106 protein-coding genes, 1 tRNA gene and 1 pseudogene (1 of these 108 running past the window's edge) are annotated in these 113375 nt (G+C 58.8%); 38 read left to right on the top strand and 70 right to left on the bottom strand.

The features are described from left to right. Window positions 1–516, bottom strand: the 5' end (the start) of a protein-coding gene (locus HMPREF3158_RS09805; RefSeq protein WP_070456147.1) for an NAD(P)-dependent alcohol dehydrogenase. Its footprint begins 537 nt before the window's first position; 516 of the gene's 1053 nt are visible here — the first part of the coding sequence; its start codon is at window positions 514–516; its stop codon lies beyond the left edge, outside the window. Window positions 517–578: 62 nt separating this feature from the next. Further along, a complete protein-coding gene (gatB, locus tag HMPREF3158_RS09800) occupies window positions 579–2087 on the bottom strand; it encodes an Asp-tRNA(Asn)/Glu-tRNA(Gln) amidotransferase subunit GatB (protein ID WP_070498360.1) in 1509 nt (502 codons plus the stop codon). A gap of 144 nt (window positions 2088–2231) precedes the next feature. Here gatB and HMPREF3158_RS09795 point away from each other — a divergent pair, with 144 nt between their 5' ends. Further along, entirely contained in the window at window positions 2232–3041 is an 810-nt protein-coding gene (locus tag HMPREF3158_RS09795; RefSeq protein ID WP_061922088.1) for a DUF4261 domain-containing protein, read from the top strand. 56 nt (window positions 3042–3097) lie between these two features. Here HMPREF3158_RS09795 and HMPREF3158_RS09790 read toward each other — a convergent pair whose 3' ends face one another. Together HMPREF3158_RS09790 and HMPREF3158_RS09785 are read right to left on the bottom strand one after the other, a co-directional pair. Continuing rightward, window positions 3098–4129 (bottom strand): ATP-dependent 6-phosphofructokinase, encoded by a 1032-nt coding sequence (locus HMPREF3158_RS09790; protein ID WP_061922085.1) that lies wholly within the window; start codon window positions 4127–4129, stop codon window positions 3098–3100. A gap of 10 nt (window positions 4130–4139) precedes the next feature. Next, window positions 4140–5528, bottom strand: coding sequence for a DHA2 family efflux MFS transporter permease subunit (locus HMPREF3158_RS09785; protein WP_070498487.1), 1389 nt, complete (start codon window positions 5526–5528; stop codon window positions 4140–4142). Between the two features lie 49 nt (window positions 5529–5577). Between HMPREF3158_RS09785 and HMPREF3158_RS09780 the strand changes: the two genes are divergently transcribed. Beyond that, entirely contained in the window at window positions 5578–5901 is a 324-nt protein-coding gene (locus HMPREF3158_RS09780; protein ID WP_061922175.1) for a hypothetical protein, read from the top strand. Window positions 5902–5908: 7 nt separating this feature from the next. Here the strand turns inward: HMPREF3158_RS09780 and gatA are convergent, their stop codons facing one another. Then, window positions 5909–7393, bottom strand: a complete 1485-nt coding sequence (gatA, locus tag HMPREF3158_RS09775; protein WP_061922079.1) for an Asp-tRNA(Asn)/Glu-tRNA(Gln) amidotransferase subunit GatA — start codon at window positions 7391–7393, stop codon at window positions 5909–5911. Beyond that, window positions 7393–7695 (bottom strand): Asp-tRNA(Asn)/Glu-tRNA(Gln) amidotransferase subunit GatC, encoded by a 303-nt coding sequence (gene gatC, locus HMPREF3158_RS09770; protein WP_061922076.1) that lies wholly within the window; start codon window positions 7693–7695, stop codon window positions 7393–7395. The genes gatA and gatC overlap by 1 nt, the downstream gene beginning before the upstream one ends. Before the next feature lie 209 nt (window positions 7696–7904). Between gatC and HMPREF3158_RS09765 the strand changes: the two genes are divergently transcribed. Then, on the top strand, window positions 7905–8564 hold the full coding sequence (locus HMPREF3158_RS09765) for an ACT domain-containing protein (RefSeq protein WP_061922074.1): 660 nt from the start codon (window positions 7905–7907) through the stop codon (window positions 8562–8564). Here HMPREF3158_RS09765 and HMPREF3158_RS09760 read toward each other — a convergent pair. The 3 genes from HMPREF3158_RS09760 to ligA form a co-directional block, all read right to left on the bottom strand. Beyond that, window positions 8561–8881, bottom strand: coding sequence for a winged helix-turn-helix domain-containing protein (locus tag HMPREF3158_RS09760; RefSeq protein WP_061922071.1), 321 nt, complete (start codon window positions 8879–8881; stop codon window positions 8561–8563). The two genes, HMPREF3158_RS09765 and HMPREF3158_RS09760, sit on opposite strands and share 4 nt — an antisense overlap. Before the next feature lie 12 nt (window positions 8882–8893). After that, window positions 8894–9319 carry a hypothetical protein gene (locus tag HMPREF3158_RS09755; RefSeq protein WP_141741037.1) on the bottom strand — a complete coding sequence of 142 codons (426 nt, stop codon included), beginning with the start codon at window positions 9317–9319 and terminating at the stop codon, window positions 8894–8896. 71 nt (window positions 9320–9390) lie between these two features. Further along, window positions 9391–11412: an NAD-dependent DNA ligase LigA gene (gene ligA, locus HMPREF3158_RS09750; protein ID WP_070498355.1), complete on the bottom strand. Its 2022-nt coding sequence runs from the start codon at window positions 11410–11412 to the stop codon at window positions 9391–9393. Between the two features lie 54 nt (window positions 11413–11466). Here ligA and HMPREF3158_RS09745 point away from each other — a divergent pair, with 54 nt between their 5' ends. The 4 genes from HMPREF3158_RS09745 (at window position 11467) to HMPREF3158_RS09730 (ending at window position 15128) form a co-directional block, all read left to right on the top strand. Next, window positions 11467–12138 (top strand): 3'-5' exonuclease, encoded by a 672-nt coding sequence (locus HMPREF3158_RS09745; RefSeq protein WP_070432866.1) that lies wholly within the window; start codon window positions 11467–11469, stop codon window positions 12136–12138. A 38-nt stretch (window positions 12139–12176) separates the two neighbouring features. Then, window positions 12177–12686: an ArsR/SmtB family transcription factor gene (locus tag HMPREF3158_RS09740; RefSeq protein WP_070498351.1), complete on the top strand. Its 510-nt coding sequence runs from the start codon at window positions 12177–12179 to the stop codon at window positions 12684–12686. Beyond that, window positions 12686–13696, top strand: coding sequence for a serine hydrolase domain-containing protein (locus HMPREF3158_RS09735; RefSeq protein WP_246816205.1), 1011 nt, complete (start codon window positions 12686–12688; stop codon window positions 13694–13696). The genes HMPREF3158_RS09740 and HMPREF3158_RS09735 overlap by 1 nt, the downstream gene beginning before the upstream one ends. 301 nt (window positions 13697–13997) lie before the next feature. Next, window positions 13998–15128 (top strand): ATP-binding protein, encoded by a 1131-nt coding sequence (locus tag HMPREF3158_RS09730; protein ID WP_070498349.1) that lies wholly within the window; start codon window positions 13998–14000, stop codon window positions 15126–15128. Here HMPREF3158_RS09730 and HMPREF3158_RS09725 read toward each other — a convergent pair whose 3' ends face one another. Both HMPREF3158_RS09725 and mnmA read right to left on the bottom strand, forming a co-directional pair. Beyond that, complete coding sequence (locus HMPREF3158_RS09725) at window positions 15129–16040, bottom strand: uroporphyrinogen decarboxylase/cobalamine-independent methonine synthase family protein (protein WP_083291075.1); 912 nt, start codon at window positions 16038–16040, stop codon at window positions 15129–15131. Next, complete coding sequence (mnmA, locus tag HMPREF3158_RS09720) at window positions 16040–17125, bottom strand: tRNA 2-thiouridine(34) synthase MnmA (protein ID WP_070498346.1); 1086 nt, start codon at window positions 17123–17125, stop codon at window positions 16040–16042. Before mnmA ends, HMPREF3158_RS09725 begins: the two co-directional genes overlap by 1 nt. Before the next feature lie 58 nt (window positions 17126–17183). On the opposite strand from mnmA, the gene HMPREF3158_RS09715 reads away from it, so the two are divergent. Next, entirely contained in the window at window positions 17184–18005 is an 822-nt protein-coding gene (locus HMPREF3158_RS09715; RefSeq protein ID WP_070498343.1) for a spermidine synthase, read from the top strand. Here the strand turns inward: HMPREF3158_RS09715 and HMPREF3158_RS09710 are convergent. Next, window positions 17986–19086, bottom strand: a complete 1101-nt coding sequence (locus HMPREF3158_RS09710) for a glycoside hydrolase family 25 protein (protein ID WP_070432861.1) — start codon at window positions 19084–19086, stop codon at window positions 17986–17988. The two genes, HMPREF3158_RS09715 and HMPREF3158_RS09710, sit on opposite strands and share 20 nt — an antisense overlap. A gap of 422 nt (window positions 19087–19508) precedes the next feature. Between HMPREF3158_RS09710 and HMPREF3158_RS09705 the strand changes: the two genes are divergently transcribed. Then, complete coding sequence (locus HMPREF3158_RS09705; protein WP_246815619.1) at window positions 19509–20462, top strand: HNH endonuclease signature motif containing protein; 954 nt, start codon at window positions 19509–19511, stop codon at window positions 20460–20462. Here HMPREF3158_RS09705 and HMPREF3158_RS09700 read toward each other — a convergent pair. From HMPREF3158_RS09700 to HMPREF3158_RS09665, 8 genes are read right to left on the bottom strand one after another with little or no spacing between them, the layout of a single operon-like run. Next, entirely contained in the window at window positions 20434–22740 is a 2307-nt protein-coding gene (locus HMPREF3158_RS09700) for a bifunctional lysylphosphatidylglycerol flippase/synthetase MprF (RefSeq protein WP_235591284.1), read from the bottom strand. The two genes, HMPREF3158_RS09705 and HMPREF3158_RS09700, sit on opposite strands and share 29 nt — an antisense overlap. Next, complete coding sequence (locus tag HMPREF3158_RS09695) at window positions 22727–23929, bottom strand: alpha/beta hydrolase (protein WP_070498340.1); 1203 nt, start codon at window positions 23927–23929, stop codon at window positions 22727–22729. Before HMPREF3158_RS09695 ends, HMPREF3158_RS09700 begins: the two co-directional genes overlap by 14 nt. 59 nt (window positions 23930–23988) lie before the next feature. Next, window positions 23989–25098 (bottom strand): cysteine desulfurase family protein, encoded by a 1110-nt coding sequence (locus HMPREF3158_RS09690; RefSeq protein ID WP_062035274.1) that lies wholly within the window; start codon window positions 25096–25098, stop codon window positions 23989–23991. Beyond that, window positions 25098–26039 (bottom strand): electron transfer flavoprotein subunit alpha/FixB family protein, encoded by a 942-nt coding sequence (locus tag HMPREF3158_RS09685; RefSeq protein WP_062035276.1) that lies wholly within the window; start codon window positions 26037–26039, stop codon window positions 25098–25100. The genes HMPREF3158_RS09690 and HMPREF3158_RS09685 overlap by 1 nt, the downstream gene beginning before the upstream one ends. A gap of 9 nt (window positions 26040–26048) precedes the next feature. After that, on the bottom strand, window positions 26049–26825 hold the full coding sequence (locus HMPREF3158_RS09680; protein WP_062035278.1) for an electron transfer flavoprotein subunit beta/FixA family protein: 777 nt from the start codon (window positions 26823–26825) through the stop codon (window positions 26049–26051). 24 nt (window positions 26826–26849) lie between these two features. After that, complete coding sequence (locus tag HMPREF3158_RS09675) at window positions 26850–27989, bottom strand: THUMP-like domain-containing protein (protein ID WP_070498337.1); 1140 nt, start codon at window positions 27987–27989, stop codon at window positions 26850–26852. Further along, window positions 27986–28813 carry an NUDIX hydrolase gene (locus HMPREF3158_RS09670; RefSeq protein WP_061922022.1) on the bottom strand — a complete coding sequence of 276 codons (828 nt, stop codon included), beginning with the start codon at window positions 28811–28813 and terminating at the stop codon, window positions 27986–27988. The genes HMPREF3158_RS09675 and HMPREF3158_RS09670 overlap by 4 nt, the downstream gene beginning before the upstream one ends. A gap of 12 nt (window positions 28814–28825) precedes the next feature. Next, window positions 28826–29626, bottom strand: a complete 801-nt coding sequence (locus tag HMPREF3158_RS09665) for an ABC transporter ATP-binding protein (RefSeq protein WP_061922018.1) — start codon at window positions 29624–29626, stop codon at window positions 28826–28828. A gap of 91 nt (window positions 29627–29717) precedes the next feature. Here HMPREF3158_RS09665 and HMPREF3158_RS09660 point away from each other — a divergent pair, with 91 nt between their 5' ends. Next, entirely contained in the window at window positions 29718–31685 is a 1968-nt protein-coding gene (locus tag HMPREF3158_RS09660; protein ID WP_061922015.1) for a maltotransferase domain-containing protein, read from the top strand. Window positions 31686–31719: 34 nt separating this feature from the next. Continuing rightward, window positions 31720–33840, top strand: coding sequence for a 1,4-alpha-glucan branching protein GlgB (glgB, locus tag HMPREF3158_RS09655; RefSeq protein WP_070498335.1), 2121 nt, complete (start codon window positions 31720–31722; stop codon window positions 33838–33840). Here the strand turns inward: glgB and HMPREF3158_RS09650 are convergent. From HMPREF3158_RS09650 to rho, 23 genes are all read right to left on the bottom strand, one after another. Beyond that, on the bottom strand, window positions 33837–35447 hold the full coding sequence (locus HMPREF3158_RS09650) for a hypothetical protein (RefSeq protein WP_070498332.1): 1611 nt from the start codon (window positions 35445–35447) through the stop codon (window positions 33837–33839). The genes glgB and HMPREF3158_RS09650 overlap by 4 nt on opposite strands. Before the next feature lie 6 nt (window positions 35448–35453). Continuing rightward, a complete protein-coding gene (locus HMPREF3158_RS09645; RefSeq protein ID WP_062035291.1) occupies window positions 35454–36251 on the bottom strand; it encodes an ABC transporter ATP-binding protein in 798 nt (265 codons plus the stop codon). 53 nt (window positions 36252–36304) lie between these two features. Then, window positions 36305–36700 carry an arsenate reductase/protein-tyrosine-phosphatase family protein gene (locus HMPREF3158_RS09640; protein ID WP_062035293.1) on the bottom strand — a complete coding sequence of 132 codons (396 nt, stop codon included), beginning with the start codon at window positions 36698–36700 and terminating at the stop codon, window positions 36305–36307. 21 nt (window positions 36701–36721) lie between these two features. Further along, window positions 36722–38158: a cation:dicarboxylate symporter family transporter gene (locus HMPREF3158_RS09635; RefSeq protein WP_062035296.1), complete on the bottom strand. Its 1437-nt coding sequence runs from the start codon at window positions 38156–38158 to the stop codon at window positions 36722–36724. 123 nt (window positions 38159–38281) lie between these two features. After that, window positions 38282–39166, bottom strand: coding sequence for a tetratricopeptide repeat protein (locus tag HMPREF3158_RS09630; RefSeq protein WP_061921997.1), 885 nt, complete (start codon window positions 39164–39166; stop codon window positions 38282–38284). Next, the gene (locus HMPREF3158_RS09625; protein WP_061921994.1) at window positions 39163–39471 is read right to left on the bottom strand and encodes an MTH1187 family thiamine-binding protein; all 309 of its coding nucleotides are present in this window, start codon (window positions 39469–39471) and stop codon (window positions 39163–39165) included. Before HMPREF3158_RS09625 ends, HMPREF3158_RS09630 begins: the two co-directional genes overlap by 4 nt. 10 nt (window positions 39472–39481) lie before the next feature. Beyond that, a complete protein-coding gene (locus HMPREF3158_RS12605) occupies window positions 39482–39766 on the bottom strand; it encodes a hypothetical protein (protein ID WP_083281266.1) in 285 nt (94 codons plus the stop codon). After that, window positions 39766–40458, bottom strand: coding sequence for an endonuclease NucS (gene nucS, locus HMPREF3158_RS09620; RefSeq protein ID WP_070432852.1), 693 nt, complete (start codon window positions 40456–40458; stop codon window positions 39766–39768). Before nucS ends, HMPREF3158_RS12605 begins: the two co-directional genes overlap by 1 nt. 24 nt (window positions 40459–40482) lie before the next feature. Then, complete coding sequence (locus HMPREF3158_RS09615) at window positions 40483–40959, bottom strand: DUF2550 domain-containing protein (protein ID WP_070498330.1); 477 nt, start codon at window positions 40957–40959, stop codon at window positions 40483–40485. 180 nt (window positions 40960–41139) lie between these two features. Beyond that, window positions 41140–41508 (bottom strand): F0F1 ATP synthase subunit epsilon, encoded by a 369-nt coding sequence (locus HMPREF3158_RS09610; protein WP_061921985.1) that lies wholly within the window; start codon window positions 41506–41508, stop codon window positions 41140–41142. A gap of 10 nt (window positions 41509–41518) precedes the next feature. Next, on the bottom strand, window positions 41519–42964 hold the full coding sequence (gene atpD, locus HMPREF3158_RS09605; RefSeq protein WP_062035306.1) for a F0F1 ATP synthase subunit beta: 1446 nt from the start codon (window positions 42962–42964) through the stop codon (window positions 41519–41521). Window positions 42965–42967: 3 nt separating this feature from the next. Further along, on the bottom strand, window positions 42968–43951 hold the full coding sequence (locus HMPREF3158_RS09600; protein ID WP_062035308.1) for a F0F1 ATP synthase subunit gamma: 984 nt from the start codon (window positions 43949–43951) through the stop codon (window positions 42968–42970). A 57-nt stretch (window positions 43952–44008) separates the two neighbouring features. Further along, a complete protein-coding gene (atpA, locus tag HMPREF3158_RS09595) occupies window positions 44009–45649 on the bottom strand; it encodes a F0F1 ATP synthase subunit alpha (RefSeq protein ID WP_070456169.1) in 1641 nt (546 codons plus the stop codon). Between the two features lie 65 nt (window positions 45650–45714). Beyond that, window positions 45715–46530, bottom strand: coding sequence for a F0F1 ATP synthase subunit delta (locus tag HMPREF3158_RS09590; protein WP_062035312.1), 816 nt, complete (start codon window positions 46528–46530; stop codon window positions 45715–45717). A gap of 6 nt (window positions 46531–46536) precedes the next feature. After that, on the bottom strand, window positions 46537–47103 hold the full coding sequence (locus HMPREF3158_RS09585; RefSeq protein ID WP_061921968.1) for a F0F1 ATP synthase subunit B: 567 nt from the start codon (window positions 47101–47103) through the stop codon (window positions 46537–46539). A gap of 45 nt (window positions 47104–47148) precedes the next feature. Next, window positions 47149–47388: an ATP synthase F0 subunit C gene (locus HMPREF3158_RS09580; protein ID WP_005532052.1), complete on the bottom strand. Its 240-nt coding sequence runs from the start codon at window positions 47386–47388 to the stop codon at window positions 47149–47151. A 105-nt stretch (window positions 47389–47493) separates the two neighbouring features. After that, window positions 47494–48294, bottom strand: a complete 801-nt coding sequence (atpB, locus tag HMPREF3158_RS09575) for a F0F1 ATP synthase subunit A (RefSeq protein WP_070498328.1) — start codon at window positions 48292–48294, stop codon at window positions 47494–47496. A gap of 437 nt (window positions 48295–48731) precedes the next feature. Continuing rightward, complete coding sequence (locus tag HMPREF3158_RS09570; protein ID WP_070498326.1) at window positions 48732–49175, bottom strand: Cg1360 family ATP-synthase-associated protein; 444 nt, start codon at window positions 49173–49175, stop codon at window positions 48732–48734. Window positions 49176–49213: 38 nt separating this feature from the next. Beyond that, window positions 49214–50389 carry an MraY family glycosyltransferase gene (locus HMPREF3158_RS09565; RefSeq protein WP_062035316.1) on the bottom strand — a complete coding sequence of 392 codons (1176 nt, stop codon included), beginning with the start codon at window positions 50387–50389 and terminating at the stop codon, window positions 49214–49216. A 15-nt stretch (window positions 50390–50404) separates the two neighbouring features. Further along, window positions 50405–51073 carry an L-threonylcarbamoyladenylate synthase gene (locus HMPREF3158_RS09560; RefSeq protein ID WP_061921957.1) on the bottom strand — a complete coding sequence of 223 codons (669 nt, stop codon included), beginning with the start codon at window positions 51071–51073 and terminating at the stop codon, window positions 50405–50407. A gap of 30 nt (window positions 51074–51103) precedes the next feature. Then, window positions 51104–51949 (bottom strand): peptide chain release factor N(5)-glutamine methyltransferase, encoded by an 846-nt coding sequence (gene prmC, locus HMPREF3158_RS09555; protein ID WP_070498482.1) that lies wholly within the window; start codon window positions 51947–51949, stop codon window positions 51104–51106. A gap of 17 nt (window positions 51950–51966) precedes the next feature. Then, window positions 51967–53043: a peptide chain release factor 1 gene (gene prfA, locus HMPREF3158_RS09550; protein WP_061921954.1), complete on the bottom strand. Its 1077-nt coding sequence runs from the start codon at window positions 53041–53043 to the stop codon at window positions 51967–51969. Continuing rightward, entirely contained in the window at window positions 53043–54872 is a 1830-nt protein-coding gene (gene rho / locus HMPREF3158_RS09545) for a transcription termination factor Rho (RefSeq protein WP_070498323.1), read from the bottom strand. The genes prfA and rho overlap by 1 nt, the downstream gene beginning before the upstream one ends. 336 nt (window positions 54873–55208) lie before the next feature. Between rho and HMPREF3158_RS09540 the strand changes: the two genes are divergently transcribed. The 5 genes from HMPREF3158_RS09540 (at window position 55209) to HMPREF3158_RS12600 (ending at window position 60490) form a co-directional block, all read left to right on the top strand. Further along, window positions 55209–56969: a long-chain fatty-acid--CoA ligase gene (locus HMPREF3158_RS09540; protein ID WP_070498320.1), complete on the top strand. Its 1761-nt coding sequence runs from the start codon at window positions 55209–55211 to the stop codon at window positions 56967–56969. A gap of 71 nt (window positions 56970–57040) precedes the next feature. After that, window positions 57041–58057, top strand: a complete 1017-nt coding sequence (gene moaA / locus HMPREF3158_RS09535) for a GTP 3',8-cyclase MoaA (RefSeq protein WP_062035322.1) — start codon at window positions 57041–57043, stop codon at window positions 58055–58057. 25 nt (window positions 58058–58082) lie between these two features. Beyond that, window positions 58083–59318: a molybdopterin molybdotransferase MoeA gene (locus tag HMPREF3158_RS09530; protein ID WP_070498317.1), complete on the top strand. Its 1236-nt coding sequence runs from the start codon at window positions 58083–58085 to the stop codon at window positions 59316–59318. A 32-nt stretch (window positions 59319–59350) separates the two neighbouring features. After that, the gene (gene moaC / locus HMPREF3158_RS09525; protein ID WP_070498315.1) at window positions 59351–59830 is read left to right on the top strand and encodes a cyclic pyranopterin monophosphate synthase MoaC; all 480 of its coding nucleotides are present in this window, start codon (window positions 59351–59353) and stop codon (window positions 59828–59830) included. 3 nt (window positions 59831–59833) lie between these two features. Then, the gene (locus tag HMPREF3158_RS12600) at window positions 59834–60490 is read left to right on the top strand and encodes a molybdenum cofactor guanylyltransferase (protein WP_070588145.1); all 657 of its coding nucleotides are present in this window, start codon (window positions 59834–59836) and stop codon (window positions 60488–60490) included. Here the strand turns inward: HMPREF3158_RS12600 and HMPREF3158_RS09520 are convergent. From HMPREF3158_RS09520 to HMPREF3158_RS09510, 3 genes are read right to left on the bottom strand one after another with little or no spacing between them, the layout of a single operon-like run. Then, a complete protein-coding gene (locus HMPREF3158_RS09520) occupies window positions 60438–61793 on the bottom strand; it encodes a multicopper oxidase domain-containing protein (RefSeq protein ID WP_070456180.1) in 1356 nt (451 codons plus the stop codon). The two genes, HMPREF3158_RS12600 and HMPREF3158_RS09520, sit on opposite strands and share 53 nt — an antisense overlap. Then, window positions 61794–62993, bottom strand: a complete 1200-nt coding sequence (locus HMPREF3158_RS09515; RefSeq protein ID WP_070498312.1) for a beta-carotene 15,15'-monooxygenase — start codon at window positions 62991–62993, stop codon at window positions 61794–61796. Next, window positions 62980–64047 carry a hypothetical protein gene (locus tag HMPREF3158_RS09510; RefSeq protein ID WP_235591034.1) on the bottom strand — a complete coding sequence of 356 codons (1068 nt, stop codon included), beginning with the start codon at window positions 64045–64047 and terminating at the stop codon, window positions 62980–62982. Before HMPREF3158_RS09510 ends, HMPREF3158_RS09515 begins: the two co-directional genes overlap by 14 nt. A 69-nt stretch (window positions 64048–64116) precedes the next feature. Between HMPREF3158_RS09510 and HMPREF3158_RS09505 the strand changes: the two genes are divergently transcribed. The 4 genes from HMPREF3158_RS09505 (at window position 64117) to HMPREF3158_RS09490 (ending at window position 67684) form a co-directional block, all read left to right on the top strand. Next, window positions 64117–64377, top strand: a complete 261-nt coding sequence (locus tag HMPREF3158_RS09505; RefSeq protein WP_061921912.1) for a DUF2249 domain-containing protein — start codon at window positions 64117–64119, stop codon at window positions 64375–64377. Between the two features lie 67 nt (window positions 64378–64444). Beyond that, a complete protein-coding gene (gene modA, locus HMPREF3158_RS09500; protein WP_070498309.1) occupies window positions 64445–65173 on the top strand; it encodes a molybdate ABC transporter substrate-binding protein in 729 nt (242 codons plus the stop codon). A gap of 10 nt (window positions 65174–65183) precedes the next feature. Continuing rightward, window positions 65184–66869: an ATP-binding cassette domain-containing protein gene (locus tag HMPREF3158_RS09495; protein ID WP_070456184.1), complete on the top strand. Its 1686-nt coding sequence runs from the start codon at window positions 65184–65186 to the stop codon at window positions 66867–66869. Window positions 66870–66988: 119 nt separating this feature from the next. Beyond that, entirely contained in the window at window positions 66989–67684 is a 696-nt protein-coding gene (locus tag HMPREF3158_RS09490; protein WP_070432834.1) for a helix-turn-helix transcriptional regulator, read from the top strand. Here the strand turns inward: HMPREF3158_RS09490 and thrB are convergent. The 4 genes from thrB to argS all read right to left on the bottom strand — a co-directional run bounded on the left by thrB (window position 67681) and on the right by argS (window position 73052). Beyond that, window positions 67681–68610, bottom strand: a complete 930-nt coding sequence (gene thrB / locus HMPREF3158_RS09485; protein WP_070432833.1) for a homoserine kinase — start codon at window positions 68608–68610, stop codon at window positions 67681–67683. The genes HMPREF3158_RS09490 and thrB overlap by 4 nt on opposite strands. Next, complete coding sequence (locus HMPREF3158_RS09480) at window positions 68607–69944, bottom strand: homoserine dehydrogenase (protein ID WP_070456186.1); 1338 nt, start codon at window positions 69942–69944, stop codon at window positions 68607–68609. Before HMPREF3158_RS09480 ends, thrB begins: the two co-directional genes overlap by 4 nt. Window positions 69945–70055: 111 nt before the next feature. Continuing rightward, entirely contained in the window at window positions 70056–71390 is a 1335-nt protein-coding gene (gene lysA / locus HMPREF3158_RS09475) for a diaminopimelate decarboxylase (protein WP_070456188.1), read from the bottom strand. Further along, window positions 71391–73052, bottom strand: a complete 1662-nt coding sequence (gene argS, locus HMPREF3158_RS09470) for an arginine--tRNA ligase (RefSeq protein WP_070456190.1) — start codon at window positions 73050–73052, stop codon at window positions 71391–71393. A 197-nt stretch (window positions 73053–73249) separates the two neighbouring features. Between argS and HMPREF3158_RS09465 the strand changes: the two genes are divergently transcribed. The 8 genes from HMPREF3158_RS09465 (at window position 73250) to HMPREF3158_RS09430 (ending at window position 80189) form a co-directional block, all read left to right on the top strand. After that, window positions 73250–74902: an L-lactate permease gene (locus tag HMPREF3158_RS09465; protein WP_070456191.1), complete on the top strand. Its 1653-nt coding sequence runs from the start codon at window positions 73250–73252 to the stop codon at window positions 74900–74902. Window positions 74903–75232: 330 nt separating this feature from the next. Beyond that, entirely contained in the window at window positions 75233–76018 is a 786-nt protein-coding gene (locus HMPREF3158_RS09460) for a (Fe-S)-binding protein (RefSeq protein ID WP_061925881.1), read from the top strand. After that, window positions 76018–77523 (top strand): lactate utilization protein B, encoded by a 1506-nt coding sequence (locus HMPREF3158_RS09455; RefSeq protein ID WP_070498306.1) that lies wholly within the window; start codon window positions 76018–76020, stop codon window positions 77521–77523. Before HMPREF3158_RS09460 ends, HMPREF3158_RS09455 begins: the two co-directional genes overlap by 1 nt. Beyond that, window positions 77520–78155, top strand: a complete 636-nt coding sequence (locus HMPREF3158_RS09450; RefSeq protein ID WP_070456197.1) for a LutC/YkgG family protein — start codon at window positions 77520–77522, stop codon at window positions 78153–78155. The genes HMPREF3158_RS09455 and HMPREF3158_RS09450 overlap by 4 nt, the downstream gene beginning before the upstream one ends. 94 nt (window positions 78156–78249) lie before the next feature. Continuing rightward, window positions 78250–78323: transfer RNA gene (locus HMPREF3158_RS09445), tRNA-Arg, on the top strand. Between the two features lie 195 nt (window positions 78324–78518). Then, window positions 78519–78845, top strand: a complete 327-nt coding sequence (locus HMPREF3158_RS09440; protein WP_061925889.1) for a hypothetical protein — start codon at window positions 78519–78521, stop codon at window positions 78843–78845. Between the two features lie 3 nt (window positions 78846–78848). Next, complete coding sequence (locus HMPREF3158_RS09435) at window positions 78849–79703, top strand: hypothetical protein (protein WP_070456199.1); 855 nt, start codon at window positions 78849–78851, stop codon at window positions 79701–79703. Between the two features lie 60 nt (window positions 79704–79763). Further along, a complete protein-coding gene (locus HMPREF3158_RS09430; RefSeq protein WP_070432825.1) occupies window positions 79764–80189 on the top strand; it encodes a cupin domain-containing protein in 426 nt (141 codons plus the stop codon). A gap of 91 nt (window positions 80190–80280) precedes the next feature. Here the strand turns inward: HMPREF3158_RS09430 and HMPREF3158_RS09425 are convergent, their stop codons facing one another. The 7 genes from HMPREF3158_RS09425 to HMPREF3158_RS09395 all read right to left on the bottom strand — a co-directional run bounded on the left by HMPREF3158_RS09425 (window position 80281) and on the right by HMPREF3158_RS09395 (window position 89175). After that, on the bottom strand, window positions 80281–80481 hold the full coding sequence (locus HMPREF3158_RS09425) for a hypothetical protein (protein ID WP_070432824.1): 201 nt from the start codon (window positions 80479–80481) through the stop codon (window positions 80281–80283). A gap of 142 nt (window positions 80482–80623) precedes the next feature. After that, a complete protein-coding gene (locus HMPREF3158_RS09420; protein WP_070432823.1) occupies window positions 80624–80911 on the bottom strand; it encodes a molecular chaperone GrpE in 288 nt (95 codons plus the stop codon). A gap of 98 nt (window positions 80912–81009) precedes the next feature. Next, a complete protein-coding gene (locus HMPREF3158_RS09415; protein WP_061925904.1) occupies window positions 81010–81528 on the bottom strand; it encodes a MarR family winged helix-turn-helix transcriptional regulator in 519 nt (172 codons plus the stop codon). A 36-nt stretch (window positions 81529–81564) separates the two neighbouring features. Continuing rightward, window positions 81565–84144 carry an AAA family ATPase gene (locus HMPREF3158_RS09410; RefSeq protein ID WP_070498303.1) on the bottom strand — a complete coding sequence of 860 codons (2580 nt, stop codon included), beginning with the start codon at window positions 84142–84144 and terminating at the stop codon, window positions 81565–81567. 4 nt (window positions 84145–84148) lie between these two features. After that, window positions 84149–85246, bottom strand: coding sequence for a metallophosphoesterase family protein (locus HMPREF3158_RS09405; RefSeq protein ID WP_062041200.1), 1098 nt, complete (start codon window positions 85244–85246; stop codon window positions 84149–84151). A gap of 54 nt (window positions 85247–85300) precedes the next feature. Further along, complete coding sequence (locus HMPREF3158_RS09400; RefSeq protein ID WP_061925914.1) at window positions 85301–86134, bottom strand: SWIM zinc finger family protein; 834 nt, start codon at window positions 86132–86134, stop codon at window positions 85301–85303. Beyond that, window positions 86134–89175, bottom strand: a complete 3042-nt coding sequence (locus HMPREF3158_RS09395; protein WP_070498300.1) for a DEAD/DEAH box helicase — start codon at window positions 89173–89175, stop codon at window positions 86134–86136. Before HMPREF3158_RS09395 ends, HMPREF3158_RS09400 begins: the two co-directional genes overlap by 1 nt. A gap of 237 nt (window positions 89176–89412) precedes the next feature. On the opposite strand from HMPREF3158_RS09395, the gene putP reads away from it, so the two are divergent. The 3 genes from putP to HMPREF3158_RS09380 are packed head-to-tail and all read left to right on the top strand — an operon-like array spanning window position 89413 to window position 92053. Then, window positions 89413–90975 (top strand): sodium/proline symporter PutP, encoded by a 1563-nt coding sequence (gene putP / locus HMPREF3158_RS09390; protein ID WP_070498298.1) that lies wholly within the window; start codon window positions 89413–89415, stop codon window positions 90973–90975. A 60-nt stretch (window positions 90976–91035) separates the two neighbouring features. Next, entirely contained in the window at window positions 91036–91572 is a 537-nt protein-coding gene (locus tag HMPREF3158_RS09385) for an HNH endonuclease family protein (protein WP_070498295.1), read from the top strand. A gap of 37 nt (window positions 91573–91609) precedes the next feature. Further along, window positions 91610–92053: a DUF2269 domain-containing protein gene (locus HMPREF3158_RS09380; RefSeq protein WP_070498293.1), complete on the top strand. Its 444-nt coding sequence runs from the start codon at window positions 91610–91612 to the stop codon at window positions 92051–92053. 70 nt (window positions 92054–92123) lie between these two features. Here HMPREF3158_RS09380 and fepB read toward each other — a convergent pair whose 3' ends face one another. Genes fepB through HMPREF3158_RS09360 form a run of 4 tightly spaced genes read right to left on the bottom strand, consistent with a single transcriptional unit; the run spans window position 92124 to window position 95982 of the window. Continuing rightward, window positions 92124–93149, bottom strand: a complete 1026-nt coding sequence (gene fepB / locus HMPREF3158_RS09375) for a Fe2+-enterobactin ABC transporter substrate-binding protein (RefSeq protein ID WP_062035394.1) — start codon at window positions 93147–93149, stop codon at window positions 92124–92126. A 46-nt stretch (window positions 93150–93195) separates the two neighbouring features. Beyond that, window positions 93196–93990 (bottom strand): ABC transporter ATP-binding protein, encoded by a 795-nt coding sequence (locus HMPREF3158_RS09370; protein WP_062035396.1) that lies wholly within the window; start codon window positions 93988–93990, stop codon window positions 93196–93198. Continuing rightward, the gene (locus HMPREF3158_RS09365) at window positions 93987–95033 is read right to left on the bottom strand and encodes a FecCD family ABC transporter permease (protein WP_062035398.1); all 1047 of its coding nucleotides are present in this window, start codon (window positions 95031–95033) and stop codon (window positions 93987–93989) included. The genes HMPREF3158_RS09370 and HMPREF3158_RS09365 overlap by 4 nt, the downstream gene beginning before the upstream one ends. A gap of 1 nt (window position 95034) precedes the next feature. Further along, a complete protein-coding gene (locus tag HMPREF3158_RS09360) occupies window positions 95035–95982 on the bottom strand; it encodes a FecCD family ABC transporter permease (RefSeq protein WP_070498290.1) in 948 nt (315 codons plus the stop codon). A 96-nt stretch (window positions 95983–96078) separates the two neighbouring features. Here HMPREF3158_RS09360 and HMPREF3158_RS09355 point away from each other — a divergent pair, with 96 nt between their 5' ends. Further along, entirely contained in the window at window positions 96079–97173 is a 1095-nt protein-coding gene (locus HMPREF3158_RS09355) for an alpha/beta hydrolase (RefSeq protein ID WP_070498287.1), read from the top strand. Window positions 97174–97266: 93 nt separating this feature from the next. Here HMPREF3158_RS09355 and HMPREF3158_RS09350 read toward each other — a convergent pair whose 3' ends face one another. Continuing rightward, complete coding sequence (locus tag HMPREF3158_RS09350; protein WP_070498284.1) at window positions 97267–99258, bottom strand: DEAD/DEAH box helicase; 1992 nt, start codon at window positions 99256–99258, stop codon at window positions 97267–97269. Between the two features lie 162 nt (window positions 99259–99420). Between HMPREF3158_RS09350 and HMPREF3158_RS09345 the strand changes: the two genes are divergently transcribed. Continuing rightward, entirely contained in the window at window positions 99421–100299 is an 879-nt protein-coding gene (locus HMPREF3158_RS09345; RefSeq protein WP_070498281.1) for an SGNH/GDSL hydrolase family protein, read from the top strand. On the opposite strand, the gene hutI is transcribed toward HMPREF3158_RS09345, so the two are convergent. The 5 genes from hutI to HMPREF3158_RS09320 all read right to left on the bottom strand — a co-directional run bounded on the left by hutI (window position 100296) and on the right by HMPREF3158_RS09320 (window position 106477). Next, window positions 100296–101474, bottom strand: coding sequence for an imidazolonepropionase (gene hutI, locus HMPREF3158_RS09340; RefSeq protein ID WP_061921860.1), 1179 nt, complete (start codon window positions 101472–101474; stop codon window positions 100296–100298). The two genes, HMPREF3158_RS09345 and hutI, sit on opposite strands and share 4 nt — an antisense overlap. 48 nt (window positions 101475–101522) lie before the next feature. After that, window positions 101523–103199, bottom strand: a complete 1677-nt coding sequence (gene hutU / locus HMPREF3158_RS09335) for a urocanate hydratase (protein WP_070498278.1) — start codon at window positions 103197–103199, stop codon at window positions 101523–101525. Window positions 103200–103490: 291 nt separating this feature from the next. Next, window positions 103491–104138, bottom strand: a complete 648-nt coding sequence (locus HMPREF3158_RS09330; protein ID WP_210386643.1) for a flavin reductase family protein — start codon at window positions 104136–104138, stop codon at window positions 103491–103493. Window position 104139: 1 nt separating this feature from the next. Then, on the bottom strand, window positions 104140–105693 hold the full coding sequence (gene hutH, locus HMPREF3158_RS09325) for a histidine ammonia-lyase (RefSeq protein ID WP_070498275.1): 1554 nt from the start codon (window positions 105691–105693) through the stop codon (window positions 104140–104142). A 76-nt stretch (window positions 105694–105769) separates the two neighbouring features. After that, on the bottom strand, window positions 105770–106477 hold the full coding sequence (locus HMPREF3158_RS09320) for an IclR family transcriptional regulator (RefSeq protein WP_062039021.1): 708 nt from the start codon (window positions 106475–106477) through the stop codon (window positions 105770–105772). A 98-nt stretch (window positions 106478–106575) separates the two neighbouring features. On the opposite strand from HMPREF3158_RS09320, the gene hutG reads away from it, so the two are divergent. Then, the gene (hutG, locus tag HMPREF3158_RS09315) at window positions 106576–107508 is read left to right on the top strand and encodes a formimidoylglutamase (RefSeq protein WP_062039024.1); all 933 of its coding nucleotides are present in this window, start codon (window positions 106576–106578) and stop codon (window positions 107506–107508) included. A gap of 40 nt (window positions 107509–107548) precedes the next feature. Here the strand turns inward: hutG and HMPREF3158_RS09310 are convergent, their stop codons facing one another. Together HMPREF3158_RS09310 and HMPREF3158_RS09305 are read right to left on the bottom strand one after the other, a co-directional pair. Beyond that, window positions 107549–107983 carry a hypothetical protein gene (locus HMPREF3158_RS09310; protein ID WP_235591287.1) on the bottom strand — a complete coding sequence of 145 codons (435 nt, stop codon included), beginning with the start codon at window positions 107981–107983 and terminating at the stop codon, window positions 107549–107551. Window positions 107984–108081: 98 nt separating this feature from the next. After that, window positions 108082–109428: a YjiH family protein gene (locus tag HMPREF3158_RS09305; RefSeq protein WP_061921843.1), complete on the bottom strand. Its 1347-nt coding sequence runs from the start codon at window positions 109426–109428 to the stop codon at window positions 108082–108084. 134 nt (window positions 109429–109562) lie between these two features. On the opposite strand from HMPREF3158_RS09305, the gene HMPREF3158_RS09300 reads away from it, so the two are divergent. From HMPREF3158_RS09300 to HMPREF3158_RS09280, 4 genes and pseudogenes are all read left to right on the top strand, one after another. Continuing rightward, window positions 109563–109976 (top strand): (deoxy)nucleoside triphosphate pyrophosphohydrolase, encoded by a 414-nt coding sequence (locus HMPREF3158_RS09300; RefSeq protein ID WP_061921839.1) that lies wholly within the window; start codon window positions 109563–109565, stop codon window positions 109974–109976. A gap of 52 nt (window positions 109977–110028) precedes the next feature. Next, a pseudogene (locus HMPREF3158_RS09295) lies at window positions 110029–110283 on the top strand (NUDIX domain-containing protein); the annotation flags it as partial. 530 nt (window positions 110284–110813) lie between these two features. Beyond that, window positions 110814–111851: a DNA cytosine methyltransferase gene (locus tag HMPREF3158_RS09285; RefSeq protein ID WP_061921833.1), complete on the top strand. Its 1038-nt coding sequence runs from the start codon at window positions 110814–110816 to the stop codon at window positions 111849–111851. 10 nt (window positions 111852–111861) lie between these two features. Beyond that, the gene (locus tag HMPREF3158_RS09280) at window positions 111862–112782 is read left to right on the top strand and encodes a NaeI family type II restriction endonuclease (protein ID WP_062035412.1); all 921 of its coding nucleotides are present in this window, start codon (window positions 111862–111864) and stop codon (window positions 112780–112782) included. 4 nt (window positions 112783–112786) lie between these two features. Here the strand turns inward: HMPREF3158_RS09280 and HMPREF3158_RS12985 are convergent. Continuing rightward, window positions 112787–113375: hypothetical protein (locus HMPREF3158_RS12985; RefSeq protein WP_168161763.1), on the bottom strand; the 589-nt coding region annotated here is incomplete at its 5' end.

Genomic DNA, 113375 nt, shown 5'->3' with positions numbered 1-113375 from the left:
GTTCCAACGCGCTAGGGGTGAGTAGGTGGTGATACCTGCACACAGCAGCGGTGCGGCAACGTCGAAGTCGAGTCCGTCTGGAATGCGCAGAACAAAATTCTCGTTAACAACGACCTTTTGCGCGTAGCCACCCTGCGTGATGGTCCCGTCGACGTCTTTAGAGTTATAGGTGCCAACGTTGCCGTTCAAGCAGTTCTGCTCCATAGCGGCCTGGCACTGCTCGCACTCTCCGCAGGAGTTGACGAGGCAGCCGACGCCGACGCGGTCACCAACCTTGAACTGGGTGACGTTCTCGCCCACCGCGGAGACAACTCCGGCGATCTCGTGACCGACGGTCAGCGGGAAATGAGCCTCTCCCCACTCATTACGAATGGTGTGGATATCAGAGTGGCAGATACCCGCGGCCTTGATGTCGATAACTACATCATCCTCGCGCGGGTCGCGGCGCTCGATTTCCACGACCTTGAATGGTGCATCGGGAGAGGTCTTCTGAAGTGCTTTAGTCTTAATTGGCATGAGAACCACCCTACGCCTGTTTTCATTACCGGCGCCTAATGAAAATGGCTCCCAAAACTCAATTAACCCTGCAGTTTCTCCGCAATCAGCTTGTTAACCTGCGCTGGGTCTGCCTTGCCGCGGGTGGCCTTCATGACGGCACCCACGATGGCGCCGGTGACCTTCGTGTTGCCAGCCTTGTACTTCTCCACGATGTCCGGGTTAGCGGCAAGAGCCTCGTCAACAGCAGCTTCAATCGCGCCGTCGTCACGCACAACCTCGAGCCCGCGCTTAGCGACGACCTCGTCAACGTCACCCTCGCCCGCCAAGACGCCGTCGACCGCCTGGCGCGCCAACTTGTTGGTCAGCTTGCCCTCGTTAATCAATGCGATAACGCGCGCGACCTGCTCCGGGCTGATATCGAGAGCGCTAAGCTCCACGCCGGCCTCGTTCGCCTTACCCGCCAGGTAAGAAACCCACCAGGAACGTGCCTCATCCGGCTTCGCGCCAGCTTCAGCGGTAGCGACGATGAGATCAAGCGCGCCAGCATTGACGAGGTCACGCATTTCTTCATCCTTCAAGCCCCACTCTTCCTGGATGCGAGCGCGGCGGATCCATGGCATCTCCGGCAAGGTCTTGCGGATCTCTTCCACCCACTCGCGGGAAACGATAACCGGCGGCAGATCCGGGTCGTTGAAGTAGCGGTAATCCTCAGCGGTCTCCTTTGGACGTCCCTTGGAGGTAGAACCATCCGCCTCCTGGTAGTGGCGGGTCTCCTGGACGATCTCGCCGCCATCGGTGATGACCTGGGCCTGGCGCTGCATTTCGAAGCGCACTGCCTGCTCCACGGACTTCAGGGAGTTAATATTCTTGGTCTCGGTACGGGTACCAAACTCCTCCTGGCCCACCGGGCGCAGGGAGAGGTTGGAGTCAACGCGCATAGAGCCCTGGTCCATGCGAGCATCAGAAACACCGAGGGCTGCAACCAGCTCGCGCAAAGCGGAAACATAAGCCTTGGCAACCTCAGGAGCGCGCTCGCCAGCGCCGATGATCGGCTTGGTAACGATCTCGATGAGCGGGATGCCGGCGCGGTTACAGTCCACCAGGGAGCTCGTCGCACCATGGATACGGCCGGTAGCGCCACCGATGTGAGTCAGCTTGCCGGTGTCTTCCTCCATGTGTGCTCGCTCGATCTCAACGCGCCACTCGGTGCCATCCTCCAGAACGACATCCAGGTAACCGTCGTACGCGATCGGCTCGTCGTACTGAGAGATCTGGTAGTTCTTCGGCTGGTCTGGGTAGAAGTAGTTTTTGCGCGCGAACCGAGAAGACTCAGCGATCTTGCAGTTGAGCGCAAGACCAATCTTGATTGCGCCCTCGACGCCGGCAGAGTTGACTACCGGCAGTGCGCCTGGCAGGCCCAAGGACACTGGGTCGACGTTCGAGTTCGGCGCTGCGCTGAAGTTCGTCGGCGATGTGGAAAACATCTTGGTTTGGGTATTGAGCTCGACGTGAACTTCCATACCCATTACTGGTTCGAACTTCTCTAGGACCTCGTCGTAGTCCATCAGGTCATAAATCGCAGCAGTCATGGGTGCCATCTTAGTATGAAGCCACGAACGCGCATGCATTCCCCTATGATGGCCGATACGGTTACGCGGCGTGCGCCCGAAACCACCGCATAACTAAAGCGAAACTACAGCGAAAGCAAGCCACAAACAGCTAAGGAGCCCTCAATGACCACCGCTTCCCCACAAGGAACCCCACACGCTGTTGACTATGGCCTCGTCACGTCTCTGGCCACCTCCCTCGTGTTCTTCGACAGCGCGCCCGATACCGAAGCGATGAAGTCCATGATTACACAAGCCTTCGGCAAGAACCTCGGACCGCTGGAGAAATCGGAGAAGTCCATGGTCGTAGAAATCAACGACGAGTATGCCCTCGCGTTTACTCCGGCCGCAGCAACTCGAGCAGACCTTGAAGGTGATCCATCCTTCCATCAGCACCCAATTCTGTCCGGCGATCCTGCAGGCTGGGAGGACATCGCGTGCATGGTCCTTATCAACGTCTTCCCCTCTAACGAGCGCCTCGAACTCATCAAGAACACCCGCGAGGCCCGTCTGCACCAGCTGGTCACGTTAGGCCTTGCGACGTCGGCAATTGCCCAGACTCCCGGCGCAATTGCGGTCCTTAACTCCGTGGGCCGCGTGGCCGAGAGCACGGAAAACTACGTTGAAGCTGTGGCCGATAAGCTGCCCGCGCACTACCTCGCGTCCACTTGGGTGGCACAGGACGACAACGGCCTTCAGGCCTATACTTTGGGCATGCCCATGCTCGGCCACCCAGAACTCCAGATCCGCGACTTCCAGGGCAGCCCCGACGAACTGTACTCCATGCTTGCCAACATTGCTGACTACGCCCAACAAGGCGCGACCTTAAAGGATGGCGACACCATGGCCTTCGCGGAGGGCGAACCCCCGATTCGCATCACTGCGGAGCCGTGGATTGTCGACGCCGACGTGCCCGCCCTTCGCATCCATTTCTAGGCAAAACGAAAAATGTCACCTCACAGGCGAGGTGACATTTTTTATATGCGTCCTATCTAGCCAAACAACGCTTGGGCGTTGGCATAACGCTTCGGCGGAACAACCTTCAGCTTGCCCACGGCTTCTTCCAGCGGAACCAGGTCGATGCTCTCGCCATGCAGCGCCACGCACATGCCCGACTTGCCATCGTGAGCGGCGCGAGCGGCATGGACTCCGTAGCGCGTTGCAAGCACACGGTCATAAGCAGTCGGCGTACCGCCACGCTGGATGTGGCCTAGCACCGTGGTACGCACGTCGTAGCCGGTGCGCTTCTTAATCTCGTCACCGATAACCTGGCCGATACCGTTGAAGGTCTGGTGACCGAACTGATCAACTCCGCCCTCTTCAAAGTCCATGGTGCCTTCCTTCGGCAACGCACCCTCAGCCACACAGATGATTCCGTACTTCTCGCCCATCTGGAAACGGCGTTCCATCGCCTTGGTGATGTCGGCGATATCGAAAGGCACCTCGGGAATGACCGTATAGTGCGCGCCGCCGGCCATGCCCGCGTGCAGTGCAATCCAACCCACGTGACGGCCCATGACCTCCACGATGAGGATGCGGTCATGGGACTCAGCAGTGGTGTGCAGGCGGTCGATAGCGTCAGTAGCCACGGATACTGCGGTATCGAAACCGAAGGTGTAGTCGGTGGCGTTAACGTCGTTGTCAATAGTTTTTGGTACACCAATGACCGGAATTCCATTGTCGGACAGCCACTTCGCGCCCTTTAGCGTGCCCTCGCCACCGATGGCAATGAGCGCGTCAACGCCAGCGTCTTCCATATTTGCCTTGATGGTATCCAGACCAGCCTTGAACTTATCGGGGTGCAGACGGCCAGTACCCAGAATGGTTCCGCCACGCAACAGGATGCGATCGATTTCGGCGTCGTCATAAAGATCTCGCCGGCGATCTTCCATCAGGCCTACCCAACCGTCTTCGTAGCCCACGACTGTGGAACCGAATTCGTTGGAAGCGGTGCGAACAACCGCGCGGATAACAGCATTCAGGCCGGGGCAATCGCCGCCGGAGGTAAGTACAGCAAGGCGCATGAGTTCCAACTTACCCGCTCATAATTTCGCTCGCACCGTGCAGGGTGTCCCGAAAGCTTAAGGAAGCCAGCCCACCGACTACAAGCACCGCTATGATGACGAAAAGTGCAGCAGAAATACCCGCCACCTGAAGTGCGGCCGAGACTGCCGCGACGCCGAGGACCGAGCCCACCTGGCGCGAGGTGTTGTACACGCCCGAAGCAGCCCCCATTAGATCCAGCGGTACGTCGCGCATAGTGGTCGCTGCATTCGAGCCCCAGATGAAGGATTGCCCGCAGCCCAGCACAGCAACCGGCGCGCACATCCACCACGCGCCGAAATCTAGGTTAATCACCACAAACGCCGCGCTAAACGACGCCGCCATAATCACGAAACCGGTAATCGCCAACCGCCGCGGGTCCAAGCGATCCGCCAAGATCCCAGCCACCGGTGAAATCAGTAAAGACACCAGTGCCATCGGCGCCACGATGACTCCCGCAGTTGCCGCCCCAACCCCCTTGTCCTGCTGTAGCCACAACATGATGGGCAGCATCATCGACGCGGCCATAAAGCCCATAGCAACGATTGCGAAGCTGCCCGCGGAGTAATTGCGGTCGTCGAAAAGCCGCAGCGGCACCAAAGCCTCGCTGCCAGCTCGAGATTGCAGCCACACAAAGGCTCCCAGGCCTGCGAGTCCTACGGCCAACAGTGCCCAAATCCAGCCATCCCAGCCAGTCTCAGGGCCTTGCTGAATGCCGAACACGAGGGCGCTCAAAGCAATAAAGGACACCGCCACCGAAACGCCGTCGACCTTGCGCGCTGTGGTCTTCAGCGCCGGAACACACATGGCCGAAAGCACCACTGCCGCAACCACGAAAGGAACGTGCACCCAAAACACTGCCGGCCAGCCAAAGCCACCAACAAGGAATCCGCCCAGCAAAGGTCCCAAAAGTGAAGCGACCGAACCAATAACTCCCCACACTCCAAGCGCACGTCCCCGCCGCTCACGGGCAAAGACGCGATTGATGACAGCCATCGACTGCGGCATCTGCAACGAGGCGCCGACGCCCTGCACCGCACGAGCGGCAATGAGAACCGAAATATTGGGCGCTAAAGCACAGGCCAGCGCACCCAAACCGAATACACTCACGCCCAGTTGGAACATTCGCTTTTGCCCGAAAATGTCTCCCAGGCGGCCCGTGCACAGCAATGGAACGACCACGCCCAACAAATAGATAGCCGAGACCCACAGCACCTCGTTGATAGAGGCACCTAGCCCTTTCTGGATGCTAGGCAAAGCAACTGCGATCATTGACTGATCGAGCAATGACACGAAAAAGCCCAGAGACAAGGCGAACATCGCCCGCCACGCCTGCCGCTCTGGTGGTAATCCTTCAGCTTCAAAAGTGGGCACATTCATGACTGCGAAGTCTAGCGACAGCCACCGACACGGGCCTAAACTGGCCGTCATGGCAATGATCGATATCAAGAAACCACAGCAAGTATCCACTGCTACCACCGTGGCCTTTGGCCTCATCGGTGGCTGGCTCAGCGCCAAGGAGACCGGCATTCGCCCGTTGGGCGGCGTCATCCTCGGTGCAGCGGGAATCTGGGCCGGCCGCAGCTGGTTGGCAAAGACCAACCCAGCTACCACCGCGGCCCTATCCGCACTCTATGTAGGCGCATTCGGCGCCTCGCACCCGCTGGCCAAGAAGATTGGCGCGTGGCCCGCCGTGCTGAGCGTAACGGCGGCCTCCGCGGGTGCTTCCTACGTCCTCTCAGACGCGAAGTAAAAGCTAGCTACTTACGGCCAGCTTCGTAGGCAGCGCCGACCTTGTACAGGCGGTCATCTGCGAAGGCCGGGGCCATGATCTGCAGGCCCGTCGGCAGGTTGGTATCAGATGCCATGCCGGCGGGCACGGACATGCCGCACACACCCGCGAGGTTCAATGGCAGCGTGCACAGGTCGAAGTTGTACATCGCCATCGGATCCTCAACCTTCTCGCCCAGCTTGAATGCGGTGGTTGGGGTGGTCGGGGAAACCAAGACATCGACCTTCTCGAAGGCCTTCTTAAAGTCCTGCGCAATCAGCGTTCGCACGCGCTGTGCCTGCAGGTAGTACGCATCGTAGTAACCCACGGACAACGCATAAGTGCCCAGCATGATGCGGCGCTTGACCTCAGGACCAAATCCCGCCGCACGGGACAAAGACATAACCTCTTCTGCGGAGTGCGATCCATCGTCGCCCTCGCGCAGGCCATAGCGCATGCCGTCGAAGCGCGCTAGGTTAGAAGAAACCTCACACGGCATAATCAGGTAGTAGGCGGCCAGCGCATCATCAAAGTGCGGGCAGTCCACCTCGACAATCTCCGCGCCCTGTTCTTTAAGCTGCTCTACCGCTGCGTGGTAAGCCTCCATGACGCCCGGCTGCCAGCCGTCGCGCTCAAATTGCTTAATGAGGCCGACCTTGACGCCAGTAAGATCGCCCTTTGCTCCTTCGCGAGCAGCCTCCACGACCGGCGCGACCGGCTTATCCACGGAGGTTGCATCGAATGCGTCGTGGCCAGCGATAACCTCATGCAGCAGCGCAGTATCCAGAACCGTGCGGGCGGTGGGGCCAGCCTGATCCAGAGAAGAAGCAGCAGCGATGAGGCCATAACGAGAAACGGTGCCGTAGGTCGGCTTCACGCCGACGGTATTGGTCAGCGCTGCCGGCTGACGGATCGATCCGCCAGTATCGGTACCGATGCCCAACGGCGCCTGGCCTGCCGCAAGAGCTGCAGCAGTACCGCCACCGGAGCCACCCGGGGTGCGCTCGGTGTCGTACGGGTTATGTGCCGGGCCATACGCGGAGTTCTCATTGGAGGAACCCATTGCAAACTCGTCCAAGTTGGTCTTGCCCAGAATCGGGATGCCCGCCTCACGCAGCTTGGTGACCAAGGTTGCGTCATAAGGAGACATCCAGCCTTCCAGCATCTTGGAAGCTGCGGTAGTCGGAGCGTCGGTAGTAACCAGTAGGTCCTTCAGAGCTAGAGGGACGCCAGCCAGTGCGGAGGCCGGCTTTTCGCCCGCATCGAGCGCCTTATCGACGGCGTCGGCAGTAGCCAGTGCCTGCTCCGCACCGACGTAGAGGAATGCGTTGAGCTCGTCGTTGGTCTCCGCGATGCGATCCAAGAATGCCTGCGTCACCTCGCGGGAGGTCAGCTCACGGGAATGGATCTTATCCGCCAGCTCCGCAGCGGAAAGGCTTAAAATTCCTTCTTCAGGTGCAATGAAAGTCGACATTATTCTTCTCCTCCACCCAAAATCTGCGGTACTACGAAACGATCATCCTCGGCAGCCGGAGCCTGATCCAAGGCCTGCTCGGCGGTCAGGGTGCGTACGATGACGTCCTCACGCATCGGAGCGACCACAGAGTGCGGGTGGGACATCGGCTCGACGCCCTCGGCGTCGACCTTGCCCACAGCAGACACGGAATCGACAATCTTGTCGATCTGCGTCGCAAACTGCTCCAGCTCTTCGTCGCTTAGCGCAAGGCGCGACAGCTTAGCCAGGTGCGCGACCTCTTCACGCGAAATCTCAGACACGCGTTCTCCATCCTTTAATACACAGACGTGATTGGTTACATTCTTGTAGCTATCGCACCATGGTACTGCACGAACAGGTTCCGACACAGCACCGGTCCCCGATCACCTACGCGCGAATTTAATTCCGGTTTTCCAGAAAATTTCTATTGAACACTGTGGAATTGGGCTTGTACGATAGTGAAAACTATTCTTACGACCGAAAGTTAAAAATGTCCTTCCTCGTCCGTGTCCTCCTTCCCGATACCCCCGGTAGCTTAGGCAAGTTAGCGGACGCTTTAGGCAACGTCGACGCCAATATCGAATCCGTCGACATCGTGGAAAACTTCCCTGATGGTTCAGTCATGGATGACATCGTGATTGAGCTACCCAAGGGCGCAATGGCCGATGAAATCATCACCGCCGCCCAAGGCGTCGACGGCGTCGATATCGATTCGATCCGCCCCTTCAGCGGCCGCGTCGATCGCCGGGGGCAGATTAGCTTGCTTGCCGACGTCGCTTCCAAGAAGAACGTCACCGCCGCTATGGAGGAGGTCTGCGCGGCCATCCCAAAGGCACTTACCTCTAACTGGGCCATCGTAATCAACAACAATGCCCCCATCAGCCGCGTGGTTGGCTCCGATGCCGCTCCCGCCGACGACGGCACCATCCCCGAAAGCATTGACGTCGACACTGCCCGAATCTTGAACCCAGACCGCGAGGATTGGATCCCCGAGTCCTGGTCACTTCTCGATTCCGCGCTGGCCGCAGCCCCACTGGTTGGCACCAACTACGTCATCGTCATGGGCCGAGTCGGCGGGCCGGATTACCTCGCTTCCGAGGTAGACCACTTGGGCAATCTCGGCACGATTTTGGGTGCTTTCCTCCGCTAATCTAGCGGCTCAGCCGTCAAGCCCTGAACAATCCTATCCAAACAGAGCAGGTAGTCCTCAAATTGCTGCCTGCCCTGCTTCGTAAGCTTCAGATTGGTTACCGGCGTGCGGGAAACAAATTGCTTATCCACTTTCACTAAGCCGGCCTGTTCCAAGATTCCAATGTGCTTAGTCAGAAGCGAATAGCTGACACCAAGGGCATCCTTTAGCGTCTGATAGTCAACCGAGTCAACTGAATTCAGCGCCCCAAGGATGCTCAACCGCACTGGAGAATGCAGCGTTCCATCAAGGCCATTTCGCGCTTGCGATAAGTCCATCGCTTTATCCCCCTATGCGTTTTTACGAGCCTGGTTTACAAACCATAGACCCAAAAGCGTGATTGGAGCTACGGACAAAGCACTGGCAATCACGACTACAACCGCATCAGCCAGATCGTTTGTCTCTGCATTCCACAGCCAACCCCCGAAAACGGCTAACGCTAGCGGAGGGATTGCACTCAATGCGTAGATGCGCCCAAATCCCCGAGGGTGAACACGACGGTTCTTGGTTTGCTCATCGCGAAAGCGCCACACCCAAGCAAGCCATATAAACAGCAAAATCACACGCACTAAGGCTCCCCACCCCTGCGTGTCTATAAGAAAATTCACCACTAGGAAAATTGCGGTTGCTAACCCAATCTTCACGAAGCCCCACCCCTCAGCTTCGCTCAGGCCACTTGGAAGACCCAATTTCCTACCACTAAAACGCTGTGTCATGACGTACCCCTTCACTACTTCTGACCTGACATTCATCAGAGTAACAACCACCTTACAAAACGTAAAGTGGTTTACGCCCCAGCTTCCAGCAGCTCCTTAAAGCCCTCCTCATCCAAGATGGTCAGGCCCAAATCCCTCGCCTTCGTTTCCTTCGAGCCGGCGTTCTCACCAACCACGACGTAATCCGTTTTCTTAGACACCGAGCCAGAAGCCTTTCCTCCCCTTGCGATGATGGCCTCCTTCGCCGAGTCGCGGGAGAAGTCCTCCAGGGTGCCGGTCACGACGATGGTAAGCCCCTCGAGCGTCTGCTCTAGTTTTTCGGTGACCGTATCTTCCATAGTCACGCCAGCATTCGCCCACTTTTCCACGATGTTGCGGTGCCAGTCGATTTCGAACCACGCCTTAAACGACGCCGCGATAATCCCGCCCACACCGTCGGTGTCCGCCAGCTCGCTTTCCGACGCCGCGCGCAGCGCCTCCATCGAACCGAAACGCGTCGCCAATGCACGCGCGGCAATCGGGCCAACGTGGCGGATCGAAAGGCTCACCAGCACGCGCCAAAAGTCAGTCTGCCGCGCGCTTTCCAAGTTCTTCAGCAGCTTCTTGCCTTGCGCGTTGAGCTTGCCCGCTTTGGTCGTATAGGCAGAAGACTGCAGCAGCTTTTCCTCATCCAAATCGAAGAGTTCCGCTTCGTCGACAAGCACGCCCGACTCGATGAGGTCAATGGCGGCCTTCTCACCCAAGGCCTCAATGTCCATGCCTTTGCGGGAAGCCAAATACTCCAGGCGGGCGGAAAGCTGCGCCGGGCAGCTGCGCGTATTGGGACAACGCCAGTCTTGATCGCCATCTTTTTGCGGTGCCAACTTCGTGCCACAGGATGGGCAGTTTTCCGGGAACACCCACTCATGCACGCTATCGTCGCGCAGTTCAAGAACGGGCCCCAGCACCTCAGGAATGATTTCACCGGCCTTGCGGATGACGATGGTATCGCCAATCATCACGCCCTTGTTCTTGACCTCGAACTGGTTGTGGAGGGTCGCCTTCGACACCGTCGAACCAGAAACGAATACCGGTTCCATCACTGCAAACGGCGTTATCCTGCCGGTACGTCCCACACCGACCTCGATGTCCAGTAGCTTCGTGGTCACTTCCTCCGGAGGGTACTTGTACGCGATGGCCCAGCGCGGCGCACGCGACGTCGCGCCCAGCGCCCTTTGTGAAGCCAAGTCATCGACCTTGACCACGAGACCATCCATCTCGAAGTAAGCATCATGACGATGCTCCGCCCAATACTTCACTTCCTTTTGCACGGCTGCAGCCGAGCTAACCTTCTTTGTATATGGCGAAACCGGTAAACCCCAGGCCTCCAGCGCCTTGTACGCATCATGCTGGGAGGTCGGCTCGAAACCCTCACGGGCACCGATGCCATGGCAGACCATGTGCAGGCGACGCTTCTTCACCTCATTCGGATCCTTCATGCGCAATCCGCCCGCTGCCGCATTGCGCGGATTAGCAAAGGTCGGCCTGCCGTCTTCGCGGCGTGCCGCGTTAATCTCCGCAAACTCGTCAGGGCGCATGTACACCTCGCCGCGGATTTCCACCAGCTCCGGAACGGGATATTCATCGCTGCCGCTGAGTTCATGCGGGATATCCGGAATAACCCGCGCATTCGCAGTGATATCCTCGCCGATGCGGCCGTCGCCACGCGTTGCAGCCGTAACAAGCTTGCCGCCGCGGTAAACCAAATCAATGGAAAGTCCGTCAATCTTCAGCTCAGTCAGATAGGACTTCGCCGGAGTCCTATCCAGCCAATCCTGCATCTCTGCCTCATCGAAGACATTGTCCAAGCTGTAGAGGCGCTCCAGGTGCTCAATATCCACGCCCTCGGCTGGGGTCGCGCCGACCTGCTGGGTCGGAGAATCCGGAACCGCCAACTCCGGATGCTCTGCCTCTAGCTGCAGAAGCTTTTGGAAAAGCTTGTCGAAATCTGCATCTGGAATCGCGGGCTCACCGTTGTAATAAAGCTCCCGGTGCTTGCGCACTTCCTGCGCTAGTTCGGACCATTCGCGTTGGATATCTACTGGATTAGTCACAGTGAAACAGTCTAGCCAGACTCCATGTCTGGCCGAAGCGCTAGAGTGTTCCACATGAACTTCGACGCCAGCCGCATGCTCTCCTTCGACCTCGAAACCACCTCCGTAAACCCAAAAGAAGCACGAATCGTCACCTCCGCATTGGTCCGTATTGATGGCCGTGAAGTGGACAAACGCGAAATGCTCGCCGACCCAGGCGTTGAAATCCCTGAGGCCGCTGCAAAGGTCCACGGCATCACCACTGAGAAGGCCCGCGCCGAGGGCCAACCGCATGACGAAGTCCTCGAAGAGACCGTCCGCTCCATCAAGCAGGCGTGGGAAGATGGCCTCACCCTCATCGTCTACAACGCCGCATACGATCTCTCCGTCCTGCGCGCGCTCACCGGTGATTTCACCGTCACCGGCCCTGTTTTCGATCCTTTCGTGGTTGATCGCGTCAAGGACAAGTGGCGCAAGGGCAAGCGCACGCTTGGCGACGTTTCCGCACACTACGGCGTCACCCTCGAAAACGCGCACGAAGCAACTTCCGACGCCCTTGCCGCAGCCCGCATCGCGTGGATGCAGGTCCGCCAGCGTTACCCCGAGCTTTCACAAATGAACACCGACGAGCTCATGGAGTACCAGGCCGTCGAGTGGTACAAGGACCGTGAATCCTTCAAGAAGTACTTGGAAGGTCAAGGTAAGGACGCAAGCGACGTCTCCACTGCGTGGCCGATGATTAGCTAAACATTGCAGATTTTTTAAAATTCTGGAATTCTAGAAATGTGAATTCCAGTACCTCTTCGAACCTTCTTGAGCAGCGACTCGCATCTCTTGAACAGCGAGTCGCCACTCTTGAAGGCAATACTCATGTAGAAGCACAATCCGATTCCCGCTACTGGCTCGTCGAGGCCCTCGAAGAAGGGCCCGGCATTCCCGACGGCTCCGTCATCTTTGGCGGCGACGTCACCATCGGCAATCGCGAGTACAAATACCAATGGCAGCGCCCCACCCAATTCGTCACCGACGAGTCTTGGGAAGAAAACATCAAACGTCTTACCGCCATCGCACATCCCACCCGCGCGGAGATCCTGCGTCGCCTCCTGTGTGCGCCCGCCAGCGCCAACGACCTTGTACAGGAGGGCCTGGTTAGCTCCACAGGAACCACCTATCACCACCTCAACGAACTCAGCAGCGCCGGGTGGATCGCCAAATCCAAGTCCGGCACCTTCGAAATCCGGCCGACCCGCGTCATCCCCCTCATGACAATCATCACGGCGGCGGAGGCGCACTAATGAACTTTTCCATTGGCAAACTCGCAATCGGATTCCTGGTCACTGTTCTCGTGGCATCCGGCCTTGTCCTGGTAGGCCCTCACCGCATTGCCCTGGCAACCGAGGCCACTGGCTCGACCGACCTAGCCCAGAAGCTGCGTGACAATGCGCAGCGCGGACACCACAATCTGACGGCCTTTACGCTGTCGAACGGCAAGGTCTCCTTCGCAGGCCTTGGCGCCGATGAGCACACCGAAGTCGAAATCGGTTCGGTAACCAAGATGTTCACCGCGGAACTCATCCGCCAAGAGGTCTCTGAAGGCAACCTCAAATACGACGCTAGGGTTGGTCAGTTTCTTGATACCGGCGATTCCCCTATCAGCGATGTGCGCATCGAAGAGCTAATGGAGCACACATCAGGGCTACCAAGACTCGCTGCAACTAATCCCTTTACCGGAATCTCCACCATGCTCACAGGAGGCAACCCCTACGCGAAAGAAACTAAAGAGCAACTCATCGATGCCGCCACTTCCTCCGACCTCGCAGGTCGCGGCGAAGAGAATTATTCCAACCTCGGCTACGGACTTCTCGGGCTCATCTTGGAAGAGGCTTCCGGTAAGCCTTTCGAACAACTGCTGCAAGAGAAAATCTTTGCACCGATTGGAATGCACGAGACTTACCTCATGACCCCAGGCAGCGTTCCTTCCGATGCCCCGCATGGCTACACCAGTCGCGGAGAAAAGGCTCAACCCTGGGAATTTCCAGCAAGTGGCGCCGCCGGCGGTATTCGGTCAACACCCAAAGACATGAGCTTGTTCGCCAATTGGCTCATCGTACAAGGCGACTTCCAGCATGGCTGGCAAGAAAACGAGGCCCCAGTTCCCGCTGGTTACTGGCACAACGGAGGCACTTACGGATATTCGACAATGCTCATTATCGATCCGCAGAGTTCAAAAGTAGCCTTCGTCTCAAACGACACCGAGAAGGGCACTGAAGAACTCGCTCGCACTATTTTTGGGGAGCTAGATTGATGTTTTCACTTGTAGTAATTATCGGTCTTCTGCTGAACATTGCGTGGCACCTCGTGAGAACTAAAACAGTATCCACAAACCGCATAGTCGACGTTTGCATAACCTGCATTGTCGTTGCTCTCCTCGGGCGAACCCTGCCTTGGAACTCCGATCTCAGCGTGTTCTGGTGGTACGCTTTGGTAGCCATGACGGCACTTTATGCTGGAAAGGTGGCCTTTCACGGAAAGTCTCCCAAATCTCCGGCCGCCAGAAAGTCTCCTAAATCTCCCAAACCTCCCATCTTGAGGTAGTCTTGCCGTCTATGAGCACCCGCAGTAATCCTTTCCGCCCCACCTTCGGAGTCCCGCCTCTTTATTGGGTGGGCCGTACTGCTGTGCTCGATGCATTCCGCAATGCCCTGCAGTCCCCAGCCGGCGCCTCCGCTCGCACGATGATCGTCAGCGGTGCACGCGGTATCGGAAAGACAGTTCTGCTCAATGAACTGGAGGATTCTGCGAAAGCACAAGGCTGGATATGCATTCGAGCTTCTGGGCGCACCAACATGGTCGAGGAACTCGTCGAGACCACCATTCCGCGGTTGATCGAGCAACTCGCGCCCCGAGATAAGCGGAAAATCAACCGCATCGGCATCGGCGGGGTCGGCTCAATCGGCCTGGAGCACAACACGGATGAGCCTTATAAGCCCACGCTAAATACCCGCCTCCGCGATCTCCTCGCCGAACTCTCAGGAGTCGGAATTCTGCTCAGCATCGACGAAGTGCAAGACGCCTCAGTAGAAGACCTCACTTCTATCGCTGTGGCCTACCAGGATCTCCTGCGCGATGAGCTCGACATTTCCTTTGTCGCCGCTGGATTGCCGCAAGGCATCAACCGCCTGCTCGATCTCCCAGGCGTTACTTTCCTGCGCCGCGCCCAAAGATTCGTTCTGGGTCCGCTTTCTGCAGGCAACGCCGCCGAGGCCTTTACTGCCACCGCAGCTGACTCGGGCCTTAATTTCTCATCGGAGGCCATCAGCAAGGCCGTCGAGCTGTCGAAGGGCTACCCATACCTCGTGCAGCTGGTGGGTTCCTTGGCTTGGGAGCGCGCAAACGTCCGCAACGAGACCCAGATTGAAGCTTCAGACGTAGACAGCATTGCCGACGAAGCCATTTCCATCCTGTGCACTCAAGTGCACTTGCCCGCCGCGTCTTCGCTGCCTCCTGCTCAGCGCCAGTTCCTTGACTCGATGTCTAGCGCTTCCGTTGATGGCATCGCCACGATTACGGAAATTGCAGAAAGCCAAGGCCGCACGGTCCGCTCGCTTTCGGCAACGCGCCAAAGACTCATAGACGCTGACCTCATCGAGCCCGCCGCCCACGGCGAACTGCAATTCGTCATCCCCTACATGGAGCGCTTCTTCAACTCCACCGACAAGCTCGGCAGGGTCGACTAGCTATAGATCACCGGCGTCGCGCACCAACATGCCCGCCGTCTCCACAGCCGAGCGCAGCGTGCTTGCCGACGCCTCCCTTGGCACCACGTCCACCGCATCCACCAGGAGCTGCCGTGGCATTCCCATGCGGTCGAAGTGCCGGGCCACAGCCACTGCTTCTGCCCGCGCATCGACGCCCGCGATTGCGAAACCGATTCGCTTGCCTTTGCTTAAGAACTCCCCAAGTCCATCGATGTTTTGCGCGGTGCCCAGTCCTGCAGAATCAGTCACAAAAGTCTTCGCCGCGCCCGCTACTTCCCAATGCGGCCCCGCGACTAGGTAATCCGCCCCCAGCTCCTTCAGCTTCTCCCGAGCAACCTCCGCTGGGACCGCGCGAATCTCGTCAAAGTCGGTGGTACCGGGCACCTTTCCAGTAAGGACGTCGCCAAGCAAAGGCTCGTCCACCTGCACCCGCACCTCACCGTGGAAGCGACGCACCAGCTTCTTCACGTGCTCCCCGATGCCCATCTGCAGGGCTTCATGCAGATCGCGGGTAGCACCGGCGTCGGAAAGCACGCGGTGTCCATTCGCAAGCTCTACCGCCGCTGCTAAGCTCCACGGCCCCAAAACCTGCATCTTAAATACGGGGACAGACTCGCCCCATACCTCTTGGATGGCGTCCAAATCACGCTCCCACAGATCCCAGGTGCGTCGCATCATCAGCTGTGGGCGCTGGGTCATCTGCCACGCGCGTGGGCCGCGGTCAACGTTGACCGCTTCTAAAAGCGCGGCCGTAGAACCCACGGCATCCGCACCGAGCCCGCGCTCGGGAAGCTGCGGAATCGCCGGCAGATGTCCAGACTCGCCCATCACGATGTCGGCGGCCTCCTCCATGGAAACCCCACGCATCGGACCCAGCGAAAATCCCGTCACTATGCCGTCCCGCAGATGGTGCCGGAACCGAGGACGATATCCCCCAGCTCATCGGGGCTTGGCAGGTACAGCACTGCGGCCTGGCCGCGTGCAACACCGGAGAGCGGTTCTTTTAGCTCCAGCGTCATCTTGTCGCCCTCGCGGTCCACAAACGCCTTGCAGGGAACAACCGACCCGTGCGCGCGAACCTGAACCTCGCACTCCAGCGCGCCGTCCATGGCCGGGTGCAGATACTTCAAGCGATCTGCCTGAATGCTCGTCACCGCCAAGTCCTCGCGCGAACCCACGGTCACGGTGCCGCTCGCTGCATCGATGTCGGTGACATAGCGCGGGCGACCGTCTGCCGTCGGCTCCTTGATGTCAAGGCCCTTGCGCTGACCGATGGTGTAGTTCCATGCACCGTCATGTTGCTTGAGCTCCTGGCCCTCCTGGTCCACGATCATGCCTGGACGCAAACCAATTCGCGAGCCCAAAAATGCCTGCGTATTGCCATCCGGAATAAAGCAAATGTCATAGGAGTCAGGCTTTTTGGCCGTGGAAAAACCATGACGGGCCGCTTCCTCGCGAATCTGCGGCTTTGGGGTATCGCCGATCGGGAAATAACAATGCTCTAGTTCCTCCGCGGAAATAACGCCCAGAACATAGGACTGATCCTTGTTTTCATCCTTGGAACGGCGCATATAGCCGGCGTCGTCAAGCGTGGCGTAATGGCCCGTTGCTACGGCGTCGAAGCCCAACGCCATACCTTTTTGGAGTAGCGCGCGAAACTTGATCTTCTCGTTGCAGCGCAGGCACGGATTCGGAGTCTCGCCGCGGGCATAAGAATCCACGAAGTCCCCGATGACCTCTTCCTTAAACTGCTCGGAAAAATCCCAAACGTAGAAAGGAATACCCAGCTTGTCACAAATGCGACGCGCGTCTGCAGAATCCTCCAAGGAACAGCAACCCCTGGCCTTTTCGCGGGTTTGTTGTGCATCTTTGTGCAGTGCCAAATGCACTCCCACTACATCGTGGCCTGCTTCCACGGCGCGGGCCGCGGCCACAGAGGAATCGACTCCGCCTGACATCGCTACGAGAACTCGCACTTAAACTCCTTTTCTTCGGCGGCCAAGCTTACTCTTCCAACCCATTAAGCTTAAATGCATGCGCAAAAAGGACGATCTCGTTGGCACCTACGAAATTTCTACGGGCACCGCGGAGGTCGTGGCGGACGAGTACCACGATAGCGGATACACACTTATGGTCAATGGAGTACCTTCAAGCCACATCGTGTTGGGCGCACCGGAAATCCTCGAGTTTGAGTACATGCGCTGGATTGCCGCCGCAGTCGAAACGCTTCTGCCAGTAGCACCCGATACCCTCCGCATGACACATCTGGGTGGTGCAGGCTGCTCGCTCCCTCGCTATTTCGCCAGCATTTGGCCCAAGTCCCGCCATACCGTAGTGGAACTCGATGCCAAGCTCGGCGAATTAGTACGCACGCTTTTCGACGTCCCCCGTTCCCCCACCGTCAAAATCCGCGCCGGCGAAGCTCGCGCGGTCACCGATGGCTTCGCACCCGCTAGCCGCGACGTCATTATTCGCGATGTCTTCGCTGGCGACAAGACCCCACATCCGCTTACTACCCGCGAGTTCTTTCAATCGGTCCACCGCGCCTTGGTGCCTGGAGGACTCTACGTTGCCAATTGCGGAGATCACCGAGATCTCAAAATCGCAAAGTCGGAATTGGCCGGAATGAAGGAGGTATTCGAGCACGTGGCCGTAATCGCGGATCCCCCGATGCTCAAGGGACGGCGTTACGGCAACATCGTTCTTCTCGCCTCAGATCGCGAAATGCCAGCTGCCGGCTCCGTGGAAGCCGCACAACTGGCAAAATCACTGCTATCCGGCGCTGTCCCCGCCCACTATAAGCACGAGGCGTGGACCGCGAACTTCATGCAAGGCGCTACTGCGCGAGCTGATTAACAGCGTCCTGTGCTTGCTCGACCTGGTTCGGGTTGGCACCGTTGGCGGTGGCAACGTGGCCGGCGTTGTCTAGAAGGATTGCAAGGTCACCGACGGTGAAGTCACCGGAGGCCATGCCAACCAGGTCCTCAATCGGCAGGTTACCGTTCTGGGTTAGCTGCTTGACAAAGTCGGTAAATACACGTGCTGCGTTTCCGTCCAAACCTGCCTGCTGCGCGGCATCGATAAGCTGCGGGCTCGCAATGATACCTGCTGCCAATGCGAGGATCGCGCCGATCAGCGGTGCGCTGTTGGAGCTCAGGTCTGGCGCGTCGTCGCCAAGCACAAGCCCCTCGAGGATGCCACCGATGTCCAGGTAGTTGCCGTTGCTGAAGGAATCCAGCTGACCCTCGTTGCCGTTAAAGACGTTCATATCGACCGGACCGGTGATGCCGTTGACGCGGCCAGAGCCGGAGCGCTGCCAGAACGAAATCTTATTCCAGCCACCGACTGGATCCGGCGCCTCATCCTGGTAGGCCGCGAGCCATAGCGGCATGTCGGAGAACTCCGTGGTGTTCCCCATCTGCCCCATCCAGAAGTACTTATAGGTATAGATCATCGGGGTACGGCCGGTTAGCGTGCGTAGCTCCGTGGTGAAATCACGGATCCACTGCTCGAGCTGCGCCGAAGAAAGACCTTCATCAACCTCAATATCGAGCACGGGCGGCAGCGTTTGATTCGGAACCAGCGCAAGCTGTGCAGCAAAATGCGCCGCCTGGCGCGTGGCTGACGACGCCGGGCGTGCGTAGTGGTAAGCACCAACCTTCAGGCCGTTCGCTGCGGCAGCGTTCGAGTCGGTGATGAAGTGGGGATTCGTCCAGTCGGAGCCCTCGGTTGCCTTAACGAAAGCAAAGGACTGGCCGTCGGACTTTACTTCGCCCCAGTTGATCGGAGCCCCGCCCGGGTGCTGATGGTTTGCAATATCGATACCCGTGGTCGCACCGGAGGTCCAGGCGCCGGCTGTCATCGTGCCTGCGACAGCAAGCGCCACAGAACCAACAACGGCGACGATAGCCTTGCGCATTCCCTTAGATGAAGTCATGCGCGCTACTGTACCGACGAAACAACACAATCCCCTTTAGTAACACGCGTATCTTTGCTTTTATTTTTGCCCAGTTTTCTCTTCCCTTATCATTCGTACATATTTTCGATTTTCTGTTGATTGGGTTCGGTGGGCTGGATATAATGAGGGCATGAAGATTTCAAGGCAGTTTATTCCAACGGGGGTATGGAAAATTGGAAGCATATTACCTTGTAAATGACCCTTCCAGCACATTAGCAACCTCAGCCCGCAACATCCGTAAGCTCGAGTTCAAACAATGGGAAAATAGCCTCCCTGATCTCGATTCAGACATCGAACTAGTTATCCATAGTTTGGCCACACATACCGGCCTTGGGAAAACCAAAACTAAAAACATCGCCTTCGCGCTCTATCGCCTACGCGAACTTCCACGCCTGCGTACGATGCAGCTCGATTCCTACTTCCTCGATATGACACGCCTGTGCACTATCGACTCCGCCCTTAACAAGCTAGGCGCACCCACTCCCGAGATTCTCCAACGCGTCGACGAAGCCCTTTGTGAGTTCTTCACACCCACCAGCCCAGCAGAAGTCTTGCCTTCTAGCCGTGCCATCCGCACCTTTATCCATGACCTCATCAAACTCCTCGCCCCAGAAATAGATCCTGAAAAAGGCGAGGAAGAAGCCAACAACTCCTACTCCACTTACCCTGTGCCCGGTGGAAAAGAAGCCATTAGCGCCGAATACGAACCAGCAACTGCCTATGAGCTCGACCAACGCATAAAGGACACCGCCGAGAAACTGGAGATAACTCCGGCAGAAGCGCTCGAAAAACTCATCCGTGGAGAGGCTAACTCCGAGACCATCGTCATCCTGAATATGTACCGCGCCTCGGATATTCCCAATGCACCCGCTTTCATCCAGGGTGCCGGCTGGGTCTCTCCCGAGATCGCAGATTCCTTCGAGCCAAAGGTCGTACGTGACATGGCCAAGGCCGCTACCGCGGAGAGCCCTAGCTACACCACACCTTCTACCATCGGCGCTTTCATCGAAGGCCGCGATGGCACTTGCCGCATGCCACACTGCGACAGACCCGCGCAGGACTGCCAGAAGGATCACCGCATCAACTTTGCCGAAGGCGGACCAACCGCAGGCTCGAATCTCGCGAGCCTCTGCCAGCACCATCACAACATCAAGACCGATGGCCGAGCCAACTACATCATGGACCCACTCACCGGGGACATCGTCTGGCTCTTCGACGATGGGCACTGGGAGTATGACGAACCGACCGGCCCGCTAGCGCCCAAGAAGCGCAACTGGGTACAAACGTTTGCCCAAGCCATTGAATCCCGGCGAAGGGAGGCGCACGCTAAGTGTTTGAATGACGAAGTGCCTTAAGCGCCTCGGTGGCCTTCAGATTCGGAAGGTAAGCATGGACCACCGCGAGGCCAATCGCTGGGAGGGATAACTCATCCTCATAACACAGGAACCACTTGTGCTCCTCCGGCTGGAACTTGCGCTTGCTTGCGGCTAAAGACCGAAAGCCGTAAAGCGGTTCCATCTGCTCGCCGAGTTTCATCAGCAGTGAATCTAAGGTCGAAGGATTTTCGGTCGTCCCTGCCAACGGAGCGCCCGAAAGCGAAATCCATTCACAGCCCTCACCCGCCGCGATAACCAGTGCCTCAGAAATCAACAGCTCCATGACCCCTTTGAAACCTCGCTCATTACGGCGCATCACATCGAGGGTGTAGCCCACCAACTGCCCATCACGCCGCACCGGCAGCCAGCTGGTCATGCCGTGCACCAGACCATCATCGTCTAGAGCCAAAAGGAGACGAGTACCTGAAACCTGCATCTCGTCGATACCTCCCAGAGTAAAGCCCATCTCCGGAAGGGCCTTCTCGCCGACCCATTCTTCGCTTAGCGTGACCAAAGCGGCGGCAACAGCAACATCGAGTTGATCCCACGTGGTCCACACGGTTCTCACGCCTTCTTTTGCTGCCTTATTTCGCGCGGTGCGGATATTCTGGAACTTCTTGCCCTTGAACTCCGTGTTTTCACAGCTCAACACCGCCTCGTCCGCGACCTGAAGCCGCTTCAATCCAGGATGAGAAACCGCGAAATCGCTTGCCACCGAATACCACGCAGGAGTTAGTCCCTGAGATTTGACGAACTCCTCGAACTCGCGAGAGATGTCATCGCCAACCGGTCCACCCAATGTCAAAGCAACGCCATTGGAAGCGCGATATGCCACGAAGGAATCGCCAGCGAAGAAATATCTGTTTCCCTCCCACAAGGTCATGAAGGATAGGTGGTCGCCAGTTCGGCGCTGCAGGATTTTCCGTGCCCGCGAGCGGTCCGATTCCCGTTGCGGGTCCGAGGGCGCGGAGAAGCACCGCCACAGCGCCCAAATGACGCACAGCCACCACACGTTGCCGACCCACGAATAGACAAACCAGCCAAATCCACTTGCCGGCACCAATTCATGGGGAGAGACGAGCGTTATTACTACAGGCAAGAAACGCAACGGCCACTCCGCCAACGCTGCGCTTAGCGACGCCCCGCCCACAAAGGCAGACTTCAACAACAAGGTAGAAAGCAACCAGGTGGCAGAACAAATAAGGAATACCCCGCCCAGCCAAGCCGCGTGCTTTTTAATAATCTGCGGCGCTTCACGAACTTGGAAGAGCCGGCGGGAGTACATGAGCACAGCGAGGCAGAACAACCAGGGCAACAGGGCTTCAAACAGGTTAAGCCCGTAGATGAAGAAACCGTCTTGGTCTAGGTCCCACAGCTGAACGAGCAGGAAGGCCAAGGAAGCAACTTGGATGAGGCACGAAAGTACCCACGCAGCATGGCGGCCACGCACGAGCCCGAAACACAATACAAGTTGGATAAGCAGCGGCATGAGGTTGGCAAGCAAGGGACCGACACCATGCATGCGTGCGACGTCAGCCGCGGATATACAGTCCCTGGACGTTTCGTCGAGAGTGCAGAGAACCTCAACCGCGACGTCGGAAAGCGCAGGCCCCCACATCAGCTCGGTGAGGAGGGAAAATGGGCCTTCGGCGATTGGATTGATAGCAACCAGCACCGGGCTAATGGCAACCGCGATGAGGATGAAAGCTACGAGCACGCGCCGCTCGCGCAACGAGGGCTTTGCGGTCTCCCGCGGATGACGCCACAGGCCTAAAAAAAGGCCGAATACCGCGGCGGTAAGTCCCAAGATGTCGGCCATCGAACCAGCATAAAAGACGTTCGTGAACGCAAGAACGAGGATGATAACCCGAAAACGGCGCTTCCACAGGCGCGGCATCTTCGCCGAGGCATACATCGCAGAGCCGAAAATCCAGCCTATTGGTGTAAAGAGGTAGCTGTTGAGGAGATCGTCGCCCCATCGGTTCAGGCCCGATACTTCGACGCCTCGCGCGATGAAAAAGGCAATCGGTAACGAAAGAAACTGAAGGAAAAGGCCAACGACGAGGTATTTCCTGCTGCCCAAGACTCGCTCGGCAGGGCCACCGAAAAGAATGGCGAAGAAGGTTACAACGACGGATCCGCCAATTGTGACGGTGGTCAAACCGGTTGCCTCAACCCAATCATTGTCCACGAAGTGGAGAACCCACATGACCACAATCAGGAGCAAAGTTACGGGAAATTGCTTAAGTATGAACATCGTTGTCCTCGATTCCATGGAATGGGTCATGGATGGCTGTAAGTCCCCCGCGGCGCGCAGCAAAAGCGAAGGATTGACGCAGTGCTGGGCGCCACACCCCGAAGGAGTGGCCACCGCTTAGAGCACCGACATAAGTCTTTCCGCCTGCCCCGCGAACGAGCTCAGCAAGTTGGTTTTGAGCAGCAATCGCGGGCTTGTCCTTGTCGCCTGCAAAGAAGACGACACTGAGCCCGGGATAGCGATTTTTCTTCAGCAAGAAGGCCGGATTTTGCGCCTGGAAGGCTTGCTCATCTCCGCCAAAGAACTTCTGGACGGTATCGGCATGCTTGCCGATGGTCGGCTCCGCCTCACCGGAGAAGTCCAAATACGTTCCGAAGGCCTCGGGATGGTTGGTGGCAACCTGCAAAGTACAGGTACCTCCGTAGGAAAGGCCGCCGAGAGTCCAATGCGACTGGTCTTCGTCAACGCGCAATTGCTTTTTGATCTGGGCTGGAACGTCTTTGGTCAGATAGGTCATTACCTTGGCGGATTGAGAGTCCGCGCAAACAGGGTTAGCGGTTTCAGAACCGGTGGCGTCAACTGCTACGACGATGGGCGATACTCCCCCGTTTGCCTTCTGAAATTCATCGGCGGTCTGTGCGGCTTCGCCAGTTCCAAACCACTGGGTTGGGCCACCGGGATTGCCATGGAGCAAAACGAGCACCGGCAGGCGCTTTCCGCTCCAATAGGCTGGCGGCAAATAGGCGGTAGCTTCGCGGGCTTTGAATCCTTGGCTTGGTAAGTCGAGATGAACCAGACCGGCGGAATTGCCCGCATGCGAGGCTAGTTCGGAGGCGGGAATAGTTTGGGCCACCGGTCGCGGATCGAGGGAACCGACCGTGGAATAGGTCTGGTACTCGAGGTTGACTAGCCCGACGACCGCAACGAGTGATGCGATGCCCGCGAGCGTCGTGGAAAGTTTCGGCTTACGCAGCAGTGCGGCGAGGCAGATACCAGAGGCGACGAAGACATGAGCAGGGATATCCCAATGCTGGAGGAAATACCAGGCACCAACCGATATAAACAAAGCCAAAACAACAGGCACAATCTTGCGCGCCCATGCAACAACTATCGCGGAAAGAACCACGATGACCGCATATATCGCCCCATTTACGGGTTCGGCCAGCGGCAGGCCAAGGAGGAAATTCACTCCTAAATCATAGGCCTGCGCTGGCCAAATAGGCTGTTAAGTACCTGGGAGGTCGGTACTTATACGCTGCGGGCGCGCTTGACGACGTCGGGAAGCTGCGCCAGGACGTACTCGACGTCGGCAGGCGTTGTGTTCCTACCAAGGGTAAAACGCAGCGAACCGATTCCATCAGAGTCGGACACATTCATCGCCTCAAGGACGTGCGACATGCGGTTGACGCCCGAGTGGCAGGCGCTGCCGGTCGAGGCCTCGATGCCCAAGGAATCGAGCAACATGATGAGGCTGTCGCCATCGGTGCCGGGGAAGGACACATGCAGGTGCGAAGCCAACATAGGTTCCTCGCAATTGAGGATGACGTTGTCGATGCTGGAGAGAATGCCGGCACGCAGCTGGTTACGAAGAGCACCGACGCGCTTGGTCTCGGAATCGATCTCAGAGACAGACTCCTCGAGCGCAGCCGCAAGAGCAGAAGCACTGGCGACGTCCACGGTGCCGGGGCGGATGCCCCTTTCTTGGCCGCCTCCGAAAGCGATGGGCTGCGGGGCTGGGCTGCGTTTTGCAAGCAGCAAGCCGATGCCACGTGGGCCGCCGAACTTGTGGGCGCTCGCCGCGAGCGTGGTAGCACCGAGCTCGTGGAAGTCGATGGGCAGCTTGCCTGTGACCTGAACTGCATCGATGTGAACTGGGGTGCCAACTAAGTTTGCGCGGCGCACAATCTCGGCAACTGGCTGGATGGCACCGGTCTCGTTGTTTGCCCACATGCAGGTGGCAACGTCGGCAGGCGTATCTAGTGCGGAGAAGTCGCTGACGTGGGAATAACGATCGACGGGCAGAAGATCGACCTGTGCATCCGGCAGCTGGGCAACGCTATCGCGAACGGCTGGGTGCTCGATAGGAGTCGAAACCACGCGGTTGGTGGTGCCCAGACGGTACAGGCCTTGGATGGCGATGTTGTCGGCTTCGGTGCCGGAGGAAGTGAAGATGACCTCGATCGGCTCACAGCCAAGAATATCCGCGACTTTCTCGCGGGCGTCGTCAAGCACGGAGCGAGCCTTTCGGCCCGAGGCATACTGCGCGCCGGAGTTTACCGCGCCAGAGGCGGCAACCCACGCATCGATGGCCACCTGGCGCATCGGCTGAGTAGCCGCATAGTCAAAGTAGTGCGACATTACTTGCGGGACTCCAGCTCAGCGACCAAAGCCGGGGAAATCTCGTGGACGTCACCAACGACGCCGAGGTCAGCGATCTGGAAGAAAGGCTCGTCCTGATCCTGGTTAACCACAACGATGGTGCCGGAGGTCTGCATGCCGGAGGTGTGCTGGATAGCACCGGAGATGCCAAGCGCGATGTACAAATCCGGGGAAACCGTGACGCCGGTCTGGCCCACCTGGTGTGCTGGGTCGTAGAAGCCCTGATCGACTGCATCGCGGGTGGCACCGACGGCACCGCCGAGGGCGTCGGCAAGCGGCTCCACGATGGTGGAGAAGTTGTCGTCGACGCCGCGGCCACCAGAGACAACTACCTTCGCGGCAGTCAGCTCCGGACGAGCAGACTTCTCATGCGGGGTAAAGGAGGTGACGGTGACGTCCTTGGCAGTTGCGGCCGGCAGGGGCATCGGCGCCGGAGCGGCGGCTACCGGCTGCGGATCCGCGGCGATTGCGCCTGGGCGCAGGGTGTAGATCGGGCTCGCGCCAGATGCTGTCGCAGTAGTCTCGTAGGAACCGCCGAAGATGGTCAGGTGCGCGGAGCCGTCGGCGTTAATCTCGTCGACGTTGACGAGGGCGCCGGAAGCCAGACGCGCGGAAAGGCGGCCGGCAATCTCGTTGTTGGTCGGGGTCGCAGCTAGCACGATTGGGGCTGGGTTCGCGGCGGCGAGGGCGTGCAGGGCATCGACCTCGGGCAGGATGATGCGGTGCTCGTAGTCCTCAGCGCTTGCCTGCACGATCTGTGCGGCGCCAAGGGCGGCCAGCTCGGAATCGAAGGCATCTGCTTGCTTGCCGACGACGACTGCGGAAACGGTACCCAGCGCACGCGCTGCGGTAATCAGCTCACCGGTAACAGGGCTAAGGGCGTTATCTTCGTGCTCTACAAGTACGTATACGTGAGACATTTTCGGCTCCTAGATAAGGTTCTTCGCGGCGAGGAAGTCGGCAATCTGCTTTGCGGCTTCCTGCGGATTCGGCTCGGTGATGACCTCACCCGCGGTGCGGGCAGGACGCTGGGCGGCGGCTGTCACCGTGGTGGTTGGTGCCACGGCATCGATGCCAAGGGAGGCCACGTCGAGGGTGGTGATCTCGGCCTTCTTGGCCGCCATGAGTCCCTTGAAGTTCGGGAAGCGCGGCTTATCGGCCTTATCGGTGAAGGTCGCGATGGCTGGCAGGGCTGCCTCCAGCTCCCAGTGGCCGTGAGCGTCCTCGCGCACACCGCGCAGGACGCCGCCCTCGAGGCTCAGGGACTTCAGCTCGGTCATCGCCGGGAGCTGACGGTACTCAGCGAGCAGGCCAGCCAGCAGGCCGGTGGAAGCATCAGAGGAGTAGTTGCCCAGGGTGATGATCTGGACGTCCTCGATAGTGTTGATGGCCGCGTTGAGTGTCCAGGCGGTGGAGAGTGCATCGGCGCCGGAAAGGGCGTCGTCAAGCACGTGTACTGCGTCGTCTGCGCCCATCGCAAGGGCCTTGCGCAAAGCTTCGTCAGCGCCGGCGGGGCCCATGGTCACTGCGACGACGCGGAAGTCTGGGTTTGCTTCCTTGATGCGCAGGGCCTGCTCGACGGAATACTCGTTGACCTCGTCGATGACGTTGTCGACGCTCGTGCGGTCGAGGGTGTGGTCTTCCTCGAGGGACTTGGTGGACCAGGTATCCGGTACGTGTTTGACCAGAGCCACGATTGCGGGCATTGGACACTTCCCTTTCCGATAGATTTATGTTGCGTAATTATCCTCGGACGATACTACTCGTGGTCCGCACAGCAACGCGATTCCCTTAGTTCCGATGCGTGTCATGATGACGGCCATGGAACGGCTTCCTTTGAGCTTAAGCTTCTTCCGCAACTGATCGGGGTCGACGTCTAGACCGCGGACCAGTATCTCGAGGGAGCCAGCATCGTGTGACTGCAGTGCGGCTTTGAGTTTCTTGACTGGCACCGCCTCGATGAATTCAAATCCGGACGTGCCTGCCGGGATGCGTTGCCCTGTCAGGTAAGCGATGCGCGGGTCCAGCTGGTGGAGGCCTTCGCGCTTGGCGTAGTGACGCACGAGCCCCGCGCGTACAACCGCGCCGTCTGGGTCCATGATGTAGGTGCCAATGTCGTCGGCTTCGGGCAGGTCGGCCTCGTCGAAGTCGGTGTTGGAGAGAACATCAGCCTTTCCGCCTTTGATCATGACTGCGCTGCGGCCAACGCCCAGGCCGGGTGTATACAGGCAGGCCTCTTTGACGTTGCCGTCGACGCTGGCGACGGATACTAAACCTTGCCAATCTGAAAAGTCGAGGCCGGGGGCACACTTGACGGCGAGTTCGCACTCGTGTGCCGCCAGAAGATCGGGCAACGGCGGCAGGAGCTTTGCGGGATCGGTAATGCGTTTGCCGCCGCTTCGGCGCGCTGGATCGGCGATGATAACGGGTGCCGTTGAGCTCTGCGTCAAAGCGTCTGCGCAGAAGAAGGGATGCGGGGTGTTGTGCTGCGCCATCTTGATGCGCGAACGGTCGAGGTCAGAGCCTACATATTTTCCTGGAGCCCACGCAGCCCCTTCGGTACCGATGGAACAGGTGACATCGTGGACGAGTTCGACCCCCAGGCTTGTCAAGAAAGCGGCACGATGTTTGGCTACCTCGAGCGGGGTGGCCTGCTGCACGGAATCGGAGTCCATAAGCCAGTCGCTGGGCAGCTTTTTACTGTTTCGGGCTTTGATGAGTTCGGCTACGGCACGGGCGTGCTCACCGAATTGTTGCTGGAGCTTGGCGACGTCGCCTAATTGGGAAGCCTTGCTGAATTCAAGGTCAAGGCCCGCTATCTCCGGTTGGTGCTGGACTAAGAAGTCGATCTCGGCGAGGGTATAACTCATATTCTGTCTACGGGTTGAGTGCTGAAGAATTCGCGGTAGCGCGGGTCGTGCTCGGGGTCGCCGATGATGGGGCGAAGGTCGGAGAAAGAGGCGTCGTCAAGCGCTTCTCGCACCGTGGAGTAATTGCTCAGGCGCAGCATTTGCGCCCAAGTGGGAAGAGCCAAGCGGACAAGCCCGGCGCGCCACCCGTCGAGGACGAGGCGGGGCGGGAACCATCCGGCGTCGTCTGCCTCCGTGGTATCGCCGTCGGGCTCTTGGCCTTCCGGTAGAACGGCGATGAAGAAAAAGGTATCGAACCATTGTCCGCAGTCTTCGCCCGCCCACCGAGACCACGGCATGAGCATGTCGGCGTCGGCGCGCATGCCGTTGTTCATGAGGAATTCGGTAAAGGAAATCTCGTGAGTTTCCAGCATGACGCGTTCGCGGTGATAGCGCGAGGCGTCGGAGACGATTCCGTCATCGCGAACGGCGAGCAAGGTACCGGATTCCTCGAAGAGTTCTCGGATGGCGGCGAAGACCAAGGCATGGGTCTTGTATTTGGTAACGCCCATGCGACGGGCCAAGGAAATAACGGAGCGGCCCGCCCAGAGATCGCCGGAACTCCACATTCTTGGCGGGAAATCGCGGGGGTCTACTCCCCCGCCCGGAAACACTGCGTGCCCCGGGTAATTGCGCATCGTGGAGACCCGTTCCTGGAGCCAAACCTCGAGCCCTTCTTGGCCGTCGCGCAGCAGCAGGACGGTAGCGGCCAAGCGTCCACCGTTAAAACCGGTGGTTTCGCTGTGGTCGATCGCGTCAAGGCGCTCGTGAATGGGTCGGGTCATGCAAAGTTCCGTTTAGCGTATGCGGCGAGCGAAGTAACGTTCACCGATTCGATCCACCTGAATTGGTTGGTGGAAAGCCTGCGTAAGGTTTTCTGAGGTAAGGACCGTATTGATTAGTCCCTTCGCCACGACCTTACCCTCATCGAGGATCATCGCATGGGTAAATCCATAAGGGATTTCCTCGACGTGGTGGGTAATCATGACGATTGCTGGTGCATCGGCATCCATTGCCAGCTCGCCCAAGTAGCCCACGAGATCCTCGCGGCCTCCTAGGTCCATGCCGGCGGAAGGCTCGTCGAGGATGAGTAGCTCAGGGTTGGACATAAGGGCACGTGCCAAGATGACGCGCTTCTTTTCTCCCTCCGATAGGGTTCCCCAGGTGCGCTCGGCCAAGTGGCGGGCGCCCACCTGGTCAAGGATTTCGAAGGCGCGGCTAAAGTCCATGTCTTGGTACTCCTCGCGGAAGCGTCCCAGGACTGCGTAGCCGGCGGAGATAACGAGGTCGTCGACTCGTTCGCCGTCGGGAATGCGGTGCTGTACTGCGGCGGAAGAAATGCCGATGGCGGCACGCAAATCGCGCATGTCGGTCTTGCCGATCTGCTCGCCCATCAAAAAGGCAGTTCCTTTAGAAGGAAACTCTTCCGCAGAGGCAATGCGGACCAAGCTGGTCTTGCCGGCGCCGTTTGGGCCGATGATGACCCAACGCTCGTCGAGCTCTACTTGCCAATCGACTGGACCCACCAAGGTTTTTCCGCCACGGCGCAGCTCGACGCCGCGGAAGTCGATGAGCCAATCTTCGTCAGTTACGGGCATTGTTTCGTTATTCACAGCATTCACGTCCTATATTGTTGCGGAAATTCTGGTTGCCCGGTGAAACTGACACAGCTGCACTACTCTAAAGGGCATGACTACACGCCTCGCCATCGATGATGTCCGTCCTAGCTTCTCTCCCACTAAGGCCGTGGTTAATGAGGTGGTTCCGGTAACCGCGTTGGTCTGGCGGGAAGGCCATGATGCGGTGTCGGCAACCCTTTCGGTGTGGAATACCGAATCCCCTTCGGTTTCCTCGGTGACCATGGACCAAGACCCAATTGACCCTGACCGTAGGCATGGTGTGTTTACTCCGCTTACCTGTGGGCGCTGGTTCTTCCGTATCGATGCGTGGTCAGACCCGATGGCAACGTGGCGCAATGCGGTGGAAAAGAAGATGGCTGCGGGGCAGACGGCCGCCGAGCTTTCCAACGATCTCCTCCATGGCGCGGAGCTTTTTGAGCGGGCGGGAATGCCCGATGTTGCTAAGTCGCTAGCGAATGAGTCTTTGGACCTGTCCTCGCGCGTCGAGGCAGCGCTTTCCGACGCCGTGGCAAAGAAACTGCATGCGCACCCCTTGCGGGATTTGCTCGTGGAAGGCGAGGTCCACGAGGTACTGGTCGAGCGCCGAGAAGCGCTTTATAACTCTTGGTATGAGCTCTTCCCGCGTTCTACGGGCGGTTGGGATGAAGAAGGCAACCCAGTCCACGGCACTTTCAAGACCACGGCCAAAGCGTTGGAGCGAGTCGCAGACATGGGCTTCGACACAGTGTATTTCCCGCCGATTCACCCCATCGGAAAGGTTCACCGCAAGGGCAAGAACAACTCGGTGGTGGCTGAACCGGGCGACGTCGGCTCGCCGTGGGCAATTCAAGATCATTCCACCACTCACCCAGACTTGGGCACGATGGACGATTTCAAAAAGCTGGTTTCTCGCGCGCAGGACCTGGGGCTCGAGGTAGCGCTGGATCTGGCGCTCCAGGCCGCACCGGATCATCCGTGGGCCAAGACGAACCCAGAGTTTTTCACGGTCTTGGCTGACGGCACCATCGCTTATGCGGAGAATCCGCCGAAAAAGTACCAGGACATCTATCCCCTGAACTTCGACAACGACCCAGACGCGATCTACAACGAGATCTTCCGCATCGTGATGATCTGGATCGAGGCGGGCGTAACCACCTTCCGCGTGGATAACCCGCACACCAAGCCGGCAAACTTTTGGACCTGGCTCATAGACAAGGTGCACGTGACCCATCCGGAGGTCATCTTCCTTGCGGAGGCCTTTACCCGCGCGCCACGGCTGTTCGGCTTGGCGAAGGCAGGCTTTACCCAGTCCTATACCTATTTCACCTGGCAAACCTCGAAGCGCGAGCTGACCGAGTTTGCCAAGATGCACGTGGAGCAGGCGGATATTTGCCGCCCCAACCTCTTTGTGAATACGCCTGACATCCTGCACGAGTCTTTGCAGACCGGCGGGCGGGCCATGTTCGCTATCCGCGCGGCTTTGGCCGCGACTCTGTCTCCGCTATGGGGCGTGTACTCCGGCTATGAGCTTTATGAGCACGAGGCCGTGGCGCCGGGCAGTGAGGAGTACATGGACTCTGAGAAGTACGAGCTGCGCCCGCGCAACTTCCAGGAGGCGGCTACCCGTGGCGCATCGCTGGAATCCTATATTCGCCTTCTCAATCTCATCCGCCGTGAGAACCCCGCGCTGCAGCAACTGCGCAACCTCAAATTCCACGACGTCGATAACGAAAAAATCATTGCCTACTCCAAGGCAGATCCTGCGACGGGCAACGTGATCCTGGCCGTGATCAACCTGGATCCGCGCAATGCCCAAGAAGCCACCGTTACCGTAGAAATGGAAGCGATCGGCAGAGCCGACGGTGACGTCTACACCGTCCACGATGCCATTACCGGCGCCGCCTATAACTGGTCCAACCGCAACTTCGTGCGACTCGAACCAATGCGCGACGTCGCCCATCTGTTCGTGCTGCCGCAGGCTGACCCGCATTCCTTGGACCGCCTTGCCTGGCGCGACGTCAACGATTATCGACCTTAAGTCCTGTCTCCTTCGATTTAGGTAACGTGAACACATGAACATTCCGGAAGCAGATCTCGCCCGCCTCAACGAGTGTCGCCACCATGCCCCACATGACTTTTATGGCTGGCACGACGGCACGGTTTTAACTCGTCGCCCCGGCGCCGAGAAGGTGGAGCTGGTCACCGAAACTGCCGTGCACGAGATGAATGCTGTAGGCCACGACCTATGGGAGAGCGCACTAGACCAGGAGCAGGATTACCGTTTCCGGGTGACTTACCCAGGCCAGGCTCCGGTCGAGGTGGCCGACGGCTACCGGTTCTTGCCCACTGCCAGCACTTTCGATCTGCACCTGATTTCGGAAGGTCGCCACGAGCGGCTTTGGGAGGTACTTGGCGCGAATCTGCACAGCTACGACACGCATTTGGGCCGGGTTGAAGGTGTTTCGTTTGCGGTGTGGGCGCCGAATGCCAAAGGCGTTGCCGTAGTAGGCGACTTCAACGGCTGGAATCCCGCGCAGTCGCCGATGCGCTGTTTGGGCGCAACCGGGGTCTGGGAGCTCTTCGTCCCCGGCATCGGTCCCGGCGAGCGCTATAAGTTCGCGATTCAAACCGCGGACGGCCGGCGCATCGATAAGGCTGATCCGATGGCGAAGCAAACGATTGCTCCGCCGGAGACAGTCTCGGTAGTCATGGCAAACGATTACGAATGGAATGACTCCGCATGGATGGATGCTCGTAACGGCAATCTCGATGTACCGATGAGCATCTACGAGCTGCATGTGGGTTCTTGGAAGCAAGGCGCCGACTACAACAGACTGCGCGCTGAGCTCATCGATTACGTCCTCGAGCATGGCTTCACCCACGTCGAGCTGCTTCCGGTGGCAGAGCACCCCTTCGGCGGTTCTTGGGGCTACCAGGTCTCGGGCTACTACGCTCCGTCGGCACGCTGGGGCTGCCCGGATGAGTTGCGTGCGCTTATCGACGCCCTGCATAACGCCGGCATCGGCGTCCTCATCGACTGGGTCCCAGCGCACTTTCCCAAAGACGAATTTGCACTGGGACGCTTTGACGGCCAGGCACTCTACGAGCACCCCGACCCCCGCCGCGGCGAGCAGGCCGACTGGGGAACCTACGTCTTTGACTTTGGCCGCAACGAGGTGCGCAACTTCTTGGTAGCAAATGCGCTGTATTGGGCCGAAGAATTCCACGTCGACGGCCTGCGCGTGGATGCGGTGGCCTCGATGCTTTACTTGGACTACTCACGTGAAGTATGGCTGCCCAACCAGTACGGCGGACGCGAAAACCTGGAAGCGGTACAGTTCTTGCAGGAGACAAACGCTACCCTGCAACGCCTGCATCCCGGCGTGCTGACCATCGCCGAGGAATCGACCTCTTGGCCGGGCGTTACTGCTCCCACCTCGGAGGACGGCCTCGGCTTTTCCCTGAAGTGGAATATGGGCTGGATGAATGACACCCTCGAGTACTTCAAGCACGAGCCCATCTACCGCCAGCATCATCATGGCGAGCTGACTTTCTCCATGGTCTATGCCTATTCGGAACGCTACGTGCTGCCGTTTAGTCACGACGAGGTCGTCCATGGCAAGGGCTCGCTGTGGACGCGCATGCCTGGCGACGATTGGAACAAGGCCGCAGGCTTGCGTGCGCTGTACGGATATATGTTCTCGCATCCGGGCAAGAACCTGCTGTTTATGGGGCAAGAGTTTGGCCAGGTCGCGGAGTGGAACGAATCCAGCTCTGTGGACTGGGCCAACCTCGAAGGCTGGGGCGGTGAGTGGCATCGAGGCATCAAGCGCTTAGTGCGCGATATCAATATCGTTTACAAAGACACCCCTGCCCTGTGGTCCCAGGACTTTACGCAGGATGGTTTCCAGTGGGTCAAGGCTGATGACTCGAACAATAACGTCTTGGGTTACGTGCGCTACGGCAACGATGGCTCGGCGCTGCTCGCCGTGTGCAATTTCTCAGGCAACTCCATTCCGAACTACCACATGTGGCTGCCCCGCGACGGCGCGTGGGAGTTGCTGCTCAACACCGACGACGCCGTCTACGAGGGCGCGGGCAATGACTTGGCACATAAGGTGCACTCCACATCGAATTCCGCGGATCTACACCTCCCGGCCAACTCCGTGCAGTGGTACCGCTTTGTGGGCTAGCTGACCCAGGTGTCGACCTTGGCGTAAATCTCCGGCATCCGGCCGTCGACCCGCTTGCCGGCGATAAACGCCACCAGTGCGTGGACGATAGCCGGTACGGCAAGGCTCAAGATGACACCGACTGCTAGCAACGGAGCCTTGTCTTGGGTAACGGCGATGCCTAGGCAAACAAGACCTGGGGCCACGGCAATCCAGCCGAAGATGAGTCCGAAGAGGCTGGCCACAAAGGCGGGTGCGGAGTAGCCAGACTTATCAGTCCACGCATTGGTACCCGGCGCGGAGACGGGATAAGGGTTATACACCGACAAAGCGAGTGCGCAGGAGCTTACGGAAAGCAGCATTCCTATTGCAGCACAACCAAAGGCCAATACCTTCAGGCGTTCAGGGCTGATGATGAGCGCCAGGATGACGCAAATGAGGATGACAACTGCAGAAGGCGTCAGGTGCGCGCGATGGCGGGCCAGCAGAAATTTGCTTGGTGCACAAGGTGCCATCATCTTCAGCCAGCCGGAGGGGCCATCGTAGCCATAGTCGTTGACGCCGAGCAGGCCGCCCAGGAGACCGAGCATCACGAGCACGCCTAAACCAGCGGTCAAGTTGCCGTTAAAGATGTGGTAGAGACAGAATCCTGCGAGCACCGGCATGAAGATCAAGGTATTTACTAGGCGCATATCGCGGACGATATAAAGCAACGAGCGCGAGTACTCCATCATGGCGGGACTGCGATAAGCCAGGCCCATCAGGCGGAGGCGGGATACGCCGTGCTCCTTTGTCTTTGTGGCTGGCGCAGGCCGGGCGTGCTTTTGGCTTTGGGCGAATTCTGTTTTGATTAAGTGCCGCCAGACCGCGAAGAGCCCCACTGCGGTGAGAATAGCGATTAGAAGCTGTGCGAGTGCTTCCATGTAAGAGCCATTGCCAAGCGCTGTGGCCCAACCGGTCGCTGCGGTAAACGGCGTCCACGCGGCATACTTGCCGATGGTGCCGAGCGGCACTGCATCTTCAATCTGGCCGTTTAAGAGAATGACGCAGAGCATCAATACGGTGCCGAGAATGCCGCCAATGAACTTGCTGCGATCACTTTCCAAGCTGACCACGTTGCTGGCAACGCTCATCAGGCACTCCGACAAACAGATAGTGATAAACCACGAAAGCGCCATGCCGAGCACGAATGCGGGTATTGCAATGACATTGAAGTCACCGATGCTCACGAGCATGATCGCACCGACGATTGCCCAGATGATGCTAAAACCTGCAGAAAGCCAGACGCGGGAGTTAAGGAAAGAAATGCGCAGCATGGCGGGCCGGACCTCTTCTAAAGAAAGCGGCAGGCCCTTCAAGGTATCGGGGTAAAGCTGCTTTTCACCGGCGGGCATGATTATCGCGAGCATGAGGTACATCGCTACGCCGAGGAGGTTGACTGTGGTGAGAGCGTGAGCATTGCGCGTGCCTTCGCTCAGATCTAAGCCGGCCATAAACCCAGTGTTGGCGAGACCAATCAGGCCATAGATGGCGAAGAGGAGCACCATCATCCACTGCGCGGTGTTTTCCTTGAAAGTCCTGCTCCATAGTGTGCGGTGTAGCTTGACGAGGGTTTTGCTGGTGTCCATCACGGCCTAGTTTCCACCCAACCACTGGAAGGCGTTGGAATCGAGATCGGCGCCGCCGACGAGCTCGATGAAGACGTCAGTGAGGCTCTTGTCACCGCGGACCTCATCGACGGTGCCGGAGGTAAGCACTTGGCCATCATTAATGATTGCCACGGAGGTACAAAGTCCTTCGACTAGGGACATGACGTGGGAGGAAATCACCACGGTGCCACCCCGGGCAGCGAAGTTCACGAGCACGTTTTGGATGAGGCGGCCGGATACTGGATCGACTGCCTCGAGCGGCTCATCGAGGATGAGCACCTCGGGATTATGGAGTACTGCGCCGGCAAGCAGAATCTTCTTGGTCATGCCAGCGGAATAGTCGGCGATGCGTTTGGAGGCGGCGTCGTCAAGCGCGAGCACGTGCAGGAGCTCGGCGGCGCGGCGCTGTGCCTCCCCCTCGTCGAGCTTGCGTAGCGCGCCCAAGTAGTAGAGATACTCGGCGCCGGTGAGGCGGTCGAATACGGGTGCGCCGTCCATGAGCAAGCCCATCGATGCCTTCGCAGGGATTGGATCGTGCCACACGCGGTGACCGGCAACGAATGACTCGCCGCTATCGGGGCGCAGAAGACCGCAGCCCATGGTCAGCATGGTGGTCTTGCCCGCACCGTTGGGGCCGACGATGCCATAAATAGAACCCCGCGGGACGTCGAGATCTAGATTGCGGACGGCGGGAGAACCATTGAAGGATTTGTTAAGGCCACGGATTGCAAAGGCTTGCTGCCTAGGATCGGACGAAATCGGTGCTCGGTGCGGACTAGTCATGCACCGCATTTTATTAGAAAATGTTACCTATTTCTAGGTATTTAGTATCTAAATTAATTATGGCGCGCAATCAATTCTTTGACGCGGGCATCAATATCGTCGCGCAGCTCGACCATCCTTTGCTTGCCCTCCACGCCACGCTGGGAGGGATCTTCAATCTCCCAGCGCTCGGCGGGTCCATCGTACTCGGCGCCACCGACGATGATGACGTGATCGACATTGGCGGCAAGTTCCGGATCAACCGGCTTGGGCGTGCCCTCAGACATGTCGGCGCCCACTTCGGCCAGGCAATGGGATGCCTCGAGATTTACATCGCCGGACTGCCCCGGTTCGGTCACTTGCACGCCGGCCGAATAGACCTTCCACGAGGGAGCATGCAGCTTCGCCAAAGCTGCGGCCATCTGGGACTTGCCGCGGTTGGAATTACAGAGGAATAGTACTTTCGTCATAGGCTCGCAGTATAGCGAGAACTACTTGTAGTACATCTCAGAGCCGTCTTTGTAGCGCTCCAAATCAACCTGCTGCGTTGGCTGCAGGCGCTCGTGGGCTGGGTTCTCCACGTCTGGCATGCGCAGGTTAACGGTGCTGTCCTTGCCAGAATCAGCGTATGGTTCCTCACCGTTGAGTACCTTCGTGACGCGGTCCATGTCCACGGTCTTGGTCCAGCGGCCAACCAGGATGGTTGCGAGCGCGTTGCCGGCAAAGTTGGTCAGAGCGCGAGCCTCGGACATAAAGCGGTCGATGCCCATGATGACGTCGACGCCGCCGAGGAGCTCAGGGCGGTGGGACTGCAAGCCCGCAGCCAGCGTTGCGATGCCGGCTCCGGAGACACCCGCTGCGCCCTTGGACGCGATGATCATAAAGACCAGCAGGCCCACCTGCTCGCCCAAGTTCATCGGCATATGCATTGCCTCGGAAATGAAGATGGCGGAAAGCGTCAGATAAATAGCGGTGCCGTCCAGGTTGAAGGAATAACCGGTCGGTACAACGATACCCACGGTCGGCTTCTCCACGCCGAGGTGTTCCAGCTTGCGCATGAGGTTCGGCAATGCGGATTCAGAGGAAGAAGTAGCAACGATGAGCAGGAACTCGCGGCCCAGATACTTGCAGAGCTTCCACATGCTGATACCGCCGAATACACGGGCGATGAGGCCGAGTACCACGAATACGAAGAGGAAGCAGGTGATGTAAAAAGCCAGCATCAGGGTGGCCAAGGACTTCACGGCATCCATGCCGGTCTCACCAACGACGCCTGCCATAGCTCCGAAAGAGCCGAGCGGAGCCAGCCACAAAATCATGTTGAGGATCTTGAAGACGAGGCGCTGCAGGCTGGCGACGAAGCCAAGAATAGGTTCGCCTGCTTCGCCCATGGACTGCACGGCGAAGCCACACAGTAACGCGATAAACAGGACCTGGAGAACAGATCCCGAGGTAAACGCCGAGAACATGGTCTCTGGGACGATGGAGCTGACAAAGCCCCAAAGACCCTCGCCTTCCGCACCTGCCTTGATGTACTTAGAGCCATCACCGCCGCTAATATGAAGGCCAGCGCCGGGATCGATGAAGTTTCCGACCACGAGGCCGATCGCCAGCGCAAAGGTGGACATCGTGATGAAGTACGCCAGAGCGATGCCGCCGGCCTTACCGACCGATGCCGCAGCGCGCACCGAGCCGATGCCCAGCACGATGGTGCAGAAGATGATTGGCGCGATGACCATCTTAATGAGGCTGACGAACATCGTGCCCAATGGCTTGAAGTTAACGGCAACGCCCGGGGCGACTAGACCCAAGGCAATACCGGCAATCACCGCAACGATGACGCCGATGTAGAGCCAGTGGGTACGGTCCTTCTTCGGGGCTTTGGGCTCCGGGATTTTTGGACCATTAATTGGTTGCAAAGTCGGCATAGAGCACTCCCTTTTAATTGGCCTTTTAATTGGCTCTGTCAAGGATTTCTGCCCTGATAATAGAACCGGATAAAAGCGATCCAGAAATTCCAGAAAGCCGGGGGTGCTCTAGTTACCCCTTCGCTAATAAAGAGCGCTTGCGAGCTTGGTGCGCGCTTGCAGGACACGGGAATCGGAGGCGTCGAAAAGCGCGAAGAGCTCGAGCAAGCGAACCTTGAGGGCTTGCTTGTCGTCGCCTGCGGTTCTTTGCATCGCCGAGATGAGGCGCTCGAAGGCTTTCTCGGGCGCACCGGCGACGACCTCGGCGTCGGCGGCATCGCACTGCTTGGCGACGTCGGCTGGCGCAGCGTCGGCAGCAGCAATCGGGTCCTCGGTGCGGTTTGCTGGGTCCAGACGACGCAAAACCTGGGTGGTGTTGCGGGCCTGCTTGACCTCGGCGTTGTCTGGATCGTCGGCCAAAATGGCGTCGTAGTGGGCGATGGCTGCGTCGAAATCGCCGTGGTTTAGGGACTCCTCGGCGGCCTGCACGCGTGGGTCCGCGGCAGTTTCTGGTTCTGGGGTCTCGGTGCTGAGACCACTCAATTGCGGCCCAAGCTTCTCGACGAGCGTGGCAGTCCACTGCTCCAGCGCATCCTTGGGCTGGGCTCCCTCGAAGTTGGTAATCGGCTGGCCGGCAGCTAGGGCGACGGTGGTCGGCAGGTTTCGCACGCCAAAGACCTGCGCTACCTGCGGGATAGCATCAGCGTCGATGTAGCCAACGATGAACTTGAGCCCACCGGCCTCTGCGACAGCGCGCAGGTCATTCTTCAGTTGCTCGGAGGCGGGCGAACGCGAAGAACCGATGAGCGCAATAACGGGGACCTCGGCGGAACGGCGAATCAATTCGGATTCGAAGTTAGCCTCGGTTACCTCGAAAAATGCAGATACCCCGGAAGGCGCTTCCTCAGTCTCCTTTTGCTGCTTCAGCGCGCCCAAGTCAAGGGCACCGCCTACATAAGGTCCGGTCACTTGTTTTCCTCCAAACGTCGATTCACAGACTCCACCTTTTGCGTCAACTGGCCAGTCACACCTTCGCGGATATCGGCCTTGACTACAAGCGAGGTACGCGGCGAAACCTTGCGTACCGCATCGGTGGCTTCCTTGATTACGGCAAAGACCTCATCCCATTCGCCTTCTATAAGGGTAAACATGGCATTGGTCTCGTTGGGCAAGCCGGATGCGCGCACCACGCGGACGGCTTCGGCGACGGCTGCAGACATCTCCGCAGTTTCCTCGCCCACCACGGTTGGCGCGACAGAAAAAGCAACAATCATGCCCGCTATCCTACCTACGCTCCCAGCAGTGACGGTGCCAGTGGCGGCGGTCATCTTCCCTGCCGCCTGTATCACGCGGCCAAGCCACGATATGGGCAACGCGAGGCGGAATATTTTGGTTGCAGCCGGGGCAGATATAGAACTTTGTAGCTGCAGCGCTGCCGATGTGGCGCATAACGAAGGGCTCGCCGTGGGTCCACTTTGGGCCCTCGACGGTCTGCGAGCCTAGAAAAGTAGAGCCATCCTTAGGCAGCGGGCGCGGGCTGACGCGGTTTCTCCTGTTGCGGCGTGGCATTAGAAAAGACGTAGCTCGTTCGACTCAATGCCGCGCAGATCTTGGTAGTCAAGGATGACGCAGCGAATACCGCGGTCCTCGGCCAGCGTACGGGCCTGCGGCTTGATTTCCTGGGCTGCAAAGACGCCTTGCACGGGTGCCAGTAGCTCGTCACGGTTGAGAAGCTCCAGATAGCGTGTGAGCTGCTCGACGCCGTCGATACCACCGCGGCGCTTGACCTCAACCGCAACGAACTTATTGTCTTGGTCTTTGGCCATGATATCGACTGGTCCAATTGCAGTTGGATACTCGCGGCGCACGAGTGAATAGTCCTCGCCCAGGGTATCGATGTGCTCGGCGAGCAGCTCCTGCAGGTGCGCCTCGACGCCGTCCTTAACAAGCCCCGGATCCGCGCCCAATTCGACGGAGAAGTCTTGGTGAATCTCCGCGATCGTGATACGCAGCTGCTCGCCCTTGGGGTTTTCAACGAGCCACAGCTGTTCGCCAGTGTCCTCGCCGTCGATGTCAGTGATGGCGGATTCCTCCAGCGTGCACGGCGGAGTCATCCAATTCAGCGGCTTATAAGCGCGGTCGTCGGCGTGGATCGACACGGAACCGTCTGCCTTGACGAGGATGAGGCGATCGGCGACGGGCAAATGGGCATCCAAACGGCCGACATAATCAACTGAGCAACGAGCGATGACTAAACGCATGCTCTCTACCCTATAGGTAGCCGCCTACTCCTTAGTAAAACGGGTAGCGCGCTGGCGCAGACGCCGATAGTCAGGACGTTGCAAGCGCTTGGAAGGCGCCGCCTCAATCCAGGCGGTAAGACCCATGATTCCGTGTAGGTCAGTGGCGATTTCGTATTCCTGATCCGCGAAGGAAAAGCGGATGACCTGGTTGGCGGCGGACATAAAAGCAGCCTCGTCATCGTCTAATTGACGAGTGCCAATTAGTTCGACGCCGAGGCGATTGAAACGAAGGTCTGCTTGGACCGAAACCGAGCGCAGCTTGAAGTACTCCACGTATTCTCCGTTATAGCGCATCACGCCATGACGCCAAGAACGAGAGTTTTTAGCGGGAAGGGTTCTCAGCAATACAGAGGTCCCGCGCGCACGCAACTTGAAAAAGCGGCGAGCAGCAAGCATAAGACACAAAAGGATAAAAGCCGCCACGATGAGGAACAACCAGCCTAGACCTGAAATGTTCATATCCTGCCGCTCCTTTTAATCCTGAACCTAAAAGATATTAGACAAAATTCTAGTATCTTCCCCTGCCGTTATGCCACTAAACCCCGCAGCAAAAGCCAACGAAAAAGCGCCCCACCTTTCTGGTGAAAGAAAGGTGGGGCGCTTATGAGAGCGGAAGGGCTTTGCTGCCCGTTACTCTACCTAGCCCTTGGCGCGACGAAGTGCTCGCTGAGCGGCTTCACCACGGTTGTGGACAATAAACTCCTCGGACTTCTGGTCTTCGGAAGCCTGTGCCTCATCAACTTCAGTGGACCAAGTAGCCCAGTTGGCGAGGACAGTGATCTTGTCCTTGGACACGGAGAGGAAGCCACCCTGGACCGCGGCGACGAGGCGCTCGCCGTCGACTGGGTGGATGGTCACAACACCATTGTCGGCCAGCTGACCGACCAATGGCTCGTGGCCAGGAAGCACGCCGATCTCACCCTCAGTGGTCTCAGCCGTAACCAGCGTGGCCTTACCAGCCCACAGCTTACGCTCGACGGATACCAATTCAGCGGTGATGTCAGCCATGTGCCACTCCCTACTTCTCGGAAAGCTTCTTGTACGCAGCCTCGACGTCGTCCAAGCCACCCAGGCCGTTGAATGCCTGCTCTGGGTAGTGATCGAACTCGCCGTTGCAGATGCGCTCGAAAGCATCGATGGTCTCGGTCAGCGGGACGTAGGAGCCCGGCAGGCCGGTGAACTTCTCTGCGACGAAGAAGTTCTGGCCTAGGAAGCGCTCGATACGACGTGCGCGCTGAACGGTGACCTTGTCCTCCTCGGACAGCTCGTCCATACCAAGGATGGCGATGATGTCCTGGAGTTCCTTGTTCTTCTGCAGGATGTGAATGACGCGCTGCGCAACCTCGTAGTGGTGCTCGCCCACGATGGACGGCTCCAGAATACGAGAGGTCGAGGTCAGCGGGTTCACAGCCGGGTAAATACCCTTGGAAGCAATACCACGATCCAACTCGGTGGTTGCATCGAGGTGGGCGAAGGTGGTGGCCGGAGCCGGGTCGGTGTAGTCATCCGCAGGGACGTAAACGGCCTGCAGAGAGGTAATCGACTTGCCCTTCGTGGAGGTAATGCGCTCCTGCAGGACACCCATCTCGTCAGCCAAGGTTGGCTGGTAGCCAACGGCGGAAGGCATACGACCCAGCAGGGTCGAAACCTCAGAGCCAGCCTGGGTGAAACGGAAGATGTTGTCAATGAACAGCAGCACGTCCTGGTTCTGCACATCGCGGAAGTACTCCGCCATGGTCAGGCCGGACAGAGCCACGCGCATACGGACTCCTGGCGGCTCATCCATCTGGCCGAACACGAGGGCGGTGTCCTGGAGAACGCCCATCTCTTCCATCTCGAGGAAGAGGTCGGTGCCCTCACGGGTACGCTCGCCGACGCCGGCGAAGACGGAGGTACCGGAGAACTCGCGTGCGATACGAGTAATCATCTCCTGGATGAGAACGGTCTTACCAACACCTGCACCGCCGAAGAGGCCGATCTTGCCGCCCTTCACGTACGGGGTCAGGAGGTCGATAACCTTAATACCGGTCTCCAGGATTTCGGTTTTGCCCTCGAGCTGGTCGAATGCTGGCGGCTCACGGTGGATGCCCCACTGCTCGCCGTCGCGGCCCAGACCAGGCTGGTCGAGGCAGTCGCCCAGTGCGTTGAAGACGTGGCCCTTGACCACATCGCCGACTGGAACGGAGATTGGCTTGCCAGTATCGGTCACGGTAGCGCCGCGGACGAGGCCGTCGGTCGGTGCCATGGAAACGGTACGGACGAGGTTGTCACCGAGGTGCTGAGCGACCTCGAGGGTGACGGTCTTTGCAACAGCCTCGAGAGAAATCTCGACGGTCAGTGCGTTGTACAGTGCCGGCAGTCCGCCACGCGGGAATTCCACGTCGACGACCGGACCGATGACGCGCACCACACGGCCGGCAACAGCCGACGACTGTGTGTTCTGCTCTTGCAGAGCTGAAGTCATAATCTAGTCACTTTCTGCGCTTTCGGCGAGCGCCCCAGCGCCACCGACGATCTCTGTAATTTCCTGGGTAATCTGTGCCTGACGAGCCTGGTTGGCCACGCGCGAGAGGTCCTTGACCAGCTCGGTTGCATTGTCAGTAGCAGACTTCATTGCGGTACGGCGTGCTGCGGACTCGGAAGCGGAAGCCTCCAAGAACATCGCAAAGAGGATACGAGAGACGTACTGCGGAAGCAGTGCCTCCATAAGAGTGTCAGCATCCGGCTCGAACTCGAAATCAGGCGAGACCTGATCCGTAGGCTCGGAGTCGGAAAGCGCGGACTCTCCGAGGTGGAATTCCTCATCCTCAATAACCGGAACCACCGGCAACAACTGCTGTGCACGCGCGGTTTGGGTCAGCATGGACTCAAACTCGGTGTACACAACGTGAACCTGGTCGAAGCCACGGATGCCTTCGCCCTCGGTGTTGAGGCCGTCGCGGTACTTGGCAGTACCTTTGGAACCTGCAATGAAGCCGTCGATCATGTGACGACGGACATCGTGGGTGGTCTCCCAGGACGGATCCTGCGAGAAACCAGCCCAGCTGCCTGCGACATCAGCTTCACGGAACTTGTAGAAGCCAACGCCCTTATTACCCGTGACGTAGCGGACGGTCTCGTAGCCTTGCTTCTTGAGCAGGGCTTCGAGCTCGGCTGCCTTCTTGAAGATGTTGTTGTTGTAGCCACCACACATACCGCGGTCAGAAGAGACCACGAGAATAGCGGCGACCTTGCCATCTTCACGTTCACGAAGCATCGGGTGATCCAGCGAGCTGGCCGCTGCGAGCTTGTTCATCACATTCGCAAGCTCGTGTGCGTAAGGCTGTGAAGCCTCAACCCTAGCCTGTGCCTTGGTAATGCGCGAGGTAGCAATGAGCTCCTGTGCCTTGGTGATCTTCTTAGTGGAATTGACGGACCGGATTCGGTCGCGCAGTTCACGAAGATTAGCCATGGTGTTCGCTCCTCCCTTCTATTATCTCGACGGTTGATTCTTAGAGCTGTGCGGACTCTATTTAGCCGTCTTACGGGAGACGCTGAGCTCGGTCTTCTTTACCTCTGCTGCATCGAGTGCCTCGACCTCTGCCTCGGAGCCCAAGTTATGGCCCTCGGTGGTGCGGAAGGTCGGGATGAAGTCCTTAGCAGCCTTGACGAGCGCATCCTTGGATTCGTCGGACAGAGGCTGGCCACCAGCGATCTGCTCGAATACCTGCGGGGTATTCGAGTGCAGGTACTCGTGTACCTCAGCCTCGAAGCGACGTACATCCTCGACGGGAACGACGTCGAAGATGCCCTGGTCAGCCAAGTAGATGGAAACCATCTGGAACTCGACTGGCTGCGGGGAGGACTCCGCCTGCTTGAGCAGCTCAACCAGACGCTCACCGCGCTCGAGCTGTGCCTTGGAGGCAGGGTCGAGGTCGGAAGCGAAGGCAGCGAATGCCTGCAGGTCACGGTAAGCAGCAAGCTCAAGACGCAGGTTACCGGCGACCTTCTTCATGCCCTTGGTCTGTGCAGCGCCACCCACACGGGAGACGGAGACACCGACGTTAATTGCCGGACGGACGCCCTGGTTGAACAGGTCGGACTCCAGGAAGACCTGGCCGTCGGTAATGGAAATAACGTTGGTCGGGATGAAGGCGGAAACGTCGTTCGCCTTGGTCTCGATGATCGGCAGTGCGGTCATGGAACCTGCACCCATGTCGTCGGAGAGCTTTGCAGCACGCTCCAGCAGACGGGAGTGGAGGTAGAAGACGTCGCCCGGGTATGCCTCGCGGCCCGGCGGACGGCGCAGCAGAAGGGAAATCGCACGGTAGGCCTCAGCCTGCTTGGTGAGATCATCGTAGATGACCAGGACGTGGTTGCCCTGGTACATCCAGTGCTGACCCAGGGCTGCACCGGAGAACGGTGCCAGCCACTTGAAGCCGGCGGCGTCGGAAGCCGGAGCTGCCACGATGGTGGTGTACTCCAGTGCGCCGTGCTGCTCCAGGGTGTGGCGGACTCCAGCAATGGTGGAGCCCTTCTGGCCGATAGCGACGTAGATACAACGTACCTGCTTGTCCTTGTCGCCAGACTCCCAGTTAGCCTTCTGGTTCAGGATGGTGTCGATGCAGACTGCGGTCTTACCAGTCTTACGGTCACCAATGACCAACTGACGCTGACCACGACCAATCGGGGTCATTGCGTCAATAGCCTTGATGCCAGTCTGCATCGGCTCTTCAACCGGCTGACGCTGCAGCACGGAAGGTGCCTGCAGCTCGAGGACGCGGTCCTCTTCAGCGGCGATTGGGCCCAGACCGTCGATCGGCTGGCCCAGTGGGTTGATAACGCGGCCGAGGAATTCCTCGCCCACAGGGATGGAAAGGACTTCGCCAGTCCTCTTGACCTCGTCGCCCTCGGTGAGGGACTCGAAGTTGCCCAGGACAACGACACCGATGGAGTTGGTGTCAAGGTTCTGTGCGACGCCGATAACGCCGCCTGGGAACTCGAGCAGCTCATTCGCCATAACGGATGGCAGGCCAGAAACCTGCGCAATACCGTCAGCTGCCGAAATGACCACGCCGACCTCCTCACGGGAGGCCTCCGCGGAGTAGCTCGAGGTGTAGTTCGCAATCGCGCTACGAATCTCATCGGAGGAGATCGTCAGCTCCGCCATGTTCTTCCTGCTCTCGGTAGTTTCTTCCAGCAATTACTTAATCATTTCTGTCGTTTCGGCCTGACTTAAGCCATCTTGGCACGCAGACGGGCAATCTTGCCTGCCGTGGAGCCGTCGATAACTTCGTCGCCGACGCGGATGGTCATACCACCGAGGAGGCTGGTGTCAACCTCAGAGTGAATGGACATCGCACGACCATAAATTTTGCCCAGCTTCTCAGCGAGTGCTGCACGCTGGCTATCATTCAGCTCACCCGCGGTGGTAACACGAGCAATGGTGCGACCCTGCAGCTTAGCTGCGTAGTCGGCCAGTGCCGCGACATCATCGATCGGGTTCTGCTCAGGGCGGCCGATGGCCTGGAGCGCGAGCGCCTCAGAAAACATCGTTACCTTGCCGTAGAGCACGCTTGCCAGCAATCCGCGCTTACGTGCGGACGTAGCAGTTCGGTCGGAAAGCAGCTGGGTCAGCTCTGCCTCGTTCTTCAGGATGCTAGACAGGCGGAAGAGCTCGTCTTCTACCTGGCCCAGCTGGCCCTGAGCCTCAGCACCGCGCAGAAGAGCGCGGCGGCCGAGAGACACGAGACCCTTGACGAAGTCACGGGAGGTGGACCACTGCTCGGCAGCAGAAGCTTCGATCACCTGGGTGGCGACCGGAGCAATCTTTGCACCGAAGAGGTTCTGTACCAGTGACTTGCGGTTTGCAGCCGGAACGGCGGCGTCGGTTAGCGCGACGCGCAGTTCGCGGTCAGCATCAAGGACATCAACGACCTCGAAAAGGTCGAGACCTGCCTGTGCCGCCGTCGCAATCGCATCGTCCTGCGCCAGAATCTGATCCAGCTGGGACTCTACGTGTGCGAGGGCTTCGCGGCTAGCTGCCTTCATAGTTGCCTACTTTCCGGCCGGTGCCACAGAATCGAGCTCGGACAGGAAGTTGTCAATCGTGGAGGACTGCTTGGTTGCGGAAGAAAGTTCGCCGCCCAGCAGCTTCTCAGCCAAGTTGATGGAGTTCTGTCCGATATCGGAACGCAGCTCAGAGATGACCTGTGCACGGGAAGCTTCCAGCTGCTTCTCACCAGAGGCGACAATGCGGCGGGACTCTTCTTCTGCCTGGGTCTTAGCCTCAGCCTCGATCTGCTTGCCGCGCTCGCGCGCCTGCTCGCGGATCTCTGCAGCTTCTGCACGTGCGTCAGCAAGCTGTGCGTTGTACTTCTCGAGAGCAGCCTTAGCTTCAGCCTGCTGAGCCTCAGCACGCTTCATGCCGCCCTCGATGCGGTCCTCGCGCTCCTGGAGCATCTTGTTGTATGCCGGAAGAACGAACTTCCAGAACAAAATCAAGATGACAACGAAACAGATCAAAGACCAGAAAATGTCATAGTTCTTGGGCAGAAGAACGGAGAAGCTGCCGGACCCCGGGTTCTCCTCCCCCGCCGCAAGCGTATAAAAGACGTTGTTCATGTGGTCTCCAGTCTTAAAAGGTTGGTTTAGGAAAACGCGAACTTTTTAGAACAGGAAGCCTGCAACGAGGCCGATAAGTGCAAGAGCCTCGGTGAAGGCGATACCCAGGAACATGGTGGTACGCAGCTGGCCGGCCATTTCAGGCTGGCGTGCCATAGCCTCAACGGTCTTGCCGGCAACGATGCCGATACCGATACCAGGGCCGATTGCGGCGAGGCCGTAGCCAACAGCCTTCAGGCTGTCGAGGTTAGCGGCAGCATCCTGTGCAAGAATGATTTCGTTCATGGTGAAAGTCGTTCCCTTTCGTATGTCCTGCCCGCAGGTTTACGGACAGGGAGATAGTTTCTGTGAAGTTGAGATTATTCTCGGTCGCGCTCGTCGACCTCGTCCTTAGTGCGAATCCGCGTGCAGGGACAGTTCGATGTACACCGCCGTCAAAAGCGCGAAGATGTAGGCCTGCAGGAAGATGACCAGAAGCTCGAACAGGCTGAAAGCCAGTCCCAGAACAATGGTCAAACCGGACAGTGCCGTCCAACCGTTCAGCTGCCAGAAGAAGAAGTTCGAAGCAGAGAAGAGAAGGACCAGAATGATGTGTCCTGCCAAGAAGTTCGCCATGAGACGAATGGCGAGGGTAACTGGTCGCAGAATGAAAGTCGAGAAGAACTCGATCGGCACAACGAGCAAGTGCAGAGCCGGCGGCAGGTTAGGAATAACCACCGAGGACTTGATGAACTTGCCGAAGCCATAGCGCTTTGCGCCGGCGTAAATCATTGCGATGTACGACACGACTGCAAGGACGATAGGCATGCCGATACGACCATTTGGCGAGACGTTGAGTCCCGGGATGATGGTCGGCACATTCATAAACAGGACTGCGAAGAAGATCGTCGCGATTACCGGAAGGAATCGCTTGGCCTCCTTAGTACCCAAAATATCTTCGGCGATGTGGATACGGACGAAATCGACCGCATTCTCGCCGACGTTCTGCAGACCCTTCGGAACCAACTTCGGGTTCTTGAAGGCCAGCATGAAAAGAACCACCAATACCAGCGTCATCAAGATGCGCCCCAGCATTAGGCGATCAAGCGCGAACCATCCGTCGGCAAAGTCGCCGAAGAACAGATGGTCAGCATCTACTTGCCCCGGGAAGAATTCTTCACCCAGATCAGGCGCGTGGAAGTGCCCTTTCATGGCCAATGTTGTAACGCTCAGCGTTCTCTCCCGTGTTAGGGCCGCCGCAAAATAGCTTTGCGGACGGTGCGATGGACGTCTCAAGCTCTCTGTCACGACTTCGGACTCCGTCGCACATCTTCGAAGAAGTGACAGGGATTGACCGCGCGGGATCCAATGCAAAAATCTCGGCCCCGTGGTAACCCGCGAGAAATAATATCAGTTCAGGGCCTAATTCACGTGTACCAGGGTAGGCACAGGTTGACACCCGTAGCTCGCGGGCGATTTTTTGGCCGAAATAGCGCCCATGACTAGGCAAAAGACCCCGTATGGCCTTTGTCACAAACAGTTTTTGTACACCACCTCGGGGGTGGAATTAACACCCTTTCCACATCTTCCCCCAAGGAAATTAAGACTAGAGGGCTCGTGTTTTATCCCCGCCGCCCTTTTCAGGATGGCTAGTGCACATAGGAGACGCGGGCACTGACGACGCCCCAGGCCTCGGTACCCAGCGTTGCAATAAGGGCCATCACTACGGTGACAAAGAGCGCCATCTTATCGTAGAAGTCCATGTCGCGGATGACCGCGAGGATGACAATCAGCACCAGCAGTTTGATGAGCCAGCTACCCATAACGACGATGATCGTGTTGGTGGGGCTAGCCTTCGAGGCAGCAAGCACGGAAAGAACCGTCAGCAGCACAAACCCACCGCCGATGCCGGCACCGACGAGCACTCCCCAAATTCCCGGAATTCCACGCATGCCACCCCACACAGCGAGCGAGATAATCGTGATGGCCACCAGCGCAATCGAGCCGAAGCGCAGTGCACGCTTGAGCGGCAAAACTGGGTCGTCAAAGTCATCCACGTTGTTTATTGCCGCGTTCGTCATCGGATCAGTCATAGGCCAAAAGCCTACCGCACTACGACAGCCCGGGACTCCTAGGCGGGATCGGTATGCGCCACCACCGTGGTAGCCCGTTTACTTGGGCCAAGCTTGCCCTGGCGCAGAGGAATGAGCGTGACGCCGAATGCCACCCCCAGCGCGATGGCGGTAAGCGCGACGGCGACGGGCCACGGGACGATGGAAAAGGACACCGCGCCGAAAGCTACCGCCGAGACCCACAGGTATAGCACCAAAACGGTGCGGCGGTGGGTATGGCCGAGCGAAAGCAGGCGGTGATGAATGTGCGCCTTATCAGCAGAAAAGGGCGAGCGGCCCTGAGAAAGGCGGCGAATAACCGCCCAGACAAGGTCCAAGACTGGAATAAACACAGCTGCGGCGACCACAATGAAAGGCGATGCGAGCGCCACCATGTCAACAGTGCCATACAGCGACATGTTGATCTTGCCGGAAGCAGAGGTGGAAGCTGCGGCCAGCAGGAGACCAATGAGCATCGATCCGCTGTCGCCCATAAAGATGCGCGAAGGCTCAAAGTTGTGTGGCAGGAAGCCCGCACAGATACCGACCAACGCAGCAGAAATGATCGCCGGCGGATAGGCAGAGACTGCCCCACCCTGGTCATGCAGAACCGTGATGGAAAAGATCAAGATGGCGCCACCTGCAATAAGCCCTAAGCCAGCGGCGAGACCATCAAGGCCGTCCACAAAGTTCATTGCGTTGATGAGCAGCACCGTAAAGAAGGTTGTCAAGAGTGTGCCCTGGATTTGGTCGAGCAACACCGTAGTTCCGCCGCCGAATGGAATAAACAGAAGCGTCCAGGTAAGGCCAAGGCCGCTCATGATTCCAGCGGCGAGCAATTGGCCGACCAACTTCACCATCGCACCCAGTTCGAGGGCATCGTCGATGACGCCCACGAGCACGATGGCCAGCGCTGCCCAAAACACGGCATTCATCTCAGGGGTAACGGGCATGAAACCGCGAGTCAAGGCTGGAAGCTGGGCGGCTAGGAAGACTGAGGCGCCGAAACCGGTAAACATTGCCACGCCACCCATCTGCGGGGTGGGCTGGGAATGCGAATCGCGCAGGCGAATCTCTGCCACTCGCCCAGTGCGGACGAGGAAGCTACGTACCAAGCCCGTGGCGAGGTAGGTAAAGGTCGCTGCGACCAAAATGACAAGCGCTAGCTCGCGCAGCGGTACACCGGTGCCACTCACACAATCTCCTTTTGTTTAGGCAGTGGGGCGAGTGCGCAGCGACTCGGCGCTCACGCCAATGACCTCGGCGATTTCTTCGGCAGAAAGAGCGCCCTCACGCAGCAGGTATGGGTGCTCACCGGACAAATCGATGATGGTGGAAGGCTTGCCAACGGCAGTCTCGCCACCGTCCAAGTAAACGGTAACGGCTTTACCGAGCTGCTGTTTTGCAGCCAACGCGGTGGTCGGTGGCTGGTGGCCGGAAATATTCGCGGAGGACACAGCCATTGGGCCAACCTCGCGCAGAAGCTCGATGGCAATAGGATGCAGCGGCATGCGCAACATCACCGTGCCGCGGGTATCTCCCAAGTTCCACGGCAAGGAAGGCGCCTGCGGGACCACGATGGAAAGTCCACCGGGCCAAAAAGCCTCGACGAGTGCTCGCGCAGTATCGGTGTACTCCGCGACGAGACCGCGGATGGTGTCCCAAGACCCCACGAGGACCGGAACGGGCATATCGGGGCCACGCTGCTTGGTTGCAAGGAGGCTGGCCACAGCGTCGTTGTCGAAGGCGTCACAGCCGAGGCCGTACAACGTGTCAGTAGGCATCACGACGAGGCGGCCAGACTTTGCTGCTTTGACCGCGATGGCTAGGCCTTCTTCACGCTCCGCCTTATCGGCACAGTTATAAATCTTTCCCTGCATTCTTTCCTCACTTCGTGTGTTCAGACCAACCTACTGTACTCCCGCAGGCGTGGCGGTCGCACTTTTAATAGCAGTTACAAAACGCGCGGTACCTGTTAGGTCTCGCAGCACTGCGACATCGTGGAATCGCCCAGAATTCAGCAACGCAACTTGCACAGCCTCGCTCGTGGCATCGTCGTGCTCGATGCCCACTTTCCCGCCGGGACGCAGTAACTTCGCAATGCGAGGTACGAGGCGGTCGATGACCTCCATGCCATCGGCGCCGCCGAAGACCGCCATGTGCGGGTCGCGGTAAACCTCGGGCTCTAGGTCTGGCGTCTCCGGAACATAAGGCGGATTCGTGAGCACGAGATCCACGGAGCCGTCGAGTTCGGCCAGAAGCGAGAAGTCTGTTGCATCGCCGTGGACCAGATGCACGTCTTGGACAAGATTGCTGCGGGCAAAAGGCAGCGCATCTTCAGAAAGCTCGACCGCGAAAACATCCGCGTCCGGCCGCTCGTGGTTTACATAGGCGGCCAGTGCCCCGCTGCCGGTACACAAGTCGACAACGCGGGGCTTGGCGACGTCGCGAAGCACCCGCACTCCCCAATCCGCCAGGACTTCCGTTTCTGGGCGTGGAATAAACACGCCCGGACCTACCTTGAGCTCGAGCGGACCAAACCACGCCGTGCCCAAAATGTGCTGCAGCGGCTCGCGAGCCTCACGGCGCGCGACCCAGCCCTCATAGGCGATGGCAAAGCCGGGAATCGGTTGGGCATCCAGTGGGATGTCCATATGCCCACATCCAATGAGCTCGGAAGCAAGCACTCGTGCGTCCCACTCCGGGCTAGGTACTCCAGATGCGCGAAAGCGCTCCGCGGCATCGCGAAGCGCCATTGCGTAGGTATCCACCTCTAGTCTTCCGCCTCCAAGCGCTCGGCGCGCTCTTGAGCCTGCAAAGCGGTGATCAGATCCTGCATATCGCCGTTGAGAACGGAATCCAGGTTATTCGCCTTGTAGCCGATGCGGTGATCAGTGATGCGGTTTTCCGGCCAATTATAGGTGCGAATACGCTCGGAGCGGTCCAAGGTGCGCACCTGGGATGCACGTTGCTCCCCTGCCTCAGCCTCACGGGCTTCGCGCTCGATCTGATCCAGGCGTGCCTGCAGCACCTGCAATGCGCGGGCCTTGTTCTGAATCTGGGAACGTTCCTTCTGGCAGGTGACCACCAGGCCAGTCGGCAGGTGGGTAATGCGGACTGCGGAGTCAGTGGTGTTAACGCCCTGGCCGCCCTTACCGGACGAGCGGTAGACGTCAATGCGCAGATCCTTTTCGTCGATGTTGACGGATTCGACCTCATCCGGCTCCGGGTAAACCAGCACGCCGGCAGCTGAGGTCTGGATGCGGCCCTGCGACTCGGTCACCGGAACGCGCTGGACGCGGTGGACGCCGCCCTCGAACTTGAATACGGACCAAGCGCCGTCGCGAGACGGGGTCTTGGACTTAAACGAGATGGACATGTCCTTCACACCGCCCAAGTCGGACTCGTTGAGGCCCAAGACCTCCCACTGGAAACCAGCTTTGTCAGCATAACGCTCGTACATGCGCGCGAGATCGCCTGCGAACAATGCGGCCTCCTCGCCGCCGGCGCCAGCCTTGATCTCCATAATGATGTCTTCGGAGTCGTGCTCGTCACGTGGAGCGAGTAGGTCAGCGAGCTTTTCCTCCAGTTCAACGACGAGCGGCTCGAGGCGGTCGACTTCGTCCTGGAAGTCATGGTCCTCGTAGGCCATTTCCTTGGCATCTTCGAGGTCCTGACGAGCCTGCTCTAGCTCATTGTTGACCGCGACGATTGGACGCAGCTCGGCATAGCGCTTAGACAGCTTACGGAACATCGTCTGATCGCCAGCGACCTCAGGATCGCCCATCTGCATCTCGATGCCCTGGTACTCGGAGACAATGTCGTCTACGAGGGAAACTTGATTAGCCATTAGATGTAATCCTCAGCTTCCTTGTCAGCGACCATCGGCGCCGAGCTTGCCACCTGCATCAAGAACTCGCCGTTGGAGCGGGTCTTCTTCAGCTGCTTGATGAGCAAGTCGATAGCGGCGAAGGAATCCAAACCAGAAAGGATGCGACGCAGCTTGGTCATGATGCGCGCTTCCTCCGGAACGAGCAGCAGCTCGTCCTTGCGGGTTCCGGATGGGTTAACGTCCACGGCCGGGAAGATGCGACGCTCGGAAATGGCGCGGTCGAGCTTGAGCTCGGCGTTGCCGGTGCCCTTGAACTCCTCGAAGATGACCGTGTCACCGGTGGAGCCGGTCTCCACCATCGCGGTGGCGATGATGGTAAGGGAACCGCCGTTTTCGATATTGCGGGCAGCACCCAGGAAGCGCTTCGGTGGGTAGAGCGCATTGGAATCCACACCACCGGAGAGGATGCGGCCGGATGCTGGGGAGGAGTTGTTGTAAGCACGGCCCAGGCGGGTAATCGAGTCCAAGAGAACCACGACGTCCTTGCCCTGCTCCACCAAGCGCTTCGCGCGCTCGATGGCCAACTCGGCAACGGAGGTGTGCTCTGATGGCGGGCGGTCGAAGGTAGAGGCAATGACCTCACCCTTGACGCTGCGCTGCATGTCGGTGACCTCTTCTGGGCGCTCGTCTACTAGGACGACCATGAGGTAGCACTCTGGGTTATTTGCGGAAATCGCGTTGGCGATGTTCTGCAAAATGGTGGTCTTACCGGCCTTCGGCGGGGAAACAATCAGCGCACGCTGGCCCTTGCCGATAGGCATGATGAGGTCGATAACGCGGGTGGTCAGGATCTTCGGATCCGTTTCCAGGCGCAGACGCTGGTTCGGGTACAGCGGGGTCAGCTTGGAGAAGTGAGGACGGTCCTGTGCCGCTGCTGGCTCCATGCCGTTTACCGTGTCAACCTGCACCAACTGGTTGTACTTGCGGCGATTACGGCCATTGCCGTGGGTATGAGTTGGGCCAGAGACCTTGACCTGGCCGGTCACGGCGTCGCCAGAGCGCAGGCCCAAGCGCCGGACCAAGTTGTTGTTGACAAAGACGTCAGAGCTTGCCGCGCGGTAACCAGTGGTGCGCAAGAAAGCCACGTTGTTGTCGACGACCTCGAGGATACCGCCTACTGCCTGGACTTCATCGCCCTCGCGGATCTGGAGATCGTTGCCGCCACCGTTGTTGTCATTACCACCGCGGTTGCGGCGGTTGCGGCGGTTGCGGCGGTTGCGGCGGCCGCCACCGTTGTTGTCATCGTCATCATGGCGGCGGTTGCGGTTGCCGCGGTTGCGCTCACCGTTATCACGGTTGTCACGGTTATTGTTATCGCGATTGTCGTTAGAGTTCTCGGAATCCTTGTTTGATTCCTTGTTCGACTCCCTGTTCGACTCCTTAGCCTCTTCCTTAGCGCCCTCCTGCTTTGCCTCGGCGTTCTCGCGCTCCTGGCGGCGGGCGCGGTTGCGGCGGGCACGGCGAGCCTGGGAGCGCGACTCGTAGCGCTGCTCCTCGTTCTTCTCACCCTTTTCTTGGGCCTTTTCTTGAGCCTTGTCTTCGCCACTATCCTTGGCGTTATCCTCAGCCTTTGCCGGCTTCTCTTCAGCAGGCTTACGTGTGCGGCGCTGTCGCTTTTCCGCCTTTTCCGCCTTCGCAGGTACCTGGCCAGTGCTCAGGGCGGTGATCAGATCGCCCTTGCGCAGACCCGAGATGCCGCGCAGGCCGCGCTCTGCAGCCAGCTTGCGCAGTTCCGGCAGCTTCATGGATGCGTAATCCTGTGCTGCGGCTTTGTCCGTATTGCTCACGGATATCCTTTCGTCGCTTCACCAGCGTCTAAATGCTTTTCGCCTGCAGTCCGGCTTAAGCGCTGGAAGCCAATCTGTATTTTTATGGTGCATGCCGCCACAAGCGGGAAGCCGCGGGCGGTGAGATATCTAGGCCTCTCCTCTGGGAAAAGGAATGTCACGGAGGAGAATTGATAGAAGGCGACTGCGAGCGAGAAAAAGAAACGCTCTGCGGCGCTTCTGCAATACTCGGTTACGCGGGAGCTTTCCTAAAATTCGGGCTAGACCGCGTCAGTCACGAGCCACTATACCGTATTAGCATCCCGCGCCGGAAGTGACACCGCTAAAGTAGGACTCATGCTTTCTACCATGCAGGATATCCCCCTGTCCCTGACCCGCATCCTGGAATACGGATCGACGGTGCATGGGCAGACGCAGGTGACCACGTGGCGCAACCATAGCGAGCCGGAAACCACCGACTTCGCCGCCATCGGCGCACGCGCGGCCGCATTCGCGCACGCATTGCATGATGAGTTGGGCATTACTGGGGACCAGCGCGTGGCATCTTTCATGTGGAACTGTGCTGAACACCTAGAGGTCATGTTCGCCAGTGCCTGCAAGGGTGCTATTTTCACCCCGCTAAACAAGCAGTTAATGAATGATCAGATTCGCCACATCATTAACCACTCCGAAGCGGAAATTGTAGTTGCCGATCCGCGCTTAAAAGATCAGCTGGCTAAGGTCTTAAACGGCGTAAAAACCGTGCGTGCGGTGGTTCTCATTGGTCTAACCGATCCCGCCGACTACCTGGGCAAGTTTGGCGCTGGCATCGAGGTCTATTCCTATGAGGCGCTACTCGACGGCCGCCCTACCGAGTACAACTGGCCTGAGCTAGACGAGCGGACGTCGGCCGCCTTGTGCTATTCCACCGGCACCACTGGCGCGCCCAAAGGCGTGGTCTATTCCCACCGCGCGCTCTACCTGGAGAGCATGCAGTTGCGCGCCTCCGATTCGCTGTGCGTTACCCACGGCGAGACCTTCCTGTGCTGCATCCCGATTTATCACGTGCTCAGCTGGGGCGTTCCCTTTGCCGCCTTTATGACGGGCACGCCACTAGTGCTTCCCGACGCCGACGTATCGGCACCGACGCTTGCTAGCATCATCGCCGCCACCTCGCCCCGCGTGGCGCATGGCGTACCCACCATTTGGATTCAGCTTTTCGCGCACTATCTCAAAAATCCCCCAAACCGTATGACGCTGACCGAGATCTTCGCCGGCGGCTCCCCCGTCCCGCCGCAGCTGATCAAAATGTGGGAGGAGCGCTACGGCGTCGACGTCGTGCACGTGTGGGGCATGGTGGAAACCACAACGGTGGGCACGGTGGCCCGCCCGCCCCAGGGTGCTGATGGCGATACCCGCTGGGCATACCGCATATCCCAAGGACGCTTCCCGGCCTCCTTGCAATACCGTGTGGTCAATGACGGCGTCGTCGTGCCCAAGTCCGACCGCAATGCCGGCGAGATCCAGGTCCGCGGCAACCTCGTTACCGGCTCCTACTACCACTCGCCCACTTCTGAACCGGGCGGTAGTGCCGACGAGTTCCGCGGCAAGCAAGTCGAGGATGCCGAATCCAAATTCACCGCGGATGGCTGGCTGCGCACTGGCGACGTCGGCTCGGTAACGGAAGACGGCTTCTTGACCGTCGAAGACCGCGCCCGCGACGTCATCCGCTCTGGCGGCGAGTGGATCTATTCCGTCCAGCTCGAAAACCTCATCATGGCTAACCCCGTCGTCGTGGAAGCCGCCGTCATCGGTTATCCGGATAAACAGTGGGTGGAACGCCCTCTGGCGGTAACGGTGTTGGCACCAGGGTTTTCTCCGACAATCGAAACCGCCGAGCGCATCCGCGAGGGTATGCGCAAGGAGCTGCCTTCGTGGATGCTGCCGGAGTACTGGACCTTCGTAAAGCACATCGACAAAACCTCGGTGGGCAAGTTCGATAAGAAGGACCTGCGTTCACACTTGGCTGAAGGCGAATACAACATCATTCGATTGAAAGGCCCTGGCGAGTCACAGCGTCTGGATGACTTGCCGCAGCATTTCCCGCCCCGTGATTAGCCCCCGGATTAAACGCGAATATTTCCGGGTTAATATGGATAAGACCGCTCTCCTTATAGACTAGGACGACAATGACTTATCCGCTTCTAGACAAATACGGCCGCAGGGCCCGCGACCTGCGCGTTTCGCTTACTGATCGCTGCAATCTCCGCTGCACGTATTGCATGCCGGCCGAAGGGCTCGAGTGGTTTCCCACCGCAGAAACCTTGAGCGATGAGGAAACGATCCGCCTTATCCGCATCGGCGTCGAAAAGCTAGGCATCCGCCAGGTACGTTTCACCGGCGGCGAACCGCTCCTGCGCAAGTCTTTGGAGAAGATTGTCGCTGCTACTAAGCAATTGCGCACCGACGAAGGTAAATCACCGTCTACCGCACTGACCACGAACGGCTTGGGCCTCGACCGGCGTATCGATGGATTGGTGGAAGCAGGCCTCGACCGCGTGAACATCTCGCTCGATACCACCGACCGCGAGCTTTATGCCCGGCTAACCCGGCGCGACCGCATCCAGGATGTCTTCACAGCCATCGAAGCCGCGACCCGCGCCGGGCTGCACCCAGTCAAGGTCAATGCGGTAGTGATGCCGGGCATTAATGAGGATTCTATTATCCCGCTGACGGAATACTGCATTGAGGCAGGCGCACAGCTGCGTTTTATCGAGCAGATGCCGCTGGGCCCGCGCGATAAGTGGCGGCGCGAGGATATGGTGACCGCGGACGATATCTTGGCCCGCCTCGGCGAGTCCTTCGAGCTCTCCCCCGCTGATGAGCCGCGCGGCTCTGCCCCGGCATCACTGTGGAATGTCTATCGCGGAGGCCACGAGATAGGACAAATCGGCGTCATCGCCTCAGTCACCCGCTCCTTTTGTGGTTCCTGCGATCGCACGCGCCTGACAACTGACGGTGCGGTGCGCAATTGCCTATTCGGTAATTCGGAGACCTCTCTTCGCGACCTCATGCGCGCGGGCGCCAGCGATGAAGAGCTCATGGAGGCCTGGGCCGCAGAAATGTGGGCGAAGCTGCCCGGCCACGGCGTGAATGACGAGGGTTTCTTGCAGCCGGATCGTTTGATGGCAGCAATCGGTGGCTAAAGGCTAAGGAACTAGGTTGAAAAGCATGCGCACCCCACAAGAACACTTCGAGGCGATAATGTCTCACGCCCGGCCGGTGCCGGTAGAGGTATTTCCGGAAGCCCAGCCAGTCAACGAGACACTTCTGGGCCGCGTTATTGCAGAAGACGTCGCTGCGCGCCTAGCGGTGCCGCCTTTTAGCAACTCTGCGATGGATGGTTTCTTGGTACACCTAAAGGATCTGGTTGAGCTGCCTGCGCGTTTGCCCGTCGCAGGCGACGTTCCGGCGGGCCAAGCACCCAAGGAGGTGCCAGCGGGCAAGGCGGTGCGCATCATGACCGGCGCGCCGGTTCCGGAGGACAACGATGGCCTAGTCGTAGTCCCGGTGGAGTTGACCGATATTCCAGCCGGCCCACACGAGCTGCCGAGTGAGGTCACCATCAACGAGACGCCAAGGCGCACGCACATCCGCCCTAAGGGAGAAAACGTTCGGGAGGGCGCGACCATCGCCAAGCCGGGTACCGTGGTCGATGCCGGCCTTATTGCCGCGCTGATTTCGGCTGGCATCACGCATGTTCGCGTCTACCGCCCCGTTCTCGTAGGCGTGGTCTCCTCCGGCGACGAACTGGTCGAGGGCTCGAGCCTCGAGCCGGGCCAGTTGCCCGATTCGAATGGGCCGATGATCGAGTCGCTGATTCGCTCCACCATCCCGCATGCGGTGGTAACGCACATGCGCTCTTCCGACTCCCCGGAGCAGCTGCGCGAGACGATTGAGCAGCTGTTTTATTCCCACGAGGTTGTAATCACGACGGGCGGTGTTTCCGCCGGTGCCTTCGACGTCACGCAGACCGCGCTTCAGGCCGCAGAGGACTGTGAGGCTTGGTTCGGCGGGGTCAAGCAAAAGCCGGGCACGCCGCAAGGTTTTTCCCTCTATGGAGGTTTGCCAGTTATCTCCCTGCCGGGCAATCCCGTAGCGGCGTTTGTTTCCTACCACCTTTATGTTTCGCCTTTCCTCGAGGCCTTGAGCGGGCGCCCTGCCCGCACGAAGGTCTGCAGCGGACGCACCATCGTCGCGCGCGCCGGGGAGGCCTTCCCCATAGCGCACAAGCACGGCACGGCATTTGTGCCCACGCGCTTGGAGTTCGGCGAGGCCGTCGTGGCGTACCCCTTTGCCAGCGGGTTGAGCAGCCACTTTGTGGCCTCGCTCCACGGCACGTGCGGCCTGGTTGAGGTGACCTCCGAAATTCAGGCTGGCGATGAAGTCCGCGTGGTTGTCTATTAATTCTCGATTAGGACTTAATTAGACTAGACCCCATGAAATTTACCCATCTCAATTCTTCCGGCTCCGCCTACATGGTGGATGTGACAGAAAAGCAGCCCACCGTCCGCTCCGCTACCGCGCAAGGCGAGGTCGCGTGTTCTCCTGATGTTCTTTCTGCGCTTCGCGACGGCACGGTTCCCAAGGGCGACGTGCTAGCGGTCGCGCGCATCGCCGGTATCTCGGCGGCCAAGAAGGTCCCGGAACTGCTTCCCCTCGCCCACACCATCGGCGTGCATGGTTGCTCGGTCGATCTGGAAATCCGAGACGACCACGTCTTCATCGAGGCAACGGTGCGAACCGCCGATCGCACCGGTGTGGAGATGGAGGCGCTTACCGCGGTCAGCGTTGCGGCGCTGTCCATCATCGATATGGTAAAAGGCGTCGACCGCTCCGCATTTATCCGCCGCTGTGGGATCACCGCAAAGTCCGGTGGCCGTTCCGGCGACTGGAGCCGCGAGCTTCCTAAAACCTAAGCAATGCTGAACTACAAACCGCACGAGCTAGGAGTCATCATCCTGGCAGGCGGCCACGGCACCAGGATGGGCGGGCTCGATAAGGGCTCGGTGCGTGTGCGGGGCGAAAGGCTTGTCGACGTCGTGCGCAGGCAGCTTCCTTATGGCGCGCCGGTCTGCGTGGTTTCCCCGTTTCCGCTGGGCCTGCCGCAGGTATGCGAAAATCCGCTTTTTGGTGGGCCTGCAGCTGGCATCGCGGCAGGCCTGAAGAACCTGGAAGCACGTAGTTTAGCGCCACTTCGCTATATCGCAGTGTTATCTGTGGATGCGCCGGATTCGCCCCAAATGCTGCCAAAGTTGTTGGAAAAACTCGCCGCCTGCGAAGCGCAAAGCTCGATTCCCTCGGTAGCGGCGGCTTTAAGCGGCGATTTTATCCAGCCACTGTGCGCGCTATGGCACTACAACGGCCTGCGCCAAGCGGTAGATTCCTTCGACTGCCTGCACAACAAGTCAGCCCGCAGGCTGTTGCACGCAGTCCCTCGCCTCATCGCGGTGCCGGGTACAGGCGCGGAAGAGGACTACGATACCTTGGCTGAACTCGCCGAATGGGAGCGCCGCCGAGCAATGACTACCGCGAGACCACAATCTTTCCGTGCTGGCCCTTTTCAGCCGAGGTCATGATGTGATTGACAAAGCTATAGGTGCCGGGTTCATTGAAGGTCATCTCCACGAATCCACCCTGCGCGGGTAGGAGATCCACGGCCTGAGAGCCGGCATCATCCAGGTCCTTGATGAGGAAGTCGCCTTCCTTGTAGACGGTGTCGAATTGCTCGCCCACCACGTGGAAAGACAACGGCTGGTCTGGGCCCACGTTGAGCAGCCAGATGCGTACCTTATCGCCCACCTTGGCATGCAGCGGCTCAAGGTCGTACTGATTCGGATAGTAATTAAACGCCATCAGGTCGTACTCGCCGTTTGAGACGCGGTCGGCGTCGGCGCCATTTTCGTCGCCCAGGAAGATTTCGTCCGCAATCATTGCGTACTCCGCATCGGCGTCGCCAAGCTCTGGCGGATCGATGACCACCGCGCCGGCCATGCCGTTGGCAATGTGCAGGCTCATCGGCGCCGTGGAGCAGTGATACATCCAGATGCCGGAGCGGTGCGCGGTGAACTCATAAGTCAGGGACTCGCCCGGCGCGATGGTCTTCATGTTCTCATCCGGGTTGACCTCGCCGGCGTGGAAGTCCACGGAGTGGCCCATGGTTCCCTCGTTCTTGATGGTGATCTTGAACTTATCGCCCACCTTGCCGCGCAAGGTTGGCCCTGGGGCTTGGCCGTTGAATAGCCACCGCGTTTGTTTTACACCTGGCGCTACCTCGACCTCGTCCTCGGTCATGGTCCAGGTTTCCTCGTGCGTGGTTGCCTTTGCAGCCGGCAGCGCAGCATCGAAGGCCTTAAATCCCTCCCGTTCCTGGGTGCGCTCGGCAGCGCTGGGCACGTCTGGGTGGCTAGCTGAGTGATGGTGCATGCCAGCCATGGCGTCGCCTTCTGCAGGCGCGTCGGTGACGTTGACGTCAAAGACCATGCCCTGCGCCTTATGCCCCGCGATGGTGCAGTAGCCCTGGGTGGTCTCCTCGATGAGGCCGGCGTCTAGCTCGACGGTCTTGCCGGGTTCGACGCGGCCGGTTTCGTTGTCGCCGATCTTCAGGTCATGGACCATATCTCCGGTGTTCGTGAACTTCACCACCAGGTGGGTGCCCTTTGGCACATCGATGGAAGAAGGCACGAAGGACATGCCTTCCACACTAACCTCAACGACGGTGGCATCAACGCCTTCGCTTTCCGACGCCCGTTGTGCCTTGGAGGTGCTATTGAAAACCGCTAGAGCAATCACCGCGGCCAGGGCGATGCCGATGAGAATCCACGATGCCCAGTTGTTCTGAGCCGGTGGCTTTTGAGGTTGATTAGAAGAAACGCTGAGCATTTAGTTCTCCAGTCTTTTCTGTTTGGAAACGGCCACCGCGATGGCCAAGATGTTGGTGATAAGGCCAAGCCCCATCATGATAAGCCCGGCTATATCGGCCCCGAGCAAGCACAACATCGCACCTAGGTTGATAAGCACCAAGCGGGCGTATCCGCCGTAATCAGCGACCTTTCTGCCCAGTGTCACCTTGGCCGGGCCGCCGCCGACGAGGGTGGGCAACAAGTGGTGCAGCACGCCCGTAACCAGTTGCATGAGACCTGCGCCTACGAATGCTGGCATGAGCAGCAACGTCACCACGCGTGGGTAGACCCCTAAAATGGCGCAGACCGCGTCGGCGGCGCAGAGGCTAAGCATCCACAACAGTCCGGCGACGACCGAGACCGTCGCCGTGGTCAGCTGTGGCTTGCCCGCCAGCAGCGTGGCGAGGATGGGCTGGATGATGAGCAATGCCGCTAGCACCACCAGCAGCTGTGTCATACCTGCTGCGCGGCTAAGCCCGAAAGAATTAAGGCCCAACGCGAGCGCCAAGCCAACGCAGTGGACGATGAGCGCCCTAGTGCAGCGCGCCCGCGCGGCGGGGGCAATCTTGGTGCCGCTCAAAGTAGGCAAAAGCGTGACCACGGTTGCCACGATGGTCAGCCAGGCAAAGCCCCAGACCATGCCCCGCGAGTGGGCGGCTACCAGAAGTGAATAGTTGCCCACACCATTGGCTGCTAGCACCACGAGCAACACGGAAACAATCACGAATGCTGCGGCCGCGATGTAGAAAGGCACCGTCACCGCGAATAAACCGGCCAGTGATCCCCGAAGCGCCCGGTAGATATCGAAGCCATGCCAGCAGAAGGTAGCGATGATAAGAAGCGATGCGGCGTCGGAAAGCGGGCCCCAGTCAAACCCGGCGCGGTCAACGAGCAGCAGTACCAAGCCAACCTGGACAATCCCCACGCGCCAGGCCACGCCCTTGTACCCGCGGGCCTGCATGCGCGTGAGTGCCTCCGTGAAGTGCGTGGAATAGACGATGATGGCGGTGGTCATCGCACCAATGGTGAAGGGATGGATGAGGTCCCACCACGCCACGCTTGCGCCTAGGTGGCTGGCGATGTTGATGACTATCCCAGCTACTACCCAGAAGCCGATGACGCAGGCGGCAATCATGTGCCAGCGCCCGCGTGCGGCCAAAGAAACGTCAGCGATGTGCACGATGTGCCTCCCACATGGTCAAAATAAAACCGCTTAAGACAAAGAGCAAGACTGCTATTACGTTAGTCATGCCGCCCACACGGAAGACAGTTGTTTGCGCGAGTGCGTCCGCGGCGATGCGCAGGACAAGACCGCCGTGCAATAGTGCGACCGGCAGGTAGAGCACGGTGCGATATGGCAGCTTCTTGCGAATGACGGAGGTCAGGATGATGGGCGCGTGTGCGAAAATCATCGACATCACAAACCCCAGGAAGACCGTGTGCACCGAGGCGTCATAGGCAAAGCCCGTTGCTTGGCCGAACGCCAGCCAGATGACTCCGGCGAGCGCCAACCAGAAGTAACCTGCCAGCATGCAGACTGCGGAATAGCGCGGCAGGCCGGTGCCGTGCACCAAATTCTTGGCCACATCCACGCGGACGGTGGTCACCGAAATCGCGAAGAGGAAAAGGCCCATCAAGCGGTAGCCCACCGCGGGGACTAGGACGAAGATGACGCCGGCGGCTGCTAGCGCCAGAACGAGCACGGTGATGAGGTTTTCCGCTTTTGTACCGGCCATGGTCACGCGGGCAAGCTCCATGCGCTCTCCGATGATGGTGCTCACCACGTACAGCACGCACAGCGGCATGGCCATGGCAAAGGAATCAGCCATGGCCCACAACAGGCTGGCCGCCACGCCGCCGATAACACCCGCCGCCTGCACGAGCACGGCTAGCGTGGGCTGCCGGCGATGAATCTCGAGATAAATTGCACCGAGGATGAGGAAGCTCCACGCAAAGAAGATGGCGGGGACAAACCGGGGTGCGCCCACTAGCAGGCTCACCACCGCCACGACGTGGCAGATGGGCCCTGCCCAGGCCCACGTTTTCTTGACAGCGACTACGCGCTCTAAGCCGATTGCTCCGCCGACGAAGCCAAAAACCATGAGCGGTCCATGCGCACGTGCAGCTGTGGACGTTGGTGCGACGCCCAGCAGTGCCGCGCCCGCATAAAGACCAACGAGCAACGCCGCTCCGGCAAAGGCCAGAAACACGAAACGATGCGCAATATTTTTCACGAGTTTTATCGTACTAATATTGGCGCTAAGGTGAAAACCAAAGCCTTCAAACCAAATGAAAGGACCATCATGCAACTGCCAATTACTGATGCCCACAAAGCAAGCGAAGTGCCAACCCTAAACGCCTCCGAAATCCCACACGCCGTGCGCCACGGCGCTATCCACGGTGCGCTGGGCACCCTCAACGTCGGCGAAGCAATGATCCTTATCGCACCGCACAACCCAGTGCCACTGCTCAAAGAAATCGAAGCCCGCGAAGAGTCCTTTGAGCTGGAATACCTGAAGGAACAACCACAGGACTTCCACATCAAGTTCACCCGCGTGGCGTAGCAGTTTTCTGCGACTTCCCCTCCCCATCTCTCACTCGAAATCGTGCAGGTGCGTAAATTTGGTGATTATGAAAAAATCTGCTGCTATTTGCCTTGCTGCCCTAGCCGCCTGCGCGCTTACCGGTTGCGCGCTTACCGGTTGCGCAAGCGGCGGGGATAAGCTCAACGTCTTCGCCGCCTCTTCAACGCGCGTGCTCAACCACGAGCTTGAGGCCGTCACGCCCATGCTGATTAACAATGGCGGTTCTGCTTCCCTGGTAGAACAAATCCATCAAGGCGCGCCTGCCGACGTCCTCCTTACCGCGTCCCAGGAGACCATGGACAAGGCGGTGGCCGCAGGCGATGTCGAGCAGCCTCGCGTACTGGCCACCAACTCCATGGTGATGGTGGTACCGCCGGGCAATCCTGGGCATATCCACTCCGTCCACGACTTGGATGAGACCGACTACTTCGTGCGCTGCGACCCTTCGGTCCCCTGCGGGGCGATCGCCGATAAAATCATGGCAGATCAGCACCTACACGTGAGCGCCGATTCCAAAGAGGGCCAAGTCGCCGACGTAGTAGGCAAAGTGGCCAGCGGCGAGGCGGATGCTGGATGGGTCTACTCCACCGATGCAGCAGCCAATCCTGACCTGGAGGTAATCCCCATCGAGGGCGCGGAGAAATTCCACAACCAAATCTTGGGTGCCGTAGTCAAAAACAGCCCGCGCGAGGATGCCGCCTCTTCGTTGCTGGACAGGCTCGCTAACGACTTCGACGAGACCTGGTCGCGCTATGGCTTCGTGCCCGCCGACTAAACTGCTTTCCATGCATGTGCGCACCACCCCACCTCGCGCCCCCTGGCCTTTCGCCGTGGCGGGCGCCTTGGCGGTTTTATACGTCGCGGTACCAGTACTTGCTTTGGCCACCCGCGTTCCGTGGACGGGCCTTGGCACGGTGCTTTCTCAAGAAACTACCCACGACCTGTTACGCATCACGCTAACCTCGGCTGCTATTTCTGCACTGCTTGCCACCTTCTTCGGCACCGGCCTAGCCATCTGGTTGCACGGGCAAAACCGCATTGGCCAGGCGGTGCGCCTGCTGGTGTACTTGCCACTGGCGATGCCGCCGGTGGTCGGAGGGTTGGCGCTCAGCGCGGCGTTGGGCCGCCGCGGCCTTTTGGCCCCACTCTTGGATGCCTTGCAGCTAAACTTCGCCTTCGCCTTCGCCGGCGTCGTCGTGGCGCAAACCTTCGTCGCCCTTCCTTTCGTAGTGGTGGCGGTGGACTCCGCGCTGCGCCAGACCGACCATGAAGTGGCCCTGTCCGCGCGCCGGGTTGGCATGACACGCGGGGCCATCTGGCGCAAAGTCATGCTGCCGACCATCGCACCGGCAATCTTCACGGGTGAAGCACTCGCCTTTGCACGCAGCCTCGGCGAGTTTGGCACCACGATTACCTTCGCCGGTTCCATGCCGGGGCTCACCCGCACGATGTCGAGCGGCATCTATCTAGAACGCGAGGTCAGTGCGGACAACGCTTATGCGCTGTCTGCGATTCTCATCGGCCTCGCTGTGGTCTGTCTCGCCTGCGCGGGCATCCCATCGCTGCTACACCGTGAGCCTTCGCCGCAGGCGCATGCGCAGTCTGACATCGACGTCGCCAAGCTGCGCCAACTCAGCCTGCCGCCCGCCGCAGGCCAATTGGCGCCTTTCAAGGAAGCAGCCACCACGGCGGTCGTTGGCATCAACGGTGCCGGCAAGACCACACTGCTGCGTCGCCTCTCTGATGAGTCCCACGCCGTGATGCTGACGCAAAAGCCAGCGCTGCCGCCCCACTCGACGGTCGCGGAGGCTATCACTATGGTCACTCACGATAAGGCCGCTACTGCCGAATTGATTGCTGCGGCGGGCTTAAGCGAGATTGCGGAGATAAAAGCACGCGATCTCTCGGGCGGCCAGGCTGCCCAAGCTGGCCTCGTCCGCGCGCTGGCTGCACGCCCTTCCATCTTATTGTTGGATGAACCGCTAGCTGCTGTCGACGCCGCAGCTGCTGCGCAATGGCGCAAGCTGCTAGCTGCGGCGAGCCACGACCGGACCACCGTCATGGTCACCCATAATGTGCTAGACCTTTTGAGCCTGGCCGACGAGGTCGCAGTGGTAGAACGCGGCAAGATTCTCCTCCACGCTCCAACAAACGAGATCGTAGAAAACCCGCCCAATCACTTCGTCGCAAGGCTGCTCGGCAGGGTGGTTATCCAGGGAAGACTCGAACAAGGCGCCGTGATCCCCGATACCACCGGGCCAACTCGCTTTGTGCTAAGTCCGGAGGAGATAACTCTCACTGAGTCGGGCAGGTGGCAGGCGAAAATAAAGGATATTCGTGCCCATTCCTTAGACCGTGTAATCGCCGCGCTAGACCTTAGCGGCCAACACGTCGAGGCGGCGATTGGCATCGATCAAGCCAAAACATTGAGCGTGGGCGAGACGGTTTACTGCGAGATCTGCACTAAATAAATTACCGTCGCGGCACGTAGTGGCACATATCGCACCTCTATCATTGTCTTTTCTACGGGTCAGCGCTGTATCGTCATTATTAACAACCGATTAACCTTATAAATTATTCGAGGAGAAACATGCCCGTCCATGCACCGCGGTCCTCCACAGAACTTTTCCCAGAAGCACTACGCCTGTCACCCAAACAGCGAGAAGTTTTAAACGTTCTGCAGGAATATCCGCAAGGAGCACGCGCGGCGGACATCGCCAAAGACATGGACATGCATGTCAATACCGCGCGCGGCCACCTCGATGAGCTGGTACATGTAGGCGCAGTCCGCGTTATTACCGCACCGGCCAAGGGCCGCGGACGCCCTTCGCTGATTTTCCAGGTGCGCATCCCTGATAACCGCTCAGTGGCAGAAGAATACGTCACCCTCATTAGCGTTTTGGCAGAGATGTTGGCAGATAAGGAAGAGCTCAACGATTACGCCTCCGAACAGGCACGCGCAATTGGCCGCAAGTGGGCTGCCTCAACGCACCAGGACCAGTTTCCCTCCGCCAACGCGCTGACCCCGCTATATCGCAAGATGCGCGATATGGGATTTGACCCCACTGCATCGACTACCGAGCTCGAAGAAAATGGTCAGACCGACATGGAGCTGCATGCCTGCCCATTCGTAGCGGCAGGCATCAAGCCCTCCCCGTTCGTCTGCGCTATCCACGATGGTTTCTTGGAACAAGTCGCAGCTGATTCCGGCGAGCACCTCTCGCTTACGCTGGTTCCGAAGTCAGGCAACGGAACCTGCTGCGTAAACGTCAAGCAGACTGCTTAAGCCCGCGCTGCATGGACCTCGACCGGGCCTGCAACCTCCAGTGGGAGTACTCGCAGGCCCGCTTCGCGCGCATCCTGCAAGATTGATTCCTCAATAGGCTCAGTGTGCAGCACCATCGCGGTAGGGCCCGCACCTGAAAGGTAGGCCGCATAGCCGCGGTTGCGCAGACGGTTGACCCATTCCGCGGTAATAGGCAACACATCAGCACGATAAGGCTGGTGCAGCCTGTCACGGGTGCCTTCCCACAACAGCTCCGGATACTTTTGCAGTGCGACCACCTGCACGGCAGTGCGCGAGACGTTGAAGGAAGCATCGCCGTGCGTCACGTGCGAAGGCAGGACGCGGCGAACGGCTTGGGTGGAGGCATGGAAATCCGGTACCAAGGCTGTGGCCTGGATGGACTCGTGTACATCCACACTGACAGCGCGATATTCTGGCAAAGATCGGCCGTCAACCGGCACTGTGGTCCAGGAGACCACGGCATTGCCTAGCACGGACGCCGCGGCGTTATCGGGGTGCCCTTCAAAAGCAGAAGACAGCTGCACTAGCTGATCGCTGTTTAGCGGTGAGCCTGCCAAGGCATTGCCCGCTGCAACGCCGGCGACGGCAGCGGCGGCCGAAGAACCAAGACCACGCGACTGTGGGATGTTGTTATTGCAGGTAACGCGCAGACCCGGCACCGCAGCATCCGCCGCATTCAGCGCGGAACGGATGGCTTTAACTACCAGATGAGAGTCATCGCGTGGCAAGTCCTCTGCTCCCTCACCGAAGATTTCTACCTCCAGCCCAGCGGGGATGACCTCAACCTCGACGGTGTCATAAAGGCTTAACGCAATGCCGAGGGTGTCATAGCCGGGGCCCAGATTAGCTGAGGAAGCAGGGACTTTTACCGTGGCCTTGACACCTACCTCTACCTCCGTGCTCACAGCTGGCCACCGTCCAAGCGAATAACGGAGTGGACCGCCTTGACATCATCAAGCTGGCCCAGCTCCTCGACGATGCCCTGCATCTCATGCTCCAACGCGGTGTGGGTGACCACGATGAGGCGAGCGATTCCGTCGCCGTCTTCCTGGCGCACAGTGCGCAGGGAGACGTTGTGCTTGGCAAATAGCGCGGAGATCGCAGAGAGCACGCCTGTGCGGTCTACGACTTCCATATCGATGTGATAGCGGGTGTATACCTGACCAAAGTCTGCTATCGGCAGGTTAGCGTAGGTGTTCTCCCCCGGCGCACGGCCGCCGTGAACGATGTTGCGGGAGGCGCCGACGACGTCGCCAAGCACCGCAGACGCCGTCGGGTTACCGCCGGCACCGTTGCCGTAGAACATCAGGGAGCCAGCTGCCTCGGCCTCGACGAAGATAGCGTTATAGGACTTGCTGACGGAGGCCAGCGGGTGCTCCTTAGGGACCAAGGTCGGGTGCACGCGCGCGTTGACGGACTCATTGCCTTCCGCATCACGCAGGCGCTCGCAGATGGCCAGCAGCTTGATGGAATAGCCTGCCTGCTGTGCGGCGGAAATATCCTCAGCAGTGATGTTGGAAATGCCCTCGCAATAAACATCGTCGAAGGTAACGCGGGTATGAAAGCCCAAAGACGCGAGGATGGCCGCCTTCGAGGCGGCATCATGACCCTCGACATCGGCAGTTGGATCGGCCTCGGCATAGCCTAGCCGCGTGGCCTCAGCGAGCGCGTCCGCGTAGGAGGCACCCGTGGACTCCATCGCGTCCAAAATAAAGTTGGTGGTGCCGTTGACAATGCCGGAAATGCGTTGAATCTGGTCGCCCGCGAGCGAACGACGAAGCATTCCCACGACCGGGATGGCGGCAGCCACTGCAGCCTCGAAGTAGAGGTCCACGCCAGCGTTATCGGCAGCTTCTGCCAGCTCGTCCGCATGAGCAGCCACCAGCGCCTTGTTCGCGGTAACCACAGACTTACCAGCATTCAGCGCAGCCAGCACGAGCTCGCGGGGGAAATCGATACCGCCGATGACCTCGACAACCAAGTCGATGTCGTCGCGCATGACTAGGGCCTTCGCATCGTCGGTGAGCAGATCCTTCGGCACACCAGGACGCAGCTTATTTTTATTCTGCACGGCGACGCCCCGGATTTCTGCGGGACCGCCAATGCGGTGGGCAAAGGCATCAGCGTTTTCCCCCAGCAGGCGGAAGACCTCGGCACCAACGGTGCCGAAACCAAGCAGCGCGATGCCTACAGCTTCGCCTTCGCCTTTACCAGTGCGGCTCTTGGTCTGTGAAGTCATATCGTCCCTTAATCTTTGGTAGTTAAATTGCTACCCACACTATACGGAACGAGCTGTCTAGTTTTTGCGCTTCCAGAAGATTCTTTTGCTCAACAGTTAAAAGCGGTGAATTTAATCAATTTCAAGGGCCATTAGGTCCTCGACTGTCTCGCGACGCAGCATCAGACTAGCCTCACCATCGCGCACGGAGACCACGGCCGGGCGCAGCGCGCCGTTGTAGCGCGAGGCCATCATGTACTGATAGGCGCCGGTGGTGGCGAAGGTCAGCAGATCCCCTGTCTTAATGTCGCCCGGCAGCTTGCGTTCACTAACCAAGATGTCACCGGACTCGCAGTGGAAGCCCACCACGCGGGAATCCACTGGCTCACCTTGAGTCAACCGGTTAACCACACGCACGTCATATTCCGACTCATAGAGCGCGGGGCGGATATTATCCGACATTCCGCCATCGACTGAGAGATAACGGCGCATCGGCAGCTCGGCCTTGCCGGTCTCTACGTCTTTGACGGTGCCCACCGAGTACACGGTTACCGCAGAGGCGCCGACCAGCGAGCGGCCCGGCTCGACCAGAACGAAAGGCGCATCGATGCCCAGTTCGCGAGCGGTGCGCTCCACTGCGGCAAGCAGATCTTGGGCCAGCTTGGCGACGTCGAGAGCTTCCTCGTACTCCATGTATGGAATGCCGAAACCGCCGCCCAGGTCGAGCTCCTTGAGCGCTACCCCCAGCTCGGTATGAATGCGCTTATAGAGCGAAAGCACGCGTTCGGCGGCCAATTTAAAGCCATCAGCATTGAAAACAGACGAACCCACGTGACAGTGCAGCCCCACCAGCTCCAAGTTTTCAGCTTCCAGAGCTGCCTTAGAGGCACCAAATGCCGCACCCGTGGCCAGGGAGATGCCGAACTTTTGATCCTCATGCGAGGTTGCGATGAATTCGTGGGTGTGGGCGTCGACGCCGGGCTTGACGCGAATCATGACTGGCTGAACACGGCCGGCCGCACGCGCGATTTCATCAAGCTGCGCCAGTTCACCTTCGTTGTCGAGCACGACGTGCGCTACACCATTGTCCACACACAGCTGTAGGTACTCGCGCTCCTTGTTGTTGCCGTGCGCGGTCATGCGCTCCGGCGGGAAACCAGCTGCCAGGGCTACCTTGGCCTCATTGAGGGAAGCCACGTCAAGACATAGGCCTTCCTCGGCCACCCACTTCACGACGCGCTTGGTCAAAAATGCCTTCGATGCGTAGTGCACGTGCTCAGGCCCGCCGAAAGCACGTGCCATGTCGCGGCAACGAGAGCGGAAATCGTCCTCATCGAAGACATAGAGCGGCGTGCCGTATTCCTGCGCGAGCTCTGTAAGTGGCAGGCCGGCGATGGTGACCACGCCATCGTCCTGGCGCTTAGCGTTGCGTGGCCAGACGTGGGCTGGAAGCTGGTTGAAATCCATCTACATCTTCTCCGGGGCGCTGACGCCCACCATGGTCAGAGCGTTGGAGAGGACCTGACGTGCGGCGTCGGCAAGCGCGAGGCGTGCGATATGGATTGGCTGCGTTGTCTCGTCCGCCTTCGGCAGCACCTGGCACTGGTCGTAGAAGCGGTGGAACACAGCCGCCAACTCCTCGGCAAAGCGGGCGATGCGGTGCGGCTCGCGCAAGGTCGCTGCGGTGGAGACAACCTCAGGGAACTCGCCCAGAGTGCGAATGAGATCGCCTTCCTTCTCGTGTGTGAGAAGCGCAAGATCTGCATCTGCCATAGCCGCGGCGTCAAGGCCCAGCTCTTGCGCCTTGCGCAGGATGGAGCAGATGCGCGCGTGGCCGTACTGAACGTAGTAAACAGGGTTATCGGAGGACTGGGAAGCCCACAGGCCCAGGTCGATGTCGATGGACTGATCCACGGAAGAACGCACCAGGGAGTAGCGTGCGCCATCGACGCCGATGGCCTCGACGAGATCGTCGAGGGTGATGACGGTGCCGGCACGCTTGGACATCTTTACTGCCTGACCGTCACGCAGGAGGTTGACCATCTGGCCGATGAGTACCTCGACTTGCTCTGGGTTATAGCCCATGGCGGCGGCGGCCGCGCGCAGGCGGGCGATGTAACCGTGGTGATCCGCGCCCAGCATGTATATGGCCAGATCGTGGCCGCGGTCGAACTTGTCAGCTACATAAGCAATATCACCAGCGATGTAGGCAGCATCGCCATCGGACTTGATAACCACGCGGTCCTTGTCATCGCCGTAGTCGGTGGACTTCAGCCACCATGCACCATCTTCGAAGTAGAGCTTTTCGTTGTCCTTCAGGTGAGCGACGGCCTTTTCGACTGCGCCGGACTCGAAAAGCGAGTTCTCGTGGAAGTAGACGTCGAAGTCAACGCCAAACTCGTGGAGAGAATCCTTGATGTGCGCGAACATCATCTCCACGCCGGAGGCGCGGAACTTCTCGCGGACCTCGTCCTCAGAGCCTTCCAGTGCGTTCGGGACCTGCTCGACAACCTTGGCCGCAATCTCCTGGATGTAGTCTCCGCCGTAGCCATCTTCCGGGGTCGGCTCGCCCTTGGCCGCAGCAACGAGGGAGTTGGAGAAACGGTCGATCTGGCGACCGTGATCGTTGAAGTAGTACTCGCGAGTAACCTCAGCTCCCGACGCCTCGAGCACACGACCCAGGGAGTCACCTACTGCTGCCCAGCGGGTGCCGCCCAGGTGGATTGGGCCGGTGGGGTTCGCAGAAACGAACTCCAGGTTGATCTTCTGATCTTTATAAGCATCATTGTGGCCATAAGAAGTGCCAGCCTCGCGAACCTGGCTGACGATTGCGCCCTGCGCGGCAGCAGCCAGACGGATGTTCAAAAATCCAGGGCCGGCAATCTCCGCGACGTCGATAGCGGCGTTTTCTGCCAGCGCCTCAGCGAGCCAGGTGGCCAGATCACGCGGATTCACGCCAGCCTTCTTGGCTACCTGCAGGGCCAAGTTGGTGGCGTAGTCACCGTGCTCGGGATTACGCGGACGCTCCACGGTCACGGTCTCAGGAAGGACGGCGGTGTCGAGCTCGTGTTCGCTCAATACAGCGACTGCGGTCTCTTTAATAAGCACAGAAAGATCTACGGGATTCATAGCGTCAAAGTCTATCGTCCCGCGCTGACATGAGCAGCATCAGGCACGCATTGGGGCCTTTTATAACAGCAAGCAACTTGTGTGACATTTGCCCCTTATTGCGAAACTGTCGCGAGAAGGCTCGCTCAAGTTTTAGGCTTTAGGAAGACTAAGTATTAAATAAAACACTCGTTTTCCTTCTAGAGACTTGGGTAACTATGAACACTTTCCAAATATCGACGGATGCGATCGGCGGTAGCCTTGGCCTTTCCGCTGCCGTAGCGACGCTACCGCTTATCGCCTTCTTCATCATGTTGCTGGGTTTTAAGGCCCGCGCACACACCTCGGGCGCAGTTGCCCTCACCGTCGCACTCCTCATCGCCACCTTCGGCTTCGATATGCCAGCAGGCATGGCCTTTTCCTCTGCGGTGCGCGGCGGCCTGTTTGGCCTGCTTCCCATCGTCTGGGTCATCATCACCGCCATCTGGTTCTACGAGATCACCGTAGCTTCCGGCCGCTTTGAGGATCTGCGCAAAACCTTCGACTTGCTTGGCGAAGGCGATATCCGCATCCAGGCCATCCTCATCGCGTTCTGCTTCGGCGGCCTCCTCGAAGCCCTGGCAGGCTTCGGCGCTCCGGTAGCGATTACCGCAACGATGATTCTGGCATTGGGTGTCAAACCACTGAAGGCTGCCACCACCGTCCTTATTGCCAATACCGCGCCCGTTGCCTTCGGCGCCGTGGGTATCCCCGTTACCACCGCAGGTGAAGTTGGCGGCCGCACCGCGGAGCAGACCGCCGATATTGCGGGCTTGATTTCCTTGCAGGTCCTACTAATCGCAGCCGCAGTGCCATTTTTCATCCTCTTTATCCTGGACGGCATGCGCGGCGTCAGGGAGGCAGCCCCGGCCGCCGCAGTCATCGGCGGCTCCTTCGCCATCGCCCAGTGGGCCGCGGCCAACTTCTTTGCCTACCAGCTGACTAACGTCGTGGCCTGCATCGTTTCCCTGGGCTGCGCATTCGTGTTCCTGCGCATGTGGAAGCCAAAGGGCGTTGCCGAACTGCGTCAGCGCATGGAGATCCCAGCGCAGGAGGAAGTCACCGATCTTTCCGGCGTCCGCATCTGGATGGCGCTGCTTCCCTACGCCGTGGTTACCGCAGTCTTTGCGCTTGCCACCGCCGTGCCCAAGCTCTTTGGTTTCTGGAAGATTAAGTTCGCCTGGCCGGGCCTGGATAGCACAGTCCTTGACTCTGCCGGCAAGGCCATGGACACCTCGTTTAGCTTCAACGTCTTTGGTAATCCCGGCACCTTGCTGCTGATTTCTGGGCTAATCGTGGCAATCATCTTCTGGATTTTCAACGATGGCGGCCACTACCATTTGGCAAAGTCCGCGCCGCTTGCCAAGTTTGGCGAGGTTTGCGCCCGCATGAAGTTCTCGGCGCTTACGATTATCTTGGTCCTAGCCTTGGCTTACACCATGAATTACTCCGGCCAGACCATCTCTATTGGTGAGTTCGTGGCGTCGGCAGGCGGCATCTTCGCTCTCTTCGCACCCGCCCTGGGCTGGATTGGCACGGCCGTCACCGGCTCGGACACCTCGTCCAACGCTCTCTTTGCTAACCTCCAAGTCACCGCCGCCGAGCGCATCTCCGTCAATCCAGACCTCATGCTTGCTGCTAACACCGCCGGCGGCGTGGTGGGCAAGATGATTTCCCCGCAGTCTCTGGCCATCGCCGCAACGGCCGTCAAAATGGAAGGCGAGGAATCCCGCATCCTGAAGGCCGTGGTGGGCTACTCTCTGGCCTTCCTAGCCACGGTCTGCATCATCGTGTTCCTTATGACCAACGTGCTGGGCTTCCTGGTTCCATAGCCGCAATTTTCAAAGCCACAAAGTCGCCGCACCTACCCGGTTATTAGGTGTGGCGACTTTTGTATACCCCCAAAAGGTTTGAACTTGCCAGTGACGCAAGACTCACTTGGCGCCGCAGATCGGGCTCTGACAAAAGCCGTGCGTCCATCTGTGCACGTGAGCAATTTCGCAACACTAGTGTTGTGAAATAACCCCAGTTAAACAGGCCTTTTTCGACAGAATATCTGCGGAGTTATCGGTAGTATTTATTCCACAACGAAAAACGTTTGCCTGAGCCTCCTGCATCCAGCTCATCGGAGGCAAACTTGGGCAGTAAAAGGAGCGCAAAGTATGCGAATTGCACTATTTTCCACGTGCATTGGTGACGCCCTCTTCCCGGACGCACACAAAGCAACCGCACTAATCCTCTCCCGCTTGGGCCATGAAGTGGTCTTCCCGGAAGAGCAGACCTGCTGCGGACAGATGCATATCAATACCGGTTATCAGAAGGAAACCCTAGGGATGATCCGCAGCTATGCGGACGCCTTCGCGGATCCTTCCATTGACTACGTAGTCTCCGCTTCTGGCTCCTGCGTCGGCGCAGTCCGCGAACAGCACGTCAAGATTGCTGACCGCTTCGGTACCTCCGCCGACGTCGACGGAGCCAAGATTGCTTCCCAGAAGACCTTGGACCTCCCGGAGTTCTTGGTCGACATCGAGCAGCGCACCGACTTAGGTGCCTTCTTCCCACATAAGGTCACCTACCACGCTTCCTGCCATGGCCTGCGCTTTTTGAAGTTGGGTGACCGCCCGTACCAGCTGCTGAGCAAGGTCGAAGGCATCGACCTCGTGCCGCTAGAAAACGTGGAAGAGTGCTGTGGCTTCGGCGGTACCTTCTCTATTAAGAATCCTGAGGTCTCCCAGGCCATGGTCTCGGACAAGACCCGCCACGTAAAGGACACCGAGGCTGAGTACTTGACCGGCGGTGACTCTTCCTGCCTGATGAACATCGGCGGCGCCCTCTCCCGCCAGCGCAGTGGCGTGCGCGTTATCCACATGGCCGAAATCCTGGCTTCCACCAAGGAGCACCCATGGACCCCTGATACGGCCGCATATTCCAAGGAGAAAATGCTCTAATGACTTCCTTCCTCGATACCACCCCACCGCGGGCGCCCGAAGGCTACGGCAACCTGCGCGGCAGCAAGGCATTCGTGCCGCTGGCACACGTCGGACTGAACAACGCTACGCAGCGCCACAACCTGTACCACGCCACCACCACGATTCGCAATAAGCGCGCCAACGCCGTCGAAGAGCTACCGGATTGGCAGCAACTGCGTGACGCTGGCTCCGCCCTCAAAGAGGACGTGGCAGCCCGGATGCCAGAGCTCCTCCTCCAGTTTGAGGAAGAGGTAACCAAGCGCGGCGGAATTGTTCACTGGGCCCGCGACGCCAAGGAAGCCAACGAGATCATCGAGGGGCTTATCCGCGAGACCGGTGAGACCGACGTCGTCAAGGTCAAGTCCATGGCAACCCAGGAAATCGGCCTGAACGAGCACCTCGAGTCTGTAGGGATCAATGCCCGCGAAACCGACCTGGCTGAGCTCATCGTTCAGCTGGGCGAGGATAATCCCTCCCACATCCTGGTTCCAGCCATCCACCGCAACCGTGCCGAAATCCGTGACATCTTCGTCAACAAAATGCCGCACACGGATGAATCCCTAAAGGCTGAGCCAGCCGAACTCGCGGAGGCTTCTCGTATCTTCCTGCGCGAGCAGTTCATGAAGGCCAAGGTCGCCATCTCCGGCGCTAACTTTGGTGTCGCAGAAACCGGCACCATCAATATCGTGGAGTCTGAGGGCAACGGCCGCATGTGCCTTACCCTGCCGGAGACCCTGATTACCGTGATGGGCATCGAAAAGCTCGTGCCAACATTCCAAGACCTTGAGGTCTTCCTGCAGCTTTTGCCGCGTTCTTCCACGGCAGAGCGTATGAACCCGTATACCTCGATGTGGGCGGGCATAACTGAAAACGATGGCCCGAAGAACTTCCACCTCGTCCTGCTGGATAACGGCCGTACCGCGGCACTATCCAGTCCAATCGGCCACCAGGCGCTCAAGTGCATCCGCTGCTCCGCTTGCCTGAACGTATGCCCAGTCTACGAACGCGCCGGCGGCCACGCCTACGGCTCGGTCTACCCAGGCCCCATCGGCATCTCCATTACCCCGCAGCTAACCGGTATCAAGGACCACCACGATCCTTCCGCCAGCCTGCCTTATGCATGCTCCCTGTGTGGACGCTGCGACGAGGTTTGCCCGGTGAAGATTCCGCTTTCTGAGGTCATCCTGGAGAACCGCCACCAAAAGGTCACCCACGCTACCCCGCCGGTGGAATCCAAGCTGTTTAGCGCGGTTCAGCTCGTGTGGGGCCACCCAAAGGTCTGGAACCAGATCACCCACATGGTTGCCCTCGGCCGCGTATTGGGCGGCTTCAACGGCGTCATCGATAACTTGCCTTTGTTCCTCTCCGGCTGGTCCGACGCCCGCGATACTGCAGTCCCCCCGAAGAAGTCTTTCCGTCAGTGGTTTGACTCCGATGAAGCTAAAGAATTGCTCGCCCAAGCCAAGAAGGAGGGCATCAAGTGAGTACCCCCAAAGAAGAGATCCTGAAGCGCATTCGCACCGCGCAGAAGCAGGCAGGCCTGTCTGAACACGTCGACATCCCGCGCGAGTACGAAACGCAGGGCACGCTAAACGCGGATGAGCTGCGTGACATGCTGGTTGACCGCCTTGAGGATTACAAGGCGGAGGTCCACGTCACGGATGAGGCGTCCCTGGCCAAGACCATCTCGCAGGTCTTCACGGACAAGGATTGTTCTACGGTGACCTATGCACAGGGCATGGACACCGCGCTTATCGACGCCATCACCTCCGACGTCACATTAACCGCCGACGATCCCACGTCTGACCCGCGCGAGCTGGATACTGTCGACGCCGTGCTCACCGAGTCCCACGTAACTTCCGCACAGACCGGCACCATCGTGTTGGAGGCGGGCCCGCTGTGCGGCCGCCGCGCTCTCACGCTGGTCCCAGACCGCCATGTATGCATCGTACGCAAGGAGCAGGTGGTCTACGGCGTGCCGGAGATGGTCTCGCGCATCAATCCGGACTTCCCAGCAACCTGGATTTCCGGCCCGTCTGCTACTTCCGATATTGAGCTCTCCCGCGTCGAGGGCGTGCACGGTCCACGCGATCTCATAGTCATCATCGTGAAGTAAGGCTCGTATGCGGAACTCACCCCGCATTAGCTTCTAACTACTGGCATGCGCTAGAATCACACCGTTGATATCTGGCGCATGCCACCTATCATTTGCCTCCGTAGCTCAGCGGATTAGAGCATCGGTTTCCGGTACCGAAGGTCGCAGGTTCGATCCCTGTCGGGGGCACAATTTCTCCCTTCGCTTGCTCGGCGTTCAACCCGGCAGGCGAGGGTTTCAGCTTCGTATCCACATTTTCCATTTCTTGCAGCTTCCAGAAATCTCTAGCGCATCGCCGTCGCTCGATATTAGGAATTCCCCCCTACCACTCGAAGTCAAAGAATCATTCCTAAGAATGATCCCGCGGGCTGTAAGGTCAGGGCCATGGAATCAACATCTCGCCCCACGCGGGCCTACCTCTCGTTTCTCGCGGTCGCGTTAGCGTTCTTCGTGGTGCCGGGGATTGTGGGCGCGGCTCTTAGTGGGAATACAGCGACTGTGACCATGCTGGTGCTACTGCCAGTGATGGCGTTGGCATTGGGCATGCTGGATGGCCGGCTCTTCCGCTATACGCTGTCCTTTCCGCTCATTGCGGCCTTTATGTTTTGGCTTTCTACCAAGGTCTACTACAACACCGGTACGTGGATTTACGCAGTTGAGGTCGTCCTGCTTGCGTGGTTGGGCAGCTGGTTAACCGGAAGGAAGGCCTAGGTCATGGAAACGTGGATTCTGAACCATCCTGAGGCGGGAAGGCTCGAGGTCATGGTCGGCCCCGATGTGGAGTTTGCTGCAGCTTATGAAAACTGGCCGCAAGAACCGAGCGAGCAAGAATACACCGCCCTAGACGCCAACATGCCGCTTAAAGATAGAATCCGGGCATTCATTGATAATCCACCTATTCGCGTGCAAGTTTGCCGCGATGGCGAAGTCCTTGGAAGGTACACCTCGTTGTCTTCGGCGCGAGTGGCACTAAAACAAATCGATACCGACGAGCTACGCAGCTTAGAGCTTGTCAACCGCACGAAGCCGCACCTCAAGCTGCACGCGAATGCTCTCGACGAGTTGCTCGAGGTGACATATCACAACGGCTCAGAGGTGGTCGAATTCGAGCCACCAGCTGGCAGCCGGGGTGCGCGGCGTCGCGAAGCAATGGAGCAAAGCCCCGTTAAACGCGTGGCCTATCCCCTCCTCGCGGGCCTTGGTAAAGGCGGTTGGGCGTTGGCCGTTATCGTGCTCGGCCCAATCCTGCGCAAGCTGTTGGACTTGCTGCCTATCCCCGACATCAACTGGCCGGATCTGCCAGATCTCCCCGAGCTTCCCCAAATCCATCTGCCAACCATCAGTATCGATTGGCCAGGCATCAACTGGCCGAACATCGATTTCCCTGACCTCCCGGCGCTGCCCGAGTGGATGGTTTTCTTGCTCGACAACTCGAAAGTGTGGGTGCCCATCGTCATCGGTATCGTCATCGGCGTGATATCCATCCGCAACCACAAAAAGTCCGAACAGCATAAGAGGCAATGGCAGGACGGCGGCGAAGATACGAGAAAAGAAAATCCTCAGCATTAATACGCGGGCGCGCATAAGCTGGTGTTAAAGACCCATAATCCCTACAAGGAGGTACCTGACATGTCAGATCTGCGCACCGACCATGGCCCGACCCCTTATGTTCTCAACATCGAAGAGACCACCCTGGCTAACGATGCTTTCCGTGACACCCTGTGGACCGGCCAATACCTGCAGATGACCGTCATGTCTATTCCTGCCGGCGGCGAAATCGGCGCGGAGGTCCACGATGACCATGACCAGTTCCTGCGCCTCGAGTCCGGCCAGGGCCGCATCATGATTGGTGAAGACAAGGACAACCTAGACATCGACCAGGTAGTCGAAGACGACTTTGCCATCTTCGTACCAGCTGGCAAGTGGCACAACTTCGTCAACGAGGGCTCCGAGCCGGCAAAGCTCTACTCCATCTACACCGCACCGGATCACGTTAAGGGCACCATTCACGAGACCAAGGAAGACGCGGACAACGATCCGAACGAGCAGCACTAATTGCGGCAGGCTTTTAAAACGACAAAATGGCGGTCCAGAAGATGGGCCGCCATTTTAATATTTAGCTATTGAGCTTTGAGTTCTCCAAGTACTACTTGATGAACGGGTTTACGATCTCCTGGGTGATGTCCAGGGAGCCGTGCTCGATGTAGAACATGCCGAGGAACATAGCGGTAACGAGAACGAAAACCAGGAGCATGTTCGGGATCCACTGGACGAACACAGATACCCAGCCGTCAGCCTTGTCACGTGCAGCTGCTTCGCGCTGTTCCTGTGCCTCGTATTCGTTCATAATCCGTTGTTTCCTTTCACTGCGCCTTGTACTCCCTAGGCACACCTCGCCTAGCAAGAGTAATCACTGGCACTAACTTTAGCAGTAGATCGTTATGAATTTGTAGTTATCCACCGTTTGATTGACACCATTGCGGCCTGTTTTAAATACCAGGGTCCTCGTTGTTTTCGAGGGCGTCGACAAAAGCGTCTCTATCGGCGAACATGCGGTTGATATCGGCTTCTTCACCAACAATCCAGTGGCCGCTTTCCTCGTCAAAGGTAATTGCAGCGTCTGGAAACTTCTCCAAAGCGGCGTCCATGGCAGCCGCCTGTTCTTCCGTAGCAATTCCCTCAAGGTGAGCTTCTGGGTCGCCCAGGTCATCGAGAACAGTGATGTTGTAGTGCGGGTACTGGCGCTTAGGGTGCTCGAAGAGCTCTTGTCCCATCATGGTGGTGTCTCCTTTTGGGCTACATATGAGTTTGACTGTGGCGCTAAGCCACATGATAGGTCAGCTTTGGTCGTGTTTTGGCCGGCAACCTTGCAAGCCTAAACCTGAGGCTCTGCTTGACCGTGCAGAAGTTCGTCGGGTACGAATCCCTCGTAGCCAGGGACGTTCTTTACTGCTAGCACCCCTTTGAAGAAGTTAACCAACGAGGGAACATCTTCCTCGCTTAGGTGATCAAAGACAAGACGGCGCACGGACTCGACGTGCTCAGGCACGGCGCGCTCGAGGCGGGTAAAACCGTCATCCGTTATCTTTACCACCACGCCGCGGGCATCGCCGACGCTCTTGCACTTGGTGACGAGCCCGCGCTTTTCCATGCGCGTTACTTGGTGGGATGTGCGGGAACGGTCCCAATCCAGCTCGGCACACAGCTCGCGCAGGCGCATCTGATGGTCTTTTTGCTCGGACAACGTCACTAGGACGGCGAACTCAGAAGCAGAGACTTCCCCACCGGACATGAGAGTTTCTTCCATGCCGCGATTGATCTTGCGGATGGATCCAAGAAGCAGGCGCCAAAGCTCCTGTTCCTCCTCGTTAAGCCAGCGGGTTCCCGTAGTCATGCAAATAACAGTACACACTGGCTTTACTGAGAAAAACTAAACCTTCAGCGCGTCCATGGCAAGCTCCGTGCGCTCCGGTACACGCGCGTATCGCTGCGGCATACATGTAAGCACGAGCACCTGCGAATGCTTGCCTACCTGGGCGAAGAGCGTCGACATCAGGTTCAGGCGTGTCGAGTCGGTAGAGCCCAGCGCATCGTCCACGATGACGGGCACACCGGACTCTTGAACGAGCCCGGCGATAGCAAACCGTGTAAGGATGGCCAGCTGCTCCTTCGCGCCGCCGGAAAGCGAACCCATATCAATGGTTTGGCCGTTGCGGCTACGCGCGGTGACAACGAGCTCCTCGGAGAGCTCGAAGTCGACGTCACCGCCGAAGACGGTGCGCGCGAGAGCATTAAGCTTTGTCACGAAAGGCGCGGCGTAGCGCTGGCGCGCAGCATCGCGATGCTTAAGCAACAGCTCCCGCAGATAGCGGGCAGCATTTGCACGCTTTTCGACGGCCGCGAGTACCTCCCGTGAGATTTCTAGCTCGGCGCTGGCTGCAGCCAGGCGTTCGGCCACACCAGAGTGCATCTCGATTCGGCCGACATATTCGCGCATGTCGCCGTCGGCACTCAAAATTGCGTTGTTCAGGCTACGTACCTGTTCCTCCGCGCCCTTGTGCAGAGCAAAGACCGTATCGACGTCGATGGCGCTTAGTTCTCGCAGGCGTTCGCGCTGCTGCTCCAGCTGCACCTTCGCCGCATGGAGAGCCTCTTCAACGTCTGCATCCGTTGCTGCATCGCGGGCGTTACGCAAAGCTTCCTCAGCTGCAGCATACTGGTTGGCAGCGGATTCATGCCGCGCCGTCGCCGCAGCCAGCTGCGTGGCTGCCTGACTATCTCGGTACGGGGCCAGCTCCTTTTCCGCCATGGTGACTTCGCTGCGCGCGGCCTCCTCAGCAGCCTCGGCACTGGACAAGTCGAGTGCTTCCTCAGATACGTCCGTGCCCTCGTGCTCGCGAGGCTCTTCAAAGTCCGCTGACTGTGCGGCATATTTTGCTTCGAGCTCGCCAAGGTCGTCGGTGCCCAAGGCCGCCTTGAATTCGCGCTGAGCTTGTACGACGGCGCGCTGCTTTTCCAAGAATTCCTCGCGCAGCTTCTGTGCTGCAGCGAGGTCTTCGCAGCCAGCGTCTTCAAGCAGTTGCGCAAGGCGCGTGCGCGCCTGTGCCACGGTGTCGGCCGAGGTATCACCGGCTGCTGCTTGATAAGTTGCCTGAATCTTGCCGAATGCAAACTTCATGCCATCGCGTAGCTGGATGGTTTGTGTGTTGTCGTCGGTTTGTTGGACTTCGCCGTCGACCTCGAACTCGCCTTCACCGCTGATGACCAGCTTGGCAGCGGCTGCGGCAAAAACGCGTTCTTGGACCTGGACTTCGTTAGCGGCTTGCTCGATGTCTTTGAGGTTTGCAACCTCTGGTGCTTGAGCTACCTCGGCGCGGCGGTCAGCTAGTTCTTTGTCGAGCTTGCCTAGGTGTTCAAGGCGCTCGCCAAGGGCCTCCCGCTCCTTCTTCTTGTGCGCCTTTCGCGCGTATTGGAGGTTGGCGCGTGCCTTCTCATAGGTTTGATTTGCGCGCTCGAGCTTTTCCTCGAGCGCGCTGCGGGCTTCTTTCTCATCTTCGACGCTCGCGCTAAGTTCTTCGACCTTGGTGGCTAAAGCCGTGAGATTCGCAGCGGCCCTGGAAACCTCCTCCACCGCGCTGCGGCGGCGTTCAAGTGCTTCTTTCTTGGCCTCCAAATCTGCCGCAGCGCGGTCAACCACTTCGCGCTGGGCTTCGATCTTTTCGAGGGCGGCGCGGGCCTCAACAACGTCCTTTTCGCGCTCGGCTAGCTCTGCCTGCGCTGCCGGCAATGCTTCCTCGGCGTCGCGCTTGGCAAGTTGTGCAGCCTCATGTTTGACCACGACATCGTCAAGCTGGCGCAATGCTTCCGTGGCCTCATTGTGCGCAAGTTCTGCCGCGTTGTAGCGCTCTTGGGCATCCTTTAGTTCTTTAGCCGGCTGCCCGGTGCGCGCGGTGAAGTATTTTTCGTATTCCTTCTGCACGCGATTGACCAGCTCAGAGTCTTCCGCGGCCGCGGTATCCATACCGCTAGCTTCTTCCAAGGCATTCGTCACCGAAGGAATACCCACGGCAGCCACGCCGGAGCCTAGGTCATCCTGGCGGAGGAACAGAGCGTCAAGGAGCTGGCGGTCAAGATGCTCGTTCAAGATGCGATCCAGCTCGTCATCGGCCTCGCCGCCAGTAAACTGCGCCGCACGCGGTGCTAGAACGCGCAGTTCAGACATCTTTTTCTTGAGCCAGCGCTTGTGGATGCGGAAGTGATACGGCCCCACGGTGACCTCAAGCTCTACCTCAGGGCCCGCATCTCGGTCCACCGGTTTGAGCGCCTTAATCTTCTTAGCGGCACCCGTGTGCTTTTCCGTCAGCACGGTATCGATGGCTTCCACGATGGTGGACTTGCCGGCCTCGTTCTCACCGTGGATGACCACGACGCCGGTCTCCGGCAGCTGTTCGATACGCAGATGCTCGACGCCGCGGACGTTCCAGATTTCCAAGCTGTGTAGACGCATCATGGCTTTAAGCCTCCTTCACGCTGAGACGGAACAACAGGTTGGCTGCGTCGCGGGCTACAGGGTCCTCCAGGTTTTCCACCAACTCCGCCAAGGCATCAGCGGCGAAGCCGGAAAGCTCAAGACTGGCAAGTTCCTCCTCATCGGGAGCAAGGTGCAAGTCCATGGTTCGCTCACGCGGGCGCAGCGAGGCGAAGACCGGCTCGAGCTCGGCCAAGCCTTGCTCCAAACGCGCTTGGGCGCCCAACCCCACCGTGCCGCGCAAGCCATACTTCACTGCGGTACGGGACTTGTTCGGCATGTCATCGAGAACAGTGAGGAAGCGCTCGACATCCTCGTCGGAGTTGACGTCTGCCGCCACCGCGCGAAAAGCCCAGCGGCCGATGTGGTGCGGGGTGACCTCAACCTGCCCATTGTCGATTACCACGACCAGTGCATTGCCGGAATCGCGCTCGCGGTCATCAAAAGCGGTGGTCTCCGGGCTGCCGGAGAACCAGACGCGCCCCGACTGCCCCAAGGCCTGCGTGGAGTGGGTATCTCCCAGAGCTAGGTAATCGATGACGCCCTCAGAAATCTGGTTTTCAACAAACTTTAAGTCAATAACGTCAGCCTCAGACTCGCGTGCTTCCACCTGCCCGTGGCCCACGGCGATGCGCACTCCGTCGTAAGGCTCGAGCGGGGCGAGCGCTGCCTGCACGAGGTCATAGTTTGCGCGCTTGGAGAGATACGGGGCGCCGACGATCTCCACTCCTTCGCGCACCTCAATCGGGGTGGAATCCGCGATGACGTGGACGTTGTCCGCAAAAGGCTTGCGCAGGATGGAATCCGCCACCAGCGGATCGTGGTTGCCGGGCAACAGATAAACAGGCACCGGCAGATTGCGAAAGGCCTCCTTGGCACGCCCCAAGGTGGCCTTGCTGAGCGAATTATGCTCAAATACGTCACCTGCCACCACGATGAATTCCGCGCCGGTTTCCGCGGCTAATTCGCCGAGCCTGACAACGGCCGCCTCACGGTCATCGTTGAAGCGCACCTGGGCCTCGCCCTCGAGGAACCAGCGGGTCATGCCCAACTGAAAGTCCGAGGTATGGATGAAGGTCACCATGGATGAAACTCTCCCCTTTTAAAGTCTCCGGCAGCAGGCGCTAAGCCCTTATGCCTATTGGTGAGTCAGATGATAGTAAAGGTCCTCGACATCAGAGACCGCGCGAAGCAAATCTATGTTCGTATGGCTGACGGCGCGCATGGCCTTACGCAGCAGATCTGGGTCAGAGTCATCGACTGCCGGTGCCACTTTCGGGCGCGGCATATCGGGCAACTGCCGGCCTTCCCAAAACAGCTCGTTGCGCTCTTCGGGGCTGAGGCTGCTACCGGAAAAACTGTCCTGGGAGACATTTTTCGCCTGCTCCATCACAGCCTGCTCGAGGCGCGCAAAGTCCAAGCCACGCAGGGCAAAGATTACCGAGGGATCGGCATCCATGCGCGCCGCCAGCCGGTCGGCCACGGCAACCACGTGCTTGCACACGTACTCGGGGTCCGGGCAGGTGCATGAAAACCGCATATCGGCTGGGTCTTGCGCAATGAGAATGTCGAGCGCTTCCTCACTGAGCAGGCCGTCGCGTGCGTTCGCGATCGAGTTCGGCGTGCGGGCAAACATTTGGCTCAGCTCCGCCACGTCATCGTTGGTGCGATACGGCACCTGCAACAACACGGTGAAAGGCTCGTTCTGGGAACCGGCAACCTTGCCGTGTACTGCGCCGTTGCGCACGTCCAGGCCCACCACATGACCGCCGTTGGCGTACTGGCGTCCACGGGTAATGCGCCCGGAATCGGCCTCCTTGTTCACGAAGGAGACGATGCGCGTTGCCGCAGGAGCCATGCTGCGCACGCGAGAGACGCGGCCGGCCTCCTCCGGCGTGCTCACGCGTTTGCGCGCGCCGAAGTTGGCATAGATGACGTTGTCGTGTTCCTCAGACTTAGTATGCTGCGCCATTAGTCAGCCTCCCTGTAGCTCATCAGCTGTGCCAATTGCTCCGGATCCAGCTCGGTTAGCCAGCCTTCGCCCTCGCCTACCACGGCGCCGGCCAGGTGCGTCTTGCCGTCCAAAATGTCCTGGATGGATTCCTCGAGCGTGCCCGCAGTAATCATCTTGTAGACCTGCACGTTGCGTTGCTGACCAATGCGGAAGGCACGGTCGGTCGCCTGGTTTTCCACGGCGGGATTCCACCAGCGATCCATGTGCACGACAATCGACGCCGCGGTCAGGTTCAGGCCCGTGCCGCCTGCCTTGAGCGAGAGGATCATCGCCGGCGGCCCGTCCGGCGCCTGGAATTCCTCCACCATTCGGTCACGACGGTTCTTTGTCACCCCACCGTGCAGGAACGGGATGTCCCTGCCCAGCTGCTGGGTGAGATAAGGCTGCAAAAGGTCGCCGAAGGCCTTGTACTGGGTAAAGATGAGGATGCGTTCTTCGCTTTCTACAGCTTGGTCCACAATCCGCATCAGCTCTTCGACCTTGCCCGAGCGGTGCTTTCCCTTAATGGTGATGGCGGAGCCATCGCCCAGATAGTGTGCCGGATGGTTGCAGATCTGCTTGATGCGAGTCAGCGAGGCCAACACCAGGCCGCGGCGCGACATGCCCTCACGTACCTCCAAGGCCTTTTGCACGTCGTCAACAAGCGCCTTGTACAACGCCGCCTGCTCGGCCGTCATCGCCACGGTGATGATCTGCTCCGATTTCTCTGGCAGGTCATCGATGATGTTCGGATCCGTCTTGAGACGGCGCAGGATAAACGGCGCTGTCAGCTGGCGCAGGCGCTCGGCCATGGTCTCGTCGTTTTCACGCTCGATGGCCTTGGCAAAATGATTACGGAAGAAGGACGCGCTGCCCAGAACGCCGGGATTGCAGAAATCCAGGATGGAGCGCATCTCCGACAAACGGTTTTCCACCGGCGTGCCGGTCAACGCGATACGGTGGCGCGAAGGCAGCGAGCGCACCGCCTTCGAGGAACGCGTCGCGGCATTCTTAATCGCCTGTGCCTCATCGAGCACCACGCGGTCCCATTCCACCTTGCCCAAGGTAAGGAAGTCACGGCCGACTGTTCCGTAGGAGGTGATGACGAGGTCTGCCTTCTCCGCGGCTTTGATGAGTGCTTCATCCTTGAGGCGATCCGAGCCGTGCTGCACCAGGACTTTGAGGCTCGGCACGAACTTCGCGGCCTCGCGCGCCCAGTTGCCCACTACGGAAGTAGGCGCCACGACAATGGTTGGCTTGAGCTCCGGGTTTTCTTGGCGCTCGATGGCAAGCAGCGTAAGCAGCTGGAGGGTTTTGCCCAAGCCCATGTCGTCGGCGAGCACTGCTCCAATGTTGTTGCGGGACATCCAGTAGAGCCAATCCACGCCGCGGCGCTGATACTCGCGCAGCTCCGCCTGGACGGTATCGGGCAACTCGATGCGCGCGGGCGCGGGAGAATCCATGCCGCCGAGCAGAGAGGTATGCCACGTCGAGCCGGTAAATTCCACTGGCTCCTCGGCCATGGATTGCAGGGCCAACTCGCGCAGCTCCGCCACGGAGACCTGGGAGGTTTCGCCCTCGTTGAATTCTTGCAAGCGCTTTTCGACGTCCGCGACAAGTTCCTGCCAGCCCGGCTGTTCTAGCTTCCGAGCGCGCTCGGCGGCGGCGCTAAGCCGCTCGAGTTCCTTCTTCTTACGCTTCTTGGCGGTTTCCGCCAGCTTGTCCATGTACTCGGAAATCTTGGACAACGCCTGGGTATCGGCGGTCACCCACTCGCCGCGGAGGCGAATCAGGCCGGACTTGGACGCCACCAGCTGGCGCATCTCTTCCTCGGTGAGCTCAATATCGCCTACGGAAAGATGCCAATCATATTCCACCAGCTTGTCCATGCCGAGGTGGGCCTTGGTGGATCCTTCGGCAGGGTCACGCACCTCGCGGGTTTCCAGTTTGGCTTTGGTTTCCATGTGCGCCCATGCCTTAGGCAGCAGCACGGTAAAGCCGGCTGCCTTGAGCTGGGCGACGTCCTTGGAAACGAACTCCACCAGCTGATCGGTGCCCAAGAATACATCCCAATCGCCGGCGTCATAGTCCGGAACGGCCGAAGACTCGCGCAGGCGCGGCGCCAGGCTAAGTGCCTTGCGCTGCGAGTCGCGCAGCTTGACCACGCTGCCTCTGTCCAGCTGCTCCTCGATGATGGGGCGCGGGGCGTCGGTGCCGGAACGGACCTGCACGCGGATGGGCCAGACGCTGGATTCTGGATCTTCATCGTGGCCGGGCTCTTCCACAATGAACACCAGCTGCAGGTCGACAGAGGTAATCGAGTCTTTCCACTCGTTTAGAGCACGCAGCAGCTGCGCGCGCCCCTTTTTCACCGGCGCGGTCGTGAGCATGGCCTGCGCGAAGTCGTGCCACGGTGCGGGACGGGGGGCGTCGGCAAGCGAGCGCAACTGTGTAAATGCGATCCAGTGGGTCAGCTCGTCTGCCATGTCATCAGAAAGCGCGCGGTTATTGATGGTCAAAATGCCCGGCGCGGCAGCCAGCATCTCGGCGAGCCATCCGCGCTCGCCCAAGCCCGAGGTCAGCTGCCACATGGGGAACCACTCGCCGCCCTGATAGGAAAGGCGGATGGTCACGCGCCCGGCGCGCACGAACTTGCTAAGTCCCCGGTAGGCGCGAATCAGCCACAGAAGATCTGGGGCGATGGTGGCTTTTTGTTCCGGTGTTGCCGCTTGGCTTAGTGAGTCTAAAAACTCCATCTTGGCCAGGGTGGCCACGGCTTCCTCGGGAGCAAACATGGCCATGGGGACCATGAGGGAGACGTCCTTGCCCTTTGGCGTGCGCAAAGAGACTCGGGCGCGGTTGCGGAAGGACTTCTTGGCAAGAATTGTCTCCACCACCTCGGGGAAAGTCCCCTCTGGCACTGCCGAAGGCATGATGATCTTGTGCCCTTCCACCTGCTCAATCCATAGGCTAAGCCCTGAGACTGGGAGCCAAAGGCCGTGGAGGAGGTAAGAAGCCATAGCTGCCAGTCTAGCAGCGCACCTTTTGGGGGCAGGGCGAGAGCTTTAAGAGCGAATATAGCAGGAAAGAGCAATCGTTATAATCTCGTTACATTCTTACGTTTCCACTGATAGACCATGAGATTTACCTGTGTATGGAGTCACATATTTTTGGTAACGGGACAGAATCTCGTTGGGTTGTAATGCGCGTCACGTTAGCGTGGGAGGGTCCCACTCTCAAACAACGAGGAGAAATCCGTGCAAGATTCCACTTGGTACGTCGTGGCGATGATTCTCTATCTGCTCGCGATGGCCGCCATCGGTTTCTGGAGCTATAAACAAACAGACCAGTACGACGATTACGTCCTGGGCGGGCGTGGACTCCACCCCTTCGTCGCGGCACTGTCCGCCGGCGCCTCGGACATGTCCGGCTGGCTGCTCATGGGCCTGCCTGGCGCATTGTTCTTAACGGGCATGTCGGAGCTATGGATGGCCATCGGCCTGCTGGTTGGCGCATGGGCCAACTGGAAATGGGTCGCCCCACGCCTGCGCTCCTACTCTGAGATTGCCGGTAACTCGATTACCGTTCCGTCCTTCTTTGAGAACCGCCTGCATGACAAATCCCGCGTGCTGCGCATTCTCTCGGCCGCCATCATCATCTTCTTCTTTACCTTCTATGTCTCTTCCGGCATGGTCTCCGGCGGCCGCTATTTCGAGTCCACCTTCGGCGGCGATTACTTGGTCGGCATGCTGATCGTTGCGGCCGTTACCGTGTTCTACACCTTCGTCGGCGGCTTCCTCGCGGTCTCCTACACCGATACCGTGCAGGGCTTGCTCATGTTCGCCTCGCTCATCATCGTTCCGATCATGGCAATCATGACTTTGGATAATCCTGGCGATATCTTCAGCTTCGCGGCGGAGAATCCTTATGCTTCCGGCGGAGTCATTGAAAACCCTGAGTACTTCTCGCTCTTCTCCGGTGTTTCCGCAGCAGTTATCATCGGCAACCTAGCCTGGGGCTTGGGGTATTTTGGTCAGCCGCACATCATTGTGCGCTTCATGGCGCTGCGCAAGCCTGCCGACGCCCGCGCGGGCCGCTTCTACGGCGTCAGCTGGATGTTCCTTTCCCTGATTGGCGCCATCTTCGTGGCCCTGGCCGGCACGGTATTCTTCACCAACACTGATCACGCCATTACCGATCAGGAAAACTACGAAACCATCTTCCTTGACATGGCCCAGGTCATGTTCCACCCGCTGTTCGCAGGTCTGGTTCTTACTGCGGTTCTGGCCGCCATCATGTCCACCATGTCCTCACAGATGCTCGTGGTTTCCACCTCTCTGATCGAGGATCTGTTCATGATCGTGGCAAAGAAAAAGCCCTCCCAGGACGTTCTCATTAACCTATCGCGTACGGCTGTGGTTGCCATTGCCATCATCGCGACAGTCCTGGCGATTAATCCTTCCGATTCCATCCTGGGCTTGGTCGGCTTCGCTTGGGCCGGCTTTGGTTCCGCATTCGGCCCGCTGGTGCTGCTGTCCCTGTACTGGAAGCGCCTGAACTCCACCGGCGCGATTGCCGGCATGGTGACCGGTGCCATCGTAGCTGTCGGCTGGGGCATGTCTGCGCTTTCCGATGCCCTCTACGAGCTGGTCCCAGGCTTTGCCATCTCCCTAGTGGTCACCGTCGTGGTCTCCCTAGTGACCAAGGCACCAGATACCAAGGTCGTCACCGAGTTCGAGGAAGCTTCCCAGCTGGCCAAGCTTGTTGAAAACAACAAAAACTTGGGCTTCGAGGAAGCAGCAGAGAAGGTACAAAACTAAGCCACTCTTATATCTCCCCACCGGGAACCGCGCACAGCACGGCACAAGTCTAAATAGTCTATGAAGCACTATTTTCTTGCCGGGCTGTGCGCGGTTACTGCGTTGTGGGGCCTAAACCACTTCCTGCCGGGCCCGCCCTTGGGCGTGGCGAAAGCAGATATGCGAGTTCGCATCATCGGCTACGAACGCGAAGCCTTCGGCGGCTGGCTACCCGATACGAAGGACAATGTACGAGATGCCCAGGCCACCGCCTTCGGCCTATACGATCCTTATTCGGGTAAACACAACCCAGCCTCCGTTGAGGTCGACCACGTCTTCCCCCTTTCAGCGGCGTGGGACATGGGCGCCTTCCGCTGGGATAGGCAGCGCAAGACAGCCTTTGCCAATGACCCGCTCAACTTGGTGGCAACTGCAAAAGATCTCAACCAGGACAAGTCCGATTCCCTACCTTCCGAGTGGCTACCGCCTGCCAACCGCTGCGACTACTCCCGCCGGCTTGCGGCCGTGGCACGCAAATATGATTTGCCCCTTCCAGCTGCGGATGTACGGGTAATGCGCAGACAGTGTCGGTTCGATTTCCAGCTCACCACTGACTAAACTTCTTGCGAACCCCAAACTGAAGTGAAAGGCCTCCATGACTAGTCTTCTAGTAATTCTGCACGTCCTCGCAGCAGTGCTGCTCATCGGCCCGGTCTGCGTGGCAACTTCTGCCTTCCCTGGTCAGATGTTTAGCGCCACCAATGGTGAGCACGTAGCAGTCGGTGCAGCGCGCATCCTGCACAAGATCACCAACACTTATGGCTACATCTCCGCCATCGTGCCGGTTCTGGGCGTCGCTGTCTTCCTGACGGACCTCGAAGCCTACAAGTCCGCAGTCCAGTTCCACATCGCGATCCTGCTGGCAGTTATCGCTTGGTGCCTGCTGTTCTTCCTCATCGTGCCGAAGCAGAAGAAGGCCCTCGCTGCTCTCGACGGCGCCCAAGACATGGACGCTGAAGGTCTGAAGAAGCAGCTTTCCGCTTTCTCCGGCATCTTCAACCTGCTGTGGATGATCTGCGCAATCTTGATGTTTGTCTAATCAGCCAACAGCATAAATAGGCCGCGATCCGTGGGGATCGCGGCCTATTTTTGCTGTTGGGGCCTTGCGCTTATTCAGCAAACTGCTTGGCCAGGGAATCGAGCATCAGCTGCGCGGAGAAGTAATCAAGGCGGAAGGTCTCCCCTGGCAAAAAGTAGACCTGCTTATTCTTATATGCCGGTGAAGTGTTGAAGGCTTGTTCCTTTTCCATTGTCGCTTGGGTTTTCTTATCGCCAGCGACGACGATCCAAGATTCGCCTGGCAGACCTTTTTGCACGTTTTCCAAGGACAGCTGGACGATGTCGCCGCGCGACTTGCCCATCGAAGTATCACCCTTTACTTGCTCAGGGATATCCGTCAGCGTGAAGCCAAGTCTTTCCAGGAGCTGCGATTGCGCAGCCTTGTGCGTCAGTGCAGCTGCGCCCGAGCCATCTCCAAAGACGGTTAGCGGCGACACCGCATGATCTGGGACCTTGATGGATTTCGCGACCTTGTCCACTTTCTGGTCGAAGTCCGCAAGAATTTGTTTGGCCTTGTCCTCCTTGCCGGTTGCCTTCGCCAGCATGGTCGTGACGTCTTGCCACGAGGCCTTCGTATAATCCACCACCATCACTGGCGCGATCTTCCGCAGCTGATCCACCTGGTCATAGGCTGAATCGCCGCCATTTTTTGAAACGATGATTAGATCCGGCTCGTAAGGCAGAACGTCTTCTGGGTTTGGTGAAGAATTCGACCACAGCTTTTCAACTCCTTTAGCTTTGGCCTGCTCCGAGTATTGATTGAAAAAGCCCTGATCATCGGACAATCCCTCGATATTGGGCTTGGTCGCGCCCGAGGCCACGACGGGCGCGTCTAGGGCGAGGAGCGAACCGGTCAGTGTCGTCGAGGTCGAGACGATGCGCTGTGGCTGTGCCTCAATCTCGAGGTTGCCGTCATCGGTTTCTACGGTGCGGGGCCACTGCCCCGTCTGCGTCGCTTGCGTCTGAGCCTCAGGTCTTTCCTGCTCACCAGCGTCTTGGCTGCTGCAGCTAACAAGCGCCACGCTGGTAGCTAATACAACCGTTAGCGCCGTAATAGCGTTGAGATGTCGTTTCAATTTTTCTCCTTGAGAAATCGGATGGACTTTGTTTAGGGGTTCGAGATCAGGAATTTGGCTTCAACCGCGGCCTGGGAATGACCATCGGCTCGTGGGTGAGTGGGTCTGGGGTGACAAGGCAGCGCACACCGTAGACATGTTCGAGCAGCTGCTCAGTGACCACCTCACGAGGCGGCCCTTGCCCCACGACGGCTCCGTCTTTCATGACCACCAGATTGGAGGCATAGCGCAGCGCAAGATTGAGATCGTGCAAGACCGCCACCACCGTTCGGCCTTCATTGCACAACTTCTGGCACAGTTCCAAGATGTCGATGTGATGTGCAAGGTCGAGAAAGCTCACCGGCTCATCGAGCAGGATGGTCTCAGTCTGCTGAGCCAACACGAGTGCAAGCCAGACGCGTTGGCGCTGGCCGCCTGAAAGAGCATCTACCTCTCTATCTGCCAAGTCGGCAACACCAGTTTGTGCCATGGCCAGATCTACAGCTTCACGGTCCGCGCTCGACCACTGGCGGAAAAGGCTTTGGTGTGGCGAGCGGCCATGCGCCACCAGTTCACGCACGGTCATCTTCTCTGGCGCCTTGGCATCCTGCGGCAGCAGCCCAAGCCTTCGCGCGAGTTGCCGGGGCGCGGTGGCATAGACTTCCCGCCCATCCAGCACGATGGAGCCTTCGTCAGGCTTGTGTAATCGGGCGATGGCACTGAGCAGCGTTGACTTGCCGCAGGCGTTTGGACCAATGATTGCGGTAAATTCCGCTGCCGGAATCTCCAGCGTCACCGATTCAGAAATCACGTTCTTGCCATAGGTAGTGCGCACTTCGCTCAGCTTTAGTTTTGTCTTCATCTTGTTTCCTTCCGCAGCAACAGACCGAAAAAGTAAAACCCGCCTACTGCAGCAGTGATGACTCCCACGGGTAGTTCGGAAGCCCAGACCTGCCCCATGACATCGGCGCCTAGGAGCAACGTTGATCCGACGGCAGCCGCCGGAACAACTGGGGTGTTACAACCGGTAAGCTGTTTCGAAATATGAGGAGCTAGTAACGCAATGAACGCGATGGGGCCCGCGGTTGTAGTCGCGATGGCGACCATGAGCGTTGCCAAGATAACCAACCAAGCGCGTTCCGTGTTAACGCGCATACCGAGTGTGCTAGCGCGTTGCTCCCCCAGTGCTAAAAGGTGCAGCTGGCGCTGCGCACACAGCAGGAGGAGCATCACCACCCCGCCAGCGGCGAGAGCAACGGTCACTTCCTTCCACTCGACTGCGGTAAGCGTTCCCGTAATAGCACGAGCCGCGCCATAGGCGGCATCGCTATCGGCCTGGAGCAGGAGCCAGCGATTTAAAGAGCCCAGCATCGCCGACAGCGCGATGCCGGCCAAAATCAGGCGCACACCGCCAAAGCCTCCTTTGCTGGACAAAGCAAAGATCACTGCCCCGGCTAGGGTTCCGCCCACCATTGCCGCGAAGGAAGAACCAAGGATGCTGCCGCCAAAGACGAGGACGCTCACCAAGATTCCCGTCTGTGCGCCCATGGAAAACCCGATGATGTCCGGGCTGCCCAAGGGGTTGCGAGTTATCGTTTGGAAAACAACACCCGACATACCCAACAGCGCTCCTACCACGATGCCCGCAAGGATGCGCGGTAGACGCCACTCCACTATCACCAAGCGAGCGCGCTTTTCCCCGCCTCCGCTAAGAACTTCCCACAAGTCCGCAAATCCATAACTAGCGGTACCAACGCGTAAAGCGACAAGGCTCAATGCCAATAGAAGTATGGAACATGCTAAACAAACGCCCCAACTGCGGAAATGGACAATGACCGAGTACTTCCCCGTTCCTACTCGCCACTGACCTTTCGGCAGACCACCTCGCTGTATTAGGTGTGACATGTCAGCTCCGAGTCTTCATTCGAGTTGCCATAAAGAACAAGAAGGGCGCTCCGACAAAGGCAGTAAGGACACCCACTGGGATCTCGGAGGGCCTGGCGATGACGCGGCCCAGGATGTCTGCAGTGAGCATCAAGCACGGTCCGAATACCAAGCACAAGGAGATGGTCCAGGCAAGGTGTGAGCCCATCAGCCATCCCGCCCACAGTGGGACCATGAGCCCCACGAAGCTGATGGGGCCAGCAATCGCAGTTGCGGCAGCACAAAGCAAGGTCAGCCCCACCAAGGCAAGGCCTCGGGTTCGCACCACATCGGTGCCCAAGGCGGCAGCGACGTCGTCGCCAAGCGCCATGTTTGAAAGCTGCGGGATCGTTGCAAAGATGATGACGAGCCCAGCGGCGAGCGGTACCGCAAACCACCACAGGTTGACGTCGTTGCGAGTTAGCGCGCCCACGTCCCAGTAGCGAAACGTTTGAAATGCATCTTCGCGCAACAACAATAGTGCCGAAACGACGCCGCCGGACGCGGCGGAAAAGGCGGCGCCAGCGAGCACCAGCCGCACGGGCGAGGCACCGCCAACGAAGTACACCAAAGTCGCAGCGCCGGCCGCGCCCACCGCAGCGAGGAGAAATTGCATGTGGGCACTATCAGCGCTACCCAAGCACGCACCCACCACGATGGCGAGCGAAGCCCCAGAGTTGACGCCCAGTAAGCCTGGGTCTGCCATCGGGTTCCTAGTAATCACCTGCATTACTGCACCTGCGACTGCAAGGGCTAGTCCCACGAGCACGCCCACCACCGTCCGCTGCAGACGCAACCCATTGACGTTGTAGCTTTCACCGGAGCCATCAGGATGAAGGAGCAAGTGCCACACGTTGGCTAGCGGAATGTGGGATGAACCGATAGCTAAAGAAGCAAAACACAACAAGGCAAGAATTGCGCAGGTCAGCACTAAGACGGCAATACGCCGAACTGTGAGCACGAGGCAAACCTCCCACCGAACTAAAGTAACCCATCATTTATCTAGGTGATGCTATACTAACTCGTTATGTTATCCGAAATTAGCCTTCTTAGTGCAGCTCAGCGCATTGATTTCGATTGGGACGAAGTTAATCCCGAAAAGGTCTATGCGCGTTACCAGGTGCTTTCGCACACCGATGACCAAGCGGTTGTACTCATCGCTTCGCCTCACGACGCTTACGTTTTCTTCGACACAATCACTCACGTCCATCGCGAAGACCTCGAGCATTTCCGGCTACGGCCTTACCGCGACTGGTTCGTCGGCGCTTTCGCGCTACCGCGCGGTCTCGTAATGAGTGCCGGGCTAATTCCTGCAGACAAGCCAATTTCAACCGAACGGGAGCAATGGATTAAACACATTGAAACTGCCACAGCACTCGACCAAGAATCCGAGAGGGTGGGAAACCTTACTTGCCTGCGCGTGCCAGCGTCTGGTGAAGTTCCGGCCGCGCCTTATCCCGTTCGCAAGCCCCAACACCACACGCTTTTCGATATTGCCGCCCCCGACGGCCACCGCTTTAGTGTGGAGGCCTGGGCTGATATCACCGGCGGCCCTTCGCTTCTGTTGCTCACAGATGGCAACAGGTACGTAAACTCCTACCCGTTCGCGCCGCAGTGCAGCACCGCATATTTCAGCACCACGAATGCGCAAGACCGCGGCACCTTGCTGTGCAACGCGGCGGTGCTTGAGCCTTTTCTCGCCGATCAGTTGCTTCCCTGGCTGCATGGTCTCGGGGTAAATATGCGACCTGCGGACACCGCCATCGCCGGCGCTTCCTTCGGCGGGCTCGCCGCCGCTCGCACCGTGCGCAGGCGTCCGGACCTGGTAGAAAATGCCATCGTGCAGTCGGCGTCCTTTTGGTTTGATCCAGAAGAACTTGCGGCTTGGCAAAAGCCGCTTGCCGGGCCACCGCGGCGAATCTTCCATGAGATTGGCACCCTAGAGACCGCATTGAGTTCCAGCACCCCCACGAAAAAGGATTCCATGGGCAGTGTCAATCAAGAGTTCGCGCGTTGCTTGCAGTCACCTCACCAGGTATCGCGCCAATTCGTCGGCGGCCACGATTATGCCCCATGGCGCGAAGGCATCATCGCGGGCATACAGCATTTGAAGTTGCGCTAAAACGGCGAAACCGCCGTCCCCCCATTCTCCCTGGTTTGCTGCACCTCTAAGGTACCGCGGAAGAAAAAGGACGGCGGTAACGCTTTGCGCGTGTTAGTCGCGCCAACCGCCACGACGGTCATCACGGTCACGGTAGCCACCACGGCCACCCCGTCCGCCACGGTCGTCACGGCGCCCACGGCCTCCGCGACGATCATCACGGTAACCACCACGGCCGCCGCGTCCGCCACGGTCATCGCCATCGCGGCGCGGCGGGCGGCCGGTGTCCTTGGCGATGTTAATCAGCTGGCCGGAGATGCGTGTGTCCTTCAGACGGTCCAGCACTGCGCGGTCAAGGTTCTTCGGCAGGTCAACCAGAGTGTGGCCCACTGCAATGGTGATGCGGCCAAAGTCCTTGGAGGACAAGCCACCCTCGTTGGCCAGCGCACCGACGATGGCGCCTGGGCGCACGTTCTGACGCTTGCCGACGTCCAGGCGGTAGGTCTCAAAGTCACCGTCCGGGCGGCGCGGGCCACGGTCACGATCGCGGTCGCGGTCACGGAAGCCGCCACGTCCACCGCGGTCGCGGCGATCCCCACGATCAAAACGGTCGCGGTCACGGCGGTCGCGCTTCGGCGCTGGCTGCTCCTTGAGCAGGAAGTCCTTGCCGCCCTGCAGCTGGACTGCAAGCGCTGCGGCGATGTCATCCATGGCAACGTTGTTCGCTGCAGAGTACTCGCGAACCATGTCGCGGAAGAACTCGAACTGCTTCTCACCCAGGGACTCGCCGATCTTGGCCAGGAATTTTTCCTTGCGCTTCTCGTTGACCTCGTCAGCGGAAGGCAGGTCCATTTCCTCGAGGCGGGCGTTAGTTACGCGCTCGATGGAGCGCAGCATGCGGCGCTCACGCGGGGTGACGAACAGGATCGCCTCACCGGTACGGCCTGCACGGCCGGTACGGCCAATGCGGTGCACGTAAGACTCGGTGTCGTTCGGGATGTCGTAGTTGACCACGTGGGTGATGCGCTCAACGTCCAGGCCACGAGCGGCGACGTCGGTAGCCACGAGGATGTCCAAGCGGCCATCCTTGAGCTGGTCAACGGTGCGCTCACGCTGCTGCTGGGCGATGTCGCCATTAATGGCAGCCGCGTTATAGCCAGCGTCGCGCAGATTGTCAGCGACCTCTTCGGTCTCGTGCTTGGTGCGGCAAAAGACGATGATGGCGTCGTACTCGATGACCTCGAGGATGCGGGTGAAGGCATCCATCTTCTGACGGTGTGGGGTCAAAAGGTAGCGCTGCGTGATGTTGTCATTGGTGCGGCGCTCAGACTTAACAGTAACCTCAGCAGGATCGTTGAGGTACTGCTTAGACAGGCGGCGGATGGAGTTCGGCATCGTTGCCGAGAACAGCGCGACCTGCTTTTCTTCCGGAGTGTCTTCCAGGATGCGCTCAACGTCTTCCTGGAAGCCCATGTTCAGCATCTCATCTGCCTCGTCGAGGACTAGGAAGCGCAGCTGGGAAATATCCAGGGAGCCCTTCTCTAGGTGGTCGATGACGCGGCCCGGGGTGCCGACGATGATCTGGGCGCCACGGCGCAGACCAGAAAGCTGAATGCCGTATGCTTGACCACCGTAGATTGGCAGCACCTCGATGCGACCCAGGTGATCAGCAAAGGACTGGAAGGAGTCCGCAACCTGCAGGGCAAGTTCACGCGTTGGGGCGAGAACCAGTGCCTGTGGGTGGCGTACTTCTGGGTCGACCTGGGATAGAACCGGCAGCGCGAAAGCTGCGGTTTTTCCGGTACCCGTCTGGGCGAGGCCCACGACGTCGCGGCCTTCCATCAGGATCGGGATGGTTTGTTCCTGGATTGGGGATGGCTGGGTAAAGCCGACCTTCGCAACGGCGTGCTGAACATCGTCAGGCAGGCCGAGAGTTGCAAACCCCTGGGAATTGTCATTGGCTGAAGTATTTTCAGCGCCGGTGTCCTCAGGGTTATTCGCAGCCCCGGTGGTTTCAACTTCACCTTGCGAGATTTCCTGAGATTCCGACTTATTGATTTCTTCCGGCTCGTTCACGCCGCCGGTGGCGTTATCGGTAATGCTCATTGCTTGCTCCACAGTACGTTATACAAACCCCCTACCGCCATCGATCGAGCTAAAAGCGCTTTAAAGGTGCCAACAAACACACCATCTATCCCATTACCTAACGGTCACACTCACCCAATTGCATAGTCAACCTTCCCCCCGCATTTGCGTACAATCACGCCCATGACCGTCTCCGCTCGCCTCCTGCCGCACCACCTGCGCCACGCCACGCTGGCTGCGCTGGCAACCACCGCCCTAGCGCTCAGCCTTGGCGCCTGCGACACAGCAAAAGAAGAGACAGGCAAGGACGAGCAGACTAGCGACGCCCTGCACTACGTCGCGTTGGGCGACTCTTATGCCTCGATGGGCACCCGCGGCGCCCCACACACCGGGCCAGGATGGTGTGCACGGGCGAGCGACAACTATCCGTCACAGTTACAGCAGATGAAGGGGCTCGCGCTTGACGACGTCACGTGCCAAGGCGCCCTAACCGACCACGTCCTGGGGCCACGTGCGGACCTTCCACCGCAGTTGGACGCCGTGGACACCACGACCGACATCATCACCTTGTCCATCGGCGGCAATGACGCCGGCTTCGGCGTGCTGACAAGCTGCGCCATGAACACCAGCGACCTGAATTGCGCCGAGCTCCACGGCGGGGAGATCGACCAAGCCCTGGCGGCACTGCCTGCCAAGCTAGACGACGTCTACGCCGGCATCCACCGCAAGGCCCCACAGGCCAAGATTTTCGCGACCGCCTATATGCCACTTCTTGCAGCGACGGATAACGAAAGCAATTGCCCCGCGATTGAAAAAGTCAGCGACGTCGACCGTCTTTGGCTGATGCAAAAGATTTCGCAGATCAACTTGGAAGTCGAGCAAGCAGCCCACCGCGCCGGCGCGCAGTTCATCGTGCCACCGGGCACCGAACTGCACACCGGCTGCGCCCCCGTTGCGGAGCGTTGGGTCGACCTCGCAGGGACGGAAACTGGGGCCTACCCCATGCATCCCACCCATGAAGGGCAGTCAGCGATGGCACATGCCATCGCCGAGCACCTTTAGAACGCAGGTTTTCCTGCGACAAACGTACGCCACGTCATGGGCATACCCGGGCGATAAGCCAGGTGAATGGCGCTCGGTGCATCGAGCACATGAAGATCGGCCGCAGCGCCTTCAACAATCGTGCCCTTTGCCGGACGCCCCTGCGCATCTAGGCCTCCACCAACATCGTGCCTGCGAAGAGCTTTAGCGCCACCAAACGTCGCTGCTCGGACAGCCTCGTCTAGAGATAGACGCTGCTGCAACACCGCCGTAGTAACACAAAAATTCATCGAGGAGGTATAAGACGTTCCCGGATTCAGATTAGAAGCGATAGCAACGGTGGCGCCTGCATCAAGCAGACGACGCCCTGGAGCTAGCGGCTCGCGAGTGGAAAGATCGCAGGCAGGAAGCATGGTAGCGACGGTCTCGGAGTTGGCTAAAGCCTCAATGTCGGCATCGCTCAAATAGTTAACGTGGTCGACTGAAGCGGCATCCAGCTCAACCGCGAGTTGAACACCGGGCCCCTCACCCAACTGATTACCGTGTACACGCACGCCTAAGCCACGTTCCTTACCAGCAGCAAGAACCCGCCGAGACTGCGTCTCATCAAACGCGCCTCGCTCACAGAACACGTCAATCCAATTCGCATAGTCTGCGACGCCGTCAAGCATCGGGCCTACGACCTCATCCAAATAGTCATCAGCATCCGCGCCTGGTGGAACAAGGTGCGCGCCGAGAAAAGTGACGTCATCTGCGTACTTGGATGCTACCCGCGCAGCTAGCACTTCGGATTCGGTGTTGAGGCCGTACCCAGTCTTTGTCTCGACGGTCGTAGTACCGCCTCGACGGGCCGCTGCAATGCGCTCGACCAGAAGCTGCTCGAGTCGGCTTTCGCCAGCAGAGCGAGTGGCATCCATAGTGACTGCAATGCCGCCTGCTTCATAAGAGCCACCGCTCATGCGGGCCTCGAATTCGGCGGAGCGGTCTCCATCGAAAATCATGTGGGTATGCGAATCGACCCAACCGGGCAAAACTGCTCGCCCACCGCAATCCACGATGTCGTCAGCGGCCGGTGCTTGAGACCGCTGCCCCACCCACGAAACCACACCATCGGTGACGACGATGGCGGCGTCGTCAAGCGTTCCGGCTTCACTAACCGTGTGTAATTCGGAGATTCCAGTAAACAGGGTGCTCATCTAAAGCGTCCTTTCTGGGTTTGACCAACCCGTATGTGGTGCCGTCTGCTAGTCGCGAGCTCGAAATTCCATCGGAATGCGTACGCCGCGCTCATCAGCTACTTCCTTCGCGCGAGTGTATCCGGAATCGACGTGGCGGATAACGCCCATGCCCGGGTCGTTGGTGAGGACCGCGCGCAGCTTGGCGGCGGCCAACTCGGTGCCGTCGGCCACGGAGACCTGGCCCGCGTGGATGGAGCGGCCCATGCCCACGCCGCCGCCGTGGTGAAGGGACACCCAGGTAGCACCGGAAGACACAGCGGTCATGGCGTTAAGCAGTGGCCAGTCGGCCACGGCATCGGTGCCATCGAGCATCGCCTCGGTCTCGCGGTATGGGGAGGCCACGGAGCCGGAGTCCAAGTGGTCGCGGCCGATGACAATAGGAGCCTTGATTTTGCCCTCGCGCACCAGGTCGTTGAAGAGCAGGCCGGCCTTGTGGCGCTCGTTATAACCCAGCCAGCAAATACGTGCCGGCAGTCCCTCGAACTCGACGTACTCCTCTGCTGCGTCGAGCCAGTTGTGCAGGTGCTCGTTGTCTGGGAAGAGCTCCTTGAGTGCTTGGTCGGTGACCTTGATGTCCTCTGGATCGCCGGAGAGGGCAGCCCAGCGGAATGGGCCCAAGCCTTCACAGAAGAGTGGGCGGATATATGCCGGGACGAAGCCTGGGAATTCGAAAGCGCGCTGGTAGCCGGCCTTGCGAGCCTCGTCACGAATGGAGTTGCCATAGTCAAAGACCTCAGCGCCCTCATCCTGGAATTCAACCATCGCTTGAACCTGAGCAGCCATGGACTCGCGGGCCTTCTTAGTGAAGGTGGTTGGATCCGCCTTAGCCTCGTTGTGCCAGTCTTCCACGGTGATTTTAGAAGGCAGGTAGGACAAAGGATCGTGGGCCGAGGTCTGGTCGGTGACGATGTCGACGGTAAATTCCCCGGCGCGCTGGCGGCGCAGAATCTCCGGGAATACCTCGGCGGCGTTGCCTACCAGGCCTACGGATAGCGGCTTCTTGTTTTCCTTGGCGTCAAGAACCAGCTTGAGTGCTTCATCTAGGTCGGTGACAACCTCATCGAGGTAACGCTTATGCTGGCGGCGCTTTAGGCGGGTTTCATCAACGTCCACGATGAGGCAGGCACCACCGTTAAGGGTGACAGACAGCGGCTGTGCGCCACCCATGCCGCCGCAGCCACCGGTCAGGGTGAAAGTGCCGGCCAGGGTGCCGCCAAAACGCTTCTTCGCTACGGCCGCGAAGGTCTCAAAGGTGCCCTGCAGGATGCCCTGGGTAGCGATGTAGATCCAGGAGCCGGCCGTCATTTGGCCGTACATCATGAGGCCCTCGTCCTCGAGCTCACGGAAGTGCTCCCAGTTGGCCCAGTCCCCCACGAGGTTGGAGTTTGCGATGAGCACGCGGGGTGCCCACTCATTGGTCTTCCAGATGCCGACCGGCTTACCCGACTGGACGAGCAGGGTCTCGTCGGACTCGAGATCCTTAAGGGACTCTACGATGGCATCGAAGGCTTCCCAGCTGCGCGCTGCACGGCCGGTGCCGCCGTAGACCACGAGATCCTCGGGGCGCTCGGCTACCTCCGGGTCGAGGTTATTCATGAGCATGCGCAGGGGCGCTTCGGTCTGCCAGGACTTGGCGGACAGTTCGGTTCCGCGCGGTGCGCGTACTTCGCGTGGTTGAGACATGGTGAGGATTCCTTTCGCTTGTGCTTTTCGACGCCCTCCCAAGCCCCCTAGGCCGGTATCCCGGGGCTGTCCCCGAGGACTTGTTCAGCGTCACATGTCATAAAGTACTGTGACACAGCTCTGTGTACCATGCCACATTAGCCCTAACTGTCTCGTATATGAGACACATGCGGGATGATCTATGACGGCCTGCATGCGCCGGTTTATCCCCCTCTTTTCTGCGGCCCTCCTCGCCGCTTGATCCACCCACGCGGGCCAGCGGGCTATGGCCGATGCGCTACGCGCTGCCCTCTAGTCCGGCGCGCGCGGCGTCGTCGGAGCCGGGCACGCGCATCTCGAATTTTTCAGTGACCACGGTGTAGTCAAAGTAGCCCATGCGCGCGATGGGCTAAATCTTGAGGATGTCAAGCTTGCCTTCCTCATCGATGACAGATTCATCGATATGGATGGTTTTACATCCGCCACCACGAGGTCGATGCTGCCCACCTTGGAATTACCAGGCACGCGCAGCGTGGTCTTGTACTGGCACTCGAACTTCACCGGCGATTCTTTCACCATGGGAATGCGGTAATTGTCCGCGTATTCCTTGGTTACGGAAAGGCGGTCCCACTCGCTGTCGCCATAGTCGAGCACCTGGGCGGATTTATTGACTTCCTCGCGTAGATCATAGGTGGCCATATTCCACACGAACCAGCCGGTCTCCTCCGCGTTAAGCACCGTGTCCTTGCGGCGACCATCCGGGTACTGGTTGGCCGAAAACATCACCATGGGTGGATCGAAGGTGAGGTTTTGCCACTGACTATAGGGCGCGATGTTTTCGCGGCCCTCACCATCCACGCTGGAAAGCCATCCAATGGGGCGCGGTACCGTGCTGGCTTTAAAAGGGGAAAACGGCAAGGGGTTGGGCTCAGATTGCGGGCGCCAAGAGATGGTCGACATATTAACCACGCAGCTTTCCGGTAGCATTCTCGACGGCTTCGACAAGCGCGCCCTCCTTGACTAGGCGCACGGTCTCCTCGATTTCCGGAGAGAGGTAACGGTCCACACCTGGCCCCTTGACGGTTTCGCGCAGCTTGGCGATCACCGCGCCGGTTCCCTTAGCCGGGGCACCCTCGCGCATGTCGATGGCGCGGGCGGCGGTGAGGATCTCAACGGCCAGCACGCGCTGCAGGCCATCGACGGCCTTGCGCAGCTTGCGAGCCGCGGACCAGCCCATAGACACGTGGTCTTCCTGCATGGCAGAAGAAGGAATGGAATCGGCCGAAGATGGGTTGGCCAGGCGCTTCATTTCGCTCACGATGCCGGCCTGGGCGTACTGGGCAATCATGTGGCCGGAGTCAACACCGGGGTCGTCGGCAAGAAATGCGTTCAGCCCGCGGTTGCGTGCCGGGTCCAGGAAGCGGTCGGTACGGCGCTCGGAAATCGAGGCCAAATCCGCGGTGACAATTGCCAGGAAGTCGAGCGCATAGGCCACCGGCGCGCCGTGGAAGTTACCATTGGAGACCACGCGGCCATCCTTGGTCACCACCGGATTATCCACCGCGGCAGCCAGCTCGCGTTCAGCCACCTGGGCAGTGTGGGTCAACGTATCGCGGAAACCGCCGGCGACCTGCGGGGCGCAGCGCACGGAGTAGGCATCCTGTACCTGATTCTTCTTGAACTCCTCGAGCGCGGCTTCCAAGATCTGTGACCCCTCGGCCACCTGGAGGATATTGGCCGCGGCATCGGCCTGGCCCGGATGTGGGCGCAACTGCTGCAGGTCATCTGCAAAGACAACGAGGGTACCCAGCAGGCCCTCCACGGTCATGGCGGTGGCAATATCGGCGGTCTTTGCGGCCGCGCGCAGGTCAGTAATGGCCAGGCAGAGCTGGCCGAGCATGCCATCGGTGCCGTTGATGAGCGCTAGGCCTTCCTTCTCGCGCAGCTGCAGCGGCTCGATGCCAGCTGCGGCCAAGGCTTCGCCCGCATCCTGCAGCTCGCCGTTTACCCGCACCTCGCCTTCTCCCAACAGGGCCAGTGCACAGTGAGCAAGCGGCGCCAAATCTCCGGAGCAGCCCAGCGAGCCATAGTCGCGCACCACCGGCACAATGCCGGCATTGAGGGCCTTGGCATACGTTTCCACCACTACGGGGCGCACGCCAGTGCGGCCGGTGCACAGGGTGGACAGGCGCAGCAGCATCAGTGCGCGGATGACTTCTTCTTCTACTTCCGGGCCGGTGCCCGCAGCATGCGAACGTACCAGGGAAAGCTGCAGCTGGGCGCGCATCTCTTCCGGGATATGACGGCGGGCCAAAGCGCCGAAACCGGTGGAAATCCCGTAGACGGGGGTCGGATCCTGCGCGAGTTCTTCAATGCGCTCGCGGGTAGCGGCCACCTCTGCTAGCGCTTCGGGAGCAATCTCCACCTGCGCGCCATAACGGGCAACGGCAACGACGTCCTCGATGCTCAGCGCGCCGACATTTACGGTCACGGTAGTTGGGTAGGCGTTAGGCATGGCAAAAACTCCTTTAAAAGGGATCAACAATTTCAATGTGTCGCGCGACAGCCTAACGCGATGAATGTATGCTACCTCACTTTTTATGATTGCGGTACATTTTAGCCGCCATCTTGTCCGATACCTCCAGCAAAGCTCGAATAGCGGCGTCTACCTTCGTATCCGGCGTCCCTACCGGATACGTCACCGCCACCGCCGCCGCTGGGCGGTCCAAATGATCCAGGATGGGTACCGCCACAGAGGCCTGACCGCGAGTAATTTCTTCAATCTCTTGGTCCCACCCGCGTGCAGCTACCAAACCCAAGCGTTCTTTCAACGCGGCAAAGCCGCTACCTCCCGCAGTATCAAAGGCGGCGCGCACCTCCGCATCAGGCAGATGCGCCAGCATCACACGCCCGGATGCCGTCTTATGTGCTTGCAGGCGCACGCCCACCTCGGTCACCAAGGAAGTAGCCCCGGCCGCACGCACCTCCTGCAGATACAAAATTTCCGATCCAGCCATACGTGACAGATGCCCCGATCCACCCACCAGCGCCGCACACTGTTCCAAGTCCCGAGTAGCCATGCGCACCAAGGGCTGCTGCGTTACATAGGCCGAGGCCATGGAATACGCCGCCAACCCCAGGCCATAGGTCTTATGCTCCGGCAAATGGGCTACAAAACCAGCATCAACCATCTCCGCCAGCAGGTGGTACGTAGATGAGCGCGGCAGGTTGAGCTCACCTTGGATGCGGGCGGCAGAAATAGGGACGTCGATCGTGGATAAAAGCTTGAGGATCTCCATCGCGTGACGCGCCGCGGGGACTCTGTTGGTACTCACGCTTAGTGATTGTAGGCAGAGTTTCCTGCCACATGCCGCGGTTTTACCTAACATCGAAGACCATGAACACTGAAACAGCTGAACTTTTCACCCCCGCCCCCGAATGGTCCGGCCGCTCCGATGGCCCGGGACCAGAGCATGCTCGCTGGCATAGCGTTATCAATCAGTCCGCCACTTCCCCAGCCCCAGTGACTCTCTTGGGTTTTGCTTCCGACGAGGGCGTGCTGCGTAATGGTGGGCGCCAGGGTGCAGCCGCAGGCCCAGCCGCGCTGCGTTCCGCGCTTGGCTCCTTGGCGGTGCACCATGAGCATGCGCTTGCCGACGCCGGCACGATCACCACACAGGCCGATGACCTCGAGGGTGCCCACGACGCCCTTTCCGATAAGGTGCAAGAACTCGTCGCGGCCGGCACCCTCCCCATCATCCTGGGCGGCGGGCACGAAACCGCCTTCGGCTCCCACCGCGGCCTGTATCGCGCGGTAGGCGCCACCAAGATCATCAATCTCGACGCCCACTTCGATCTCCGCCGCGCGGACCAGGCGACCTCCGGCACCCCGTTCAAGCAGATTTCGGAGCTTAGCGATGACTTTGATTACACCGTGCTGGGCATCTCCCGCCCCAATAACACCAAGGTGCTTTTTGATGAAGCCGAATCTCTCGGCGTGGCCATCACTTTGGATGAAGAGCTAACCAACCTCACCCCGGCCGAGTGCGGCGAACTTGCAGCCCGCGCCACCGAGGGCAAGGACAAGGTTCACTTGTCCATCGACCTCGATGTCCTGCCGGCTTCTACCGCGCCGGGCGTATCCGCCCCGGCATCTCTGGGCGTGAGCTATGAGCGTATCCGCGCCATGGCCGTAGCAATTGCGCGGACGGGCAAGCTGGCTCTGGTGGACGTCGTCGAGCTCAATCCCACCTTTGACATAGATAACCGCACCGCCAAAGCAGCCGCGCGGCTTATCGATGACATCGTGACGGCCCACCTCACTAGCTAAACGCCAACGGCGTTGGGGTTTACCCGGGCCGTGCAGTTTATCAGGTAGCTTTCTTACTCATCCAACGTTGGACTCCCCACCACATAGCAGGAGTAAAGGCAACAGCGATGAGCCAGTAGACAAGCCAGAAGCTACCCGCTAAGCCAGTCACCACAATGCCTATGAGCAGCAAAAGCGCTGCGCCAGCACTCGCAACCACACACTTTGTGAAACTGCGCCTGTCCGCATGAGCACTTTCTCGGGGTGCAACTCCAGAAACCTTCCGGTCTACGAATCCAATAATGTCTTTGCCGAAGACAACAGAGAAAGAAATATAAAAGGCCGCGAATCCGTGCATGAACTCGGCCCTACCGCCTTGGCTCAGGCTCACGTAGAAAAATACTAAGAGCAGCAGGTCGATGATTGGGGTCGCGGCCATAAGTATCAAACCGAGTTTGCGCAGATTAAACACGTAGCGCAAGAGGCAGCCAGCCACTAAGCAAAGCCAAAAGGCTACCTCAGCTGCGATAGTGGCTATAAGCATCATTGCCCTCCAGCGATATAGATCCTCTAACCCGTCTTGGGTTTAACCTATCAAAACAGCAGGTGGGCAATCGGGGTGGCGATAAGAATGGTCAGCGCGACACGCTCAAACCAAATGATGACCAAGTGAGTCAGCTTCACCGGAATCTTGGTTGCCAGGATGCACGGCACCAATGCGGAGAAGAAAATAATGGCAGAGACTGCCACCACGCCGATGACGAACTTGAGCACCATGCTGTCGCTGCCTGCCACTGCGGTGGCGGGCAGGAACATCTCCGCAATTCCCATGGCCGCGCCCTTGCCCGCTAGTACCGGCTCCGGAAGCCGCGCTACCCACGCAAATGGGTAGAACAGGTAGCCAATCCACTCGAAGATGGGCGTAAAGCGCGCAAGCAGCAGTCCGATGAGACCCACCGACATAATGGACGGCACGATTGCTGCCGCCATGCGCACACCATCGCGCAGGTTCTCCCAGATGGACTCCCACAACGACGGTGCGCGTTGTAGCGCCAACATCGCCTCGCGCCACGCGTTTTTGATGCGCGAGCCTTCCACCGGCTTTTCCGGATCTGGGTGCGCGTCCGCAAAATACTCGTCTGGAATGGTGCGCAGCGGCGGAATCCGCACGGTAATGGCGGTAACCACAAAAGTCACGATGAGCGTGACGATGAAGTATGTGCCCCATACCTTCATCAAGTCGAGCTGCTTGGCCACGATGACCATGAAGGCCGCAGAGACCGTCGAAAAGCCGGTGGCAATAATCGCTGCCTCACGCCCGGTGTATCCGCCCTTTTGGTAGACGCGGTCCGTGACCAAAATTCCCAGTGAATATGAGCCCACGAACGAGGCCACTGCATCAATAGCAGAGCGTCCCGGCGTCTTCCACAACGGTCGCATGATGGGCTGCATGAGCACGCCGACGAACTCCAGCAGGCCAAAGCCAATGAGAAACGCTAGGAACGCACCACCAATAGGCACGATGAGGCCTACCGGAATGGCAATCGAGTTCCACAGGAACGGCACCAAGTCCTCGTCACCGAGCACCCACGGCAGCGCGTCGATGACCATAAGAAACGAGATCACCGCACCGACAACATTGAGCACCGCAAAGACTGCCTGAAGCGCGCTTTCTTTAAATGCGCCGGTAATAAAACTCCGCACCGTTCCGTACACGGCCAAGGCAAAGATAATCCACGGCACCGCCGCCGGAATCCCCTCACGCACCATGGTGACCATGTGGTCCAAAGGAATAGAGCGCTTATCCTGATACGTCACCGGCAGGAAGAATACGAATGCGCCAATCGCGCTATATAAAAAGAGTTTCCACCGTCCCCCAGGCTGCGGAATTTCCCCGTCATGACTCTGGTGGGAGGAGTAAACCGATTCGGTAGAAGTCACAGTAAAACCGTCCCCTCAAGCTTGCATACAAAATTCAAGCCCGCGCGACAGCCTTTACGCGAACATTGGGAATATGTTAGCTAAGTTACAGACTGCTGTCTACACGTTTTCGAGATCCAAGGCACAATAGAGTCATGTCTAAACCCATTCGCGTTGTGGGCGCCGTCTTCGTCGATGAAGAACGCACACAGCTTTTAGCCTTCCGCAAGAAGCCCGGCACTTCCCTTGCTGGCATGTGGGAATTTCCCGGCGGCAAGATCGAACCCGGCGAAACACCAGAGCAAGCACTCGCGCGCGAACTTAAGGAAGAACTCGGCATTTCAGCCACCGTCGGTGAAAAGGTAACGACAACCGTTCACCATTACGATTTCGCCACCATCGAGCTCACCACCTTTTACTGCACCACCACCGCCTCCCTGCTAGCCGACGACCTCAGCCTCACCGACCACGACGATACGAAATGGGTTACCTCCACAGAGGCCGCGCATCTTACTTGGGCTCCCGCAGATATCCCTGCGGTAGAAGCTATTGCTTCTAGTCACAGCTAAGAAAGGAATCCACCCGCGGACTTGACCAACTAGATAGGCCCCCGAGCAAGCCCTCGCCCGTGAGCTTCACGAAGAGCTCGGTATCGAAGCCACCATCGGCGAGAAGGTCACCACCACCGTGCACGAGTACAAGTTCGCCACCATCGAGCTGACTACTTTTCGCTGCACCACCGAGGCCAACCTGACAACCGAAGGCCTCGCCCTCACCGACCACGACGCTACCCACTGGGTCACCCCAGACAAAGCCCAAGAACTAGAGTGGGCGCCGACCGACATTCCGAGCCTTAAACTCTTAGGCCTGGGATAACGAAACTCCGGTATGTGTCAGACTCCAGCATTTGCTGTATCTTAATTCCAGCTTCAAAGACTTCCATCTGGTGCTCAATCATGTATTCAACAATCGAATAAGTAGTTTTTCCACCATTGGTCGCGTTTCCTGGATATCCTGGGCGTGCAGTTAATAAGTCGTAGTATTTTCGCTCGACTCCATTAACATTACGGAATTTCGTGTCCTCTTCACCTGGCTCAATTTCAGGGTGGACGGCGCATCTACGCAGTAGACTCGAGAGCTTTTCCATTTCCGAACGCGGCGACGTGTTCGGCCACCCATACTTGATCCCGATCGCAGCCACTACCAAGATCTCATCTCGATGCCAGGGCACTCGCGTCGTTTTCATGCAATTACACCTCTTAAGGGAACAAGCGTTCGTAAAATTATATGGAATGTCCGCCAACTCGCTATGCTCTCAACAGAGAATCAACACAGACACTTTATTAATCAAACCATTATCACACGATGATTGTTTACGTTTTCACGCTCAGAAAGGAACCGGCTCGATGGCTACCTCACGCCTCCACTCATTCGAGATTTGCGCTGGCGCTGGCGGCCAGGCTTTGGGCTTAGAACAGGCAGGTTTCCATCACGCAGCGGTCGTCGAAATCGATAATTGGGCCGCTGAAACTCTCCGCCAGAACCGCGGAACTGAAGGACCTCTTGGAAAATGGAATGTCCATGAAATGGACGTCCATAACCTGGATGGTAGGCCATGGAGAGGGAAAATCGACCTATTTGCTGGCGGAGTTCCATGCCCTCCTTTTTCAATAGCAGGTAAGCAACTTGGCGCCGACGATGAACGCGACCTCTTTCCACAGGCGCTACGTCTGATCAACGAAATTGATCCACGTGCTGTGCTTCTAGAAAACGTTAAAGGGCTCGGTCAAAAACGGTTTGACTCCTACCGAGATCAAATAATCGATCAGCTTGAAGAAATGGGGTACACCGCCTTTTGGAAACTTCTCCAAGCAGCTGATTATGGAGTGCCGCAGCTTCGACCAAGGTTCATCCTTGTCGCTTTAAAGGACGAATTTGCCAACTATTTTGCCTGGCCGAAAGTAGTTAAATCACACATGCCGGTGGGAACAGCACTTCTCCCGCTAATGGCAGAAAATGGTTGGCCTGGAGCTGAAGCTTGGGCTCGAAACGCAAACACAGTGGGCCCGACTCTTGTGGGCGGAAGCAAAAAACATGGTGGCCCAGATGTAGGGCCAACGCGTGCTCGAGAAGCCTGGAAGAAACTCGGAATTAAGGGCTCCTCTATCGCCGAATCACCGCCAGCTGCTGATTTCACAACAGACCCCGAACAAGAAATGCCGCGTTTGACGGTACGAATGGGTGGTGTCATCCAAGGTTTCCCCGAAGACTGGAAGTGGGCCGGTGGGAAAACCGCACAATGGCGGCAGGTTGGCAATGCCTTTCCTCCGCCGGTGGCCAAGGCACTCGGCGAACGCATAAAGTTCGCGCTGCGAAAGAAACCAATTCCGAAGTCTCTAGAACCTGCAACACCAACCCGTGTCAACCAGCTGAGTCTGATTTAAAATTGGCAAGGTGATTGCCAAGATTCAACCTGACACGATTTCTATACAGCTAGCGGCTGCATTCAAAGAGCAAGACCCCACGGGAGAACGCCTCGGACGTGTCTTCCGCGAGTCTTTCGACCAGATTTATGATGGTCAACATACTGGACGTTTCGCCATTAGCCAGCTCAGTAAGACCGAATCTGCTCACCTCGGCTCAATAGTCGAAATCAACATTCGCCGAGAATTCGACGGCTTTATCGGCGACGGTGAGGTGATGGATTTCGACATCGAGGGCTTCGAAGTTGACTGCAAGTACTCGAAACAGAAGTTTGGCTGGATGATCCCTATCGAGGCTCTCGGGCATCATGGAATGCTTTGCCATGCCGACGATGAGCAGGGAACTTTTCGAGTGGGATTCGCTTTTCTCGATTACTCAATTCTGACTAGAGGCAGCAATCGCGACGGCAAGCGCTCGATTTCCGCCGCTGGTCGCAGCGCAATTCAATGGCTTTTCCTAGACGAAGCTTTTCCGCCGAACACCCTCCTACAACTCAGCGAGGACGACCGAGCAAAGATTTTCTCTTCAAGTTCCGGAGCTCAGCGCCTCAATGAATTGTTCAGAATTGCTCAAGGCATCATAGTCCCACGTGGCATCATCGCCACTGTCGCGCAGCAAAAGGACTATATGAAGCGTATTCGATACAACGGAGGCTCTCGTTCTGCTCTACAGCCTGAGGGGATCGTGATCCTTGGAGATTACCTCAAGCACCAGAAAATTGCCGCCGAATTAGGCCTGCCAATCCCCAAAGACGGTGATTCACTATCAACGCGATTAGTTAAGTGTGAGAAAAGCTTCGAGGGCTCTAAAACCTATATCGATGATTCTTACTGGCGAATTGCAACACCAACCGATGCAGTCGAACCAGCCCCGACACTCCCATTCAAGTAGACGTCTAAACTCCGGTCCTGATGTAGTGACGCCCATTGAATCGATTTACGATCCGCGACTCAACATTAACCAGCCCCAACAGCGCAGCAGTCAGAGCTTCTGTCCCTAGCCAAGCATTCACTACGGTTTGAGAAATACTCAAATCTACGGGGGACTCAGCTTCTTCTAGCGCCTCTGGACTAATTGTTCGAGCACCATTCAGCTTTTTCCCATGCATCACCTTGGACACTGCTTCACTTTCGTATGCAGATTTCACGATTTCCATGACTTCTTCATACGGAGCGTGACCATACTGCTCCTGCCAATACTTAAACTCATTTTGGAAAAGCGGAAAATACAAATTCAGATGTAAAACGCCTTTACCCGTTCCACCATTATTAGTTCTGAACCTTTCGTTTGGTTCGAACCTCGCTGCGAGGAACCGAACCTCGAATGGAAAATCGTCATCCCATGAAACCTTTGAGATGCCATCGGATTTCGCTCGACGCACACCGGTTTTGTCCCCATCAATAGATTCTGACAGAACGGCCGTGTCGCCTTGTCCTCCAGTTGCTTCGTTTGTGCTGAGAGCGGCTTGTTGGTAGGGGTGTTGC

This window comes from Corynebacterium sp. HMSC06G04, from assembly GCF_001807365.1.
GTDB classification, from domain to species: Bacteria; Actinomycetota; Actinomycetes; order Mycobacteriales; family Mycobacteriaceae; genus Corynebacterium; species Corynebacterium simulans.
This window is presented reverse-complemented; position numbering and strand designations above follow the sequence as displayed.

What these genes read in the sequence shown, in the direction of transcription:
- modA (WP_070498309.1), top strand. Translation starts at nt 64,445, where the DNA reads ATGAAAAAATCTGCTGCTATTTGCCTTGCTGCCCTAGCCGCCTGCGCG.
- HMPREF3158_RS09660 (WP_061922015.1), top strand. Translation starts at nt 29,718, where the DNA reads ATGACTACACGCCTCGCCATCGATGATGTCCGTCCTAGCTTCTCTCCC.
- HMPREF3158_RS09675 (WP_070498337.1), bottom strand. Translation starts at nt 27,989, where the DNA reads ATGAGTTATACCCTCGCCGAGATCGACTTCTTAGTCCAGCACCAACCG.
- HMPREF3158_RS09640 (WP_062035293.1), bottom strand. Translation starts at nt 36,700, where the DNA reads ATGACGAAAGTACTATTCCTCTGTAATTCCAACCGCGGCAAGTCCCAG.
- HMPREF3158_RS09635 (WP_062035296.1), bottom strand. Translation starts at nt 38,158, where the DNA reads ATGCCGACTTTGCAACCAATTAATGGTCCAAAAATCCCGGAGCCCAAA.
- HMPREF3158_RS09520 (WP_070456180.1), bottom strand. Translation starts at nt 61,793, where the DNA reads ATGCTCAGCGTTTCTTCTAATCAACCTCAAAAGCCACCGGCTCAGAAC.
- HMPREF3158_RS09330 (WP_210386643.1), bottom strand. Translation starts at nt 104,138, where the DNA reads ATGTCGACCATCTCTTGGCGCCCGCAATCTGAGCCCAACCCCTTGCCG.
- gatA (WP_061922079.1), bottom strand. Translation starts at nt 7,393, where the DNA reads ATGTCGACTTTCATTGCACCTGAAGAAGGAATTTTAAGCCTTTCCGCT.
- HMPREF3158_RS12605 (WP_083281266.1), bottom strand. Translation starts at nt 39,766, where the DNA reads ATGCCACGCCGCAACAGGAGAAACCGCGTCAGCCCGCGCCCGCTGCCT.
- HMPREF3158_RS09480 (WP_070456186.1), bottom strand. Translation starts at nt 69,944, where the DNA reads ATGACTTCACAGACCAAGAGCCGCACTGGTAAAGGCGAAGGCGAAGCT.
- HMPREF3158_RS09735 (WP_246816205.1), top strand. Translation starts at nt 12,686, where the DNA reads ATGAACTTTTCCATTGGCAAACTCGCAATCGGATTCCTGGTCACTGTT.
- HMPREF3158_RS09285 (WP_061921833.1), top strand. Translation starts at nt 110,814, where the DNA reads ATGGCTACCTCACGCCTCCACTCATTCGAGATTTGCGCTGGCGCTGGC.
- HMPREF3158_RS09585 (WP_061921968.1), bottom strand. Translation starts at nt 47,103, where the DNA reads ATGAACAACGTCTTTTATACGCTTGCGGCGGGGGAGGAGAACCCGGGG.
- HMPREF3158_RS09700 (WP_235591284.1), bottom strand. Translation starts at nt 22,740, where the DNA reads ATGTTCATACTTAAGCAATTTCCCGTAACTTTGCTCCTGATTGTGGTC.
- HMPREF3158_RS09745 (WP_070432866.1), top strand. Translation starts at nt 11,467, where the DNA reads ATGAACTTCGACGCCAGCCGCATGCTCTCCTTCGACCTCGAAACCACC.
- HMPREF3158_RS09710 (WP_070432861.1), bottom strand. Translation starts at nt 19,086, where the DNA reads ATGACTTCATCTAAGGGAATGCGCAAGGCTATCGTCGCCGTTGTTGGT.
- HMPREF3158_RS09365 (WP_062035398.1), bottom strand. Translation starts at nt 95,033, where the DNA reads ATGTCACACCTAATACAGCGAGGTGGTCTGCCGAAAGGTCAGTGGCGA.
- HMPREF3158_RS09350 (WP_070498284.1), bottom strand. Translation starts at nt 99,258, where the DNA reads ATGAGCATTACCGATAACGCCACCGGCGGCGTGAACGAGCCGGAAGAA.
- atpD (WP_062035306.1), bottom strand. Translation starts at nt 42,964, where the DNA reads ATGACTTCAGCTCTGCAAGAGCAGAACACACAGTCGTCGGCTGTTGCC.
- HMPREF3158_RS09765 (WP_061922074.1), top strand. Translation starts at nt 7,905, where the DNA reads ATGTCCTTCCTCGTCCGTGTCCTCCTTCCCGATACCCCCGGTAGCTTA.
- HMPREF3158_RS09615 (WP_070498330.1), bottom strand. Translation starts at nt 40,959, where the DNA reads ATGAACATTTCAGGTCTAGGCTGGTTGTTCCTCATCGTGGCGGCTTTT.
- HMPREF3158_RS09530 (WP_070498317.1), top strand. Translation starts at nt 58,083, where the DNA reads ATGCGCACCCCACAAGAACACTTCGAGGCGATAATGTCTCACGCCCGG.
- hutU (WP_070498278.1), bottom strand. Translation starts at nt 103,199, where the DNA reads ATGTCTCAACCACGCGAAGTACGCGCACCGCGCGGAACCGAACTGTCC.
- HMPREF3158_RS09680 (WP_062035278.1), bottom strand. Translation starts at nt 26,825, where the DNA reads ATGCCCGCAATCGTGGCTCTGGTCAAACACGTACCGGATACCTGGTCC.
- HMPREF3158_RS09495 (WP_070456184.1), top strand. Translation starts at nt 65,184, where the DNA reads ATGCATGTGCGCACCACCCCACCTCGCGCCCCCTGGCCTTTCGCCGTG.
- prfA (WP_061921954.1), bottom strand. Translation starts at nt 53,043, where the DNA reads ATGGCTAATCAAGTTTCCCTCGTAGACGACATTGTCTCCGAGTACCAG.
- HMPREF3158_RS09425 (WP_070432824.1), bottom strand. Translation starts at nt 80,481, where the DNA reads ATGAACGAATACGAGGCACAGGAACAGCGCGAAGCAGCTGCACGTGAC.
- HMPREF3158_RS09540 (WP_070498320.1), top strand. Translation starts at nt 55,209, where the DNA reads ATGCTTTCTACCATGCAGGATATCCCCCTGTCCCTGACCCGCATCCTG.
- HMPREF3158_RS09345 (WP_070498281.1), top strand. Translation starts at nt 99,421, where the DNA reads ATGACCGTCTCCGCTCGCCTCCTGCCGCACCACCTGCGCCACGCCACG.
- HMPREF3158_RS09395 (WP_070498300.1), bottom strand. Translation starts at nt 89,175, where the DNA reads ATGGCTTCTTACCTCCTCCACGGCCTTTGGCTCCCAGTCTCAGGGCTT.
- hutG (WP_062039024.1), top strand. Translation starts at nt 106,576, where the DNA reads ATGAACACTGAAACAGCTGAACTTTTCACCCCCGCCCCCGAATGGTCC.
- HMPREF3158_RS09610 (WP_061921985.1), bottom strand. Translation starts at nt 41,508, where the DNA reads ATGGCTGACATCACCGCTGAATTGGTATCCGTCGAGCGTAAGCTGTGG.
- HMPREF3158_RS09600 (WP_062035308.1), bottom strand. Translation starts at nt 43,951, where the DNA reads ATGGCTAATCTTCGTGAACTGCGCGACCGAATCCGGTCCGTCAATTCC.
- hutH (WP_070498275.1), bottom strand. Translation starts at nt 105,693, where the DNA reads ATGCCTAACGCCTACCCAACTACCGTGACCGTAAATGTCGGCGCGCTG.
- HMPREF3158_RS09580 (WP_005532052.1), bottom strand. Translation starts at nt 47,388, where the DNA reads ATGAACGAAATCATTCTTGCACAGGATGCTGCCGCTAACCTCGACAGC.
- HMPREF3158_RS09355 (WP_070498287.1), top strand. Translation starts at nt 96,079, where the DNA reads ATGTTATCCGAAATTAGCCTTCTTAGTGCAGCTCAGCGCATTGATTTC.
- HMPREF3158_RS09465 (WP_070456191.1), top strand. Translation starts at nt 73,250, where the DNA reads ATGAACACTTTCCAAATATCGACGGATGCGATCGGCGGTAGCCTTGGC.
- HMPREF3158_RS09415 (WP_061925904.1), bottom strand. Translation starts at nt 81,528, where the DNA reads ATGACTACGGGAACCCGCTGGCTTAACGAGGAGGAACAGGAGCTTTGG.
- HMPREF3158_RS09505 (WP_061921912.1), top strand. Translation starts at nt 64,117, where the DNA reads ATGCAACTGCCAATTACTGATGCCCACAAAGCAAGCGAAGTGCCAACC.
- HMPREF3158_RS09670 (WP_061922022.1), bottom strand. Translation starts at nt 28,813, where the DNA reads ATGACCCGACCCATTCACGAGCGCCTTGACGCGATCGACCACAGCGAA.
- HMPREF3158_RS12600 (WP_070588145.1), top strand. Translation starts at nt 59,834, where the DNA reads ATGCTGAACTACAAACCGCACGAGCTAGGAGTCATCATCCTGGCAGGC.
- HMPREF3158_RS09625 (WP_061921994.1), bottom strand. Translation starts at nt 39,471, where the DNA reads ATGATTGTTGCTTTTTCTGTCGCGCCAACCGTGGTGGGCGAGGAAACT.
- HMPREF3158_RS09560 (WP_061921957.1), bottom strand. Translation starts at nt 51,073, where the DNA reads ATGCAGGGAAAGATTTATAACTGTGCCGATAAGGCGGAGCGTGAAGAA.
- HMPREF3158_RS09435 (WP_070456199.1), top strand. Translation starts at nt 78,849, where the DNA reads ATGGAAACGTGGATTCTGAACCATCCTGAGGCGGGAAGGCTCGAGGTC.
- HMPREF3158_RS09370 (WP_062035396.1), bottom strand. Translation starts at nt 93,990, where the DNA reads ATGAAGACAAAACTAAAGCTGAGCGAAGTGCGCACTACCTATGGCAAG.
- lysA (WP_070456188.1), bottom strand. Translation starts at nt 71,390, where the DNA reads ATGGATTTCAACCAGCTTCCAGCCCACGTCTGGCCACGCAACGCTAAG.
- hutI (WP_061921860.1), bottom strand. Translation starts at nt 101,474, where the DNA reads ATGAGCACCCTGTTTACTGGAATCTCCGAATTACACACGGTTAGTGAA.
- HMPREF3158_RS09490 (WP_070432834.1), top strand. Translation starts at nt 66,989, where the DNA reads ATGCCCGTCCATGCACCGCGGTCCTCCACAGAACTTTTCCCAGAAGCA.
- prmC (WP_070498482.1), bottom strand. Translation starts at nt 51,949, where the DNA reads ATGGCGCTTCGCGATGCCGCGGAGCGCTTTCGCGCATCTGGAGTACCT.
- HMPREF3158_RS09665 (WP_061922018.1), bottom strand. Translation starts at nt 29,626, where the DNA reads ATGCCCGTAACTGACGAAGATTGGCTCATCGACTTCCGCGGCGTCGAG.
- HMPREF3158_RS09440 (WP_061925889.1), top strand. Translation starts at nt 78,519, where the DNA reads ATGGAATCAACATCTCGCCCCACGCGGGCCTACCTCTCGTTTCTCGCG.
- argS (WP_070456190.1), bottom strand. Translation starts at nt 73,052, where the DNA reads ATGAATCCCGTAGATCTTTCTGTGCTTATTAAAGAGACCGCAGTCGCT.
- HMPREF3158_RS09400 (WP_061925914.1), bottom strand. Translation starts at nt 86,134, where the DNA reads ATGGCGCAGCATACTAAGTCTGAGGAACACGACAACGTCATCTATGCC.
- HMPREF3158_RS09455 (WP_070498306.1), top strand. Translation starts at nt 76,018, where the DNA reads ATGACTTCCTTCCTCGATACCACCCCACCGCGGGCGCCCGAAGGCTAC.
- HMPREF3158_RS09790 (WP_061922085.1), bottom strand. Translation starts at nt 4,129, where the DNA reads ATGCGCCTTGCTGTACTTACCTCCGGCGGCGATTGCCCCGGCCTGAAT.
- HMPREF3158_RS09685 (WP_062035276.1), bottom strand. Translation starts at nt 26,039, where the DNA reads ATGTCTCACGTATACGTACTTGTAGAGCACGAAGATAACGCCCTTAGC.
- HMPREF3158_RS09320 (WP_062039021.1), bottom strand. Translation starts at nt 106,477, where the DNA reads ATGGAGATCCTCAAGCTTTTATCCACGATCGACGTCCCTATTTCTGCC.
- HMPREF3158_RS09795 (WP_061922088.1), top strand. Translation starts at nt 2,232, where the DNA reads ATGACCACCGCTTCCCCACAAGGAACCCCACACGCTGTTGACTATGGC.
- gatB (WP_070498360.1), bottom strand. Translation starts at nt 2,087, where the DNA reads ATGACTGCTGCGATTTATGACCTGATGGACTACGACGAGGTCCTAGAG.
- moaC (WP_070498315.1), top strand. Translation starts at nt 59,351, where the DNA reads ATGAAATTTACCCATCTCAATTCTTCCGGCTCCGCCTACATGGTGGAT.
- HMPREF3158_RS09405 (WP_062041200.1), bottom strand. Translation starts at nt 85,246, where the DNA reads ATGGTGACCTTCATCCATACCTCGGACTTTCAGTTGGGCATGACCCGC.
- HMPREF3158_RS09705 (WP_246815619.1), top strand. Translation starts at nt 19,509, where the DNA reads ATGCAGCTCGATTCCTACTTCCTCGATATGACACGCCTGTGCACTATC.
- HMPREF3158_RS09780 (WP_061922175.1), top strand. Translation starts at nt 5,578, where the DNA reads ATGGCAATGATCGATATCAAGAAACCACAGCAAGTATCCACTGCTACC.
- HMPREF3158_RS09570 (WP_070498326.1), bottom strand. Translation starts at nt 49,175, where the DNA reads ATGACTGATCCGATGACGAACGCGGCAATAAACAACGTGGATGACTTT.
- moaA (WP_062035322.1), top strand. Translation starts at nt 57,041, where the DNA reads ATGACTTATCCGCTTCTAGACAAATACGGCCGCAGGGCCCGCGACCTG.
- atpA (WP_070456169.1), bottom strand. Translation starts at nt 45,649, where the DNA reads ATGGCGGAGCTGACGATCTCCTCCGATGAGATTCGTAGCGCGATTGCG.
- HMPREF3158_RS09785 (WP_070498487.1), bottom strand. Translation starts at nt 5,528, where the DNA reads ATGAATGTGCCCACTTTTGAAGCTGAAGGATTACCACCAGAGCGGCAG.
- atpB (WP_070498328.1), bottom strand. Translation starts at nt 48,294, where the DNA reads ATGAAAGGGCACTTCCACGCGCCTGATCTGGGTGAAGAATTCTTCCCG.
- HMPREF3158_RS09300 (WP_061921839.1), top strand. Translation starts at nt 109,563, where the DNA reads ATGTCTAAACCCATTCGCGTTGTGGGCGCCGTCTTCGTCGATGAAGAA.
- HMPREF3158_RS09645 (WP_062035291.1), bottom strand. Translation starts at nt 36,251, where the DNA reads ATGACTAGTCCGCACCGAGCACCGATTTCGTCCGATCCTAGGCAGCAA.
- HMPREF3158_RS09460 (WP_061925881.1), top strand. Translation starts at nt 75,233, where the DNA reads ATGCGAATTGCACTATTTTCCACGTGCATTGGTGACGCCCTCTTCCCG.
- HMPREF3158_RS09385 (WP_070498295.1), top strand. Translation starts at nt 91,036, where the DNA reads ATGAAGCACTATTTTCTTGCCGGGCTGTGCGCGGTTACTGCGTTGTGG.
- HMPREF3158_RS09380 (WP_070498293.1), top strand. Translation starts at nt 91,610, where the DNA reads ATGACTAGTCTTCTAGTAATTCTGCACGTCCTCGCAGCAGTGCTGCTC.
- HMPREF3158_RS09650 (WP_070498332.1), bottom strand. Translation starts at nt 35,447, where the DNA reads ATGGACACCAGCAAAACCCTCGTCAAGCTACACCGCACACTATGGAGC.
- HMPREF3158_RS09730 (WP_070498349.1), top strand. Translation starts at nt 13,998, where the DNA reads ATGAGCACCCGCAGTAATCCTTTCCGCCCCACCTTCGGAGTCCCGCCT.
- HMPREF3158_RS09430 (WP_070432825.1), top strand. Translation starts at nt 79,764, where the DNA reads ATGTCAGATCTGCGCACCGACCATGGCCCGACCCCTTATGTTCTCAAC.
- HMPREF3158_RS09420 (WP_070432823.1), bottom strand. Translation starts at nt 80,911, where the DNA reads ATGATGGGACAAGAGCTCTTCGAGCACCCTAAGCGCCAGTACCCGCAC.
- HMPREF3158_RS09760 (WP_061922071.1), bottom strand. Translation starts at nt 8,881, where the DNA reads ATGGACTTATCGCAAGCGCGAAATGGCCTTGATGGAACGCTGCATTCT.
- HMPREF3158_RS09755 (WP_141741037.1), bottom strand. Translation starts at nt 9,319, where the DNA reads ATGACACAGCGTTTTAGTGGTAGGAAATTGGGTCTTCCAAGTGGCCTG.
- HMPREF3158_RS09410 (WP_070498303.1), bottom strand. Translation starts at nt 84,144, where the DNA reads ATGATGCGTCTACACAGCTTGGAAATCTGGAACGTCCGCGGCGTCGAG.
- HMPREF3158_RS09590 (WP_062035312.1), bottom strand. Translation starts at nt 46,530, where the DNA reads ATGAAGGCAGCTAGCCGCGAAGCCCTCGCACACGTAGAGTCCCAGCTG.
- nucS (WP_070432852.1), bottom strand. Translation starts at nt 40,458, where the DNA reads ATGCGTTTAGTCATCGCTCGTTGCTCAGTTGATTATGTCGGCCGTTTG.
- HMPREF3158_RS09715 (WP_070498343.1), top strand. Translation starts at nt 17,184, where the DNA reads ATGCGCAAAAAGGACGATCTCGTTGGCACCTACGAAATTTCTACGGGC.
- glgB (WP_070498335.1), top strand. Translation starts at nt 31,720, where the DNA reads ATGAACATTCCGGAAGCAGATCTCGCCCGCCTCAACGAGTGTCGCCAC.
- HMPREF3158_RS09690 (WP_062035274.1), bottom strand. Translation starts at nt 25,098, where the DNA reads ATGTCGCACTACTTTGACTATGCGGCTACTCAGCCGATGCGCCAGGTG.